The sequence below is a fragment of the Sphingomonas sp. PAMC 26617 genome (genome assembly GCF_000242835.1).
Classification (GTDB): domain Bacteria; phylum Pseudomonadota; class Alphaproteobacteria; order Sphingomonadales; family Sphingomonadaceae; genus Sphingomonas.
Genome location: NZ_JH594425.1, coordinates 1,079,026 through 1,191,136 on the forward strand (window position 1 = coordinate 1,079,026; position 112,111 = coordinate 1,191,136).

Here is a 112,111-nt window from a genome sequence, read left to right on the forward strand (position 1 = left end):
CTGCTAATCTAGCAATCAATGGCCCTTCCTCTAGTCAAGGAAGGGCCATCGTTGACGAAAATGCGGTTGCTTTTTGGGGAGCTATCGTTTGTTAACCGCTAATGGCAATACAGTTATGTCGCCATAACGATGCGTATTCCGTTATCTTGATCGGCGCCATGCTCGCCGTACTACGAACAACGAGTGATCAGTCGCTTGACCAACAATCAAAATTAATCAATCGACTTTTCCATAACCTTGTTGATGAGGGATTCAGTTCCCGCCTCGCTAATCGTGCGACCCAAGTCTATGGCAACCTCCGGCGTCATACTTACAATTTTTCCGTCGTATCCCTCGACCAAGACATGCCCGTCCTCGACCCAAACTTTTCGTGGCGATCCGTAGGGCTCTATTCGATCTCCACGCTGCGCATGTTCCGCCTTCTCGACTTGAGTACGCGGCAAGAATCCAGCGGGTCGGGTCATCGGTACACCTCCACGTCGGCACGCATGCCGACCGTACTAACGCGACAGGCGCTTTTTTTGTTGCCCCTGGCCACACACAACGACGGCTAGACCCAGCCTCACCTTCTGAGTTTGGTAGCCGCAGACGTTGCACAGCTGCGCCACCAAGAGCTCCAAGCTCAAGGCGTCCGGGTTGGTCAAAGTCGCCCCCCTTATGAAAGGGGGCGATCATAGAATGCTCTGTTTCGACGGACCCGGCGACGTTAGCCTTTACGGCGCGGGCTAGCCGACGGCGACTTGGTGACTTTTTCGGCGGCGGTTGTCAGCCGCGGACCTGGTTTCCGACCGAGGCCAATCTTCTTAGCCATTGCGCTACGGACCTCGCTGTAGCTTTGCGAAACCATTGGATAATCAGCTTTCAGGTTATATCGTTCCCGATATTGATCGGCGGTCAAACCAGCGGCCGTTAAATGACGCCGCAGCGCCTTGTACGGCTTGCCGTCGATCATACTGATGATGTGATCTTTGCTGGCAAGCGACTTTCGGACTGACACGGCTGGCGGATATTCGGACATGTCGGACTTCGAACCGCCTTCGAGGCCCCCCGACGACAACCTAGCAACAGCGTCATATATCGACGTGAGTATGACCGGCACATCGGTGACGGTTGCCCGGTTATTGGGATTGCTAAGCCAAGCGATGGTCATCTCAGCCGCCAGTTCGACAGCGGTCGTTTTCGTGGTCATGTGTTTGTCCGTATGTCTGCGCCGAACTACAATCGGCTCGTAAGGTTTAGACGATTCCGTCACCGCAACAACGCCCGGACCGCGGTACACGGCAGAACGATCAGTTTTGCGTCGACCGACATCACGGTGCCCCGCTACGTGTAAAGGCGTCGATCGTTTTGATTTTTCATATTATCTGTGAAATTATGTACGACATCTTAAGTCTTAATGGCCCCCTCCACGTTAACTTTAATGCGCGACGCAGTGTAAGCAAACGGATACATTTACTAAAAATATTAACCGCGATTTCACGTGAAACTGCCACTGGCATAGGGTTTGCTAGCATTGAATTTAGGCGGCGAGTGAACGCTGCCAGAAGGGGATTATCCAATGAAGAACAAGCTTCTCACGCTCGCGATGGCCTCGGTGGCCGCGTTTTCCGCGTCGTCCGCAAACGCGGCGCTGACGGTAGGCGACCTTGTCAGCATTCAGTATTATTTCCCGTCGCTCAGTGCCCCGTATGGCGGACCGCAAACAACAGTTTATACGGGTGCGGGACAGACCATTGCTTCAATAGGTAACTACGGCGTCTTTACCCTGAACGATGACAGCGTAAGCCTTAGCCCTGGTGACAGTTTCACTTTCTCCGACGGAGAGTTTAACGGCCCCGCCCTCATCGATTTGACGAATGCGGATGCTTTTGCAGGCTGGACCGTAACGGACGATACGATCGGTTTGTCTAGCACAGCGATCAGCGGTGACCGGATTGCAGCAAGCTGGCAGGGGCTGTCGGTCAATCCCTCTATGTCTGCCACTTTCTCGGCCCCAACTGGTGCAGTTCCGGAGCCAGCCACTTGGGCGATGATGCTCGCCGGCTTTGGCATGATTGGGTTTGCCGCTCGTCGCCGCCAGTCGATCAAGACGACTGTCGCGTACGCCTAATCAGGCCAAACTTAAAAAAGCCGCCAGTCCGACGGGCTGGCGGCTTTCTACCGTGTTCAAGCTTTTTGTCGACGAGGAGACAATCGCGGTTATCAGCGTCCGCTATTTGTCCGGTATGAACCGCCAACCGATCTGAGTGCCGCCATCGTGCTGGCCGAGCGTCAGATCGATCGGATCTTGGCCACAGACTTCGCACCAAAAGCGAATAGCTATGCCATCGCGTCGGCTGCTTGGGTTCTCGGTCCCTTGCGAGTGAGGAACAACCTCACAGCCGGAGTTAATGACGGTGGTTATCGTCACCTCTGGTGCATCTTCCGCTCGATCATAGACAACAACCTGAGCGTGATGCAGTCCGAGCGATCCGCATCTTGGACAGACAAGTTCTGCTACGCCGTCGCCATAAGGCTGGGTGACGATCTGATCAGTTCGACGCCAAGTTCCATGCATGTTCGTTCCTCCGAAAAGGCCCTATTATGGACGATGCGCGCTAATTGGCAGCGATGCACGTAGCATCGCGCCTGAGCCACACGAGTCTTACGAACTGTTGCGGTCGCTAGCTCATTAGGCTGGTAGCGGACAGCCACCCCAGCATGAGACAATATGTAGCGAGTGAAGCAGCTACAAAGACGATCGTTGTAGCCAAGCTGAGAAAAACGACCGCAGCTAACGTCTCTCTCAGGTTTCTCACCGTTCGCGATTGCCGAAAATGCGAAGACCGACGCAGAGAGATATTACTGACATCTGCTGCTCGTCCGCGGACAACGGCTAGGGCGTCGTGCCGCGTACATATTGCGATAGAAAGTCTGTTGGTTGATTTGGCATACGAAGCTCTGCTTTGCGCGCCACTCGCCGCCCAACTGCAAGTTATCGCAACGCTTCGCTTACCTGATCGAACATTGCGGCGGCGATAGCCATGAATGGAAAACAGGTTTCGATACCGTTTCATCGGTTCGGGCCTGCCAGCGGATTAGGCGAAGCCGCCTAAATTGTCAGCCTCTTCATCTGGCATGCCTTTATCGGTCGTCTCGTCTGGCAGCCCAATACCCGGCTCCGTTGACATGTCGTTAGCGTCAGGCTCGTTACCTGGGATGTGGTTCGGGTTCATAAGTTTCTCCTTCGAGAGGGCGCGAACTAGGAACGCCCTAAATTACGCAGCGGTAGCTCGGAAGCCGCGCCCAACCTTGCGACAGTTCCTACTGCCCGCGATCCAAAGTGTCGCTCGGGCTTCGGGCGTCGCCTTCCTTCTGATGCTCGGTCGAGAGGTTCGGCGCAGGCTGTGTCTCAGTGGCGGCGTTCTCCGCCATGCCTTTCTTACCCGGCTCGGTCGAAAGGTTCGGGCTTGGCTGCGTCTCGGTGTGCTCGTCATTATGGGACATCGCTGCTCTCCTTGCCGCTGCAACGGCTCTGGAGGCGGTGGCGTTCCGTCCTCGGCGATGAGTTAAGCCTTCAGATCAGCGACGCGCTCTCGCAAGTCCTTTCCTGGCACGAAGTGGGGTAGCCGCTTGGCTCTGACCTCTACCGATTCGCCGGTACCGGGGTTGCGGCCAACACGAGCATCGCGGTCGCGAGTGCTAAATGTTCCGAAGCCCCGGATCTCGACACGCCCGCCGTCGACCAAGCGCGCAGTGATCGTGTCGAAGAAAGCGGACACAAGGATCTCAATTTGCGGAAGTGGCAAGTCGGGGTTCTCTGCTGATACTGCCTCAACGAGTTCGGATCGGATCATATTAAGTCCTTTTATTTTGCGCGCGGATATTGGGACAAACGCCATGCGGCGTCTTAGCCGTGCATGGTCCGTTGCGGCCATCGCCCCCTAGGGAGTTCGGTTCTGGGACCTCCTTAGCAGCAATGGTCTGCCTCCACAGCTTCGACACTTACGGCTCGGACATGAGCGACCGAAATGTATCGCGACCTTGCCCCACAATGGGGGGCAAACACGGCATTAATTCAGGATCGTGCAAACCTTGGCGGCCCTCCGGCAGCTTCGTCGTCGTGCGCCGACCAGCCTTTCAGAGTGCGCTAGCGGTCGGCGGAAGTGTTCAAACGAAGATGGAGGAAAAATAGAAATGAGTAACACCGTCCTGTGGCGTGCGAAGCCCCGCACGTCGAAGCCGAACTCGCGTCAAAAACGCAATGGCCTGTTCCTAGACGCTCACCCGGTCTGCCAAGCTTGCAACGAAGCATCGTCGGAGGAAGCTCATCACGAGCTTCCAAAGGGTCACGCCGATCGCGAAGACTGGCACTGGATGAAGGCGCTCTGCACGCCCTGCCACGTCGCCCTGCACAAAGTCGAGCGGTAGACCCTATGCGGGGTCGGACAATCTTACTCCGGCCCCGCCTTTAAGCGACGCATCGCCAGGCGATATTAATTCGATGCCCGCATTCACCAGAGCAGTGGCGATAGCAGTTGTGGTGGCCTCCTGCACCCCCTGCCCGGACTCGAAACGCTTCATTGTAGCAATCCCGATCTTGGCCGCCGCCGCCATTTCGTTGGCAGTCCACCCGAGCATAGCTCGAGCTGCACGACTTTGTTCGGGTGAAACCATACTGATACGTTTAGCATCAAATAGTGCTTGAACGCCAGCATAAACGCTGATACCAAAGGGATCAGACGGTCGAACCGGGAGATTGAGCCCTCCCGATCCGACCTGACCACAACCGTCTGTTGAGGAGACGAATAATGGCTTCGACTAGCTTACCGGCACCCGTGCGTCCGGCCAATACCGAAGACGCCGTCGATTCACGGTCTACCACTCGCCGCGCTGCCTTTGGAGCGATCGGTCTGGGTTTCGCCGCGGTCACTGTTGCCGCAGCCGCCCCCGTTGCGGCCCTTACTGCCACCGCTTCTGGCGTTTCCCCAGATCTGGCCCGCCTGATCGACGAAGCGCATGCCGCAGAGAACGCGTCCGACAAGTACTCCAGCGAGGTTTACGAACCAGCGCGACGGGCATGGCTGAAAGAACGCGAGGCGTTCCCGCATTTCACGATGATGGGCACTGACGATATGAGCGGCAAGCAGATCCGCTACAGTACTGACGACGTGTCGATGTTTTCTATCGCGAAGGCTGTCAGCGGTGGGTCACGCACCGAGGATTACGTTCAGGATGCTCGCACCTTTCTCGCGGGTCACTGGCGGCGGTCACGTAAGATCGACCAGCTTCGAAGCACTCGCATGATCGACGTGATGTGCGAACAGGATGACGCGCTTTGCGACGCTTTGTCCCGCGCAATCGACGCTGTGATTGCGTTCCCGTGCGTCTCGATCGCGGACCTCAACGCCAAGATGGCGAAGGTTATGCAATGGGACTCGCTGGGCAACGAAGGCACCGGGATAATGATTGCCGCTGACGTTGCCCGTCTTGCAGCACGGGAGGCTTGAGCATGGCCCGCGCCACGAAAGCAGCTCTCGCCAGCCCCAACGTCGTAGCGCTGCCCACGGCAGCCCCCCGGCAGGTCCAACAGCAGTACAATCGTGCCTCACGCGCTGCCCGGGGCGCATTGCGTGAAGCGTGTCCTTGGCCCGGGCAGTACCATCACCCCCAGCAACGGGAGGCAATGCGTAAAGCGGACATCATTCGACAAATGCCTGTCACCCCCGAACTGCTGCTCGTGAGCATGCTCCTACAGACGGTTCCAGAGGACGCATTTTTGAAGATCGTTGAACGTTTGGCGCCGTCCGTTGCGGCTGGCGATCAGCTCTCGGTGCAAGCGCTCACCGTTCTCCAATGCAGCCGCATGACGATTGGAGAGCAATTCGATTTTCTGCGCGCTCAACAGCAACTTTCGGATCGGGCCTGTTGAAATGGCAACCCCCATCCAAGAGGCAGGGGCTTCGACCTCTTTCGGCTTCGACCCCAGCGCGTGGCTATCGGCGCTGGTTGCGATCGGCGGCGGCTACGCCCTCGCGTCGGGCCGGAAGCTGTGGCTTGGCGTGCAGGACTGTCCTGCCGATGAGCTGACGTCCGTCATGGCGCAGATCATCGGTAAGCCTGACCGGATTGAAGCGCTTCGCGGGACTATCGAGCGCCGTCAGGGTGGGGAGACGGACTGATGGCATACCCATCGGCAACCGCTCGCCCACGCACTCACGATGCGCGTCTATGGCGTAGACCACGCACCCGTCCATGGACGCGCGGTACCGATAGCACGCGACTAGAGCGCCTTCTGGCGCAGATACCATCACTGCCCCGTGCTTCGCTGTCCAGGCTCACGACGCACCTCATCGATCGCTTGGACCAGTTGGATGGCGATCCGGACCTCGAGGACCTCAACGACGATTGGGAGGACGGCCACGACCGCGAACAAGCCTACGACTAACGCGCCCAAACCGGTTGCGGCTGGAGGCACGATGATAAGCCGGCAACCTGCGGCCCGTGATCGTCGGTCCGCGGGTTCGCCACGCATGCATCACTTCGCCGACAGCTTGGCTTTATCGGACGAGTATCGGGATGCAGACTGGTGGTTGCCACTCTACCGGCGTGCATTCCCCGGGCTCGCGTCCGCCGTACCGGTCTGTGATGATGGATGGGCGCAACGCGGAGGCGTAGATCGCGTTCTGACGATGGCGTCCGGCAGGACTTACACGGTCGACGAGAAGATTCGGACCGCCGATTGGTCCGACATTCTGCTGGAGCAGTGGAGCGACGAAGCTCGGCGTGTCCCGGGATGGGTGCAAAAGCCGCTGGCTTGCGACTTTATCGCTTATGCCTACGCACCGAGCGGCGTCTGCTATTTGCTGCCTGTTGTGCCGCTGCAGCGCGCGTGGCGTCAGCACGGACGAGAGTGGCTCAAGCGCTACGGCGTCCGTCGCGCCCACAATCCCGGTTACGTGTCGGCGAGTGTGCCCGTGCCGCGCGGGGTGCTGATGCAGGCGATCGTCGAGGCGATGTTCGTTTCGTAACGCCTGAATTACTATCGCCCACGGTCACATCAGACCGCGCCCTTGTCTTTTGTCTTATGCAGGCGTCCGAGCAGCGGCCTTGGCTGCGTACCGCCCGTCGCTCTCGCTGAGGGCGTCGCGCCATTTCCCGTCAAGAACGTACTCACAGCCCATGCGCTGGGCGAGCCTGCTGGCGGTACGGGAGACTTCGTGAACGACGAGTAACGTCCGTTGGTCTCTATCGGCCATCAATCTTCTCCCCTAAATCCGCTTGCGTTGGATGCCTTATCCGCGTTCCTTCCGCCAGCAAAGATTGAGGGAAGGTTCTGAATGCCGGTTGAGTCGAACGCCACTCGCTATCCTGAACTCGTAATCGGCATCGCAGGTCCAATCGGTATCGATATTGACGAAATATCCCGAACAATCGAGCACGCGCTCGATGCCGTCGATTACAAGACGATCCCAATCCGCATAACGGACGAGATCAAAAGCGAACTCACAGAGGTCACGCGACCGGAAAACCCAGATTACGAAGCGTTGATGATGTACAAGATGGACCACGCCAGCGCGGTCTGCCGAGTACATAAAGCACCCGATACCCTTATGCGGATGGCCATCCGAGCAATCATGAATCACAGGGCGCTGGCGGCTAGCCCAGAAGGCCCCGCTGATGTGGCCACGATGCGCGGGGAGACGGGTGAACTCCGGCCGCTCAAGGTGATGCCGAAGACAGCCTACATCATACGCCAACTGAAACGGCCAGACGAAGTCGAACTTCTGCGCAGGGTCTACGGGCGACAGTTTATCCTCATTTCTGCCTATGGGTCTGCCGAGAGCCGTAAGCGCATTATTGAAACGAAACTAAAGCGCAGCCTTCATCTGGACGTCCTTGATCATGTGATCAGCGCTAAGGCTGACGGCCTCATGTTCCGAGATATGAACGAGGGCGGAGATGCGCACGGGCAGCACCTGAGAGAAACTTTCCATCTAGCTGACGTCTTCATCGACGGTATCAACAAGGCGGAGATGGAAGCCAAAACCGTTCGCTTCGTTGAGGCGCTTTTCGGACGCACCGATATTGCTCCGACGAAGGCCGAATACGGAATGTATGCGGCGAAGTCGGCGGCTCTACGGTCAAGCGATCTTTCAAGACAGGTAGGCGCAGCGATTTTCACTAACGATGGCGAGCTGATCACCCAAGGGTGCAATGAGGTGCCAAAGGCATTCGGCGGAACGTACTGGGACGGTGAAGATCCCGACTACCGCGATGTAAAACTTGGCCACGATCCAAATGACGTTCTGAAACGGGAGGTTATTAGGGACCTGCTGGAACGTCTCGAACGGGCCGGCATGCTTTCGGATCAGGCTAAGGCACATGGCAGCTCGTCTCAGATCGTCGACGCGCTAATAAAGAAGGCGTCGGGAGATAACCCACCTGCCGGGACAGGCGCGCTCCACGGCGCGTCGATTACCGATCTTACCGAATATGGACGGGTTGTTCATGCCGAGATGTGCGCCATCTGTGATGCGGCACGGCTAGGCCGATCGGTAAAGGGCGCGACGCTCTACTGCACGACATTCCCATGTCATAATTGCACAAAGCATGTCCTTGCCGCCGGGATTGCAAAGGTCGTTTATATGGAGCCCTATCCTAAGAGTAAGGCGAAGGAGCTTCATGAACATGAGATCGAGATCGAACGGTCGAGTACGACCCGCGTCTCCTTCATGCCTTTCCTCGGCATATCGCCGTATCGCTACCGCGACATTTTTCAGAAGGGTAAGCGCAAGAAGGAGGGGGTGGCGCTGTCCTGGTACGAGCAAACTCCGAGGCCTATGATCGACGTGCCTGCCCCGACATATTTAGACTTGGAGTCGTTCGAGGTTGCGCAACTTATCGGGCACATGCAGCGCCCGGGTGACGACAGCGTCTCCGCCGTTCCTACCGTTGAGCCATCAAGGGCTTGGTGGCGATTCGGCAACGGTAAGACCGCAGAGTGAACGCAGACTTTCGCCATCGTTCGCGGTCATCCGTGGCGCGATGTGGTAACGAATGGTGGATCGCTGACCAATTCAGCGCAGAAGATTTCCATTAGATCAACGTCTTAACGTCGACTGGCTGGATGCCCCGTGAGGATTCGAACCTCAATAGGCGGTATCAGAAACCGCAGTCTTACCATTAGACGACGGGGCATCAGCAGGCGTGCGCTCTAAGGCCGCGCATTCCGAGGGTCAAGCCGTTTCGGCGCGCGGGGGTGCGACTTAATCGGCTTTCCCGGGAATCACGAACGATCGATCAGGTCGAGGATGCGCATCAGCCGGTCCTCGTCGAGCGTGAACCCGGTGCCGGCATCGTCCGCAACGGTATGCGCCATCCGCAGTCCCGCCCAATCGGTATTGTTCTTCTGGATGCACGTCACCCGGCGCGGCGGCTGGATCGCGAGGATCGTCCCGCCTTCGGGCATCGCCATGACCGGATGGCACAACGCCGACCCCTCGACCGACACCACCAGCGGCGCGTTGCGGAAGGCGGCGACGAGGCCGTCGACGCTTTCCGCCTCGGGCGAGAGGATCGTGAAGCCGCGCCGCGCCAAAAAGTCCGCAAGTGCAGCTTGGTTGAGCAGCGGCCGCGCCGCGCCGCCATCGCGCAGGATGAAGACCGGCGCGCCGCTGCGGTCGTTCGTCGCGCCCGCGCGGATCCGCTGGCGGAGCGTGCGGAATCGATCCGTCCGCCGCTGGTTGAGCGATTCGTCGTTGACGATCCAAAGCCCCTCGACCTCGGCGAATGCGGTCCGGTGCAGCTGCAGGTCGACCAGCGTGCGATATCCGGGCTCGTGGACCCACGGCTTGCGCGCCACGCCGAGCGCGGTTTCCGGGCGATCCTGGGCGAGCAGTTCGAGCGCGAGCCCGTCGGTTACCCAATGGCCGAAATAGGTCTCGGTCACCCAGCTGGTGGCCAGGATCTGATCGCGCAGATGCTCTCCGACGCCGCGCCGCATCACCGGACTGCGCCCGGGATGATCGTTGAACGCCTTCATCGACCCGTTGGCGAAGACCATCCCGTCGGCGATCGTCGCGCGCTTGTAATGATGCGCGAGCGTCGGTTTATGCGTCAGTGCCCCGCTGCTGCAGAAGCGGATATATTCGTCCTTCGCCGATGGCTTCTCGAATGCGATGATCCGCTCGCCCTCGTCGGGCAACTGGATGATCGGGCGATATTCGGAGGTCGACCCCGGTGCCCAGGTCTCGGTCTTGTCCGCGACAGCCTCGAGCGGCTGGCCGTGCAGCAGCTTCCGGCGGGCGCGGGCGATCAGCGGTTGGAAGGAGATCATGTACGATGCGATCTTTCAGCAGGTTCGGACGCTGGTCGTGCGACATAGACCGCGCGCGCGACTTTCGCACCCGGTGTTTTGGGGAAAGGACGGCCCGCCCCTGCCCCGCTGGGACAGACGGGGGGACGATTCCGCGCGTCCCCGCCGCGTCGCGTCGCTTGCTGCAACGCCATCGCTGCGCTAGCGTTACCTCAAAGCACCGAACGGCGCGCGGATCCGCGCACGCCGCGACGGCAGAACAGAATAAGCGAGTTTTAACGGCATGGGGGATGTTCCACCCGATATGCCGGTCCGGCAGGCCCGCCCTGCCCGTTCGGCGCCGACCCACGGCCGCGAGGTCCGTGGCAAGCCAGCCAAGGGCAGGAAGCCCGGCGGCAATCCGGCAAGCACCGCGCCGCGGGGTCGCGATTCCCGGCATTTCGCCGCGCTCGATCTCGGCACCAACAATTGTCGGCTGCTGATCGCGCGGCCGCAGGGCGACGGCTTTGCGGTGGTCGACGCGTTTTCGCGGATCGTCCGGCTGGGCGAAGGCCTCGCCAAATCGGGCCGGCTGAGCGACGCCGCGATCGACCGGACGATCGTCGCGCTCAAGATCTGCGCGGAGAAGCTCAAGCGTCGCAACGTCACGCTGTCGCGCGCGGTCGCGACCGAAGCCTGTCGCCGCGCCGAGAATGGCGCGGACTTCATCGCGCGCGCCTATGCCGAAACGGGAATCCTGCTCGACATCATCTCCGCCGAGGAAGAGGCGCGCCTCGCCGTGCTGGGGTGCCATGCGCTGATCGAGCCGGGCGACGATCCCGCGCTGGTGTTCGACATCGGCGGCGGGTCGACCGAACTGGTGCTGGTCGATACGCGCGGGGAGGCCCCACGCGTGCTCGACTGGCACAGCACGCCGTGGGGCGTCGTCTCGCTGACGGAGAGCGCGGGGCACGGCCCCCCGGGCGCGGATGGCGGCCCCGAGGGGCGCGCCGCGGCCTATGCGCGGATGCGGTCGCTGGTGGCCGAGAGCATGGCCGGGTTCGCGGCGCGGCTGCCACGCGAAATCGCGGTGCCACGGCTGCTCGGCACGTCGGGCACGGTGACGACGCTCGCGAGCGTCCACCTCGGGCTGTCGCATTATGACCGCTCGCAGGTCGACGGGCTGATCGTGCCTGCCGCGGCGATGCGGCGGATCAGCCTCGACCTTGCGAGCAAGGACCTGAACCAGCGCGCGCAATTGCCGTGCATCGGGACCGAACGCGCCGATCTCGTGGTCGCGGGCTGCGCGATCCTCGAGACGATCCTGGATTTGTGGCCCGCCGAACGGCTGGGCATCGCCGACCGCGGCATTCGCGAGGGCATCTTGCGCCGATTGATGGAGAGTTCTTCGTGAGCAAAGACGGCGGCGGACTTCGCGTCCGCGTGAAGACCGCGCGCAAGCGCACCGCGCAATCGACGCGCTGGTTAGAGCGCCAGCTCAACGACCCCTATGTGAAACGCGCCAAGGCGGACGGTTTCCGCAGCCGCGCGGCGTACAAATTGTCCGAGCTCGACGAGCGGTTCGATTTCCTGAAAGGCAAGCGCCACGTCGTCGATCTCGGGATCGCGCCGGGTGGCTGGGCACAGGTGGTGCGGCGGCAAGTGCCCAAGGCGGCAATCGTCGGGATCGATCTGCTCCCGGTCGATCCGATCGACGGGGTCGAGATCCTCCAGCTCGATTTCATGGACGATGTCGCGCCGGAGCGGCTGATGGCGGCGCTGGGCGGCGCGCCCGATCTGGTGCTATCGGACATGGCGGCGAACACCGTCGGCCACCCGCAGACCGATGCCCTGCGCACGATGGGGCTGGTCGAGGCCGCGCTCGATTTCGCGATCGACGTCCTGCAGCCGGGCGGTGCGTTCGTCGGCAAGGTGTTCGCGGGCGGCGCGGATACCGCGCTGGTCGCGGAGATGAAGCGCAACTTCACCACGGTGAAGCACGCCAAGCCACCTGCGAGCCGCAAGGCATCGTCGGAATGGTATGTGGTGGCGCAGGGGTTCAAGGGGCGGAAGGTCGAGGGCTAGGGTTTAGCCTACAAGCTGACCGTTCGTTTCGAGCGTAGGCGAGAAACCTGCGCGGAACGGGCGGGAAGGTTTTAATCACCAACGTCGCCGATTCGAAGCGGTCGCGGCGCAGGCCCTTCGACTTCGATCAGGGCGAACGGTGGGGGCAGGCAAGCACGCCGCAACTGCAGTCCCCCGAACCGGCGGGACGAGACCACCACACCCGTTCGGGCTGAGCGAAGTCGAAGCCCTCGGCACAAACGCCGGGGTCAAACTCCGCTCAGAAAGGCCTCAGCCCTCGTAGTCGGCACCCAGATTCTGGTTCCGCGGCGGGGCGGCGGCGGTGAGGCGGAGCGCCTCGGCCGATGCCGACAGGCTGCCGACCGCATCCGCTTCGTCCTCGTCGTCGACCTGGACGCGCTGGAGACCGTTGATGACCGACTCCTTCAGATGCGCCGGGCGCACGCGCTCTTCCGCGATCTCGCGCAAGGCGACGACCGGGTTCTTGTCGCGGTCGCGATCGACGGTGAGGTCGGCACCACCCGAAATCGCCCGCGCGCGCTGGGCGGCGAACAGGACGAGATCGAACCGGTTGGGGATCTTGTCGACGCAATCTTCGACAGTGACGCGCGCCATGAATGGCTTCCTTCGCAAACGACGGTATTCGGAAAGATGATCCCTTAGGCGGCAACCCGACAGGAGTCAAGAAAATCGGCCGCTCCCGTCCTAGCCCGCCATCGGGTTCGCGGCGCGCTTCGGTGCTATTGGGGACTCCTGTGGCACGAACCGTTCCAGATCATGACGTCGCCCGTCCGGCGCGGCCCCGGAAAGGCCAGCACCGTTGCCAAGCTCTGCGCTGAGACGCGTGCAGCGCTGTTTGCGGCGACGGCGATCATCCCGACATGGATCCCCTGCGCAGCGATCGCCCGGGCCGACGGGACTGGCATTGGTTCGGCCCCCTCCACGATCCGCCGCAAGCGCTCGCGCATCGCGAGGTTGGCGGGGAGCAAGGTGAAACGGTAGTGCACCAGATACAGCTGCCGCGCGAACACCGGGTACGGCGCCTCCTCCATTTGCGTGATCAACGCGGAAAAGCGCTCAGGTGCGAGGATCTGGCAGTGCGCTGCGGTCATCGCCGCAAGCTTCCGAGTGGTCGCCCAGTCGGCGAGGTCCACTTTGATCGAAGGAGCGTGCCAGGCGATGCGCGTTGCCGACGCATTCGCAATCGCGATGGACGCGATGGAGCCCGCAAGCGCGAGCGTCGCGATCCCGATAAGCGTCCGCTCGGACCGCACCCCGGCGAGCAACAGCAGACGGACGATCAGCAGCGCGACCAGCAGCAGGGCCGGAACCGACCAGAAAATCCGGAACCCCAGATTGCCCGTGACCGCGCTGACCGCGGCAGTGCCAAGCGGGTTGAGCACGAGCAACAGGACGCATGGCACGTAGAGCAATGCTGGATGCGCGAACCGCGATCGCAGGACCGCTAGCGGGGTAACGGCGATCAACGCGATCAGCAGGCGGCCTTCGACGCCCCAACCGGTCACGTAGTTGAGCATATTGATCGGTACTCCGACATTCAGTTGCTCGGACGGCAAGGCGAGATGTCGGACCATGATGATTGCCGCAACGATGGCCGGCCAGACAATCGTGGGTGCCAATGCGATCGTTTGCTTCCATGCGGCGGCCGAGCGCGGCCGACTGGCGAGAAACGCGATCGCGACAAATCCGCTCGCAGCCGGACCGCCATACAGGCCGTTGGCGCTGAACCCGACCGCACAGACATTCGCGAGCGCCAGCGCGACGAGGTCGACGGGCTGCTTCCTGACGAACCAGCGCGCCGTCAACGCAGCGATCAACGGCAGTAGGGCCGTGACGAGGAAACCTTTCCCCTGCTGGTAGCGGATGATGCCATGAATGCCCCAGCTTGCGTAGGTCACGTCGTTGAAGAAAAGGGTGGCAACATAGAATAATGCCACGACGAACCAGTAGCGGCCGATGACCGGCTCCAGCGCCGTGAACAGGAACAGCGCCGTCAGCATCAGCGGCACGGCAGGCAGAAAGACTTCTATCGCCGTGATCGCACTGACGTTCCAGTAAGACGATAGGACCGCGCCGAGAAGTTCGTACGAATGAAACTTGTAGGTCGGCAGGTGTAGCAGGTTGGGCCCGTCCCCGATCATCGTATCGAACTGAAAGATCGCGCCCATGGTCCGTTTCGCGCCGATCGCGAGATTGATGTAGTTGGCATCGTCCGCGTCGGACCGATCAGCGAAATAATATAATGCCAGGAGCACGGTCGCCAGCACGGCGAGCCGCAGCAGGTTCAGCGCGGGCCGCTCGGCCGGTGCGGCGAGGACGCTGACGGTACCGGCGCGGCGGTGGACGCTCCACAGCACGGTCGAGCAAAGGCACACCGCGGTGCATACGGCGAACACCGTCGGCACCCGCATTCCGATATCCGCGGCAACCGCCATCACAACAAACGCGCCCGCGACACACGACCAGTCCCACGCGGTCAGCCGCGGGAGCGCCAACACCAGCGGCGCCTTATCGTCCCGGTCATACCACCGAACGATACGGTGACCGTAGAAATACGCGGCCGCCAGCGTCACGATCGTTGGCACAATGGGTGCCCAGAGCAGATAAGCGTAATGGACGTGAGAAAGAACGAGTGAGGCGCACAAAATCGTCCAGACGGCATACCACAACAGCGCAATGCCAAGCGTGGCGGCACACAAGCCGTAGAGATGATTCTTCGTTTCCCGCTGTGTGGCGGGGCCAAAAGACGCAGTGCCATACAAATTAGAATACATGGCCACGCAACTCCCCCGCCCGCCGCCCTAGCAGGAACACTCCGTGCTACAAGACGCAGCCGAGATTTACTGTTACGCAGCACGACCAGCGGAAGATTCGCAGCATTGCAAGCTTATGTCTTTGTTATTCTTTGTCAATTGCTTGATTTGCGTGGACGGATATCGGGTCGAAGGCCTTGCAGCGCCTGCCGCTTGGCGGCATCACGCGCTGCGATGACCGAACCCGCGCCACAACCGACGTTCTCCGTGGCGGGCAACCGGCTGACGATGCTCGATACCGGGCCGCGCCGTCTGGCGGCACTGATCGCGCTGATCGATGGCGCGCGCCAGTCGCTCCGCGTGATCTTCTACATCTACGTCGATGACGACGCGGGCGAAGCGGTGCGCGCCGCGTTGCTCCGCGCAAGCGCGCGGGGCGTGGCGGTGTCGCTGATCGTCGACGGGCTCGGCAGCGAGGCGGCGGCGGCGCACGATTTCTTCGATCCGCTGCGCGACGGCGGGGTGCAGGTCTGCCGCTTCGTGCCGCGGTGGGGGCGGCGCTATCTGCTCCGCAATCATCAGAAGCTCGCGCTCGCGGATGGCGAAACCGCCAACCCGCGCGCGATCATCGGCGGGTTCAACGTCCAGGACAGCTATTTCGGCACCGTCGCCGAACAGGCGTGGCGTGATCTCGGGCTGATCGTCGAGGGGCCGGCGGCGCAGCGGATCACGGGGTATTTCGACGTGCTCGCGCGCTGGGCGGGGCAGCCCAAGCCGCCGCTGCGGACGCTGCGCCGCGCGCTCTCGACGTGGAGCGAGCCGCAGGGGACCGTGCGCTGGCTGTTCGGCGGACCGACGCGGCGGCTGTCGCCCTGGGCGCGTGCGGTGAAGCGCGACCTGCGCGACGCCACCCAGGTCGACCTGATCTCGGCCTATTTCGCGCCCAATCCGGGGATGCTGCGGCGGCTCGACAAAGTCGGGATGCGGGGGCGCGTGCGGATCGTGCTGGCCTCCAGAAACGATCACGGCGCCGCAATATGGGCATCGCGCTTCACCTATGCCGGGCTGCTGCGCAAACGGGTGAAGATCTACGAGTACCAGCCGACTAAGTTGCACACCAAATTGTTCCTGATCGGCGACGTCGTCTATATCGGCTCGGCCAATTACGACATCCGCAGCCTGTTCCTCAATCTCGAGATGATGCTGCGGATCGAGGACCATGCCTTCGCCGCGCATGTCCGCCGCTATGTCGATGGCGAAGTTGCCAATTCGGAGGCGATCACGCCCGAACTCTACAAGGCGCGGACCAGCCCGTGGATGCGGGTGAAACAGGCCGCGGCCTTCTTCGTTATGACCGTGCTCGACTATAACATCACCAAGCGCCTCAATTTCGGGCCCGAGCGGTGACGGTGGCAACCCGATCCAGAGGCCGGATCGACCGCGAGTTCGGCCTGCTGTTCACGGTGATGCTGACGATCGCGGCGGGGAACACCGCGCTGCAATCGGTGCTCCCCGCGCTTGGCCGGTCCCTGAAAGTCCCCGACAGCGCGGTGGCGGCGGCGTTCTCGGTCTCGGCGTTGCTGTGGGTGATCGCCGCGCCGTTCTGGGCCCGCCGGTCGGACCGGCACGGGCGGCGCGCGATGATCCTGCTCGGGGTCGGCGGGTTCTGCGTGTCGCTGCTGGTGTGCGGGGTGTTCCTCGCCGCCGGGATCAACGGCTGGATCGGCGGGACGACCGCGTTCGTCTGCTTCATCCTCGGGCGGCTGATTTACGGCAGCTTCGGCTGCGCCGCGCCGCCGGCGGTGCAGGCGCTGGTCGCGGGCAACACGACGCGCGAGGAACGGACCAAGGCGCTGACCTTGCTCGGCTCGGCGTTTGGGCTCGGGACGATCCTCGGCCCGACGATCGCGCCGTTCCTCGTGCTCGGAACGATCGCCGGGGTCGAGATCGGGCTGTCCGGCCCGGCCTTCCTGTTCGCGCTGTTCGGGCTGGGCGTGTGGATCGCGGTGCGGCGGCTGCTCCCCAACGACCTACACCCCGACACCGCGACGCATGGCGCGGCCAACGCCTATCCCTCGATCGGCGGGCAAAGCGGCGGTGCAAGCATCGTCGCCGCGACCGAGCCCGAAACCGAACAGCATGCCGAACAGGTCGGCTATCGCGATCCGCGCATCCGCGCGTGGCTGATCGCGGGACTCGTCGCGGGGCACGGACAGGCGATGACCGGCCAGGCGATCGGCTTCCTCGTCATCGACCGGCTGCACCTGCTCCCCGCGACCGCGCTCCAGCCGACCGGGATCGTGCTGATGATCGGCGCGCTCGCGGCGCTTCTGGTACAATGGGGGATCATCCCCAACCTCGACTTGCGCCCGCGCGCGATGATGCTGGTCGGGCTGGCGATCGCCGCGGTCGGCTGCGCGCTGACCGGGGTGGCGACGTCGCTCTACGGCATCGCCTGCGCCTATGCGCTCGCGTCGGTCGGGTTCGGCTTCACGCGACCTGCCTTTACCGCTGGCGCATCGCTTGCGGTCGGGCATCATGCGCAGGGGTCGGTCGCGGGGAAGGTGACGTCGATCAACGGTGCGGCGTTCGTGCTCGGGCCGTCGATCGGGGTCGGGCTGTACGAGGCCCAGCATGCGCTGCCCTACCTTGTAGCAGGGGCAGCGATGCTGGTGCTCCTCGTCTATTGCCGCGTCGCGTTGCGCGAACCGTCAGCGCGGTCCCTCGCTCGTGCGGGGCGGGAAGGCGAAGCCGATCGGCTGTAGCGCAGTCGCATCCTGCTTGAGCCGCGCGGACATCGCCTCATATTCGCGCTCAAGCTCGGGCGTGACCGATGCGCGCGAATCGCCGAGCGCGATCTTAAAGTGCGCCATCGTCACCTGGCTGACCGACATCGACTCGCGCAGCGCGGTGAGACCCGCACGCCGCACCAGATCCTCGAGATCCGCGCCGGTGAAGCGATCGGTCCGTCCCGCGACGACATCGAGATCGACATCCTCGGCGAGCGGCATCTTGCCGGTCTGGATCGTCAGGATGCGCTTGCGCCCCGCCCGGTCCGGCACGCCGACATAGATCAGCTCGTCGAACCGGCCCGGCCGCAACAACGCCGGGTCGATCAGGTTGGGCCGGTTGGTCGCCCCGATCACGACGACCGACTGGAGTTCCTCCAGCCCGTCCATCTCGGCGAGGATCGTGTTGACTACACGCTCGGTCACCTGCGGCTCGCCACCACCGCTCCCGCGTGCCGGGACCAGCGAATCAAGCTCGTCGATGAAGATGACGCACGGGGCCACCTGCCGCGCGCGCGCGAACAGCTTGGCGATCTGCTGCTCGCTCTCGCCATACCATTTGCTGAGCAGATCCGACGATTTGGTCGCGATGAAGTTGGCCTGCGCCTCGCGCGCGACCGCCTTGGCGAGCAGCGTCTTGCCGGTGCCCGGAGGACCGTACAGCAGGAAGCCCTTGGCCGGACGGATGCCGAGCCGACGGAAGGCGTCGGGATCCTTAAGCGGAAGCTCGACGCCTTCCTTGAGCCGCATCTGCGCCGAATCGAGCCCGCCGACATCGTCCCAGCGGACGCGCGGGGCCTCGACCATCACCTCGCGCATCGCGCTCGGCTGGACGCGCTTGAGCGCATCGAGGAAATCCTCGCGAGTCACCGCAAGCGTGTCGAGGATCTCGGGCGGGATCGTGCCTTCGGACAGGTTGAGCCGCGGCATCAGCTTGCGCACCGCCTCGATCGCCGCCTCGCGCGCGAGCGCGGCGAGATCGGCACCGACGAAACCATAGGTCGTCCGCGCGAGTTCGCCGAGATCGACCTTGTCGCCGAGCGGCATACCACGCGTATGGATGCCGAGGATCTCGCGCCGCCCGCGCTCGTCAGGCACGCCGACGACGATCTCGCGGTCGAACCGGCCGGGACGCCGCAGCGCCTCGTCGATCGCCTCGGGGCGGTTGGTCGCGGCGATGACGACGACGTTGGCGCGCGATTCGAGCCCGTCCATCAGCGTCAGCAACTGCGCGACGAGGCGCTTCTCTGCCTCGCCCGACACCTGCCCCCGCTTGGGCGCGATCGAATCGATCTCGTCGATGAACACGATCGACGGTGCTGCCTTCGCCGCTTCCTCGAACACCTGACGGAGCTTGCCTTCGGACTCGCCATAGGCCGAGCCCATGATCTCGGGCCCGTTGATCAGGAAGAACTCCGCCGCGGATTCATTGGCGACCGCGCGCGCAAGGCGGGTCTTGCCGGTTCCGGGTGGCCCGTGCAGCAGCACGCCCTTGGGCGGATCGACGCCCAAGCGCTGGAACAGCTCGGGATAGCGCAACGGCAGCTCGACCATCTCGCGCAACTGGTCGATCGTCGGCCCCATCCCGCCGATGTCATCATAGGTGACGTCGGCGCGGCGCGCTTCCTTCGGCTCCTCATATTCGGGGCGAAGCTCGATCTCGGTCGTCTCGTCGACATGCACCACGCCCTTGGGGACGGTCGAGATGACCGCGAGGCGGATCTCCTGCAGCGCATAAGCGGGCGCGCGCAGCATGTTCTGGACGCCCGGCGGCATGTTGTCGACGCGTTGCTGCCCTGCGGTAGCGACGACGTCGCCCTGGCACAAAGGCCGCCCGAAGAAAGTGCGCTTGAGTGCATTGGACGAACCCTGCAATCGCAGGTTCTGTTGTGCGGGTGCGAACACGACCCGCGTCGCGGGCTTCGATTCGATCTTGCGAACCTCGACGAAGTCGCCCGAGCCGACCCCGGCATTGGCGCGCTGGAGCCCGTCAATCCGGATGATCTCGAGCCCCTCGTCCTCGGCATAAGGCGCGACCGCGCGCGCGGGCGTGGTCGACTTGCCGACGATCTCGATCACGTCGCCCTCGCCGATCCCCAGCGCTGCGAGCATCGAGCGCGGGACATGCGCCAGCCCCCGCCCGCTATCCTCCGCGCGGGCATTGGCAACCTGCAATTTCCGAATCGGCGCCTCGGCGTCCGCCATAGTCATTCCCTCACGAAACCCGCTGATGAGCGCGCGAGATAGGGGGTCGGTTCCGCGAATACGAGGGCGCGCGCCAGGACGGTCCGCATCTGCGCCCGATCCGCGACGGACAAAAAAAGGGCCGACCCCGGAGGATCGGCCTTGAAAGTTTTAGGAGAGGATGCCTGAAAGGCACCGTCTAAATGCCCGGACCGGGATTATGTTGCAAGTGCGAAAGGATTGGAGACGATTGCGCTTTCTGCAATCGTCGCTATCGATTGCGCGTGTCGCGTATTCTGTAATTGAACGATAGCAACATGGTGCGTCGCACCATTTGGCTTGGGAAAGGCTCCTCATGCGGAGATTACCGCCACTCACCGCGATCGAAGCGTTCGTCCAGGTCGCCCGGACCGGGTCGATCAAGGCGGCGTCGCAGGAACTGGCCCTGTCGCCGCCGGCGCTCAGCCGCCGGATCCAGTCGCTCGAACGATTCATCGGGCGTCCGTTGTTCGAACGCCGCCATCAGGCAGTGGTGCTCAACGCCGATGGCGACCGGCTGCTCCAGCAGATCGCGCCTGCGCTCGACCAATTGTCCGACGCGGTCGAGGTGATGACGAGCAATACCGATGTGCTCCGGCTGCGGCTCGGCATTTTGCCGCTGTACGCATCGCAACGGCTGTTCCCGCGGCTCGGCGAATTGCGCACGCGGCATCCCGAGTTGCATCTCGACATCGATACGAGCACGCACAACATCTCGCGGCTCGGTGAGGGGCTCGACGCGGTCATTGCCTTGGCGCGCGATATCGATCCCGCGCTCTATTCGCGACGGCTCGATCGCAACCAGGTCTATGTGATCGGGGCGAAATCGCTGATCGAAGGGCCGGATCCGGTCGTGCGGCCGGACCAGCTCGCCGGGCTGACCGCCTTGGTCCACCGCGAGATGCCCGACACGTTCAGCGCATGGCGTGCGGCGGCGGGGCTGACCGATCTCGAACCGCTCGCGGTCGACCATTTCGATTCGGGCGCGCTGATGCTCGAGGCGGCCGCGCAGGGGCTCGGCATCGCCTTCATGCACGAAAGCCATTTCGCCGATGCCAACGATCCGCGGATCGTGCGGTTGTTCGATATTTCGGTGGAGAGCCCGTACAGCTACTGGTTCGCGTGCCGCCCGCGGGCGCTGTTGCAGAAACCGGTCAAGCTGTTCCACGACTGGCTGATCGCGACGATCGCCGATCCGAGTGTGTAGATTCTTCTTCTAAAGCCCCTCCCCTTCAGGGGAGGGGTTGGGGGTGGGGAAGTGCCTCGCAGAGAGGTGGCCCTGCTGGACTGCCCCACCCCAACCCCTCCCCCGAGGGGGAGGGGCTTTAGTAAGGTTTAAGCAGCCGTCGCCTTCAAGATCTTGCCCGGCGCGCGCGGCGGCTCGCCCTTCGGCAGCGCGTCGATGTGCTCCATGCCCGACGTCACCTGACCCCACACGGTGTACTGACCGTCGAGGAAACGTGCATCGTCGAAGCAGATGAAGAACTGGCTGTTCGCCGAGTTCGGATCGTTGGTGCGCGCCATCGACGCGACGCCGCGGACGTGCGGCTCCTTGGAGAATTCGGCCGGCAGGTTGGGCTTGTCCGAACCGTGCATGCCGGTGCCGGTGGGGTCTCCGCCCTGCGCCATGAAGCCAGGGATGACGCGGTGGAACACGACGCCGTCGTAGAAGCCGTCATTGGCCAGCTCGGCAATACGCGCGACGTGCTGCGGCGCGAGATCGCCACGCAGCTTGATCACGACGTCGCCGCCGTCGAGGGTGAGCGTCAGGTTTTCGGGAAGATCGGCCATGTTGGGCTCCTGAATTGGGACTGACGCTGCCGTAGCGATGCACCGCCGCAGAGGCAAATCGCCACTGATTGGCTTTGTTCCCATATCGGGCTAGACGAGCGGCTTGAGGGCAACAGGAGGTCCACCCGTGAGCGAGACCGAGCTCCTACCCGAAACCGACACGACCCAGCTCGACGAGGACGATCGGCTCAAGCCCGAGTTCGTCCGCGCGGTGATCGACGCGGTGCAGGCGGGCGACGCCGAAACGGCCCGGTCGCTCGTCGAACCGCTCCACCCCGCCGATATCGCGGATCTGTTCGAGCTGACCCCGGCGGATTGCCGCGCTGCGCTCGCGAGTGCGATCACCGACCTGCTCGACGGCGACGTCTTTGCCGAGATGAACGATTACGTCCGCGAGGATCTGATCGATTCGCTCTCGGCGAGCCAGGTCGCGGATATCGCGTCCGAACTCGACACCGACGATGCGGTCGCGATCATCGAGGACATGGAGCCCGCCGACCAGCGCGAAGTGCTCCGCGCGCTCGACCCCGATGATCGCGCCGCGATCGAGGAAGCGCTGAGCTATCCCGAGGAATCCGCCGGCCGCCTGATGCAGCGCGAGCTGATCGCGGTGCCCGAGCACTGGACCGTCGGCGACACGCTCGATTACCTCCGCACGCACGACGCGCTGACCACCGATTTCTGGGAAATCTTCGTGGTCGATCCGGCGCACAAGCCGATCGGGACGGTCGCGTTGTCGTGGATCCTGCGCACCCCGCGCGGGATCGGCATCGGCGACGTGATGCAACGCGAACAGACGCTGATCCCGGTCGACATGGACCAGGAAGAGGTCGCGCTGCGCTTCCAGAAATATGCGCTGATCTCGGCGGCGGTGGTCGATCCCGGCGGGCGGCTGGTCGGGATGATCACGGTCGACGACATCGTCCACATCATCTCCGAGGAAGCGGGCGAGGATATCCTCCGCCTGTCGGGCGCGGGCGATGGCGACATCAACGAACCGATCCTGCTGACGGTGCGGACGCGGATCACCTGGCTCGTCGTCAACCTTGGCACCGCGATGCTCGCGGCGTCGGTGGTCGGCGCATTCCAGGGCGAAATCGCGCGGTTCGCGCTGCTCGCGGTGCTGATGCCGATCGTCTCGGGGATGGGCGGCAATGCCGGCACCCAGACGCTCGCGGTCGTCGTGCGCGCGCTTGCCACCAACCAGCTGACGAGTTCGAACACAGCGCGGATGATCCTGCGCGAATTCCGCATCGCCGCCGCCAATGGCGCGATGCTCGGGGTGCTCGTCGGAAGCGGGACCTACCTCGCGTTCGGCAATACCGGGCTCGCGATCGTGATCGCGATGGCGATGATCATCAACAATCTGGTCGCCGGGCTGGCGGGCGTGCTCGTGCCGGTGTCGCTGGAGCGCGCCGGGGTCGACCCCGCGGTATCGTCGGCGGTGTTCGTCACGACGATGACCGATGTGATGGGTTTCTTGTCGTTTCTGGGACTTGCGACGCTATGGGGGCTTGGCGGCTGACCCCGCTGCGCCCAAATCGCATCGCATGTTGCATCTGACCAAGGTTGCGTTCGGCGCGACGAGCCTCGACCATCTCGCCGAACGGCTCAAGCAGCGCGCCGCGGAAGGTCCGGTGTTCCTCACCACGCGCTACCTGCCCAAGCGGCACGAGGAAATCGTGCGGGAGGGCGACAAGGGCGGGTCGCTCTACTGGATCATCAAGCACACGCTCGTCGCGCGCTCGCCGATCCTCGGCTTCGGCGAGGCCGAGGGCGGGCGGGTGGCGATCCACATCGATCCCGCACTGGTGCTGACCGAAGGCCGCCCCAAGCGCGCGCACCAGGGGTGGCGCTATCTCGAACCGGGCGATGCGCCTGCGGATCTGGGCGGCGACGTGGTGGTGGGGGATGCGATGCCGGCGGCACTCATCGGCAAGCTGGCGGCGTTGGGACTGATCTGAGGCGCATCGATCCGGGGACTATCCCCCTCGCTGGCCCATCCAACGTCCTGAGACGCCGCCTTACGGTGCCGGACCAGCGCCACATCGGATCGGCCCGGTCGCCGCGCTCGAAACCCGGCACGTCGGCTTGCCGTAGATCGTCACCGCGCCAAGCCCCGTACTCGTCGCATCGGCGGTGTAGCGCGCGGTCGCGGTCACCGTCCCCGATCCGTCGAGCCGCACGGTCAGCGCGTCGCTGCGCAGCGCCGTCGCGTCGATCCCCCCGGTCCCGCTGGTCAGCAACCGTACGCGCCCCCCGCGACCGCCGAGCGTCATCGCGCCCGATCCGAGCATCGTAGCGTTAAGTTCGTCGCCATCGAGCCCGGGCGCTTCGATCGATCCGCTCCCCGTGACCTGCAGGTCGATCCGCTGCGCGCGGAACGGCCCTGTCACCGCAAGCCGCCCGCCGCCGACCACGGTCGCCCCGCGCAGCATCGGAACGCCGAGCCGGATCACCAGGGACTTCGCCGTCCCGCGCCGGGGGACTTCGGCCCAGCCCCGGCTACCCGCACGCACGACGAGCGTCCGCCCCTCGACCCGGATATCGATCGTGTCGCTCGCCTCCGCCGGGCCATCCGCGCGCGCCGACGGCGCGGTGCGGGTCGTCAGCGCAACGTCGAACGGTCCGTCGATCCGGATCCGGTCATAGTCGGTGACGACATAGGAGCGCCCCGTCGCCGCCGATGCAACACCGGGCGCGACGAGGAGAAGCAAGGCGAACAGGCGGACATTCCTCATCCGAACGGCATCGCCGCGAACGGGTCCTTACGCAAGCGCGCGCTTCAGCCGCCGCAGTGGACGTCGCCCGACCCGGTCTTGCTGACCGTGCAGCGCGCCTGCGGCCCGAGATCGACATCGCCGGAGCCGACCAGCGAAACGCGTGCCGGGCCAGCAACGTCCGCGCGGACATCCCCCGATCCCGCAACCGAGACGGTCGCCGTCCGCGCCTTCACGCCGCCCGCCGCGACGCTGCCCGATCCGGCGACGTCGATCGTCAGCCGTTCGACCCGGCCCTTGGCATCGATATCGCCCGAACCCGCGACCGACAGCCGCGCCTCGGGAACGCTGAGCGCCCCGATCGAGAGATTGCCCGACCCCGCCGCTTCGCCGCCGAAGCGCTGCCCGTCGACCCGGTCGATCGCGAGATCGCCCGATCCCGCGACTTGCGCGCCTGTGATGCGCGGCATCGTCACGAACACCTTCACGCCCCGTCGCCCGCCGCCCCAGCCGAACCCGGCGAGGTTTTTCTTGCGCCCGATTTTCAACGTATCGCCGTCCCGGACGATCTCGAGCTTGTCGAGCTCGGTGCGCGGCCCTTCGGCGCGGACCGAGAAGCCGGTGCCGACCCGGACATCGACATCGTCCGATCCGCGGAGCGAGACCGCGCTGAAATCGCTGATCGCAAAGGTGCGGGTGGTTCCAGACCCGGCAGGTTCGGCCGCGTCGCTCGTGTTCGAACACCCCGCGAGCGCGAGGACGGCGATCAAGGTCAGACTGCGCATACGCCACCTCCTGTGTGTTGCCTTATTAGTACACCTTTGCGCGTCCGGTGCAACCCCCCGCCCCAAGCTGCCGTCCGGCTGAACTCGTTTCAGCATCCACCGTGCAACGGGAGCGGACCGTTATTGTGGCGCGGTGCACCCGCGCACGCGCTCGAAACGCAGGCAAGGCACTCCCGTGAGCAATCGACCCGCCACAACGAAAAAGGGGCGACCGTTGCCGGCCGCCCCTTTTTCGTACCACGTCTGTCCACAGACGATCAGGCCGGAGCCTTGTCCTTGTTGTGGATCGCGGCCGCCTTGCGGAGGATCTCGAGGATCTTCTCCTGTGCGGTCGGCTCGTCGACCTGCTCCATCGCGGCGAGTTCGCGCGCGAGGCGGCTGGTCGCGCCTTCGAAGATCTGCCGCTCGGAATAGCTCTGCTCGGGCTGGTCGTCCGCGCGGAACAGGTCGCGGACCACTTCGGCGATCGACACGAGGTCGCCCGAATTGATCTTCGCTTCATATTCCTGCGCGCGGCGCGACCACATGGTGCGCTTGACGCGCGGCTTGCCGGTCAACGTCTCGAGTGCCTCGCGCAGCGTCTTGTCGCTGGAAAGCTTGCGCATCCCGACGCTTTCCGCCTTGTTGGTCGGCACGCGCAGCGTCATCCGCTCTTTTTCGAACCGCAGAACATAGAGTTCGAGCTGCATCCCGGCGATTTCCTGCCGCTGGAGCTCGATCACACGGCCAACGCCGTGCTTGGGGTAAACGACATAATCGCCGACGTCGAAGGACAGCGCCTTGGCAGCCATTCCGTTAGACCTTTCTGTGAACCGGGTATCCCGGTGCAACGCACTACACGCAGCAAGGCTGCATCAGCGCACGCGGGGGGTGTATGGGTTTGAACGTCTCCGTGTCGGAAAAGCACTGATAGCGCTTACCGTCAGCCCCGGTTTAACATAGTCGTAATAAAATTACCAGCCAAACGTCGCCGAACGCGCTGCGCCGGCGTCGTAAAACGCCGGTGGCAGTCCCGAATCCGATCCGTCGGTTGCAGCTCAGTCGCCCGCGCCGGGTTCCGCCGAGAAGAATTTGTCATACTTGCCGGTCTCGCCCTTGTGCTCGTCCGCGTCCGCCGGAGTCTGGTCCGCCTTGCGCGTGACGTTGGGCCACTGGCTCGAGAAGGTCGTGTTGAGTTCGAGCCACGGCTCGAGGCCGCTCTCGGTATCGGGCAGGATCGCTTCCGCGGGGCACTCGGGCTCGCACACGCCGCAATCGATGCACTCGCTGGGGTTGATCACCAGCATGTTCTCGCCTTCGTAGAAGCAGTCGACCGGGCACACCTCGACGCAGTCCATGTACTTGCACTTGATGCAGGCATCGGTGACGACGTAGGTCATTAGGTAACTCCCGGAGCAACGAACCCGACGCTGCTATGCCCGAGCGCCCGCCTCGTCAATGATTGCAGTGCCTGTTCGGTCATTTTCGATGAGGTCGGTGTAGCAGGCGCGCCCCGCATCGGGCGGTCCGCGGCGTTCGGGAAGGCATTCGACGCGGATCGCGCGGATCCGGCCCGACGGCGTCGCGAAGGCGAGCACGCTGCCGACGCGCACCGCCGCGGCGGGCCGGTCGACCGCACGTCCGTCGATCCGCAACCGCCCGCCAGCGGCCATCCCCTGCGCGATGCCGCGCGTCTTCACGATCCGGGCGAACCAGAGGAAACAGTCGAGCCGCATGCTCGGGCCGCGGGGGAAGGCTTCAGCCATGCACCGCCAGATCGGCGAGCGCCGCAAAGTGCGTGCCGCGCGGGGCGACGACGGGCCGGACGGTGGGGAGGCCACGCCAGACCCAGCGCGGCGCCGCATCCTCGGGAGCGGCGGGTGCCGGGCGGAAGCCGAACCCCGCCATCAGTTTCTCGATCGTCGGTTGCGTCAGCCCCATCGACAGCGCGAGCGCCGGATCGAGCGCGAACGGCTGGCGCCCCGCCGCACCGCGCGCATCGTGCGCCGCGCGCGCGATCCGTTCGATCAGGTCGATCCGCACGGCCTGCGCCGCGATCGGGCGATAGCCGTCCGCAAGCGTCGCACCGGGCGCGCCGCGCACCAGCACGCTCGCGCCCTCGCGCGGCGCTTCCGCAATCGGTCGCCCCTCGCGAATCGCGAACAGCGCGCGCCGCCACCGCGCGGCGGCGGGCTTGAGCAGACGGGGGTCGAACAGGTCGAGCGCACCGATCGTCACGCCCGCGCGCCGGAACGCCTTGCGCGCGGCACCGTCGAGCTTGTCGAGCACGGCGACGACCTCGCTCCGCGCGACCAGCCCGCCGCCCGCGACCAGCGCCGCCGCGACCGCGCGCGACGCCGGGCTCGCGGCAGGATCGCGCTGGACCGAGTCGAGCAGAACCGGCCCCGGCAGCGCGCGCGCCACCGCATCGCCGAACCAGCCGCGCAACCGCAGCTCGATCTTCGCGCGCAGCGCGACGTCGAGGCAATCGAGCGCACGATCGAGAACGACCCGGGGCCGCACCAGGCTTTGCCCGGGCGCAAAGGTCGCGACGGTAAAGCCGCGCCACAGCAGCACCGGCGTCTCGCCCGCATCGGTCCGCAGCGAGACATCGGCATCCGCCGCCTCCGCCAGTGCGGTCCCGCGCTTGCCGCGCTCGTCCCCCAGCCGGCGCTCGGCGGCGGCGAGCAGCATCCGTTTGTCGCTCGCGCGCGCATCGGCGGCGACGGTGAAACGGAACCCGTCGAGCCGCCCGATCGCATGATCCTCGACCATCACCTCGCCCTCGGCGCCGATCGTGACCGGCAGCATCCGCGGGTCCGCGCCGATCTGCCGCATCAGCAGCGTCGTCCGCTTGTCGACGAAACGCTGCGTCAGGCTCGAATGGAGCGCGTCGGACAGCCGCTCCTCGACCGCGCTCGCGCGCTCGGCCCAGTGCCCGGGGTCGGCGAGCCAGTCGACGCGGTTGGCGATATACGCCCAGCTCCGTGCCGCCGCGATCCGCCCGGCGAGCGTCTCGACATCCCCCGCGACCGTATCGAGCCGTGCGAGTTCTGCCGCGAACCACTGGTGCGGGATATGCCCCTGCCCCTCGCTCAGATGCCCGAAAATCCGCGCGACGAAGCGCGTGTGGGGATCGACCCCGAGCTTGCGGAAATCGGGCAGCCCGCACGCCGCCCACAGCCGCGCGACCATCAGCGGATGCCGCGCGCGGGCACGGACCCAGTCCTCCTCCGCCATCCGCTTCAACACCGCAAGATCGACCGATTGCGGTGCCGCACGCAGACGGCGGTTCTCAGGCTTCGCCTCGAGGCTCGCGATCAGCGCGGCGATGCTCGAGAAGTCGGGCTCGCCCTCGCGCCAGTAGAGATGCTCGAGCGGCGGGAAGCGGTGCTCCTCGATCGCGAGCACTTCCTCGGGTGCGAACGCCCCCGGCCCTTCCTCGACCAACGCGCCGAACGTCCCGTCACGCTGGTGCCGCCCGGCGCGGCCCGCGATCTGCGCCATTTCGGCGACGGTCAGGCGACGCTGACGATGGCCGTCGAACTTGTTGAGGCTGGCGAAGGCGACATGGGTGACATCCATGTTGAGCCCCATCCCGATCGCGTCGGTCGCGACGAGATAATCGACCTCGCCCGCCTGGAACATGGCGACCTGCGCGTTGCGCGTGCGCGGGGAGAGCGCCCCCATCACCACCGCAGCACCACCGCGCAGCCGCCGCAGCATTTCCGCGACCGCATAGACCTCCTCCGCGCTGAACGCGACGATCGCGGAGCGTTTGGGGAGGCGGCTGATCTTCTTCGCGCCGGCATAGCTCAGTGTCGAGAAGCGCGGGCGGTTGATGATCTCGATTCCGGGGACGAGCGCCTTGACCATCGGCCGCAGCGCCTCCGAGCCGAGCAGCATCGTCTCTTCCCGGCCGCGCGCGCGCAGGATGCGATCGGTAAACACGTGCCCACGTTCCATGTCCGCGCCCAATTGCGCCTCATCGACGGCAACGAACGCCAGATCGCGGTCGACCGGCATCGATTCGGCGGTGCACAGGAACCAGCGCGCGTCCTTGGGGACGATCTTTTCCTCGCCGGTGATCAGCGCGACACGGTTCGCGCCCTTGATCTTGACGACGCGGTCGTAAACCTCGCGCGCCAGCAGGCGCAGCGGAAAGCCGATCATGCCGCTCGAATGGCCGCACATCCGCTCGACCGCGAGATGCGTCTTGCCGGTGTTGGTCGGCCCGAGCACCGCAGTGACGGTGCTGTCGTGATCGCGTTGCATGACAGAGCCAACATCGCGTTGCGGAACGCGTTGCGCAACCACCGTCTTTGTTAAAATCGCCCGATAATCAAACTGTCGCCCCCCGGTCGCTGGTGTGGCAGCAAAGCGTTCCATGCCTCGTCGCGCGCATCGAACGGCTGGCCGCATCGCGGATTACCGTGAGCGGCAGTTAATTTGACTTTAGCATTCGTGCGGCACAGTCCCTGGGCCTGACGCTGCGGGGCCAATTCAGGCAGCGTGTCACGTCTTTCGGGGGCCAGTCAGCCTTGTTCGTACCCAATGTCCAGGGCCTGGAAAATGCCGGCGGCACGACTGCGCTGTCGTTCGGCCGCGCGATCGCGCCGGTTGCGCAGGTCAGCCGACTGGAACGGTTGCGCGCCGTCGCCGCGCAGATCGACTGGGTTCCCGATCTCGGCACGCGGATCGGCTCGCGCGACTGGTGCCGCGGGACGGCAACCTGCGCGCTGCTGTGCGCCACCGCATTCGCCGTCGCGCCGCCGATCGCCCATCCCCTGCTCGGCCAGGCCGCCGCACCGCTGACCGGCACCGACCGCGAGGAAGCGCGCGCGCAGATCATCGCGCCGCTCGCCTGGGGCGCGGACACCGGGCGGCACATGGCGTCGAACGATCTCGTCCGCCCGCTCACCGAAGCGCCCGAACGCCCGATCGAGCAACGCACCGCAACCGTCGGCCACGGCGACAGCCTCGGCGACATGCTCCAGCGCGCCGGGCTTTCCGAACGCGATGCGCAGGATACGGTAGCTCTGGTCGCGACGACGGTGTCGCTCGGCGACCTGAAACCCGGCACGCAGATCCCGATGACACTCGGCCGCCGCCCCAATCGCAGCGTCGCGCGCCCGCTCGAGGCGCTGTCGCTGCGCGCGCGGTTCGATCTCGCGCTCGATCTCAAGCGCGTCGGCGACCGGCTCGTGCTGGAGCGCCATGCGATCGCGGTCGACGATACGCCGCTCCGCATTACCGGCGCGGTCGGATCGAGCCTGTATCGCTCGGCGCGCGCGGCAGGCGTCCCGATCCGCGCGGTCGAGGCGTATATCAAGGCGATCGCGAGCAAGGTTCCGGTCGGCCAGATCGATTCGACCGACACCTACGATTTGATCGTCGAACGCCAGCGCGCCGCAACCGGAGAGACGCAACTCGGCAAGCTGCTGTTCGCGGGGCTCGGCCAGCGTTCGCACCGGACGCAACTCGTCCAGTGGAACGACGGCACCTGGTATGAGGCGACGGGCCAGGCGGAACGGCAGGGCCAGTTCACGATGCCGGTCTCGATGGCGCGCGTCACGTCGAGCTTCGGGATGCGTTTCCATCCGCTGCTCGGCTTCTCGCGGATGCACAAGGGGATCGACATCGGCACCGCCTGGGGCACGCCGGTGCATGCACCAGCCGACGGCGTGGTCGCCTTCGCCGGGCGCAGTGGCGGCTATGGCAATTTCCTCAAGATGGCGCACGGCGGGTCGATCGTGACCTGTTACGGACACCTCAGCCGCTTCGCGGTCCGCGCGGGGCAGCATGTGTCGCGTGGCGACGTGATCGCCTATTCGGGCAACAGCGGGCTGTCGACCGGGCCGCATCTCCATTGGGAAGTGTTGCGCGGCGGCGTCGCGGTCAACCCGCGCGGGTTCTCGTTTTCGAGCCTGTCGACGCTGTCGGGCGAGCAATTGCGCGCGTTCCGCGCGAAGGTGTCGGGGCTGCTGGCGGTCAAGCCGGGCGCGTAAGACAGGGATAACGCCCAGGAATCCGCCACCCCGGCGAAGGCGAGACCTCTGCGAGAGGCGGTCTACGCCCCCCCCGTTTGGTGTTTTCCCGCGAAGGCGGGAATCCAGGGCTAAGCAAAACAATGGCGTACAGTTCTCGCGACTCCTGGACTCCCGCCTTCGCGGGAGAACAGCTATGGTTTCGCAGAGGCCATGCCGTCATCGGAATGACGGCAGGATTATGAAACACCCCTCCGTTACCGCCCCTGCGCGCGCCAGCGTTTGAGCGTGCGCGCGATGATCTCGTCCTCGCCGCCGGTTTCGCGCCACAGCTTCGAGAAGACCGGATCGTCCGACGCCGGACGCCGCGCATCCTCGAGCGAATCGAACGACACGCGCACCGGCACCGCGACGCCTTCGCCGCAGACGATGCATTCGCGGTTGCGCAGCGCAGGGATCGAATCGAGGAACCCGCGCGCGCCCTCGGGCATCGCCGCGCGGACGAACGCCTGGTCGCGATCGTTGTTGAGCCGCATCGCGATGATCGTCCCGCACTGCGACAGCACGCCTTCCGCCAGATCCGACGGACGCTGCGTGATCAGCCCGAGCGACACGCCGTATTTGCGGCCTTCCTTGGCGATCCGGCTGAGGATCCGCCCGACGCTCGAATCGATCTTGTCGCCGTTCGGAATGTAGCGATGCGCTTCCTCGCAGACGAGCAGGATCGGGCGCTTGGGCTCGCCGCGCGACCAGATCGCGAAATCGAACACCATCCGGCTGAGCACCGCGACCACCACGGACGTGATCTCGCTCGGCACCCCCGACACGTCGATGATCGAGATCGGCTTGCCGTCGCCGGGCAGGCGGAACACACGCTGGAGGAACCCCGCCATCGTGTCCGCGACCAGCATCCCTGAGAACATGAAGCCGTAGCGCGGATCGGCCTTGATCTCGTCGATCTTGGTCTTGAGCCGCAGATACGGCGCGGTGTCGCCCGCGCGGTCCATCTTGCCCATTTCGAGCCCGATCAGGTTGGTCAGGTCGCTCAGCAGATACGGCACCGGCGCATCGACCGTCAGCTTGGTGATTTCCTGCCCCAGCCGCCCCTTGGCGCGCGCCATCAACAGGCATTTGGCGAGGATGTCCGCGTCGATCTGCTTCTCCGAGCCGGAGCTGGTGACGAACACCTCGCAATGTTCCTCGAAATTCATCAGCCAATAGGGCATCTGCAGGTTCGACACATCGTAGATCGCGCCATTGTCGCGGAAGGCCGAGGCATATTCGCCGTGCGGATCGATCATGACGACATGGCCCTGCGGCGCCATCTCGCAGATCCGGTGGAGGATCAGTGCGGCGCTGGTCGACTTGCCGGTGCCGGTGCTGCCGAGCAGCGCGAAATGCCGGCCGAGCAGCGCATCGACATAGAGCGCGGCGCGGACGTCGCGAGTCGGATAGACCGTGCCGATCTCGATATGCGCGCGGTCGTCCGCGGCGTAGATCTGCTTCATGTCGGGGGAGGAGACCGGATAGACCATGCACCCCGGGACCGGATAGCGCGTGACGCCGCGGCGGAAATTGTAGAGCTTGCCGGTGAGTTTCTCCTCGTCGCCCTCGCCGAGGAAATCGACCTGCGCGGCGATCCGGTCGGCATGCCCGTCGAGCAGCTTGAGCGAGCGGATGTTGGCGATCAGCCAGGTCGAGCCGACCCGCATCTTGATCTGGCTGCCGACCGACCCCGCGCTGGCGACGACAGGGTCGGGATGCGCCCCGGTTTCATCCAGCGCGGCCGCGTCGAGCACGACCATCCCGCTCGATCCCGCGATGTCGAACACCATGCCGATACAGGTCGCGATCGTCAGCGGTGCCGGATCGGCAAAGGCCTGGGGGGCAGGCATTTGGGTCATGTGCGTGATTATCCTGGCGTTCCTGATCGCCGGACCATGGCGGGGACTGGTAAAGATTGCGTGTTGGCGCGTCCCGCCCGCCGCCTTCCCTCGCCGTTCGTCGAAGCGCCCTCAGAACCGCCGCGCGATCCACCCCGCCGCCCAGCCGAACAGCACCGACAGCGCGACCGCGACCAGCCCGTATGCGACCGACCAGTGTTCCGCCGAGCGCGCGACGAAGCGTTCGAACCCCGATTTGCGGATCTCGATCTCACGCGTCGCCGCCGCCAGCACGCGGCCGTCGCGAATCAGGAAGGTCTCCGCGGTGAACCGCCCGACGGGAACGCGCGCGGGGATCGTCACGCGCGCACGGTACAGCACGCCGTCGGTGATCTCGACCGCGCCCGGCGACTCGACATACAGCCCGGTCCGCGTCTTGAGATCGACCAGCCCGCGCGCGAAGCGATCCTGTTCCGACGTCGGCGCGCTCGAGGCGGGCGACAGTTGCAAACTTTCGAGCCCCAGTTCGTAGATCGCGCGGGTCCGCGTGTTCATCAACTGCTCGATCGGCCTGGACGACGCGATCGCATAATAGCTCGGTGCCGAGCGATAGCGCAGTCGCGCGGCATTGACCCAGATCAGCCCGCCGAGCTTGTCCTTCTCGCGCACCAGGATCGACTGCGTCGGCCCCTTGACCACCACGACGATGTCGGTCGGCTTGTCGTCATCGGGCAGCCGTCCGCCGGGATAGAGGATCGCGCCGAACAACAGCAGGTTCGCGCCGGTGAAGCTGTACTGGATCTCGATATCGCGTTGCGACACGTCGGGGACGAGCACCGGCTTGGACGCGGTCTGCGCCATCAGCAGCGGAGCCGCCACCGCGGCCAGCGCAAGCCGCTTCACGACAGTTCGACCGAATAGATCTCGTCCGGCCGCCAGCCGAGCCCGAGTGCGATCCGCCCCGCGACGAGCAGCACGATCACCGCGAGCGCGAGCCGGAGATATTCGGGCTTCACCTTGCTGGCAAAGCGCGCGCCGACCTGCGCCCCCGCGACCGACCCGACCAGCAGCAGCACCGCCAGCACGATATCGACCGCCTTGGTCGTCGTCGCATGCACCATCGTCGCGGTCGCGGTGACGAACAGCGTCTGGAACAGCGACGTGCCGACCACGACCTGAGTCGTCATGCCAAGCAGATAGAGCATCGCGGGCACGAGGATGAACCCGCCACCGACCCCCAGCAGGATCGTCAGGATCCCGACCCCGAAGCCGAGCAGCAACGGCGCGAGCGGCGAGATGTACAGCCCCGAGCGATAGAAGCGCGTGCGCAGCGGTAGCGCCGCGACGAGCGGGTGGTGCCGCCGCTTGCGCGGTCGCGGCGGCGCGCCGGACCGGACCGCGCGGATCGCGCCGATCGCCTCGGTCGCCATCATGCTCCCGATCGAGCCGAGCAGCAGGACATAGACGATCGCGATCACGGTATCGATCTGCCCGGTCGACTGGAGCAACCGGAACAGGAAGCCGCCCACGACCGAGCCGATCATCCCGCCCGCGACGAGCACCCCGCCCATCTTGAAGTCGACGCCCTTGCGCCGGACGTGCGCGAACACGCCCGAGACGCTCGCCCCCGTCACCTGGCTCGCGGCGGAGGCGGCGGCGACGGTCGGCGGGATGCCGTAGACGATCAGCAACGGCGTGGTGAGGAACCCGCCGCCGACGCCGAACATCCCCGACAGGAAGCCGACGCCGCCACCCAGCAGGATGATCACCAGCGCGTTGACCGAGAGATTGGCGATGGGCAGGTAAATGTCCATGTGCCGACGCGATAGCGCGCTCCGCCCAAAGCCGCGACTCAGAAATCGGTGCCGAGCGTCAGCGCGGGTCCGGCCCCGGGCCGCGCGCGCCCGGCAACGCGTTCGCGCCAGTCGACCATCAGCCGCAGGGTGGCGCGCCGGACCGGCACCGCAAGCGTCAAACCAGGCCCAAGATCGAACCGCGCGGCACCCCGCTGCGCGCCGCCCCAGACACCCGCGCCGAAATCGACCTCGGCCCGCCCGACATGCCCGACGCCGCGGGTCACGCGCACCGCCGCGTCGGCATAAGGTTCGACCCGGGCACGGCGGATAGCGCCCGCCTGGCCATACGCCTCCGCGTGCAGCCCATGCCCCGCGGCGATCGGGCCGAACCCGCCGATGACCGCGATTCCCGGACCACCCTGCCCTTGTCCAAGTGCGAAGCGATTCTCCGCGACGAGCTTGACCGGCAGCCGCGTGGGTTGCCATTCCAGCCCCACCGACGCCTCGCGCAACCCCGGCCCCAGCGGCGTCGTCACGCGCCCCGCGAGCGCGACCCGCTTATGCCGGTCGATCGTCCGCACCAGCCGGACTCCCGCCTGCGACCCGCCGAGTTGCCCGCCCGCCGGCGCGCTTCCCTGGTCAATCCCGGCGCGCGCCACCATCCACGCGCTGACCGACCACCGCTTGCGTTGCGCCGGATCGCGTTCGGGTGGGTCCGTCCGTTCGTCACGCCGAAGGGGCCGGACCTCGTTGTCGGTCGAACCGGCGCGGACCGCCCGCCCCTCCTGAGTGCCGTCATGCTGAACGCGTTTCAGCCTCCCCCGCGCATCCTGGCCGGCCTGCCGTTGCGGCACGGTCGACGCTGAAACGCGATCAGGGTGACGCTTGAAATAGGGGTGGGACTGACCCCGGCCGTTCGGATGGTCATCAAACACCCCGCCCCGGCGCAGCTCCTGCGCGGCGTCAGTGCCGCGCGGCGCATCGATCCGCGCCGTCATCGCCCGGAAGGGCGGCGACGCCCGGCCGACCCACGCGGGGTCGCGTACCGCGATCGACGCGGGCGCTTCCGGTGCAGGCAGCAGCATCGCCACGCGCAGGCCGATCCAGCCGGTCGCGACCGCGCCAAGGAATCGCAACGGGCGGCCCCGGTCGGCCCGTGGCGTTCGCCTCACGCTGGCGGGCCGGACAGGTCCGGAAAGACGTGCGCGGTCTTTTCCCACCGGAGCGCGACCCCACACAACGATCCGACATATCCCACCAGCGCGCGCCGGGCCGCGAACAGTGCGATATAATTGGCGACGAACGCGCGTGGCAGCGACCAGCAGGCCTCCCGCCAGCCATAGGCCCGTCCGGTGAACAGCGCGCGCATCGCCAGCCGCCAGGCAAGCAGCGCCGCATTCGCCCCGAGCAGCCATTTGCCCTTCGTCGCGAGGTTGGGAGCCGGTGTCGCCAGCAGCAGATGGCCCAGCCGCGACGCGGTGAATGCCGCCAGCCCGAAATAGGCCGCCGCCACCACCAGCACCGCCAGCGGCGCGCGCCGGTCGCGCATCCGCATCCAGTGATCGCGCCAGTCCCGCACCGGTCCCCACCCAAGCCGATCCCACCCCGACAGCGCGATCCCGGTCATCCAGCGCGCCTTCTGGCGCACAGCGCTGGCACTGGTCGACGGGAAATAGGCGCGGACCGCGACCAGCGGCCCCCCTTCCGATTCGCGGACGCGCGCGAGGATTCCGCGTCCGCCCAGCCCGGCGACCTGCAGCCCGAATTCATAGTCTTCGGTCAGCGACGCCGCATCGAACGGACATCCGCCGCGCGCCGTCGCAATTCGCTCGATCATCCCGCGCTCGATCGCGCAGCCGACCCCCGCCAGCGGCAACCCTGCCCCGAGCAACTGGCGGACGACGAGCTGCTTGCCGTGCGCCTCAAGCCATTGGGCGTTATCAGCACTCCGTCCGAGCGCCCATCACCTCACGCCTACGTCCGATTTTGGTGGAAAACGGAACGGCGGCTTTCGGGAACGGGGGTGGCGATAGCCGACATTGCGGGGCTGCTGCTTTCCCGAAATGAATGGTGTTCCGGGAAAGTCAGCGATGCCGTTCCCGGCTGGTAGGTGGCACGCCGAACATACGTTTGTATGCGTAGGCAAAGGCACTTTGCGACAAGTAGCCGACGCTGTTGGCAACGACGGCGACAGTCCCTTCGCCCCTCGCCAAGGCTGCGCGGGCAAGCGTCAGACGCCAGCACCGCAAATAGGTGAGCGGGGGTTGACCCACGCGGCGGGCGAACTCGGCGGAGAAAGCGGCCCGCGACATACCAGCCAGACCGGCGAGTTCCGCTACTGTCCATGGCTGTGCGACGTCATCGTGAATTGCACGAAAAACACGGCCAAGCCTCGGCTCGGCTAAGGCACCTAGCCAGCCGATCTCGCCCGAACCCGGACCCCCGGCATGAGCACGTATGGCCTCCACCAGCAGCACGTCGGCAAGCCGGGCACTGACGACTTCGCCGCCGATCATATCGCGCTCGAACTCGCTGTTCATTAGACCGAGAATGATTGCGACGGCACTGGATGCCAGCGAAGATCGCGAAACGACCATGCACTCCGGCAGCATATTGAGCAGGAAGTCCGCGTGGCCCGGCGTGAACGTGACGGTGCCTCCTATCGCGATCGTGTCATCCCCGCCAAAACGCGCTACATCGCAGCCGGGCGGATAGAAGGCCCGACCATCGACGGGCATTTCGTCGGGATGACTTGCAATCACGTAAGCGGTGCGCCCGAGCACGCACACGTCGCCCTCGGACAGACGCTGAGGCGCGCGGCCGGGCAGCAGCATCCAACCATTGCCGCGCAGCATGGCCATGAACTTGAGCCGATCGATGGAAGGGAACTGCAAGGCCCATCGGCCTGCCGCTTCCATGCGGGTTTGCCGTGCAACTTTTGCGCCGAGAACACTAAGCACCTCGGACAGTGGGTCACGCGTCGGTTTAGACGATTGCGATAAACTCATAGACGGTGTCACATAGATCATCTGGCATTCGGAGACTATCTCGATGACCAAGGAGATAGCTAATGGGTATCGAAGGCAAAGTCGTCGCGATCACGGGCGCAAGCAGTGGCATAGGGCGGGCGACCGCAACGCTTCTCGCTGAGCATGGCGCGTTTGTGGTGCTAGGTGCCCGAAATGACGATGCGCTCAAGGCCGCTGCCGGCGAGATCACAGCCAAGGGCGGAAAGGCAGTTTTCAAGTCCACCGACGTTCGTCGCCGAGCCGATTTGGAAGAACTTGTCGCTCTCGCGGTCGAGAATGCCGGGCGGCTCGACGTCATCATCAACTGCGCCGGGATCGGGCCGATCTCGCGCTTCGACGCACTCGACGTCGATGGCTGGGACGCCATGATCGACGTGAACCTGCGCGGCACGCTTTACGGTATCGCCGCCGCCCTACCGGTGTTCGCACGCCAAGGAAGCGGGCATGTGGTCAACGTCATCTCCACAGCCGGCATCAAGATGGTCCCTACGATGGGAGTGTATGCCGCTACCAAGAACGCGGTGCGGACAGCCACGGAGATATTGCGGCAGGAAGCAGGGCCGAACCTTCGCGTAACCGAAATTTCACCAGGGATGACCGCGACCAGCTTTGGCGACAGCATTACTGATCAGGCAGCAAGAAACGCAGTCGGCGAGCAGATCAGCGCGATTGCGATCCCGCCCGATGCGATTGCACGTGGCATCCTCTATGCCATCGAACAGCCCCCGGAAGTCGATGTCGGGAGCATCGTCATTCGCCCCACCGCGCAAAGGTGACAGCGTTCCCGCAAAGGAAACCATACCGGGACAGTCGCCCGGGCGATCACGGCGAGAGCCGTCCGCCCCCCCCTTTCCCAAAATCTGTTCCCGATTGCTCTTTCTCGAATTAGCCTGTCGGAGACGGAGAAACGGAAAGATTGCGCTTAACGAATGGCCGTTATCGGGAGCCCGGATCGCCGGCCTGACCGTCCGCTTGTGGGCGTCTCCGGTCCGTCCGCTAAACGCGGGATTGCGTTGCCTCCTCCGCGGCGAGCGCCTTTTGAAGTTCGTTAATCGTGCCAGCGTCGAACCAACCCTTCAGCAGGTATCCGACCCTCTTGCCGTTTCGCCAAAGCACAAAGGAAGGAAGTATCGGAACGTCGCCAGCCGAGCCTTCTCGAATTTCGGTGCCGAGGCGCGCCGTAATCCAAACGGTGCGTCCGTAGCGTTTTAGCCGAACCTCATCGTGTGAAATGCAAAGCCGCATGGTGGCGTTGAAACCAAACAAGATCGTTGAGCCAAGCACGAGACCGGTGGCAGTCAACCATTCCGATGGGTTTAAGGCTAGGTCCGCCACCCCCACAACGGTGAGAGGAAGGCTCGGGATAAGAAGCAATACCCATGCGCTTAGTCGCGGCTTGAAAGTCCTCATTCACGCAACATTGCACGCGGTAGGAATGTCTACAATTGGGCGTTTCCGGACCGTCCGCTTTCGAGCCTGAAAGCGGACGGTCGGCTTTCAAGCACGGTGGTCGCAAGGCTGACGTCTGAACGTCGCGACCTGGTGGAGAGCTGCCGTTCCTGCCGTCAGTGATAATAGAGACTAAACCCGATCAACAGCGGCATCGCGAGAATGGCGGTAGCCCCAGCCGCGATGACCGGTACAGCCCACTTTCGCGAAGCAGGCCTCCCATCTATCAAGCGACTGATTAGGTAACCCACGAGCAGGCAATACACGATTGCCCAGCGGTACAGAACCTGCACACCGACGATGCAGTTCGTTTGCCAGAAGGACAAAACGCCGCAAATGTTGTCGGGCATGTCACCTTGTGGTTGAAACACGAACACAGCGAGCAGCGCAAACGCAGCAACGCCGCCGTAAATGCGACCGAGAGAAATCATGTTCATTGGCCGCCTTAACCCGTCAGACGAATGTCCGAAACTGGGCGTTTCCGGTCCGTCCGCTCTCGGGGCGGCCCGGACCTGCGATAACGACCAATGCGCATAGCTGTGGCTCAAGCCATTGGGCGTTATCAGCACTCCGTCCGAGCGCTCATCACCTCACGCCTACGTCCGATTTTGGTGGGGAACGGACAGGCAGCTTTCAGGAGGCAGTTGGCGATAGCTGCCGTTCTCGAAAAAGATGGTGAAATGGGAATATGCGAACTTTTGCATTATTAACAATTTGACATGTGATCGTCGAACTTTGGTCTGTTACTTACGGATCATCTGCCATCGGAGCGCGTAATGGGCATCATAGCGACCGTTGTATCCCCTTCGGCCCAGATGGAATGGGGTGCCCCCTTTCCATCTGCGACCATGGTGTCGGGGCCTGATCATACAAAAACTGTTGATGCCAAAACCCACGTACAAGAATGCTTTTTACGCTACCGATTTAAATCAAATGCCTCGCTATCTGCGATAGCGGATTTTTATCTTCATGAAGGACAGGCTAATAAAGCAGTCTTGTTTGACGACTCGGAGAGTAAAATTGCTGGGTACCGGACACTCACATTTACGAAGCAAAAGTTCATGTTCGTGACGTTGTCACAAGAAACCGGTTATGTGCTCGGTGCCGTCGTATTTCAGGTGCGTAGCGGCTGCTCTCAACCATAGCAGGCGGCTGGCGGGCGCATTCTCGAAACGATGGTGTTTTGAGAAACTGCCCCCTGAAGGTCTAGCCGCTACTTCGTGTTTCTTAGCCTTACCCATGCCCAGCGCCAGAAGCGCGCTTCGGCGAGCATGAGCTTGACCAGTAAAGGAGGAATGCCTTGGCGCTCCAATGCTACGGCATCAGGTTTGCCACCAAACAAGATTCGCATGGCCGCTACGAAAGCCATGCCCTCGAAAATGGCTAACACAGCAATGCCAAGACCACGAACCCAACCCAATTCACTCAGAATTGTCTCGGCTTGATCGGGTACGATCTTTGCCGCGATCCATATCCCGCCGCAAACCATCGCCAATGTCCGAAGCGCAAGAGCGCGGCGAGGCATGTTTCGGTAACACACCGCATAGATTAGCGGCACGAACACGCACCAATCGAAGATCGTCGCTGCCTCGCCTAGCTTTGGCTCAACCTCCCAAGGATAGGACGTCCGGAAGGTCAACGCGGCAGCGAGCAAGAAAGGAAGCACGAGGTAGAACCAGTGACGTTGAGCCACATTCAATGCCTTGTGCATCACGGATGCCCTCTTGCTGAACGATCACAGGTTTACTGTTAGATGGTGCTGACCTCCAGCGAAAATACCTACCGTAAGCGGCACGTCGTTTCTGATTGGGAAGGTCCAGCGGGAAAGGCGTGGTGCGGCAGTGGTTTCATCGTCGCCGAACGAGCAGCTTCCTCAAAATCTGTTCCCAATTGAGTTTCCCGAAATTGCCTGCCGGACATGAAAAAACGGGAATCTGATGATGGCTCGAACGGCAGGTTTCAGGATCGTGCCCGTACAGACTGAACGACCGGGTTTGGGCGTTTCCGGACCGTCCGCTTTCGAGCCTGAAAGCGGACGGTCGGCTTTCAAGCACGGTGGTCGCAAGGCTGACGTCTGAACGTCGCGACCTGGTGAAGAGCCGCCGTTCGTATGCTATGGGATTCGCATGGATAGCTACCTACCGCTTCTGCTCATTCCGGGCCTTCTGCTCGTCATTTGGTTTGGCAGCGTTCCCCAAATCAAGCGGTATATGAACGACATAAAAACTGGACCATCCGAGGATCGAGCTAAGGCCGATCGCGAGAAGGCTGATACGCACGAGCAGGCAGCCGACTAAAAGGCAATGGCTGCAAGTGCGCGTTTCCGGTCCGTCCGCTCTCGGGGCGGCCCGGACCTGCGATAACGACCAATGCGCATAGCTGTGGCTCGGCAAACTCGTCCGCATAATGCCCCGACACGAGGCGCGCGCCGCGATCGACCAGCGGTCGGATCGGCAACTGGACGACGCTGTACGGCCCGATCAGCGTATCGAACACGCGAAGTTCGCCGGGGTGCACCAGATCTTCCGCATCGTGCAGGATGATCGCCGCGGCAGTGCGCCCGTCCAGTGCCTCGTCGCGGGCGAGTGCGCGCCACACGGTGTTGAGGCAATCCGCCTTGGTCGTCGGCCCCGGGCGCGCGCCGATCACCAGCCGGACGCGCGCGTCGCGCGCCGCCACGTCGGCGACCGCCGCAATCGTCGCGGGATCGTTGGGATAGGTGCCGACGTAGAGCCGGTAATCGCCATGGTCGAAGCGGTCGAGCGCGGTGGCGAGCATCGCGCCGATCACGCTCGCCTCGTCCCATGCCGCGATGAAGACCGCCATGCGCCGCTGCGGCCGCGGATCGCAGGCCGCGAGGGTGCGGGGCAGTGCGTGTGGTCTTCGCCCGATCCGGGAGACGAGCCACGTCAGGTCGATCGCAAGATCGTCCAGCCCGCCGATGCAGAAACCGACCATCGAAAACAGGATCGCTTCATGCGCGATCGAATCGATCGCGGCGACCATCCAGCCCCCCCCACGCCGCGCCCCCCGACTTAGCTCCAGCGTGAGACAAGCACGAAAAACGCCGTCGCCACCCGGGGATTGCTGCGGGGGTGAGCCGCGTGAAACAGGCCGGCCGCCCCCGGATCGTTCTCCGGGGACAGCCAGCACCGCTGCGACGAAAAGGATTTTAGCGGTAGAAGCCCCGGATCACGTCGACGACATAGCCGCGCCGCGTGTCGACGAGGATCACGTCGTTATAATGCCGCACCCACTGCTGGCCCCAGCCCGGGCGCCGCAGATGATAGCGGTACGGATCGGCGATAATGTAGCGCGAGCCGTAATAAGGCGCGCCGATCCGCAGGCCGGGGCGGAACGACGTGTAGCCGAACGGCGCGTTCCAGCTGCCGCGGGCGTAGGTATTCGGGTTGCGATCACGCCAGCCGCGCCAGTCGTCGCGGCCCCAGTTGCGGTCGCGGTCGCGCAGGTCCTCGCGATATTCCTGCCGGGCATCGCGGACGTCACGGCGCTGCTCCCGCACGTCGCGCGGGTCGCCGCTGCGATACGCCTGCCGCAGGTCGCGCTGCTCCTCGCGGATGTCGCGACGGTCGTGCCGCAGTTCCTGGTACGATTGCGCCTGCGCGGCCACGGGCATCAGCGTGGCGGCGAGCAGGGCGGTGACGACGAGTTTACGCATGGATCATCTCCTCCGGTTTCCAACCTGTCGCCGTGTCGAAGCGGCAGGCCATGAAAGGGACTATGACCGGATTCGACTGAACCCCGCGCGAACGCCGATGTCAGCAAAGCGTCAGGGTTGTATCAGAGTGTAACGATCCGCCGGGGCGCGTCGTTCACGGGGTCTCGCGACCGCCGCCGCTGCCGTTCGGGCCACCGCCGGTGTTGCTGCCGCCGCCGCCGCCACCGATCGCACCGACCGTGCCGATGTTGCCGAACAACTCGTCGAAGAAGCTGCGCTTCTTGCCCAGCGTCGGCGTGATCTTGCTCGACGGGCTGATGCTCGCGACCTGCTCCGCGCCGGTGCGGCGCACCGCCGACACGACACCGCGATCGTCGAAGCTGATCCGCACCGTGGTCTGCTCGCGCACCTTGGGGTTGTTATACGCGTAATTGCGCGTCTCGCGGCTGATGTAATACCAGTCGCCCTGGTTGAACTGGCTGGTAAAGCTCGGCTTGCCGAGCACCGCGAGGACCGACTGGCGGTTGTCGGTGCCGGTCTGGACCGAATTGACCAGGTCGGGATCGATCACATAGCCCTGGTGCGATTTCAGCGGAACGCACGCGCTCCCCCCCACGATGATGGTGGCGGCGAGGACGGCGGCCGTCAGCTGGCGGACGGACTTGAGGCTCATCGACTTCTCCACACCGGCGCGGCACCCAGGGCAGGGCGCGCCATTCCATTGCATCCCGGACGCGATGCCTCAATATGCCGGGAAACGCGGCCAAACAAGGGCAGGCCTTGGGCAACCGCGAGAGGATATGCGTTTGAGCTGGCTATCAAAGGTTTTCGGGCGCCGCGACGACGATGTCGCGCTGTCGCTGTACCACGCGGTCGTCGCGCAGGCGCGGCTGCCGCACTGGTATGAGGCGGGGGGCGTACCCGACACGATCGACGGGCGCTTCGACATGATCGCGGCGATCCTGTCGCTGGTATTGTTGCGGCTCGAGCGCGACCCGTCCGCCGCGGCCGGGGCTAGCGCGCGGCTGACCGAGCGGTTCGTCAGCGACATGGACGGGCAGTTGCGCGAATCGGGGGTCGGCGACATCGGCGTCGGCAAGCATATCGGCAAGATGATGGGGATGCTCGGCGGGCGGCTCGGCGCGTATCGCGACGGCCTCGCGGCACGCGACCTGCGCCCCGCGCTCGAGCGGAACCTCTACCGATCGGGCGCGCCCGCGCCTTCTGCGCTGGCATATGCGCAGGACGCGCTGTTCGCGTTCGACGCGCGCCTCGCCGCCCTTCCAACGCCCACTATCCTTGCGGGAGACATCGCATGACCGCCCCCGAATTTTCGCGCACCGAACGCCTCGACACGATCGGCGAGGGCGAGCGGACGATCGCGATCACCGCGAACGACGCCGAGCGTGCAGCGCTCGCCAAACGGTTCGACCTGATTTCGGTCGACCGGCTCGAGGCGAAGTTCGCGGTGCGCCGCGATGCGGCGGGCGTCGTCGCGCGCGGGACGGTCAGCGCGGCGGTGGTGCAGGCATGCTCGGTCACCGACGATCCGCTGCCCGTGACGGTCGAAGAGCCGATCGCGCTGCGCTTCGTCGACCACGAACCCGATTCCGAGGAAATCGAGCTCGATCCCGACGCGCTCGACACGATGGTGTTCGACGGGGCGGCGATCGATCTGGGCGAGGCGGCGGCGGAGACGATGGCGCTGTCGCTCGATCCGTTCCCGCGCGGGCCCAATGCCGCGGCGGCGCTCAAGGCGGCAGGCGTGATCAGCGAGGAAGAGGCCAAGCCCGCGGGTGCGCTCGCCGGGCTGAAGGAAGCGCTCGAGAAGCGGCTCGACCGGTCGTGAGGGGGGGCAGCGCCAGACCTTCACGGTCTGCACTTCCCCGGCGAAGGCCGGGGCCCAGTAGTGAAGGTCGCTGAAACGGAGCTCAGCGCCTGCTCCTCAACGCCCGCTACTGGGCCCCGGCCTTCGCCGGGGAAGCGGTGATGAAAAGACGCCCATTTATACCGGCGGCCAGGCGACAGGCCGACCCGCCTCAGTCCTCGTCCGGCCCCAAACTCGCGTCCAGATCGCGCGGCCGTACGAACTTCGTCAGCCGCGCCGCACCCGGCGTGAGATCCGCCCATTCCCCGTCGAACGTCATCTCCGCCATCGTCGCGGTCGGATATTTCGCCTCGAGCGCCATCCGCAACGGCTCCTCCGACATCGGCACGAGCCACAAAGCGAGATCCTCCAGCCCGGGATTATGCCCGACCAGCAGCAGCCGCTCGGTCGCCGCGGGCACCTCATGCACCAGGTCAAGCAGCGTCACCGCCGACGCGAGATAGATCCGCCGGTCCCACGCCGGTGCGAGCGTCCGGCCATAGCCGCTTTCGACCCCCGCGAGCGTCTCGACCACGCGCACCGCGGGCGAGGCGACGACATGGTCGAACGCCAGACCTGCGCCGCGCAGGTGCGTCCCCATCATTTCGGCGGCGCGTTTTCCTTTTGCGTTCAATGCCCGATCGAAATCGCGCAGCGCCGGGTCATCCCAACCCGACTTGGCATGGCGCAGCAGCGTCAGCGTCTTCACGGGCCTTCTCCGTCGTTCAGGCGGTTGCGCGAGCCCCATGCCCCGTTTGCACGAGGGATGGAAGCGCCGCCGCACGCGCGACCGCTTCATCGAGCGTTACGCGCGTGATCGTCACCCCCGGCGGGAAGGCGGTCAGCAGCCGCGACGGCATCGCGGAGGACAAGAGCACGAACATTCCGTGATCGTCGGCGCGGCGGATCAGCCGCCCGAACGCCTGCGCCATCCGCGCGCGGACGATCCGGTCGTCATACGCCTTGCCGCCGCCCTCGCCGGTCGCGGCCATCCGGCGCGCGGCGTGGAGCACGGTCGGCTTGGGCCATGGCACGCCTTCCAGCACGACGAGCCGCAGAGATCGTCCGGGCACGTCGACGCCGTCGCGCAAGGCATCGGTCCCGAGCAAAGACGCGGCCGGGTCATCCCGAAAGATATCGACCAGCGTGCCCGTGTCGATCGGGTCGACGTGCTGCGCGTAGAGCGGCAACCCCTCGCGCGCCAACCGGTCGGCGATCCGCGCATGGACCCCGCGCAACCGCCGGATTGCAGTGAACAGCCCGAGCATCCCGCCGCCGCTCGCCATCCCGAGCCGCGCATAGGCGTTGGCGAGCGCGCCCATGTCGCCGCGCTTGACGTCGGTGACGATCAGCACTTCCGCCTGCGACGCATAATCGAACGGGGAAAGCGCCGCGAACCGGCTCGCGCCGCGCAGGACATGGTTCGCGCCGGTGCGCGCCTCGGCGACGTCCCAGCCCTCGTCGCTGCTCGCATCCCCGCCGCGCAACGTCGCGGACGTCACCAGCACGCCATGCGCCTGCTTGAGCACCGTCTCGGCGAAGGGCCGGGTCGGGTCGAGCCAGTGGCGGTGGAGCCCGACGTCGTAATCGCGCCCCTCGACCCGGTCGACCGCCATCCAGTCGACGAAATCGGGGGAGGCCGGCCCGCCGATCCGCGTCAGCAGCGACAGCCAAGCGGCGACCGTATCCGCGCGCCAAGCGAGCGAGGCGACCGCGCCCTCGATTCGCGCGCGCGCCTGCCCGTCCATCCAGTCGGGCCCTTCCTCTAACACCGCCTCGAGCCGCCGCCCGAGCGCGACCAGCGGGCGCACCAGCGCATCGAGCGCTTCGGCGGCGGGTGCCGCCGCCTCGATCAACGCGGGGTCCGGCTCGGCAAGTTCGGTCTCGAGCCCATAGCCCGCATCGCCCTCGGCCTCGGCGCGCGCATAGGTCAGCCCGCGCACCGCCGCGAGCAGCGCCTCGACCGGCCCGAACGGCGCGCCTTCGCCCAGCCGTTGCAACCAACCGTCGCTCGCAAGCGCGTGCGCCGCGACGACCGCATCGGTGATCGCGCGCCCGCCCGCCTCGTCATAGCTCGCCACGTCGGACAGCCGCGCCGCGAGGCCCCGTCGCCGCCCGCGCCCGCCCGATTCGGGGCCTATCACCCAGCGGCGCAGCTCGATCGTCTCCGCGCCGGTCAGCGCGGTCGAGAACATCGCGTCGGCGGCGTCGAAGATGTGGTGGCCCTCGTCGAATACATAGCGAGTCGGCCGCGTCGTCGTCTCGCGCCCGCGCGCGGCGTTGACCATCACCAGCGCGTGGTTGGCGATCACCAGATCGGCATCGGCACTCGCGCGCGCAGCGCGTTCGATGAAGCATTTCCGGTAATGCGGGCAGCCGGCATAGACGCACTCGCCGCGCCGGTCGGTGAGCGCGGTCGATCCGTTGCGGCGGAACAACGTCGTCAGCCAGCCGGGCAGGTCGCCCCCGACCATGTCGCCATCCGCGGTATAGGCCGCCCAGCGCGCGACCAGATGCGCGAGGATCGCCGCGCGCCCGGCGAACCCGCCCTGCAGCGCATCCTCGAGGTTGAGCAGGCACAGGTAATTCTCTCGCCCCTTGCGGGTGACGACCTTGGCCTTGCGCACGGTCGCGTCGGGGAACAGCCGCGCGCTCTCCTGCCCCAATTGCCGCTGGAGCGCCTTGGTGAAGGTCGACACCCACACCGCGCCGCCCGCCTGCTCCGCCCACAGCGATGCGGGCGCGAGATAGCCGAGCGTCTTGCCGATCCCGGTCCCCGCTTCCGCCAGCACCATGTTGGGCGCGCCCTGCGTCATCCGCGGCGCGAACGCCTCGCGCGCGGCCTGGGCGTAGGCGCGCTGGCCCGGGCGCTGCTCGGCGGCGCTGCCGGTGAGCGTGGCGAGCCGCGTCTGCGTCTGGTCCGCATCGAGCGATACGGTGCGCGGGGCCGGGCGCGGCGCGCCCTCGGACCATTCGGGGAGCTTGGTGTAGAGCCAGCGTTCGGCGACCTTGGGCTTGGGGAGCCGGTCGACCAGCAGCGGTGCCCAGGTCCAGCGCAGCTTGAAAAGCGATTGCGCGGCGGTCCACGCGCCCTCGCGCTCGGGCCAGTCGTCGCCACCGATCATCCCGAGCAACGCATCGGTCGCGGCGCGCAGGAACGGCGCGATCTCGGCGTCGGTCTCGGGCGCGTCGAGCCCCGCGACGCGCGCTAGCCCGCGCGGAGTCGGCACCATGAAGCGCGCCGGGCACAGAAAGGCGTAAAGCTCTAGCAGATCGAGCCCCGACAGGTCGGCATAGCCCAGGCGCTGCCCGATCAGCGCGGCGTTGAGCAGAATGACGGGGGTGTCGGCGGCGATCCGGATCGCCTCGCCCCGCCCGATCGGGCGCGTACCGTTCGCGTCGGCGATCCAGATGCCGCTGTGGCTGGCATGCAGGGCAGGATAGGGAAGCGCGCTCACCGGACTGCTATCGCGCGCGCGGAACGGAATGGCAACGGTTTGCGCGGCATGCAGGGGTTTCAACCGTTCACGACGCGCCGTCAGCAAGGCAGAACCGCACCTAGCTGCGCGTCCGCCGCTTTCCCCCGCCGGATCCCCGCGATACAGCAGCCGCAATGCGCACGCGTCCGCCCTCATCGCCCCCGTCCGCCGGGATCACCCGTCGCGGCTTGTTGATCGGGGGCGGCGCGGGCGTCGGGCTGGTGCTCGCATGGGCGGTGTGGCCGCGAAAATATCTCCCCAACCTCACCGCCGATCCGGGCGAGACGATCTTCGGCGCGTGGATCAAGATCGGCACCGACGGGCATGTCACCGTCGCGGTCCCGCAGGCCGAGCACGGGCAGGGCGTCTACACCGCGCTCCCGCAGATCGTCGCGGACGAACTCGGCGCGGACTGGCGGACCATCGCGGTCGAGCCGGCACCGCTCAACCCGCTCTACGCCAACCCGCTCGGCACGACTGACCTGCTCGAGACCACCCCCGGCACGCTCGCAGCGCGCTGGCAGGGCAGGGCGATGCTGACCGCAGGATCGAGCTCGGTGCGCACTTTCGAGAACGACCTGCAACAGGCGGGCGCGGCGGCACGCGTCCTGCTGTGCAAGGTCGCCGCCGCGCGCTGGCAGGTCGACTGGCAGACGTGCGACACCAGCGCGGGGTTCGTCACGCACGGCAAGGACCGGCTGCGCTTCGCCGACCTTGCCGCGGAAGCCGCGCGCGGCACGCTCCCCGAAGCGCTGCCGATGCGAATCAACCAGGACGACAGCCGCCTCTCGGGGCAATCGCTTCCCCGGCTCGACGCACCCGCCAAGCTCGACGGCTCGGCCAATTTCGCGGGCGACGTCCGGCTCCCCGACATGGTCTTCGCAAGCATCCGCCAGGGGCCGGCAGGGGACTCGAAACTGCTCCGCGTCGATCGCGCGGCGGCGGACCGGATTCCGGGGGTGCTTCAGGTCGTCACCAACGATCGCTGGGTCGCCGCGATCGGCAACAGCTGGTGGGCGGCGAACCGCGCGCTCGATGCGCTCGCGCCGCGCTTCGGGACGCGCGGGCCGATCGTCACCAGCGCCTTGATCGACGCCGCGCTCCAGACCGCGCTCGCTGCGCCGGGCAAGCGGGTCGCGGCGTTCGGCGATGTCGATGCGGCGTTCAAGGACGCGCGGCTCGTGACGGCCGACTATCACGCCGGACTGTCCGCGCACGCCGCGCTCGAGACGATGACCGCGACCGCGCGGTTCGATGGCGGGCGGCTCGAACTCTGGCTCCCGACGCTCGCCCCCGGACTTGCGCGCGACGCCGCGGCGGCCGCGGCGGGGATCGCGGCGGACCGGGTCGTCGTCCATCCGATGCTGATCGGCGGATCGTTCGGTGCGAAGCTCGATCATACCTGCGCCGAACAGGCCGCGGTGCTCGCGGTGACGCTCAAGCGCCCGGTCCAGCTCACCTGGTCGCGAGTCGAGGACCTGCTCCACGATCGCTTCCGCCCGCCCGCGTCGGCGCGGATGGCGGCACGGCTCGGCCCCAACGGCCAGATTCTCGGCTGGCGCGCGCGCATCGCCGCGCCCGCGACCGGGCAGGAGATCGCCGCACGCCTGTTCGCGCACGATACCGGCGTGCGCACCACGCTTGCGCTGACGCCGGCGGGCGACCCCTATGCGGTCGCAGGTGCGCTGCCGCCGTATCGCATCGCGGCCTGTGCGATCGACCATCACCCCGCCGACATCGGCGTGCCGACCGGGCACTGGCGCTCGGGCGCGCACAGCTACACCGCGTTCTTCACCGAATGTTTCCTCGACGAACTCGCGCATCTCGCAGGGATCGAGGCGCTGTCGTTCCGGATCGGGTTGCTCGGCGGCAATCCACGGCTCGCGCGCTGCCTGTCGACCGCGGCGTCGCTCGGCGGGTGGGAAGGTGGGATCGCGGGGAGCGGGCAGGGGATCGCCTGCCACAGCTTCCGCGGTAGCCACATCGCGGTGCTGGTCGAGGCGCATGTCGGCGAGGGGAGCGCGGTCAGCGTCGACCGGATCGTCGCTGCGGTCGACTGCGGGCGGCAGATCAACCCCGATCTGGTGCGCCAGCAGATCGAGGGTGGATTGCTGTTCGGCATGGCCGCCGCGACGGGGGGATCGACCGGCTTTGCGCAGGGGTTGCCCCTGGCGCGCAGCCTCGGCGACCTCGACCTGCCGCGGCTTGCCGACACCCCCGACATCACGGTCGAGCTCATTTCGAGCGAGGCCGATCCGGGGGGCGTCAGCGAGCTCGCGGTGCCGCCGGTCGCGCCCGCGATTGCCAATGCGCTGCAAGCCGCTACGGGCTATCGTCTGCGCCGTCTTCCGCTCGTTCCGGGATCCAAGTGATGCAAGCTGTTCTGCCCGCCGGCCATCCGCCGGTGAAGCCACGCCGGATCGGTGTGTTGCTGACCAACCTCGGGACGCCCGACGGCTCCGACGTCCGCTCGGTCAAACGCTATCTCGGCGAATTCCTGTCGGACCGGCGCGTGGTCGAGATTTCGCCCTTGCTGTGGCAGCCGATCCTGCGCGGAATCATCCTCAACACCCGCCCCAAGAAGTCGGCGCATGCCTATTCGATGGTGTGGACCGAGGACGGCTCGCCGCTCGCCGCGATCACCAAGGCGCAGAACACCGCGCTGCAGGGCGCGTTCGGGCCGGACGTGATGGTCGACTGGGCGATGCGCTACGGCAAGCCCGCGATCAGCGAGCGGTTGCAGGCGATGAAGGACGCCGGCTGCGACCGCATCCTGATCGCGCCGCTCTACCCGCAATATTGCGCCGCGACGACCGCGACCGCGAACGACAGGGCGTTCGCCGCGCTGGCGAAGATGCGCTGGCAGCCGGCGCTGCGCACGCTCCCGCCCTATTTCGACGAGCCCGCTTATATCGAGGCACTCGCGCAATCGATCGAGGAAGGCGTCGCCGCGCTCGATTTCGAGCCCGATGCGCTGATCGCGAGTTTCCACGGCATGCCCAAGCGCACGCTCGAGCTCGGCGACCCCTATCATTGCCATTGCCAGAAGACCGGGCGGTTGCTCGGCGAACGGCTGGGCAAGACGCTGATCGTGTCGTTCCAGTCGCGCTTTGGCCCGGCGAAATGGCTCGAGCCTGCGACCGACCTGACGCTCGAGGCCTTGCCCGCACAGGGGATCAAGAAGGTCGCGATCTTCGCGCCGGGCTTCTCGGCGGATTGCCTCGAGACACTCGAGGAACTCGCGATCCGCGGGCGCGAGAGCTTCGAGGAAAAGGGCGGTACGCATTTCGCGTATATTCCGTGCCTTAATGACAGCGTTATCGGTATCAAAATGTTGCGCACTTTACTTGCACGCGAACTTGAAGGCTGGGCCAACCCCGCATAGCAAGGGCGTGGGACTGAAAGATCCACCAGGAGAGTATGCATGGCACGCGTCGCGATCGTAACCGGCGGCACCCGCGGTATCGGCGAGGCGATCAGCCTTGCGCTCAAGGACGCGGGCATGACCGTCGCCGCCAATTACGCGGGCAATGACGAGCGCGCGCGCGCCTTTACCGAACGCACCGGCATCGCCGCATTCAAATGGGACGTGTCGGATTATGACGCGTGCCAGGCGGGCTGCGCGGCGGTGGTCGAACAGCTCGGCCCCATCGATGTGCTCGTCAACAATGCGGGCATCACCCGCGACGGCACGATCATGAAACTCAGCTACCAGGCGTGGAAAGAGGTGATCGACACCAATCTCGGCGGCTGCTTCAACATGGCGAAGGGCGTGTTCCCGGGCATGCGCGACCGCAAATGGGGGCGGATCGTCAACATCGGGTCGATCAACGGGCAGGCCGGGCAATATGGCCAGGTCAATTACGCCGCCGCCAAGTCGGGCATCCACGGCTTCACCAAGGCGCTCGCGCAGGAAGGCGCGCGGGCGGGCGTGACGGTCAATGCGATCGCACCCGGCTATATCGACACCGACATGGTCGCCGCGGTCCCCGCCGACGTGCTCGAGAAGATCGTCGCCAAGATCCCGGTCGGCCGCCTCGGCCAGGCGAGCGAAATCGCGCGCGGGGTTGCGTTCCTGTGCTCGGAAGAAGGCGGGTTCGTCACCGGATCGACGCTGAGCATCAACGGCGGGCAGCACATGTATTGAGCACGCCCGCGCGCACGGTGCCGCAGGGCGACCGTCGCATCCGCGCACGACGCGGCTTGTCTCTACCCGAACGCGCACGGTAAGGGCCCCGAATGCAGGGGAATACCGCACCACTTCACTGGTGGCAGACACGCACGTTCGTCGCGTTGATGGCGCTGGTCGCGATCGTCCCGTTGCTGCGTCCCGAGATCGCGCCGCTGGTCGACCTGCCGGGCCATATGGGCCGGTATCGCGTCCAGCTCGAGATCGGCACGCATCCGTGGCTCGCCAACTGGTATAATTTCAGCTGGCAACTGATCGGCAATCTCGGGATCGACATTCTGGTCATCCCGCTATCGAAGCTGTTCGGGCTCGAACTCGCGGTCAAGCTGATCATCATGACGATCCCGCTGCTGATCGTGACCGGCTATCTCTGGATCGCGCGCGAGGTCCACGGGCGGATTCCGCCGACCGCGCTGTTCGCGTTGCCGATCGCCTATAGTTACCCGATCCATTTCGGCTTCGTGAACTTCGCGCTGTCGATGGCGATCGCGCTCAACCTCTATGCCCTGTGGCTGCGGCTTGCGCGGCTCGGGCATCTGCGGCTCCGCGCGGCGATCTTCATTCCGCTCTCCTGCGCCTTGTGGGTGTGCCACACCTTCGGCTGGGGCGTGCTCGGCGTGCTCGCCTTCTCGGGCGAACTGATCCGCCAGCACGACGTGCGCGGCCAGCGCGGCGTGAAGAGCTGGTTCAAGGCGATCTTCCATGCCGGCCTCGGCTGCCTCCCGCTCGCGCTGCCGCTGGTGATGATGGTCGTGTGGCGCAGCGGCGAGCATGTCGGCGGGCAGACCGCGGACTGGTTCGACTGGCGCGCCAAGATCCGCTGGCTGACGATGACGTTCCGCGACCGCTGGATCACCTTCGACATCGCGTCGATCGCGGTGGTGCTGCTGATCCTGTTCAAGGGAATCCGCGATCCGAACATTCAATATTCGCGCAACCTCCTGCTGTCCGCGCTTTTCCTCCTCATCGTCTACATCGTGTTGCCGCGCATCGTGTTCGGCTCGGCCTATGCCGACATGCGGCTCGCGCCGTTCATGCTCGGGATCGCGGTCATCGCGCTGCGCCCGAAGCCCGGCCTGTCGATCCGCGGGAGCGCGACCCTCGCCGCCCTGGGGCTCGCCTTCGTGCTGGCGCGAACCGGCGCGACGACCGTCAGCTTCTGGATGTTCGCGAACGATTACGACCGGGAGCTCAAGGCGCTCGACCGCGTGCCGGTGGGCGCGCGGCTCGTCACGTTCGTCGGAGAGGAATGCGGCAATCCGTGGGTGATGAGCCGGCTCGAACATCTCCCCGCGATCGCGCTCGAACGGCGGCTGGCCTATGCCAACGACCAATGGTCGATGGCGGGCGCGCAGCTCCTGACCACGCGCTACCTGCCTGCGCGCCGCTTCGCGCACGATCCCTCGCAGATCGTCACGAGCGTGCAATGCCCGCGCGAATGGTGGCGCCCGATCAACATGGCGATGGCGCGCTTCCCGCGCGACGCGTTCGATTACGTCTGGCTGATCCGCCCGCCCGCCTACGATCCGCGCTTCAACGAAGGGCTGGTGCCGATCTGGCGCGACGGGACGAGCGTGCTGTTCCGCGTCGACCACGGCGCACCGGGGATCAAGGTCAGCGACGAATCGCTCCGGCTCCGCTCGCGGCCGATGCCCTCCCCGTTCTGAGCCTTTCCGTTCTGGCTCAGCCGCGGCGGAACGGGGTCAGTTCGCCGAGATATTCCTGGTCCGCCTCGACCGACGCGCGTTCGCGCGCGAGGAAATCCGAAATCGCGCGGCGGAAGTTGCGATCCGGGATGTAGTGCGCGGACCAAGTGGGCACGGGGACATAGCCGCGCGCAAGCTTGTGTTCGCCCTGCGCGCCCGCCTCGACCGTCCGGAGTCCGCGCGCGATCGCGGCGTCGATCGCCTGGTAATAGCAGAGTTCGAAATGGAGGAACGGGACCTCCTCGGTACACCCCCAATAGCGACCGTACAGCGTCTCTTCCCCGATCAGGTTGAGCGCACCCGCGATCGGGCAGCCATCGCGCTCGGCGAAGATCAGCAGCACCTTGTCCGCCATCGTCTGTCCGAGCAGCGTGAAGAAGCGCCGGGTCAGATACGGCTGCCCCCATTTGCGCGCGCCCGTATCCTGGTAGAAACGCCAGAACGCGTCCCAGTCGGCTTCGGAAATATCCGCACCGGTGACGTGGCGGATCGTCAGGCCCTCGACCGCGGCGGCGCGTTCCTTGCGGATCGCCTTGCGCTTGCGGCTGGCGAGCGCGTCGAGGAAATCGTCGAACCGGGCGTAGCCGTCATTCTGCCAGTGGAATTGCGTCCCCTCGCGCAGCAGCCAGCCCGCCGCCTCGAACGCGGGGAGCTGGTCGGGCGTAACGAACGTCGCATGCGCGGAAGACAATTCGTGCTGGTCGGTGACCGCCTCGATCGCCGCGATCAGCGCGGGCGCCTGCGCCGGATCGCGCAGCAGCAGCCGCGGGCCGGGAACGGGCGAGAAGGGGACGGCGACTTGCAGCTTGGGGTAATAGCTCCCCCCGGCGCGCTCCCACGCGTCCGCCCAGGCGTGGTCGAAGACATATTCGCCCTGGCTGTGGCTCTTGGCATAAGCGGGCGCGATCGCAGCGGGCTTGCCGTCCGGCCCGTCGACGATGATCGGGATCGGCTGCCACCCGGCGCGCGCGGTCGCGCTGCCCGAGGCTTCGAGGATCGACAGGAAGGCATGGCCGACGAACGGGTTCGCGCTGCCCGCGCAGGCATCCCAATCGGCCGCGGGAATGGCGGCGATGCCGTCGGCGATGCGGGCGGTGACGGCGTTGGTGCTCACACCCCCAAGCTAGGGGTTCGCGCGTCGGTTTCCAACCGGTTGCACGCCGATCCCCCAGCATAAGCCGATCAGCAGGAACGGCGTTGCGAATTCGCGGTGCCGTTCGCCGAATTCGAACCAGACGCCGAACAGCATCCATTGCAGCGAACAGGCGGCGATCAGCAGCAGCAGCGGAAGCGGAATCCGGCTGTTCCGCAACGCGGTACCCGCCAGCATCGCGATGTGCGCCAGTTGTGCGACCGGCCATAGCAGTGCGGCAAGCGCGACGGGCAGCGCAGGCTGCATCGCCGTCAGTCGCGCGACGCCGAACACGCCGATCCCGCCGGCGCGCGCCAGCTTGGTGGCGGTCAGGCGCAGGAAGGCGGTCGGGTGGGTCTCGATCCAGGCGAGCGCGACCGCCTTGATCCGCGCATTATAGACGAGTTCGGGGAGGCCCTTGAGCGCGGGCGGTGGGGGTTCCCAATTGCCGGTCGCGGCCGGGTTGTTGCCGATCCACAGGCTCGCCCCGCTCGCGCTGGTCAGCGGGACGAAGGCGTGGAACACCGCCCAGTTGCGCACCCACCACGGCAGCAGCACCCCCGTCGCGACGATCGCGCCACGCAGCCCGAACAGCAGGATCCGCCAGCGCGGCATGCGTCCGAGCAGGACGATCCCGAACAGCGCGGCCAGCGGGGCCTCCCCGGGCTGTGTCAACGCGAGCAATCCGGCGGGCAGTCCGAGCGCGACCGCCCCGCGCCAGCCGGGGCGCGGGGTCAGCCACGCCAGCGCGACCAGCACGACGAGCAGCGCGCACAGCGATTCCTTCTGCGCCAGCGGGGCGGAGAACAGCACCGACGGCCAGATCAGATACAGCCACGCCGCGCGCCGCCCCGCGGTCGGATCCCCCAGCCGTCCCCCGAGCCGCGCGATCAGCCACGCCGTCGCCAGATCGGTCAGTGTCCCCAAGGCGAGCAGGGACGGTGTCGAGACCCCCGCCAGCGCGCCCCATCCCGCGAGCAGCAACGGATAGACCGGGGGAAACAGGGCATGCCAGTCAGACCCGAAATAGGGTTCGTAGAACACGAGCCCCCGCCCCGCACGCAGCGTCTGCGCCAGGACGAGATAGGCATGCGGATCGCCCGGGGAGACACGGCCTGCGCCGATCCAGGCGACACTCGCGCGCAGCGCCAGCACCAGCGCGAACAGCAGCGCGGTTCCGGCGGAGGTCGGGGCCTCGCGCAACCGCGCGATTCCGAACGCCGCGACCGCAATCCACACCGCGACCGCCGCGACACTCCCCCAGCCCAACCCCCAGCGCGCGGCCAGATCGGGCAGCGCCGACAGGCCGTACATCGCAAGCACCGTGAAGAGCGCGGCCGTCGCAAGCCGCAGCGCGCGCGGCGCGGGCATCACTCGCCGAACGAGGTGGCGCGGTACAGCAGCGTGATCGCGACGCGGCGGTTGCGCGGATCGGACGGATTGTCCCGGATGATCGGTTCGCGATCGGCGACGCCCTCGATTCGGTTGAAGCGGTTCTCGGGCGTGCCGCCCGCCGCGAGGCGTCGCCGGGTCGCCTCGGCGCGCGCGCTCGACAGCATCCAGTTGTTCATCGCGAGCGGATCGCCATACCCCAGGCTATCGGTATGCCCGCGGATCATGATCGGGTTGGCGGTGCCCTTGATCGACTGCGCGATCAGCCCGAGCAGCGCGGAGGCGCGCGGTTCGAGCTGGGTCGTTCCGAGATCGAACATCGAATAATCGGCATCGTCGAGCAGATCGATCCGCAACCCGCTCTGCGTCCGGACGAAGCGGACGTGCGACGACAGCTTCACGAGCTGCGGGTTGGACGCCATCGCGCTCAGCACCTGGCGACGCATCTTCTCGAAATTCTTGCGATCCTCGGCGGACAGCGCGGCACGGTCCTTGAGCGTGCCCTTCTGGCCCGAGCCGACCTGCATCCCGCCAGTCGCATCGATCGGCACGGTCATCGCCCGAGTCCCGGTCTGCGACGCCTTGTGCTGGTAATTGTCCTTGTCGGTGATCGACGAGCCGCCGAACAGCCCCATCGAGCCCGCGCTGTTCTGCTTGAGCTGGACGAGCGTGGGCGAGAAATAATCGGCGAGCGCCTTGCGCTGCTTCTCGTTGGTCGCGCCGAGCAGCCACATCAGCAGGAAGAACGCCATCATCGCGGTCACGAAATCGGCATAAGCGACCTTCCACGCGCCGCCGTGATGGCCGCCATGCCCTTCGATATAGATCTTTTTGTAGATGATCTTGGGCGGCTGGTTGGTGCCATGCGGCGCGCGCGCGGCCATTAGCGGCGGTTCCCGAGCACGACCGGATCACACAGCATCGCCACCGCGCGAAGCGCAGCAAGAGCGGCCGCATAGCCATTGCCGACGGGCGTTGCCCGGTCGAGCTTTGTGGCTTTGTGGCTTTGTGCGAGATCTTCTGTCGCGAGGAAGGATTGATCACGCAAAGGCGCAAAGGCGCAAAGAGAAGGAATCTCTTCGCGACTCGCGTTGCGGCTCACGACTGGGCGCAGGATCGATGCAGGCCGCTTCGCGGCTTTGCGGCTTTGCGTGAGATCCCCTTCTTCAGCCGAAGCAGAAGCAAGGAATGCCTCAGGGACCGGACGCTTCGCGGGGGAGTGGTGCAACCCGCGCATCACCGCGCCCGCAGGCCGTCGAAGACTTCGGCGAAGCCCGGCTGGTTCGAATGCGCGATGCCCGAGCGCGCCGCCTCGATCACCAGCGGCTGCGGGTGGCCGTGGAGCGAGGCGATGATGATCTGCTTGACCACGTGATAGATCGCGCCGTCCGCCTCGATCACCTGCTTCAGCCGGTTGGCGAGCGGGGCGACGATGCCGTACGCGAGCAACACGCCCATGAACGTGCCGACCAGCGCCGACCCGATCATCGCGCCGAGGATCGCGGGCGGCTTGTCGATCGAGCCCATCGTCTTGACCACGCCCAGCACCGCCGCGACGATGCCGAGCGCGGGCAGCGCGTCGGCGAGGCTGTTGATCGTGCCGTGCGGGCCCTCGACCTCGTGGTGGTGGGTCTTGATCATGTTGTCCATCACGTCCTCGACCGCATGGACGTCGAGCGTGCCCGAGGAGACGACGACCAGCCGCAACGTGTCCGCGATCAGGTTGATCAGCGTGTGGTCCGCCAGCAGCCGCGGATATTCCGCGAAGACCGCGGAGGACTTGGGATCCTCGACATGCGGTTCGAGCGCGATCGGGCCTTCGGTACGGAGCATTTTCATCAGCTTCGAGACCAGGAAGATGACGTCGAGATAATCCTGCTTCTTGTATTTCGGGCCCTTGAAGACCTTCAGGAAGCCGCCGCCGAGCGCCTTCAGTTCCTTCATCGAATTGCCGATGATCAGCGCGCCGACCGCGGCGCCGCCGATGATGAGCATTTCGTGCGGAATCGCTTCCATCACCGGGCCGAGCGCGCCGCCGGTGATGGCAAAGCCCCCGAAGATCATCACGAGCAGGACGACTAGGCCGATTGCGGGAAACATGAGGGGCGGTACGCCTTTGTAAACGCTGCAATAAATTGTGCTGTACGACACTCGCGACGCACGTTTGCCGCTATAAGTACGGTCTACGGGGATTCCGTAGCAAAACGGTTAACCGGCGTGGGGTCGGCGTTAATTCCTGGGCGCGCCAGCGGAGGTCTTGCTTCCGGGCAGCACGCCGACGTTCTCCGGCAAAAGCCGGAGTCGAGGGGTATGGGCGCGCCGCCCGTTGCCCTGGGCTCCTGCGTCCGCAGGCGCACGTAGAGACGCCGAATCAGCGCAGATAGGTGAAGAGCGACAGGCTGCTCAGCTTGGTGAAGCTCGCCTGCGTCGCCGACAGGATCGTCATCTGCTTCTGCAATTCGGTGATCGCGCTCGACAGGTCGGTATCCTCGAGCCCGGTGCGATCGACCTCGCGCGCGGCGGCGGCGTCGGTTGCCTGGGACGACACGATGTCGAGTCGCGCGCCACGCGCGCCGACCGAGCCCTGGACGTTGTTGACCTGCGTCTGGGCAGCGCTGAGGCCGTCGATCGCATCGGACGAGGCCGTGGAAACGTCCCCGCCGGTATCGAGCGCGGTGATGTAGTCGGAGAGGATCGCAAAGACGTCCGTCGTGCCGCCGGCCTTGGTGGGAATCTTGCCGAACACGCGCTCCGCGCTGTCGGTCGCCGCCACCGCGGTGCCGTCGCCAACCGGGATCGCGGGCAACTCGCCCGTCCCGCCGAGCGACACCTTGCCGTCCGCCGCCTGCGTGACCGCAGCGGTCCCGGTCGCCGCGCCGAACAGCGGCTGGCCCCGCGCGTCGCTGGTGTTGGCGAGGTTGACGAGATCGTCGAGGATGCTCTTGAGTTCGATCGCGATGGTCTTGCGGTCGCCGTCGTTGAGCGTGCCGGTATTGGCGCGGATCGTCAGTTCGGACGCGCGCTGCAACTGCGTCGACACCGCGGTAAGCGTCGAATCGGACTGTTGCAGCAGCGATTTTGCGAGGCTGATGTTGCTCGAATAGGCCGACTGGTCGGCGGTCGCCTGCTTGATCGACGCGAGCCGGTTGTACGCGACCACGTCCTGCGACGGCGCGGTCAGTTTCTTGCCGGTCGCGATCTGCGTGTTGAGCGTGCTCGTCTGCGCGGACAGATTGGTCATCTGCGCGGAGGTGCGATCGAAGAACAGGCTGGTGCCGATTTGCATGGCGGGTTCCGTCCGGGGCCTAGTGGAGGTCGAGGATCGACTGGAGCGTATCCTTGGCGACCTGAATCACCCGGCTGGACGCTTGATAGGCCTGCTGGAAACGCAGCAGGTCGACCGCTTCGGTATCGAGGTTGACGCCCGACACCGCATCGCGCGCGGACACGGCGTTGGTGCGGATCGCGCCCTGCGCATCGGCCACCTGCTTGCGGGCGGCGAGCGCGGCGGCATTGCCCGAGACGAGCGCGGTCGTGTTCGATTCGAAGGCACCGCTCGTGCGCAGCGTATCGAGCTTGCCGAGATTGCTGTTGTCGCGTGGCCCCGCGCCGACCGCCGCCGCGGCGACGCCGCGCGGATCGGTCAGCGCGACGGTGATGTCGGTCGGGTTGGTCCCGGTCGCGAACAGCGCGGTGCCGGGCTTCGAATCGAGATCCGCGCCACCCTGCTGCACGGCGTTGACGCCGTCGGTGAAGGACGTCGCAATGGCGTTGAGCTTGATCCGCGCGTCCGAAATCCGCTGCGCGCCCTCGACGACGCCCGCCAGCGCGCCGCCGGACGGCGTAACGCTCGCCTGCGACCGCTGAAGCGTGAAGGCGAGCACGCCGTCGGTGCCGCGCGCGAATTGCAGCGTCTCGGCCTGGTTGCCCGAGACGAACGGCGGACCGCCCGCATTGCCGAGCTTCACCGCGGCGCGACCGTAGGAATCGATCGACACCGAAACGTCGCTGATCGCGCTCATCTGGTCGAGGATCGAGTCGCGCTGGTCGGCAAGCTGCGCCGCGCCGGTCGAGCCGGGCTTGACCCGCGAGAGCCCCTCATTGACCTTGGCAAGCGCGGTGCCGAGGCCGTTGAGCGTGCCGACCGCGGTGGTCGCGGTACTGTTCACGTCGCTGTCGAGCTGGTCGAGCGCCTTGCCCGTCGCGTTGAACGATCCCGCGACCGACGTCGCCTGTTCCAGCAGCGCGGCACGCGGCGTGGTCGCGGTCGGATCGGCGGCAACCGTCTTGGTCGCGTTGAAGAAGCTGGTCAGCCGGTCGCCGAGCTGGTTGCCGGTCAGCGCGGTCTCGATCCGGCCCATCCAGGCGATACTGGTGTCGCTGCGCGCGAGGTCCGCCTGCGAGGTGCGCACATCGGCCTCGCGGAGCGTATCGGCCGAGCGGGTGATTCCCGACACCGCGACGCCAAAGCCGCTGCCGTTGACCGTCGCCGAATTGATCCCGGTGGCGGGTGCGATTTCGGACAGGTCGGTGGTGCGCTTGGCATAGCCCGGCGTCGACGCGTTGGCGATATTGTCGGAAACGGTGGTCAGCGCGGTCTGATACGCTTTGACGCCACTCGCGCCGATGCTCAGCATGTCGCTCATGGCGTCTTCGCCTTGTCGGTCGCGGGCGCAGCCTGCAGCCCGGCCTGAACGCCCGCCTGCGATTTCGCGAGAAACTCGGTCATCGCCTTGCCGATGCCGAGCGGCGCGTGCGCGGCCATGTTCTGCGCGACCTGCGTGTCCTGCATTTCCTTGAACGTATCCATGCCCTTGGACCCGAACAGATCGTCCTCGGCGAGATGCGTCGAGCGCATCGCCTTGACCATCATGCCGGTGAACACCGCCTCGAACTTCTTGCCGGCGGCATCGAGGTTGGCACGGTTCGACAGCCGGCTGGTGTCGCTTGCGACACCACCGACCGCCGAAGGCGCGTTGACCGGGGGAAGGGCAGGGACGTCACTCACAATACGATCAACTCCGCTTTGAGCGAACCCGCTTCCTTGAGCGCTTCGAGGATCGCGACCAGATCGGCGGGCGACGCGCCGATCGCGTTGATCGCCTTGACCACGTCGGACAGTTTCGGCCCCGGCGCGATCAGGAACATCGGGTGCTTTTCCTCGTCGACCACGACGCCCGACTTCTGTGCCTTGGTCGTCTGGCCCTGGCTGAACGGCGCGGGCTGGCTGACGCGTTCGTTCTCGTCGATCCGGACGGTGAGCTTGCCGTGGGTGATCGCAGCGGTGCTGACGCGAACCGCCGAATTGATCACGACCGTGCCGGTGCGCGCGTTGACGATCACCTTGGCGGGCGGCTCGGCCGAGACGACGCTCAGATTCTCGATCTCGCTCATCAGCGTCGCGCGGACGTCGCCACCCATCGGCGCGCGGACCGACACCGACACCGCATCCACTGCCTGCGCCACCCCGGTGCCGAAGCGCGCGTTGATCGAGCCTGCGACATTCTGTGCGGTCGTGAAATCGGCGCGCGCGAGGTTGAAGGTGAGCGCAGGCGTGTTCTCGAACCCGGTCTTGACCGCACGCTCGACCGTCGCGCCCTCGGGGATGCGGCCGGTCGACGGGATATTGATGACGATCTGCGACCCGTCCTTGCCCTCGGCGCCAAGGCCGCCGACCGCGAGGTTGCCCTGCGCCATCGCGTAGATCTGGTTGTCGGCACCAAGCAGCGGCGTCAGGATCAGCGCACCGCCGCGCAGCGACTTGGCCTTGCCCATCGAGGCGACGGTGATGTCGAGCTTCTGCCCGGGCTTGGCGAAGGGGGGGAGTTCGGCGGTGATCATCACCACCGCGGCGTTCTTCAGGCCCGGGTTGATGTTGGCGGGAAGCTGCAACCCGAAGCGCGAGGTGACCGCCTTCATCGACTGGATAGTATATTCGAGATTGTCGTCGCCGGTGCCGGGCAGGCCGACGACCACGCCGTAGCCGGTCAGCTGGTTGGTGCGGATCCCCTGGAACCCGCCGAGATCCTTGATCCGGTCGGCGGACGCGGGGGTGGCGACGACGAGTGCGGCCAGCAACGCGAGCAGGAGCGGGAGCAGCCGGCCCATCAGAACGGACTCACGACGGAGAAGAACCGGCCGAGCCAGCCCTGGCGGCTCGCGCGCGCGACGTCGCCCTTGCCGGTATAGGCGATCTGCGCGTCCGCGACGCGGGTCGACAGCACGCGGTTGTCGGCGTCGATGTCGGCGGTGCGGATCAGCCCCTTGATCTGGACGAACTCGTCGCCGCGGTTGAGCGTGACGCGCTTCTGGCCCTGCACCAGCATCGTGCCGTTGGGCAGGACGCGGCTGACCGTGACGCTGATCTCGCCCGACAGCGTGTTCGACTGGTCGGCACCACCGCCGCCCTTGAAGGTGCGGGTGCCGCTGGTCGCGACGTCGGTCCCCTGGAACAGCGCAAGCCGCCCGGTGGTGGGGGGGATGAGCGACAGGCCGCCCGACGAATCGAGCTTCGAATTGGCGGACTTGGACGCAGCGGTGCGCTCGACCAGCACGATCGTCAGCGGATCACCGACGCGGCGCGCGCGCGTGCCCTCGTAGAGCGCGGCATAGCCGTCGTTGACCTGGAAGATCGACCCCGTCGCCGCGGCGGGAGCCAGCGCCGCTTCGGGCATCGCCGCCGAAAAATCGACCGGCGGCGTCTTCTTGCCAAGCAGGCGCGACTCGGCTGCGCTGGGCAAAAACAGCGCAAATCCGACGGTCAGCTGAATGACGAACGGTTTCATGACCTTAGTCATCAGATATTTTGATTAACATATTTGAGCATTTCGTCAGTCGCGGTGATCATTTTTGAATTCACCTCATACGCGCGCTGGGTTTCGATCATGTCGACCAGCTCCTCGACGACGTTGACGTTCGACCCCTCGAGCTGCCCCTGGCGGACGTTGCCGCGCCCGTCCTGCCCGGCGACGCCGAGGTTGGCGGCCCCGCTCGCGGCGGTCTCGACGAGGTAATTGTCGCCCTTGCTCAGCAGCCCCGCCGAATTGGGAAAGCTCGCGACCTGGATCTGGCCGAGCTCGCTCGGCGCGGTCTGGCCCGGCACCATCGCGGTGACGGTGCCGTCGGTCCCGATCGTGATCGCGGTCGCGCCCTGCGGCACGGTGATGCCGGGCTGGACCTGATAGCCTTCGCTCGTGATCATCAGACCCTCGGGCGAGCGCGAGAAATTGCCCGCGCGGGTGTAGCCGAGCGTGCCGCCGGGCATCTGCACCTGGAAATAACCGTCGCCGTCGAGCGCGAGGTCGAGGCTGTTGTTGGTCGACTGGAACGAGCCCTGCGTGTCGATCCGCGCGGTACCCTGGATCTTGACGCCGGTGCCGAGGTTGAGCCCGGTCGCGTATTTGGTCTCGGACGTGCTCGGCGCGCCCGGCGCGGTCACCGTCTGGTACGCGAGCGTCTCGAACGCGGCTCGGTCCTTCTTGTACGCGGTCGTGTTGACGTTCGCGAGGTTGTTCGAGATGACTCGCATGCGCATGTCCTGGGCATCAAGCCCGGTCCGCGCGATATGCATGGCTGCACTGCCCATCGTCTATTCCTTCAGCTCGGGAGCCGCATCACGGATGCGGCGCTTTCGTCCATGTCCTTGGCCGACTTCATCATGTTGGCCGAAACTTCGTAGCTGCGCTGGTTCTCGATCATGTCGACCAGCGCCTGGGTCATGTTGACGTTCGATCCCTCGAGCGCGCCGCTCTCGACCTTCGCGTCCATGTCCTGCGGCAGCGTTCCGCCGCCCTTGACGTAGAGCAGATTGTCGAGCCCCTTGACCGTCGTCGTGCCCTTGGGGGTGGCGAGCTTGAGCTGGTCGATCACCTGCGGGTTCTTGGCGTCGCCGCCCTGCGGGACGATCGACAGCGTGCCGTCCGCCGAGATCGAGATGCTCTGCGCCGGCGGCACCGTGATCGGCCCGCCTGCCCCCATCACCGGGAAGCCGTCGCCGGTCTGCAGCACCCCGGAGGGAGCGACCTGAAGGTCACCACGCCGCGTATACGCTTCGCTCCCGTCGGGCGACTGGACCGCGAGCCAGCTGTCGCCGGTGATCGCGACGTCGAGCGGGCGTCCGGTCTGCTGGATCGCGCCGGTGCTGCGATCCGCGTCGAGCACGTCCGCCGAGGAGGGCGTTCGCGTCTCGAGCGGGGAGCCTTTCAGCGACAGCCGGTCGAACACGACGCGATCGGCGCGGAACCCGATCGTCGAGGCGTTCGCCATGTTGTTGGCGATCGCGGCTTGCGACGCGAGATGCGCCTTGAGCCCCGTCGCCGCCGTGTAGACCAGCTTGTCCATGTTCCGCTCCGGTTCCGTCTAGATCAGTTGCGGATGTTGAAGATGGTCTGCGAAATCTGGCCGTTGATATCGAGCGCCTTGGCATTCGCCTGGAAGTTGCGCTGCGCGGCGATCAGGTCGACCAGTTCCTCGGTGATATCGACGTTCGAGCCTTCGAGCGTGCCTGCGCTGAGCGAACCGAAGCCGTTCTCGTTCGCCGACCCGAGCGCCGCGCTGCCGGAGATGCCGGTCGACGACCAATAGCTGTTGCCGGTCTGGCGCAGCCCGGTCGGGTTGGCGAAGTTGGCGAGCGCGACCTTGCCGAGCGCGACCGTGTCGCCGTTCGAATAGTTCGCCGAGACGATGCCCTGCTTGTCGACCGACACGCCGGCGAGCTCGCCGACCGAGGCACCGTCCGCGGTCTTGGCGTTGACTGAGAAGGGGCTCGACTGCTGGGTCGATCCCGCGAGATCGAGCTTGATCGCCTGCGCGACGCCCCCGGTGATCGGGTTGAACGAGTCATAGGTCACCGACGACGGCGTCGAGGACAGGTTGCCCGATGCGTCGAACGTCACCGGCGTGCCCGCGTTCGACCCGCCGACCTTGAGCTCCTGGTCGCCGACATAGCTGTGGACGGTCCAGGCATCGGTGCCGGTATGAACGTAATAGCTGGTGAGCGTGCTCGCCTTGCCCGCCGAATCGTAGATCGTCGTCGCGGTCGAGCTGTTGTAGCTCGACGCGTTGGTCGGCGAGAACGCCGCACTGGGGACCGAGGCGGCGGCATACAGGTTGATCTTGAGCCCGACATTGCTGGTTGCGGCGGGCGTGCCGTTGGTCTCGGGCAGGTTCAGCGCGATCAGGCCGTCGGTGCCGCTCGCGGTGGTGTTGCCCTTGGCGTCGACCGGATAGCCGAGCAGCGCCGAGCCCTGCGCGTCGACGATGTTGTGCGTCGCCGGATCGACCTGGAACGCGCCGTTGCGCGTGTAGGCGGTCGCGGTGTTCACGCCGCTGGTCTTGACCGCGAAGAAGCCGTCCCCGGTGATCGCGAGGTCGAGCGACGAGCCGGTCGTCTTGAGGTTGCCCTCGCCGAACTGCTGGCGGTTCGACTTCACCACCGCGCCCGAGCCGACGAGCTTGGTCGGATCGGTCGCGATGCTCGACGCGATGACGTCGGCAAAATCGGTGCGGCTCTTCTTGAAGCCGTTGGTCGAGACGTTGGCGAGGTTGTGCGACACGGTCGAGAGTTCGGTCTGCGCGGCCTGCAGGCCGCTGAGCGAGGTGTAGAAGGACATCGGGTTGCTCCTGTGCGATTCGGATTAAGCGAGGAAAGGGATCAGCCGACCTGGCGGACGGCGCTGGCGGCGACCTGTCCGATCCCGGGCAGGGTGAGCATCGGGGTGCCCGAGGCGGGCAGCGAGACCGCGGCGACCGGCGCCCAGACGAGGTTGCGCGACGTGACGCTGTCACCGCCGTTCGCGGCGTTGACCGAGACGGTGAACGGCCCGGTCCCCGCCTCCGCGCCGTCGGCGGTCTTGCCGTCCCAGTCGTAGGTCGCGGTGCCCGCTTTCTGCGCGCCGAGCGACAGCGTGTTGAGCGTCTGGCCGTTGGCGTCCTTGATCGACACGGTGACGTTGGTCGCGTCCTTGTCGAGCTCGACCGCGCCGGCGAGCCCGCCCGCGGCGCGCCCGTAAGCGGTCGATCCCTCGGTCAGCACCGTACGCCCGACATAGGCGAGCGCGTCGCTCGGCGTGGTCGCGCCGAGCTTGTCCTGGATCGCCTTGAGCGTGGTGCCCATGTCCGCGATTCCCGACGTGCTCGAGATCTGGGCGAGCTGCGCGACCATCTGCGTGTTGTCGACCGGCGAGAACGGGTCCTGGTTGTTGAGCTGCGCGGTCATCAGCTTGAGGAAATCGCCGGTGCCGAGCGTCGACGACGTCTTGGGCGCGCTCGCCTTGGCGGTGGTGGTGGCATTGATGCCAAGGCTGTTGAGCGTGGAATCGAACGTGGAGGCCATGATCAGCGTCCCAATTTGAGGGTATCGAGGATGAGCGACTTCGCGGTCTGCATGACCTCGACGTTGTTCTGGTAGCTGCGCGAGGTCTCCATCATGTCGACCAGCTCGCGGGTTTCATCGACGCCCGACTGCCAGATGTTGCCATCCTTGTCGGCGAGCGGATGCGACGGATCGTAGACCTTGGTCGGGCCTTCGCCCGCGGTGACGATGCTCTCGACGTTGACCGTCGCGAGACCGGACGCCTTGTCATATTGCGTGCGGAAGACCGGCTTGATCGTCTTGTAGGCGGTGTCCGCGCTGCTCGTGACCGCGCCCGCATTGGCGAGGTTCGATGCAGTGGTGTTCATCCGCACGAGCTGCGCGGACATCGCGCGTCCGGCGACCTGGAAGATGGAAAGCGGTTGGTCGGCCATCTGTTATTCACCCTTCAGAGCACGGGTGATCTGGCCGATCCGCCCGTTGAGGAAGGAGAGCGTCGTCTGATAGGCGACGGCGTTTTCGGCGAAGGCGGTCTGCTCGGTCGACAGTTCGACGGTGTTCCCGTCGAGCGACGGCTGCGACGCGGTACGATAACGCATCGCGCCGGCGATGCTGGCGCTGCCGCCGGTATCGATCGCGCTTTCGGCGGACGACAGCGCGGTCTGGAAATCGATGTCCTGCGCCTTGAAGCCGGGCGTGGACGCGTTCGCGATGTTGGACGCGAGCACACCCATGCGCTGCGATCGCACCTCGAGTGCCGCACCATGTACCCCGAACAGTCCTTCGCTGGGCATCGCCCGTCTCCAGCGCCTCATTGCGCAGCCAGGTCTCAGCAAGGGGCGTGCCAAATGCGCATGGGGGCCGGGCGGCAAGCGAAGCACTGGCAAAGCGGCAATGGCTTGCCGGGCGGCGGCAAGCCGGTTGCCGCCGCTGCCGCTGCCCCGGCGGCCCTGGCCTCCGCCCGGGTGCAGGCGGGAGCGTTTACCAGATTGGCCCACGGCTTGCAGTGGTCGCTGCGATGCCAATGACCCTCGCCCCGTTCCTCGACCCCATCGCCTTCGCCATCGTCGTCGGCGGTACGCTGACGGCGGTCGTGCTGCGTACGCCCGCGGGCGACCTCGGGCGGGGCATTGCGGCACTCCGCATGCTGGCCGCACCGCGGTTCGCCGCCGATCCGCTGGTCGAGCAGATCGCCGCGTTCGGGCGGATCGCCAAGCGCCACGGGGTGCTCGCGCTCGACCGCTCGGTGATCGCCGACCCCGACATCGCCGCCGCGGTCGCCGCGATCGTCGATGGCGCCGCGCCCGAGGAGATCGCCGAGCTGCTCCGCCAGCGCCGCCGCGCGCGCGCCGAGCGCGCCGCCGCAAGCGCCGAACTCTGGTCGGGTGCCGCCGAGACCGCGCCTGCGATGGGGATGGTCGGCACGCTGATCGGGCTGGTCGGCATGTTCGTCAAAATGCAGGATCCGCGCGCGATCGGCGCGTCGATGGCGGTCGCGTTGCTCGCCACGCTCTACGGCGCGCTGCTCGCCAATCTCGTGCTCGCGCCGATTGCCGCGCGGCTGCGCCGGATCGCGCGCGACGAGGCGGTCGACCGGCTGCGGCTCGAACCCCCGTTGATCGCGCTGGCAACGCGCGAACAGCCGCGCCGCCCGCTCGCCGTGGCGAAATCGGCATGATCGCGCCCGACGACGACCTGCCCGAGATCGCCGCCGTGCGCCCTGCGTGGCTGATGACGCTGGCGGATCTGGCGTTGCTGCTCGTCGCGTTCTTCGTCTTCATCCAGGCCAATCAGCAGCTCGACGGCGGCACCCTCGCGCGCGGGATTCGCGCGGGCTTCGGTGCGCCCGACACGGGCGCGATCGTCCCGCCGGCACCGATGCCGGTCACCGCCAATGCGGTCGGCGGCTTTGCGCAGGGGTCGGCGGAGCTGCCGGGTCCGGTCGCCGCGCTGTCCGACTGGGCACGCGAGGCGCTGCGCGATCCGCGGGCGATGCTTGCGGTGACGGGGATGGTCGACGGCTCGCCGCAGGATGTCGATCCCACCACCCATAGCGCAGCGCTGCTCGCCGCCGACCGCGCGCGATCGGTCGCAAGTGCGCTGATCACCGCGGGAATCGCCCCCGATCGCATCGCCATCACCGCCGCCGGCCGGTCCGGCCGGCGCGGCGTCAGCGTGACGACGGGGTTTGCCGGCAACCGGCAAGACGCTGCCGTTCCGGTTGCCGCTCCCCCTGCCGCTCCCCTAGCCGCCAAAAGGACCTGATCCATCATGCGCCGTTTCCCGCTGTTCCTCCTCGGGCTCGTCGCCACCCCCGCATTGGCCGCGCCATTCCAGGATACCGGGGCGATCGATCGCGCGGTTGCCGCCTTCACCGGACACGGCGTCGGCAATGAGGGCGGCGCGCGCACGCCCGTGGATGCGCGGCTGAAGCTTGCCGCCTGTCCGATGGTGTCGATGGCGTGGCGCACCGACACGCACGACGCGGTGGTCGTCACCTGCACCGGCCCCGAATGGCGGCTGTTCGTCCCGGTCAAGCTCCCCGCCGTCCTGCCCAGGGGCGCAAGCCCGCTGGTCATCACGCCGAGCGCGCAGCCCGCCGCGATCAAGGCGGTCTATGTCATCAAGCGCGGCGATCCGGTCACGATCAGCGCGGGGTCGCCCGGCTTCTCGATCACGCGCGAAGGCGTCGCGGTCGGCGATGCGGTCGTGGGCGGGCGGTTCATGGTCAAGGTCGACGACCAACGGAACCCGGTCCAGGCGGTCGCGACCGCGGCGGGAAGCGCGACGCTGCCAGGTTGGACAGAATGATTTAAGCTTTGCCCGGACCGGTCGTTATACCTTTCGTCATCTCTTCCCAAAGGTGCTGATGTGGTGGACGCGATCGGACCCAAGACTGTTTCAACGCCGGATCGGCCGGTCATTTCGACCCCGCCGGTGACGACGATCGCGGCTGCGGCCAAACAGCCGGCCAATCCCGCGCGCCAGCCGCTCGAGCTGTCGGCGGTCGCGTCGGAAGTCGGCAAGGGCGTGCCGGTCGATAGCCAGCATGTCGAGGATGTCCGCCGCGCGGTGCGCAACGGCACCTATCCGCTCACCCCCGACACGATCGCCGACCGCATGCTCGCCCTGAAGCTCAACTGGAGCCCCAAGAAATGATGCCGCCCGAAACGCGCCGCGACGCCCTCATCGCCGTGATCGAAGCGCTGCATGCCGAAATCGAGGCGCTCAAGACCAACGACGTGCGCGCGTTGGAACAGGCGACCAACGACAAATTGATGCGGATCGAAGCGGTCGCGGCGTTCGGGGATCTGCCCCCGGGCGCCGAAACCCGCGCCTTGGCCGAGGAAGCGCAGCGGCTCAACGACACCTGCCGGATCTACGTCAACCTGATGGCGGCAAATGTTCGCCGCCGCCTGCAAAATCTGACCGGGTCTGCCGGGGTGGCGATGGGATCGGCACCGGGGAGCGTGTATCGCGCGGGGATGGGGCTGGCGGCGTTCGCCTGAGGGGCGATGTGACGTCCCCTTCTTCTTCCCCGGCGAAGGCCGGGGCCCAGTCGCGCAGGTTTTCGTAACGAAGCGCTGACCGCCGCCACTGCTGCCTCTCTCCTGGGCCCCGGCCTTCGCCGGGGAAGTAAAGGTAGGAAGAAGCAGCCCCCGAAAACTGGCACGTCTCTTGCTGATACCTGGCTGTCCGCCTGATCGCGGATCAAAAGCCGGGGACCAATGCCTTTCAATCCGCTTTCCATCCTGAACGGAGCCGCCGACGCGACCGGCGCGGGCGGGTCAATTCGCACCGCGATCGCGAACGCGAGCCAGAAGACCGGCATCGATTTCAACTATCTGATGGGCCAGGCCAAGCTCGAGAGCGGGATGCGCAGCAACGCGCATTCGGGCACGTCGAGCGCGAGCGGCCTGTATCAGTTCGTCGACCAGAGCTGGCTCCGCGTGGTCAAGGCGCATGGCGCGGAGCACGGCCTCGGCTGGGCCGCGAACGCGATCTCGACCAGCGCGAGCGGCAAGGCGGTCGTCAACGACCCCGCGACCCGCCAGGCGATCCTGTCGCTCCGCAACGATCCGACCGCCGCCTCGCTGATGGCCGCCGAGCATGCCAGCGACAACAAGGGCGCGATCGAGGGCTCGCTCGGGCGCGCCGCGACCAGCACCGATCTCTACATGGCGCATTTCCTGGGCCTGGGCGGCGCGCGGCAGTTCCTCACCGCGATGCAGGCGAACCCGGACCGCAGCGGCGCCGCGATGTTCCCCGCCGCCGCCAATGCCAACCGCAGCGTCTTCTACGATTCGACCGGCGCGCCGCGCTCGCTCGGCCAGATCTACGGCCGCTTCGCCGCCAAGCTCGATGCCGCGGGCGCGACGCAGCCGACCGATGCGACCTCCGGCCTGTCCGCGACGCGGCTGGGCGAATGGGGCGCGGACGTCATTCCCGGCAATGGCGAGCAGTCGACCTCCGACGCCGCGGTCTGGGCGCAGAACACGCTCGCGCAGTTGAGCGGCACCACCAGTCTTGGGGGCAGTCTGGCCGGCACGCGCACCGAGACCGCGAGCCTGCTCCGCCCGACCCCGAATACCGCGCGGCTCGCGTACATGATGCTCGCGACGATGGGAGCCTGATCCAGTGGCCTTGTCCCCCAAGCCAGGCGGCGTGATGCCGCTGCTGCGCTCCGCCGCGCTGCCGGTCGCGATCCTGTTGCTGGTCGTGCTGATGGTCGTGCCGATCCCGGCGGCGATGCTCGACGTGTTCTTCATCATGAACATCACGATCAGCCTCGCGGTGCTGATGGTCAGCCTCAACGCCCAGAAGCCGCTCGATTTCTCCGCCTTCCCGACCGTGCTGCTGTTCGCCACGCTGTTCCGCCTGAGCCTCAACGTCGCCTCGACCCGCGTCGTGCTAGTCCACGGGCATGAGGGCGAAAGCGCGGCGGGCCATGTGATCGAAGCGTTCGGGACGTTCCTGATCGGCGGCGATTATGTCGTCGGCCTGTTCGTCTTCGCGATCCTCGTGATCATCAACATGATCGTCGTCACCAAGGGCGCAGGCCGCGTGTCCGAAGTCAGCGCGCGCTTCACGCTCGATGCGTTGCCGGGCAAGCAGATGGCGATCGACGCCGATCTCAACGCCGGGCTGATCACGCCGGACGAAGCCAAGGCGCGCCGGATCGAGGTTTCGACCGAAGCCGATTTCTACGGCTCGATGGATGGTTCGTCCAAGTTCGTGAAGGGCGACGCGGTCGCCGGCCTGCTGATCCTTGCCGCCAACATCGTCGGCGGGCTGATCCTCGGCCCCGTCAGCCACGGCATGACGATTGCGGCCGCCGCGCACAATTATGTGCTGCTCGCGATCGGCGATGCGCTCGTGGCGCAGATTCCGTCGCTGATGCTGTCGATCGCCGCCGCCGCGATCGTGACTCGCGTCACGTCCAGCATGGATCTCGCGGGCCAGATCGGCAGCCAGTTCGGCTCGGCGCGGACGTGGACGCCGGTCGCGATCATCCTTGCGCTGCTCGGGCTGATGCCGGGGATGCCGCATCTGGTGATCCTCCCCGCCGCCGGGCTCGCCGGGTTCGCCGCGTGGAAGATGCGCCAGGCATCGCGCCGCCCCGCCCCGGTCGAGGTGGTCGCGCCCGAGCCGGTCGATCATTCGAAGATCGGCTGGGACGAAGTGTCCGACCTCATGCAGGTCAACCTCGACATCGGATACGGCCTCGTGCCGCTCGTGGACGAACGTCGCGGTGCGCCTTTGATGGGCCGGATCACCGGGGTCCGCCGCCAATTGTCGAAGGACATGGGCTTCGTCATCCCGCAGGTCCGCGTCCGCGACGACATCAACCTGCCGCCCTACACCTACCGGATCGTCGTCGGCGGCGTGGTCGTCGGCGAGGACAGCGTGTCGCCCGACGAGATGCTCGCGCTCGACACCGGGCAGGCGATCGGCGGGCTGATGGGCAAGCGCGCGAAGGACCCGACCTTCGGGCTCGACGCGGTGTGGATCGCGGCGGGGGATGCCGATGCGGCGACGGGTGCGGGCTATCTCGTTGTCGATCCGGGCACGGTGATGGCGACGCACCTCAACCATCAGCTCACCCAGCATTCGGCCGAGCTGCTCGGCCCCGACGAAGTCCAGTCGCTGCTCGACGGGTTGAAGGACCGCGCCGCCAGCCTCGTCGCGTCGCTGTCGCCCAACCCGCTCCCGCTCACCACGCTGACGCAGGTGCTGCGCGGGCTGCTCGCGGAGAACATCCCGCTCAAGGAATTCCGCCGGATCGCCGCCGCGATCGCGGTAGCCGCACAACGCACGCTCGATGCCGAGGAAATCATCGAGGCGATCCGCCCCGATCTCGGCGGGCTGATCATCGGCAAGATCTGCGGCGTGCGCGAGCCGCTGCGCGTGATGACGCTGGAGGGCGGGCTCGAGGGGCTGCTCGGCCAGGCGATGCGCGCCGATCCGTCGCGCCGCCACACGATCGAGCCCGATCTCGGCCGTCGCATCGTCGATGCGCTGCAACGCGCCGCGCAGCCGCTGGTCGACGAGGCCAAGCCGTTCGCGCTCGTCGTCCAGCCCGCGATCCGCGTCGCGATCCGCAAGCTGGTCAAGACCTGCCTGCCCGACATTCCGGTGATGAGCTTCTTCGAAGTGCCGGAAGAAAAAGCCGTCGAAGTCGTCGCCGTGATCGGCGCTCCCGGAGCCCTGCCCGCATGATGCAGCTTTCGCCCAACGCCTTCACCGATGCGCAGCCGCTGGTCTATGGCCGCACCGCCGCCGGGCCCGACCTCAAGCTGCTCGCGAAGAAGCATTTGCCGCTGGTCCGGCGGATCGCCTGGCATGTCCACGGCAGCATGTCCTCCTCGGTCGAGGTCGAGGATCTCGTCCAGATCGGGCTGGTCGCCTTGGTCGAGGCGGCGGGCGCGTTCGAGGAGCGCGGGCAGGTGACGTTCGAGCAATATCTGATGACGCGCGTGCGCGGCGCGATGATCGATGCGCTGCGGCGTTCGGCCACGCTCACGCGCGGCGCGATGCAACGCAAGCGGCTATATGCGCAGACGGTTGCGGTGATGACGACCGAGCTTGGAAGCGCGCCCGACGAGGCGGCGGTCGCGGCGCGGCTGGGGGTGTCGCGCGAGAAACTGCGGATCGATTATGCGAGCGCGCAGCCGGTTCGATTGGAGCCGATCGAGGATTTGTATTCGGACGAAGGCCCTTGGTTCGCAAGCGACGAACCCGACGCCTTCGCGCAGCTTTCGGAGAGCGAGGAACGCGACACGTTGATCGCCGCGATCACCGCGCTGCCCGAGCGCGAGGCGCTGGTGATCCAGCTTTATTATGTCGAGGAAATGAACCTCGAGGAAATCGGGCTGGTGATCGGCGTGGGCGCGGCGCGGGTGTGCCAGATCAAGGCCTCGGCACATGCCAAGCTGAAGAAAGCGATGCTGGGGTAGGGTACCGGCATTTCGACCGTCACCCCAGGCGTGCCCCGGGGTCCACCGCGCCGCGCTTCCTCAAACTTCGAGTTTGCTGGACGGTGGACCCCGGGACAAGCCCGGGGTGACGGTGTGGCGGATGTTTTGCCGCGCCCTAGTCGCCTGACGCCATCCCCTGCTTCCGCGCCCCCACGATCATCTTCCTCGCGATCCCGCGCACGGCTTCGTCGTCCTGCGTCCCGTCGCGCGCCGGATCGCCGAGGTGATCGAGGCTGCCTTCGAGATACTCGAGCAGCCCCGGATGCTTGTCCTCGACATATTCCATCAGCTTGAACAGCAGATGCTCGGTTGCGATCTCACGCTGGCGGACCTGGACTGTGGTGTCGTCGCTCATCATTGCCTCCCGTGTTACCGCTCGACCGATTTGGTCAGCATCGGCGTTTGCTGATGCTGGACGACGCGCCATACGTCATGCTCGAGGCGACGGATTACCGAGGTGCAATGCGCATCATACGCCTCGTCGCCGCGCTGCGCGTGGACGTGATAGCCGATCACGATCAGCCCTTCCTGCGGGCGCGACACCGTGCGTTCGGTAAGTTCGGCGCTGTCCCACACTGGCGTATCCGCGACCGCGTCGATCGCCGCGCTGCCCTGCAGCACGAACGGCGGGCGTGGCAGGACCATCACCACGTCGGCGTCGACCTTTTCGCGGTAATTGTCCGGGCCTTCGGTCCAGAGGCTTTCCTCGAAGCTCCACAGCCGTGCGTCTTCCATCATCATTCTCCCGAGTGTCAGGGGAGGAAGGCCGGACGGCGCAAATCGTTCCGTATCAAGGGTTACGTCCGCCCGGTCGGGCATCGTCGCGTCGTGCTGTCGGATCGTGCGGTCGTTGTATCGGCTGCCTCTCCTGTCTCCTCGTTGGCGATCCGCAACGAAGGTTCCGATTTCACCAGGATGAAACCGTACGACACGGGAACTGGCCGGTCAGCCGACGGTCGCCCACTGCAGGATCGACCGGGTCAGCGCCTCCGCCACCGGCTCCCCCCGGCCGGGGCCGAGGATGACGAATTCGATCTCGGGCAACGCCGGGAGCAGGGTATCCGCCGCAACCCGCGCGAGCCCGGCGGGAAGCAGCCGGAGCGAATGCGGCATGATCCCGACCCCGGCGCGCGCGGCGGCGGTGAGGCCGCTGAGGCTCGCGCTGGTGAAGGCGACGCGCCACGGCCGCCGCGCCGCATCCAGCGTCGCGATCGCCATCGCGCGCGTGACGCTCGGCGGGGGATAGAGCAGCAGCGGCAGCGGCGCGGTGGCGTCGAGCGCGTAATCGGCGCGCGAGACCCAGGCGACCTGTTCGCGCCATGCGGTCACCCCGCGCGGATCGCCTGCGCGGCGTTTGGCGAGGACGATGTCGAGCTGCCCCGCGTCGAACGCGTCGTAGAGCGTCTGGCTCAACCCCGCCGTCACCAGCAGATCGACTTCGGGATGCCGCCGCGCAAAGCTCGCGAGCACGTCGGGCAGCGCGGACAGGACGAAATCCTCCGACGCGCCGAACCGCAACCGCCCGCGCAGCGGAACGCCCGTCAGATGCCGGTCGAGCGCGTCATACGCCTCGAGAATCTTCCGCGCGGGATCGAGGAAGCTCTCCCCCGCAACTGTCAGCGCGACCCGGTGCGTATCGCGCGCGAGCAGCCGCCGCCCCGCCAGCGCCTCGAGGCGTTTGATCTGCTGGCTGACCGTCGACTGCCCGGTCCCGAGCGTCCGCGCGGCAGCGGTAAAGCTGCCGGTCTCGACCACCGTGACGAACGCACGCAGCAGTTCCGGGCTGATCCGATCCATGATCATCATGATGTGTGATGACTGTTATCCTGTCCATCACGATTGTGGATGGCGGATGCGACGCGTATTTCGGGGGCGGACAACAGGACGATATCCATGACCATGCTGCGCGCACTGATCGGCCGTTTGCCGATCGACCCCTATCTGCTGATGCTGATCGCGACGGTCGCGCTCGCCTTCGTATTTCCCGCGCGCGGCGCGGCGCAGCCGATCGCCGAGGGGAGCGTCACGATCGCGGTCGGGCTGTTGTTCTTCCTGTATGGCGCGCGACTGTCGCCGGGGGCGGTGTGGGCGGGGATCACGCACTGGCGGCTGCAGTCGCTGGTGTTCGCGAGCACCTTCCTGATCTTCCCGGTGATCGGGCTCGGTGCCTATTGGGCGACGCGCGCCTGGTTGCCCGAGGATATCGCGGTCGGCCTGCTGTACCTGTGCCTGCTGCCGTCGACCGTCCAGTCGTCGATCGCCTTCACGTCGATCGCGCGCGGGAATGTCCCCGCGGCGCTGTGCAGCGCGTCGGTTTCCAACCTGCTCGGCGTCGTGCTGACGCCGTTGCTCGTGGCGTTGCTGTTGCGCTCGGTCGGGGGCGGGGTGTCGCTCCATGCGATCGAGGGGATCGCGCTGCAGATCCTGCTGCCGTTCGTCGCCGGACAGGTGGCGCGCCCGGTGATCGGCGCGTGGCTGGTCGCGCATCGGACGATCACCTCGGTGGTCGATCGCGGGTCGATCCTGCTGGTCGTCTATGCCGCGTTCAGCGCCGGGGTCGTGGCGGGGGTGTGGACCAGCCTGTCGCCGGGCGATCTCGGGATCGTGCTGGGGATCGATCTGGTGATCCTCGCGGTTATTCTGGCGATCACGACGCTGCTCAGCCGCTGGCTCGGATTTTCGAAAGCGGACGAGATCGCCATCGTCTTCTGCGGATCGAAGAAGAGCATGGCGGGCGGAATCCCGATGGCGACGATCCTGTTCGCGGGCCATTCGGTCAGCCTGATCGTGCTGCCGTTGATGCTGTTTCATCAGGCGCAACTGTTCGTCTGCGCAACGCTCGCGCGGCGTTATGCGCAGCGGGATGAGGCGGGGGCGGAGGTGGCGGTGCTGGCCTGAAGCCGCACCCGACCCACTTACGCGCCAAACATCCGTTCGGGCTGAGCGCAGTCGAAGCCCCCGCGCCACGCCGGCCCTTCGACTTCGCTCAGGGCGAACGGAAGGGGGGAGGGGATCGTCAAGGCACCTTCAGACCGTTAGCCCAGCAACAACCCCGCCAATGCCGCCGACATCAGATTCGCCAGACTCCCCGCTGCCAATGCCCGCAACCCGAGCTTGGCGATCATCGGGCGCTGGTTGGGCGCGAGACTTCCTGCCGACGCCATCTGGATCGCGATTGACGAGAAATTGGCGAAGCCGCACAGCGCGAACGTCACCACTGCGGTGGTGTGCGGCGACAGGGTCTTCATCTTGCCGAGGTCGATGAACGCGACGAATTCGTTGAGCACGATCTTCTGCCCGAACAGTTCGCCCGCCGCGCGCGCCTCGGTCCACGGGATGTCGAGCAGGAACATGACGGGCGCGAAGACGAAGCCGAGCATCCCCTGGAAACTGAGGTCGGGATAGCCGAACCACCCGCCGATCCCGCCGAGGATCCCGTTCGCGAGCGCGACCAGCCCGACGAACGCGAGCACCATCGCGCCGACCGCGACCGCGATCCGCACGCCGGTCTGCGCGCCGTTGGCGGCGGCCATGATGATGTTGGCGGCGCGTTCTTCCTCGAGCGCCTTTTCGGCGACGTGGAGCACCGCTTCCTCGGGATCGTCGCCGAGCGCGAGTTCGCCCGCGGGCGCGGTGGTCTCGTCGGGCATGATGATCTTGGCCATCAGCAACCCGCCCGGCGCGGACATGAAGGACGCGGCGAGCAGATACGGCAGCGCGCCCTGGCCGAGGAACGTCGCGTAGGCGAGCAGGATCGTCCCCGCGACCCCCGACATGCCGACCGTCATCACCGCGAACAGTTGCGGCGGGGTCAGCCCGGCGAGATACGGGCGGATCACCAGCGGCGATTCGCTTTGCCCGACGAAGATGTTGGCGGCGGCGCACAGCGCTTCCACCTTGGACACGCCGATCACCTTCTCGATCGCGCCGCCGACCCAGCGGATCACGAACTGCATGATCCCGAGGTGATAGAGGATCGACACGAGCGCCGCGAAGAAGATGATGACGGGCAAAGCCGAAAAGGCGAATGCGGTGCCGAACGTCGGGTCGCTCGCCAGCCCGCCGAAGATCGTCGTGGTCCCCGCCTTGGCATAGCCGAGCAGGTTCCACACGCCGCGCGACATGCCCTCGATCATCCGGCGCCCGATCGTGCTGTGGAGCACGAGGATCGCGATCGCCACCTGCAGCGCGAAGGCGGCCCCCACGACACGGAGACGGATCGCGCGGCGATTGGTCGACAACAGGACGGCGAGCCCCAGGATCACGACGATGCCCAGGATGCCGATCGGAAATTTGTCCACGTATTCCCCGCAGTTTCGCGCGCACTCCCCAAATTTCGGCGCGCTACCGGGGGCGGACCATACACGCAGACGCAGATAGGGCTAGGGGGCGAGGGAGAAAGTGGCGGGTGCGTTCCGATTGCGCGCGGTTCCTACAAACCCCCGTCATCCTGAACGCGTTTCGGGATCCAGCCCGCCGCGAGTCCGGACCGGGCCTGTTGCACGGTGGATGCTGAAACAAGTTCAGCATGACGGCAGCGTTTGAGGCGCCGGTCGGCTACCGCATTCCCCCCGAATCCCGCCCTCCGGGAACAGATTCCCTTTCCGCACGCGATCCGCTAGCGTCGCCCGCGATGACGACACCTGCTCCTGCGATCTCGCGTTCGCTTTTCGCCTTTTCGATCTTCTACGGCGGCATGGTCTGCATCGCGGGGGTGCTCGGCAACAAGCAGGTCTCGCTCGGGCCGATCTCGCTGCTCGGGCCGCTCGTCGGGATCGGGCCGCTTGCGGTCGAATCCGGGATCTTCGCGTTCCTGCTGCTCGTCGTCGTGTCGAGCGCGGTGGCGGAACTTCACGGGCGGACGGTCGCCAACCGGCTGGTGCAGATCGGGTTCGTGCCGCTGATCGCGTCGATCCTGTTGTCGATCGCGGTGCTCGCCGCCCCCGCCGCGCCCGCGATGGAGCCCGCGCGGCGCGATGCGTTCGCGCTGATGATGGGCGGCACGCCGCGGATCTGGCTCGGCGGGATCGTCGCCTACGGAATTTCGCAGACGCTCAACGTCACGATCTTCAGCTGGCTCAAGCGCAACGAGAAGGGCGGGCTGTTGTGGCTGCGCGCGGGGATCTCGAGCATCCTCAGCCAGATCGTCGATACGCTGCTGTTCGTGACGATCGCGTTTTACGGCGTGTTCCCGATCGGGTCGCTGCTCGCCGGGCAGATGCTCGCGAAGGTGACGCTGTCGGCGGTGCTGGTGCCGCCGCTGATCTATCTGGTGGTTGGGATCGGGCGGCGGCTGGATCGCGGGTGACTTAAGCGATAAGGCGCGGGCATGACCGATCATTCCCCCGCCCCAGCCTTGCTCGCCAAGGCCGAAACGCTGGTCGAGGCGCTGCCCTACATGCAGCGGTACGCCGGCAAGACCTTCGTCGTGAAATATGGCGGGCACGCGATGGGCGACCCCGAAGCGGCGCGCGATTTCGCCGAGGACGTCGTGCTGATGAAGGCGGTCGGGATCAACCCGGTCGTCGTCCACGGCGGCGGGCCACAGATCGGCGCGATGCTCAAGCGTTTGGGGGTCGAATCGCGCTTCGTCGATGGCCTGCGCGTGACCGATGCGGAAACCGCGCGGATCGCCGAAATGGTGCTCGCAGGATCGATCAACAAGGAAATCGTCGGCTGGATCGGCCAGGCGGGCGGCCGCGCGGTCGGGATTTCGGGGAAGGATTCGAACTTCGTCACCGCGGTCAAGGTCGGGCGCGAGACGCCCGATACGCTGCAGGGGATCGAGCGGCACGTCGATCTCGGGTTCGTCGGCACGCCGGTGGGCGTGGACCGGCGGATCATCGATACGCTGTCCGAGGCCGGCATCATCCCGGTGGTCGCGCCGATCGCGATCGGCACCGACGGCCATACCTATAACATCAACGCCGACACGATGGCGGGCGCGATCGCCGCCGCCTTGGGGGCGGAACGGCTGTTCATGCTGACCGACGTGGTCGGCGTGCTCGACAAGGACAAGGAGCTTGTCACCGATCTCGATCCGGCGGGCGTCGCCCGGCTGCGCGCCGACGGGACGATCTCGGGCGGGATGATCCCCAAGCTCGAGACGTGCGTCCATGCGGTGGAAAGCGGCGTCGGCGCGGCGGTCATCCTCGACGGGCGCGTGCCGCATGCGATGCTGCTGGAGATCTTCACCGATCGCGGGGCGGGGACGCTGGTCCGGCGCTGAGCGATCCGGACTTTTTTGTCTGCCGTCACCCTGAACGCGTTTCAGGGTCCACCGTGCCGCAAGTCGCGTCCGCACCCGTTGCGCGGTAGATGCTGAAACGAGTTCAGCATGACGGCGGGGGCGGGGCGGGGGTGGGCGCGGGATCGGTCCGCGCACACCGCGAAACGATGTAGCACCGTCGCAAGACGCTAAGGGGGTGTTCGCATTTGCGAGATACCGCTAGGATCGCACAGCTCAACGCCCGGAGACGCCATTTTGCATACGATCATCCAGATATTGCAGGTCCTGATCAGCGCGATAACGACGATCGTGCTGATTCAGGTGGTCCTGTCGCTGCTCGTCTCGTTCAACATCATCAACACGCACAACGAACTGGTGCGGTCGATCTACAACGGGCTCGAGCGCGGGACCGAGCCGCTGTATCGCCCGTTCCGCCGGATCCTCCCCGATTTCGGGCAGATCGACCTCGCGCCGTTCGCGCTGCTGCTGACGCTCAAGATCATCAGCATCGTGCTCAACAATTACGACGCGCATCTGCTCGTCGGCGCGCCGCTCTGAGCCGGAGCTGACCGCATGACCGCTACGATCATCGACGGCAAGGCGTTCGCCGCCGGCCTGCGCACGCGCATCGCCGCGCAGGTCGCGACCTTTACCGAAAGCGCCGGTCGCGCGCCCGGCCTCGCGGTCGTGCTGGTGGGCGAGGATGCCGCCTCCGCGGTCTATGTCCGCAACAAGGGCAAGGCGACGCAGGGCGCGGGGATGATCAGCATCGAGCATCGCCTCGCGGCCGACGTCGCGCAGGACGAACTCCTCGCGTTGGTCGACACGCTCAACGCCGATTCCGCGATCGACGGGATCCTCGTCCAGCTCCCGCTTCCCGGCCATATCGACGAGCGCGCGGTGACGACGCGGATCGACCCCGACAAGGACGTCGACGGTTTCCACCCGGTCAATGCCGGACGGCTCGCGACCGGAATCGCAGGCTTCGTGCCGTGCACCCCGCTCGGCTGCGTGATGCTGCTCAAGGACACGCTCGGCGACCTGACCGGGCTCGACGCGGTGGTGATCGGCCGGTCGAACATCGTCGGCAAGCCGATGGCGCAATTGCTGATCGCCGAGAGCTGCACCGTCACCGTCGCGCATTCGCGCACGCGCGACCTGTCGACCGTGGTCAAGCGCGCGGACATCGTGATCGCGGCGGTCGGACGGCCCGAGATGGTCAAGGGCGACTGGCTCAAGCCGGGCGCGACCGTGATCGACGTCGGGATCAACCGGACCGAGGCGGGGCTCGTCGGCGACGTCGATTTCGCGGGCGCGATGAGCGTCGCGGGCGCGGTGACGCCCGTGCCGGGCGGAGTCGGCCCGATGACGATCGCGTGCCTGCTGCGCAACACGCTCGTGTCGGCGGCACGGCGCGAAGGCGTGGTGCTCGACGAGGCGGCCCTGTGATCGCCGCCCGGATGGCGGTCGGCGCATGATCGAACTCTTCATCTCCTCGCTCATCACCTTCTTCGTGGTGATCGATCCGCCCGGCTGCGCGCCGATCTATGCCGGGCTGACCGCGGGTGCCTCGCCCGCGCATTCGCGCGCGATGGCGGTCCGCGCGGTGATGGTCGCGGCGGGAATCCTGCTGGTGTTCGCGCTGTTCGGCGAGGCGTTGCTACGCGGGCTGGGGATCAGCCTTTCCTCGTTCCGGATCGCGGGCGGGATCATGCTGTTCCTGATCGCGCTGGAAATGGTGTTCGAGAAACGCACCGAGCGCCGCGAGGATCGCGCCGCCAAGGTCGCGAACGACCCCGAGGTCGAGGACGTGTCGATCTTCCCGATGGCGATGCCGATGATCGCGGGGCCGGGGTCGATCGCCTCGGTCATGCTGCTGATGGGCCGCAACGAGGGGCTTGAGCGTTCGGCCGTCGTGCTGGCGGCGCTGGTGACGATCCTGCTGCTGACGCTGGTCGCGTTGCTCGCGGCGGGGCCGATCATGCGCGTGCTCGGCGCGAAGATCGAGGCGGTGATCACGCGTCTGCTCGGCGTGCTGCTCGCGGCACTGGCGGTGCAGTTCGTGATCGACGGGGTGCGGGTGAGTCTGGCCTGAGGGCACGACGGCATCCCGATCACGTTGTCCTTGTCACCACCCCGGTATATACCGCGTTGGTACCTGGAGAGGACGCAATGCCAAAAGCTGCCGTTTTCACGATGGAGCTCGAGAGCGACCTGCGGGACGCGTTTATGGCCGCAGCAGAGGCGAGTCACCGTCCCGCGCCGCAGATTGTCCAGGAATTGATGCGCGAATTCGTGCGCCGCCAGCACGGCGCGTTTGTTCAGCAGAAGGTCGATACAGCGCGCGGTTCGCGTCGGGAAGACCGTGGCACTCCAGATGCGGCGATCGAGGCCGTGTTCGCGGCGCGCCGGGCGCGGGTTACCGACGAGGCGTGAACGTCCGTTGGACGCCGGAAGCGGAACAGGACCGCACGGCGATCTGGGAATATCTCGTGGCGCGCGCGATCCTGCCGCGGCGGTGCGGACCCCCGACCGCCCGCGGCGACGAACCCCGCGCTCTTTTACTCCGGCTTGATGCGCCACAACCGCAACGGTGACCCGCGCGGCAGGTCGATCGGCTCGAGCCAGTCGAACGTCTTGCGATGCGCAAGCTGCGCATAGAAACCGTTCGGCGAACGGACGCGGTAGATCGTCGATTCGGACAGGTTCGGGCACACCAGCAGCAACGTCGCGCCATGCCGCCTGGCGGTCGCGCGGAAATTCTCGGGCGTGCCCGAGAAGGCGTGCTGCACGTCGAGGATCGCATCGCCGTTGCGGTGATACGGTCCCGCGATCGCGCTATGATGCGTCAGCGTGATCAGCCGCGGCCCGAGATCGACGAAAGTGAACACGATCTGCGCCGGGATCCGGTCGAGCGGCGACAGCGCCGTCATCGTCGGGCAGCGCGCGCCTGCACGGTCGACCACCTGGACTCGCTTGGTCGGCCGGTCGGGCGGCGTGTAGCGCAGGTTGAGCCCGGTCCAGCGCAGGTCGAGCGGAGTCATCACCGGCCCGGTGAACGACCCCGAGGCAAGGATCACCACCCCCGCCGTCCCCAGCACGCGCACGACACTGCTGCGGCTCCGCAGCGTCATCGGCACGAGCAGCCAGATCAGCGCCGCCGACCCCGGCACCGACAGCATCTGCGCGGCTGGCCCCGCGCGGATCTGCCACAGCAGCATCAGCGCGGCGAAGGCGACGAACAACAGGACCGGGGCCCACAGCCCGCCCCGCGCGGTCCCGCGCGCACGCCACGTCGCGAGCATCGCGCCGAGCACGCCGATCATCGGCAGCACCGCGATGACGAACGCGGTGCGGAACGGGTGCTCGTAGATCGGCTTGGCTTCGCGGACGTTGTTGAGCCAGGTCTTCGCCAGCTCGGGCGAAACCTGTTCCGGCCGCCCGAGGCATTGCGGGAACACCAAAGCGAAGCCGACGACGACCACCCCGCCCGCCGCCAGCGCAAGCGCGAGGCGGACCCAGCGGTTGGCGGGGTTGGCCCAGGCCATCGCGAACAGCAGCGCGCCACCCACGACCATGACGCTCAGCCACACCGGCGTCAGCGCATCGCAGCGCAGCACGCTGTTGGCATAAGAGGCGAACAGCGCATAACCGATCGCGCAGCCGCCGCCGAGGCTGAGCGCATAGACGCTCAGCCGCTGCGCCTCCGTCCGATCCCAAACCCAGCGCAGCGCGAGGATCACCCCCGCCATCGCGGCATAGGGGAGCATCTCGAGTCCGATCGCAAGCGACACCGCGCTTGCCAGCCCGACGATCGCACCGCCGCGCGCCGCGCGCGGGTCGCACAGACCTGCGACGGTGAGGCTCAACATTGCGAGCTGCCAGCCGTGATGGTCGATCCGTTCGGGCATGAACATCGGCATCGTCGCTGGGCAGACGATCAGCAGCCCGATCGCGACCGGCCACGCGCGCGGGTCGATCAGCCGCCGCACCGTCGCACCGAGCCCGAGGATCACGATGCTCAGCGGCAGCAGCGGCGCGATCCCGCACGCGAGCATTTCCGCCTCGCGCACCCCGACGAACGGGCGCAGCAGCACGATCAGTCCGGCGAGCGGCAGATCGACGATCCGGCTCCAGTGCATGTCGAAGCCGAGCGGCGGGTTCATGCGATATTGCCGCAGGTCGTACCAGCCCTGCCCGCCGAGCCAGGCGCGCACCTGCATCAGGCGCATGTTGTCGTCGGTATCGCCGAGCTGGAGGAAATGGATCCCGGTCCAGCGGCTGATGACGTAGTACAGCGCGATCAGGCCCCAGGCGATCAGGCTCCAGCGAACCCAGTCGCGCTCCAGCGTGCGCGTCAGCGAACCGTCATTCATCCAAAACGCTTTCCTAGAACGAGAACGCCCTCTAGTGCGGCAGGCGTAAAGGGCAAGCGAACGTGACAGCACTCAACCGACAGTTTCAAAGCCTCCGCGACAGCGGAATGCTCGGGCAGATCATCCGCTTCGGCATTGCCGGGGGGCTGTCCACGATCGTCTACGCCGCGGTGTACCTGCCGCTGACGCATTATGTGTTCGAGCCGGCGCACGCGGTCTACGCGGTGCCGTTCGCCTTCGCGGTCGCGGTGCTGGTCGGCTTCCCGCTCCACAGCTACTGGAGCTTCAAGGGGCACGGCACGCGCGACAACAGCGGCAAGCAGCACGGCAAGTTCGTCGCGGTGCAGGCGTTCGGGCTGGTGCTCAACGCGCTGATCACCTGGATCGTCACCGGCTGGTTCCACCAGCCGACCTGGGTCCCGTTGCTGTTCGCGGTGTCGGTCGTGCCGCTTGCGACCTTCGCGCTCAACCGTATCTGGGTGTTCGGCTGATGGACCGGATCGTCTACGACCGGATGGCGGCGCATGATTCGACGCATTGGTGGTATCGGGCGCGGCGCGACATCCTCGCCGACTATCTGACGCGCGAGGGCGGTCTGCCCAAGGACGCGCGGATCCTCGAGATCGGTTGCGGCACCGGGCACAACCTGCCGATGCTTGCGGCGTTCGGCTCGGTCGAGGCGATCGAGATCGACCCCGCCGCGCGCGAGATCGCGTCCGAACGGCTGGGGCGCCCGATCAGCGCCGCACCGCTGCCGACACTCCCGGGGATCGAGCGCGGCGCGTATGACCTGATCGCGGTGCTCGACGTGGTCGAGCATATCGAGGACGACGTGGCCGCGCTCCGCGCGATGGCGGCGTGCCTCAAGCCCGGCGGCAAGATCCTCGTCACCGTGCCTGCGCACCGCTGGATGTGGAGCGCGCACGACGTGGTCAACCATCACCATCGCCGCTATTCCAAGGGCACGCTCGCCAAGGCGATCAGCGATGCCGGGCTGCGCTCGAACGGGTTGCGCTATTTCAATTCGCTGCTGTTCCCGCTCGCCGCCGCGGCACGCGTCGCGGGGCGGATGACCGGGCGCGACGACAGCGACGATTCACCCCCGCCGCCCGTGTTGAACCGGCTGTTCGAGACGATCTTCCGGTTCGAGCGTCACTTGGTCGGCAGGGTGCCGCTGTCGCCGGGGGTCTCGATCGTCACGTTGCTGTCGCCCGCGGGGTCCTCGGCGCGATAACCGAGCGTCGCACGGCCCTGGATCGGGCCGACGACGTCGCCGACGATGTACAAGGGGCGGCGCTTCGATTCGACGTAGAGCCGCCCGAGATATTCGCCGATCATTCCGAGCACGAACATCTGGAACGCGCCGAGCAGAACGACGACGAGCATCGTCGAGGTCCAGCCCGCGACCGCACTGCCGCTGAAGAAGCCGACCGCGATATAGAGGAACAGCAGCAGCGACGCGCCCGTCAGCGCGAGCCCGAGATGGCTCGCGAAGCGTAAAGGGGCGGTCGAGAAGCCGGTGACCGCGTCGAACGCGAGCCGGATCATCTTGCTCAAGGGGTAATTGGTCTCGCCCGCATGCCGCTCGGCACGGTCATACGGGAAGGGGACCTGCTTGAACCCGACCCACGCGACCATCCCGCGAATGAATCGCGCCTGCTCGGGCATCGACAGGAACGCATCGAGCGCGCGCCGGCTCATCAGCCGGAAATCGCCAGTATCGAGCGGGATCGCGGTATCGGTCACGCGGTCGAGCAGGCGATAAAAAGCGGCGGCGGTGGCCTTCTTGAACAGCGTCTCGCCCTCGCGCTTGCGGCGCACCGCATAGACGACGTCCGCGCCTTGCGACGCCATTGCCGCGCGCATGTCGGTCAGCAGTTCGGGCGGATCCTGCAGGTCGGCGTCGATGATCAGGATCTGCGCGCCACTGCACAGGTCGAGCCCCGCAGTGAGCGCGAGCTGATGCCCGTGGTTGCGCGACAGGTTGATCACCACCAGCCGCGGGTCGGCGGCGGCGAGGCGCTGCATCACCGGCCAGCTGTCGTCGCGCGAGCCGTCGTTGATGAGGAGGATCTCGTAATCGTCCCCCACCGCGCTCCGCGCCGCGCCCGAGACACGCGCGTGGAGCACGTCGAGACACGCCGCTTCGTTGTAGCAGGGGATAACGACGGACAGTGCGGGCGTGGTCGGGGAAACGGGACGGGTCATGCGCGCCGGTCTAGAAGTGTTTGGGGGCGAGTGGAAGCGGGCGGTTTGATGCTCCCCCGGACGCGCGCGATAGACTCCGCTTCCCTTCCTTCACGCTTCGCCCCCTACGCGCTTCGCCTCCTTCTCACTTCCCCGGCGAAGGCCGGGGCCCAGGAGCGCAACCGGAATGGTCACAGGCTGCGCACAGTTGCAAAAACCTTCGCTGCTGGGCCCCGGCCTCCGCCGGGGAAGCGGATTAGCTGAAGGTTACACGATCGGCGTCCCCGCAAGCTGCGCGCGCGCACGCTCCTCGCTCAGCCGCTCGAGGATCGTCAGCGGAACCGGGCCGTCGCGGAGCATTTCGTGGAACTGCTTCTGGTCGAACTTCGCGCCCAGGATCTTCTGCGCCGTGTCGCGCGCGCGCATCCAGCTGAGATGCCCGAGCTTGTAGCTGCACGCCTGCCCCGGCATCGCGCAATAGCGCTCGATCTCGCTTTGCGAGCGCCCGCGCGTAAAGCCGACGACCTCGACGAAATAGTCGGTCGCCTTGTCGCGGCTCCAGCCTTTCGAATGGATCCCGGTGTCGACCACCAGCCGCGCCGCGCGGAACAGGAACGACTGGATATAGCCCGCGCGCTCGATCGGCGTCGCATAGCCGCCGAGCGGTTCGGCGAGCTGTTCGGCATAATGCGCCCAGCCTTCGCCATACGCACTGAAGAAGCCGAGCTTGCGGAGCACCGGCATGTCGAGTGCCGCCACGAGGCTGAGCTGGAGGTGATGCCCCGGCACGCCCTCGTGATAGCTGAGCGACGGCAGCGTGTATTTCGGCCAGTTCTCGATATTCTTCAGGTTGATGAAGTAGATCGCCGGGCGCGAGCCATCGAGCGCGGCGCGCTTGTAATAGCCGTTGGGCGCGCCGTCCTGGATCTCGACCGGGACCGAACGGATGTCGAGCGGGGCGGACGGCGGGTTGAGGAACGCCTGCCCGAGCTTCGCCTGCATCGCGGCGACCCCGGTGTTGAGCCCCGCGATCAGCTCGGCGCGACCCGCGGCGCTGTCGGGATAGAGCTGCTCGGGCCGCTGGTTGAGCGCGGTCAGCCGCGCGCCGGTCGAGCCTTGCGTCAGTCCCTGCGTCTTCAGCAAGGCATCGAGCTGCGCGCTGAGGTCCGCGACCTGGTCGAGCCCGATCTTGTGGACTTCGTCGGGGGTGAAGCTGGTCGTCGTCGCCGCGGCAAGTGCGGCGGCGTAGATCTCGCTCCCGCGCGGGAGCGGGGCGATCCCGGCGGTGCTGCGCGCGTTTGCACGGAGCGTCTTGACCAGCGCGATCTGGCGATCGAGTGCGGGGTAGACCTTGTCGTTGAGGCTCGCCGCCGTGCGCTTGTCCCAGTCGCCGGACAGGCCGCGCGCCTTGGCACGGGTTGCGACCGAGGACACGATCGAGCTGTCGGCGGCGGCGGGCGCGCGCAGCTTGGCAAGCTGGCCGAGCGTCAGGTCGAGCAGGAAGTCGGGCGCGACGATCCCGCGTGCGGCCTCGCTCCGCTGCAGCGCGCTGTCCTGGTCGAGCGCGGTCGCGAACGCGTCGACGCGCGCGCAATAGGCGTCGGCGTCAGCGGCGGTGACGATCGTGTGGGTGCTGTTGAGGAAATCCGGGATCTCGAAATAGGCCCCCGATTGCTGCGACAGCACATAGGGCCGGTTGGGCGACCCAAGCCCGAACTTCTCGGGGCCGACGGTCCGCTGCGTCAGCGAATAGAGCACGACCTCGCGGTTGAGCTTGCCGCTGCGCGACAGGCCCGCGACGGGCACCGCCTGCACCGCGGCGATCGCCTTGCGGGTCCGCGCGAGCGCGTCGGTCCGCTCCGCCGCGGTGCGCGCGTCGAGCTGGCTTTTCAGCGCGCCGTTCGCGCCCTTGTCGAGCCCGAGGCTGCTCGCCTGCTCGGGCGATTCGCGGACATTTTGTTCGAAGATCGTCTGGAAGGTCGCGTTGAGCGCGGCATCGCCCGCCGGGGCGGCGGCGCCAGCGCCGCGAGGTGCCAGTGCAAGCGCGGCAGCCGCGCTGCTCGCGCTGAGAAAAGTACGACGTTCCAAGGGGCAGTCCTCTCGCGTGACGATGATGCGGGGATCGTATCAGGGCCGATCGGATCGGCAAGGGGCGGCGGGGCCATCGGTCGAAACCCACCGCTTTCGACATTGACGCAGTGCAGCATAAAACCTACCTGCCCGCGCTCTTACGCTAAGCCCGTTCCGGCGCAGCCTTGCTCAGCGCTGGAGGCGCCGCGACCATGACCATGACCTTCCCCGATCTCGCCTTGTCGCCGCTGATCCTCAAGGCGCTCGCCGAGGAAGGTTATGCCACCCCGACCCCGATCCAGGCGCAGTCGATCCCGCTGCTGCTCGAAGGGCGCGACATGCTCGGCATGGCGCAGACCGGCACCGGCAAGACCGCCGCCTTCGCGCTCCCGCTGCTCCACCGCCTCGCCGCGAACCCCCGCCCGGCCCCCAAGGGCGGCGCGCGCATCCTGGTCCTCGCGCCGACGCGCGAGCTCGTGTCGCAGATCGCTGCGGGCTTCGAGAGCTTCGGGCGCCACCTGTCGCTCAAGGTCACCACCATCTTCGGCGGCGTCAGCCAGTTCCATCAGGTCGCGGCGCTCGACGCGGGGGTCGACATCCTCGTCGCCGCCCCCGGGCGCTTGCTCGACCTGGTCGACCAGGGCCTGTGCGACCTGTCCGCGCTCGAGGCGCTGGTGCTCGACGAGGCGGACCAGATGCTCGACATGGGCTTCGCCAAGCCGATCGAACGCCTCGTCGCGACGCTGCCGAAGGACCGCCACACGCTGCTGTTCTCGGCAACGATGCCCAAGGCGATCGCCGCGCTCGCCGAAAGCCTGCTGACCGACCCCGCCAGCGTCGAGATCGCGCCGCCGTCGACCACGGTCGACCGGATCGCGCAGTCGGTGATGTTCCTCGACGCCGCGAACAAGAAGACCGCGCTGCTCGAATTGCTGCGGACCCCCGAGATCGGCCAGGCAGTCGTCTTCACGCTGCAGAAGAACATCGCCAACGAAGTCTGCGCGTTCATCACCGAGGCGGGGATCACCGCCGAGGCGCTTCACGGCAACAAGTCGCAGGGCCAGCGCGAGCGCGCGCTCGACGCGTTTCGCGCGGGCACGGTGCAGGTGCTGGTCGCGACCGACATCGCCGCGCGCGGGATCGACGTCGACACGGTGACGCATGTGTTCAACCACGATCTGCCGAGCCTGCCCGAAAGCTATGTCCACCGCATCGGCCGCACCGGCCGCGCCGGGCGCAGCGGCTTCGCGATCACGCTGTGCGATGCCGAGCAGCGCGCGTGGCTCCACGACGTGGAACGCGAGATCGGGCGGACGCTGACCGTCCACGACGATCACGCATGGCATTGCGAAGTCGCGCGCCACTCGACCAAGCGCGCGCCGGTGCTGGGCGGCGGCCCGGTCAAGCAGGTCAAGCCCGAGAAGGCACCGCGCGAGCGCAAGGTCTGGACCGAGGAAGAAAAGCTCGCCGCGCGGATGGCCGCCCGCGCCGCCTGACCCTTTATGTCTCCCAGCGAAAGCGAGACTTCCGCTGAACCACAGCTGTTCTCCCGCGAAGGCGGGAGTCCAGGGTCAGGCAAAATAACGGGTGTTGCGCGTAACGGCCGTGCTCCGGCCTCCGCCGCAGCCCGTGGGTAAAGGCGCTTACGGGCTCCCCTTGCCCCCATGCGCGCCGACCGATGTGCCGGTCGAGAAGCTCGTTTCGTCCGACGCGAGCATCACGTAGAGCGGCGCAAGCTCGGCCGGCTGCCCGGCGCGGCCCAGCGGGGTATCCTGTCCGAACTCGCCCATCTGCCCCGGCAACTGCCCGCCCGCGACCTGCAACGGCGTCCAGATCGGCCCCGGCGCGATCATGTTGACGCGAATCCCGCGCTTGGCGAGCTGCTTGGCGAGCCCCTTGGTGAAGATCAGGATCGCGCCCTTGGTCGAGGCGTAATCGAGCAGCTCGATCCCCGGATCGTAGGAATTGACCGAGCCGGTGTTGAGGATCACCGATCCCGCGGGCATATCCTTCGCCACCGCCTTGGCGATGCGGAAGTAGGCGAAGATGTTCGTCTCGAACGTACGGACCATCTGTTCGTCGCTGATCGCGAAGATGTCCTCCTTCGATTGCTGGTAAGCCGCGTTGTTGACGAGCAGGTCGATCCCGCCGAGCCCTTTCCGCGCCGCCGCGACGATCGCCTCGCACCCTTCCAGCGTCCGCAGGTCGCGCGGGATCGCGACCGCCTTGCGCCCGGCCTGACGGATCAGGTCGACCACTTCGCGCGCATCGGGTTCCTCATCAGGGTGATAGTTGATCGCGACGTCCGCGCCCTCGCGCGCAAAGGCGATCGCCACGGCACGGCCGATACCCGAATCTGCGCCGGTGATCAGCGCCTTGCGCCCGGTCAGCTTGCCCGACCCACGATAGCTGCGTTCGCCGCAATCGGGCTTGGGGTTCATCTTGGACTGGAGCCCGGGCCACGGCTGATGCTGCTCGGGGAAGGGGGTGTTGGTATATTTGGTCCGCGGGTCGCGCAGCGGGGAAGCACCCTGGCTGGCCGGGGTGCCTTGCGCACCGACGCCCTGCGCCGCCGCCAGCCCGCCGATCCCGATCGCCGCGGCGCCGAGCACGCCCCGTCGTAAAGTTCCGTTGTCCATCGCCATTGTCCCGTCGCCGTCGTCGACTTGGGAACGAGCCATACATCTTTTTGTTCAGCTGATGACACCTCCGCTGGAGGGTGACGGGTGAGTATGAGAAGGTCGCCGCTGCGGCTCCAAACTCCTCACGCGCCGTCATGCTGAACTTGTTTCAGCATCCACCGCGCAACGGGCATGGGCCGGGCTCGTGATGCGGTGGACCCTGAAACGAGTTCAGGGTGACGGCGGGAGTGGGAGAGCGGCCGCTGCCTAACGAACCCGCCGTCATGCTGAACTTGTTTCAGCATCCACCGCGCAACGGGCACGGGCCGGACTCGTGACGCGGTGGACCCTGAAACGAGTTCAGGGTGACGGCGGAAATAGAAAACCGCCAGCAACGAACCGACCGCGCAATCCTAGACCCGCGTGACCCCGCTCACCGCGTCCGCCGCGCGCAAAGCGCCGATCACGCGCATCAGATGGTGCACGTCATGCACCTCGACGTCGATCGTGTTGGTGTGGAAACCGGTATCGCGATTGTCGAGCCGAAGGTTGACGATATTCGCCTTCTGCGCGCCGATGATCGTCGCGATCGTCCCGAGCGCGCCGGGTTCGTTCTTGACCTCGACCGAGATCCGCCCGGTCGCGCCCTCGGACTTGTCGCCCCATGACAGGTCGACCCAGTCGGCATCGTCCGCGTCGCTCAGCAGGTCGCAGTCGATCGCATGGACCTCGATCCCGACATCGGGGCGGCGCAGGCCGACGATCCGGTCGCCCGGCACCGGGTGGCAGCATTCGGCGAGATCGAACGCGACCCCGGGGGTGAGCCCGAGGATCGAGATCGCGCTCGATTGCGGCGGCAGGTCGCGCAACGCGTCGGTCCCCGCCGAGCCCGGCATCAACGCCTCCATCACCGCCGCATCGGGAATCCGGCGGCGCGCGATCGCCTCGAGCAACGCGGCCTCGTCCGCCACCTTCAACCGTTGCAGCGCCATCGCCTGCGCCTCGCCCGACAAGGGCGCAGGGAGCCGCGAGACGAGTTCGTCGTACATCTTCCGCCCGAGCGCCTGAGTCTCGATCCGCTCCTTCTGCCGCAGATGCCGGCGGATCGCCGCGCGCGCCTTGCCGGTGATCGCGAAGTTGAGCCAGTTGGGCTGCGGCTCCTGCGCCTTGGACCGCAGGATCTGGACCTGGTCGCCATTCTCGATCGGGGTGCGCAGCGGCACGACTCGCCCGTTGATCTTCGCGCCGACCGACTGATCGCCGAGATCGGTATGGACCGCGTACGCGAAGTCGATCGGGGTCGCGCCCTTGGGCAGCTGGTGCAGCTCGCCCTTGGGGGTGAAGGCGAAGATCCGGTCCTGGTACATCGCCATGCGGGTATGCTCGAGCAGCTCCTCGGGGCTCTCGGCATTGTCGAGGATCTCGACGAGGTCGGTGATCCAGCTGTGCTGCGTGTCGGGGCGGACCTTGTCCTGCTTGTACGCCCAGTGCGCGGCGAGCCCGAGCTCGGCTTCCTCGTGCATCGCGCGGGTGCGGATCTGGATCTCGACGCGGGTATTGTCGGCGTGGATGATCGTGGTGTGGAGCGAGCGATAGCCGTTGCGCTTCGGGGTCGAGATATAGTCCTTGAACCGCCCCGGCACCATCGGCCAGCGCCGGTGGATGACGCCCAAGGCCTCGTAACACGCCTCCTCGCTCGGCACGATCGCGCGGAACGCCATGATGTCGCTCAACTGCTCGAAGCTGATGTGCCGCTCGGCCATCTTCTTCCAGATCGAATAGGGGTGTTTCTCGCGCCCCGAGATATCCGCCTCGAGCCCGTGGCGCGACAGCAGCAGCTTCAACCCCGAGCCGATCTTGGCGATCCGGTCGCCGCCGCCCTCCTTGAGCTGCGCGAGGCGCCGGACGATCGATTCATACGCCTCGGGTTCGAGCTGCGCGAAGGCGAGCGTCTGCATCTCCTTCATGAACTCGTACATGCCGATCCGCTCGGCGAGCGGCGCGTAGATATCCATCGTTTCCCGCGCGATGCGTTTGCGCTTGTCGGGGTTCTTGATAAAATGCAGCGTCCGCATGTTGTGCAGCCGGTCGGCGAGCTTGACCAGCAGCACGCGAATGTCGTCCGACATCGCGAGCAGGAACTTGCGGAGGTTCTCCGCGGCGCGCTCGTTCTCGGTCTGCGCCTCGATCTTCGACAGCTTGGTGACGCCGTCGACCAGCCGCGCGACATTCGCCCCGAACAGTCGGGTGATCTCCTCGGGCGTCGCGACCGTATCCTCGATCGTGTCGTGGAGAATCGCGGTGGCGATCGTCTCGTCGTCGAGGTGGAGGTCGGTCAGGATCCCGGCGACTTCGATCGGATGGCTGAAATAAGGGTCGCCATTCGCCCGCTTCTGGCTGCCATGTGCCTGCATCGAAAAGACATAGGCACGATTGAGCAGGGCTTCGTTTGCCGTGGGATCGTAGTCCAGGACGCGATCGACAAGTTCATACTGACGCAACATCTGGATCAAGATGGCGTCGTGAGGGTTTGATTTGCAACCTGTTTGCGCAACAAACCGAAAAAACCCCGCCGGCGCGCGGGGCGCCGGCGGGGGGAAAGGTCCTCGGGGAGAGGATACCGGAGGGCGGATCGTGTCAGCGGATCACTTCGCGCGCGCGTTGCACTTGGCCAGCGCGTCGTCGTCGAACGGCTTGCCGCCCGCGGTGAAGGCGGTGAGCTTGCCCGCACGCTGCGCGACCAGTTCGCACATGATGAACTCGCGCTGCCCGCTCTTGCTCGCGGTGAATACGGTGTCGCGCCACTTCCACACGGTGCCGCTGGTGATCAGCGTCTGTTGTGCAGGTGCAGCAGCGGGGGTGGCGACATAATAGGGGCCGGTGTCGGCGGCCTGGGCCGCGACTGGCGTCAAGACGAGGGCGGACGCCAGAAAAGGCGCAGCCGCGAGTGGAAACGAGATCATCGGAACGACTCCAGCAATGAGTTTGCAATGCAACAATTAGCGAAGTAAGTTGCGACTTGCAACTGAAAATACGGTGGCGCTGCGCACATGGTTTCCCTGCGCCGTCAAAATGCGATACGATGAGGAATCATGGACGAAAAACTGCGCGAACCGCTGCGCGAACAACTGGTCAATTGCAGCCTGCCCGCCGCGCTGGAGGCGATGGGCGAGCGCTGGAGCTTCATGATTTTGCGCGCCGCCTTCAACGGGCTGCATCATTTCGAGGAATTCCAGTCCGAACTCGGAATCGCGCGCAACATCCTCGCGAACCGGCTGGGACGGCTGGTCGAACACGGCATCCTGACGCGCGACGCGATCGCCAAGGACCGGCGCAAGATTCATTACCAATTGACCGACAAGGGCGCGGCGCTGCTGCCGACCATGCTCGCGCTGCGGCAATGGGGGGAGCGGTGGGAGACGGGGTTCCGCGCCTCACCGGTGCTGGTCGACGCGCGCGACCGGCGCCCGATCGGGCCGATCGAGGTGCGCTCGTGGGACGGGCGGACGCTCACCAAGCACGATCTGCTCTGGGCCTTGCCCGAGGACGTCAACGCGGCTGAACCCGAGGGCGGCGAGGCGACCGCCCGTGCGGCGGAATAGCGTGGCGGGTGGCGCGATCCGCTGTGGATTCGCGCGCCGATCCTGCGTATCCTCGCCCCGTGCCTAGCCTTCACGCCCTTGCGAACCCCGCGCGCTTCCTTGCGATCGCGCGGCCGTTGACGCCGGTGCTGTTCTGGGCGGGCGTCGCACTGATCCTGTTCGGCGGCTGGGCCGGGCTGACCCAGACCCCGCCCGATTATCTCCAGAAGGACAGCGTCCGCATCCTCTACATCCATGTCCCGACCGCGTGGCTCGGCATGGGGGGGTGGAGCGGTATCGCCTTGTCTTCATTGGTTTTTCTTGTGTGGCGCCATCCACTCGCGATGATCGCGGCGCGCGCGATCGCGCTGCCAGGTGCGACCTTCGCTGCCTTGTGCCTCGCGACCGGATCGATCTGGGGCCGCCCGACCTGGGGGACGTGGTGGCAATGGGACGGGCGGCTGACCTCGATGCTGCTGCTGTTCTTCGTCTATCTGGGCTTCATCGCGCTGGTCCGCGCCGAGGACGAACGCGCGGGGTTCGGCGGCGGCGGGCGGATCGCGGCGCTGTACGGCGTGGCCGGATCGGTGCTGCTGCCGATCATCCGCTATTCGGTCGTGTGGTGGAACACGCTCCACCAGGGGCAGAGCATCGGGCTGACCAAGTCGACGATCGATCCCGCGATCCTGTGGCCCTTGTGGTTCACGCTCGGCGGCTTCACGCTGTTCTTCGCCGGGATCGTGCTGATGCGGATGCGCACGATCCTCGCGCGCACCAAGGCCGAGGCACGGTTGCGCCGCCGCGCGCATCATGTCGAGGTGACCGCATGAACCACTGGCCGTTCATCATCGCCGCCTACGGCCTGACCGCTGCCGGATCGGTCGCGCTGGCGGCGTGGAGCTATCTCGCGATGCGGAGGGCGGAGAAATGAAGGCCAAGCACCAGCGCCTGACGCTCGCCGCGCTCGCGGTGGCGGCGGTCGGCGGGTCGAGCGCACTGGCCTTGTCCGCATTGAAGGACCAGGCGGCGTTCTTCTACGCGCCGGGCGACGTGAAGAAGGACGGCTTGCCGCTCGGCCGCGCGGTGCGGCTCGGCGGGATGGTCGCGGGCGGATCGATCCACAAGCTGGCGGACGGCGTGACGATGCGCTTCGTCGTGACCGACGGCCTCGCGCGCGTGCCCGTCGCGTTCCGCGGGATCGCGCCCGACCTGTTCAAGGAGAATTCGGGCGTCGTGGCGGAGGGGCAGTTCAACCCCGACGGCAGCTTCACCGCGAGCAACCTGCTGGCGAAGCACGACGAGAAATACATGCCCCCCGAAATGGCGGGCAAGATGCACGAGACGAAGACGCTGGTGCAATGAGCCTTTCCTTGACGGTTGCTTTCTTCGGCTGGCGGGAGAGCGCGGCATGATCGCCGAGGCAGGACTCGCCGCCTTGTGGTTCGCGGCGGCGCTCGCCGCGTTGCAACTGATGCTCGCGGCGCTCGGCGTCTGGCGGTCGGCAAAGCCCGCGCTCGCCGAGCTTGCGACCACCGAGGACGTGCTGCGCGCGGTCCGCCCGGTTGCGGTGGTGCAGGGGGTGCTCGCGCTGCTTGCGATGCTGCTGCTCGTCAGCCTGTTCGTGCGCAGCGACATGTCGGTCCTGCTGGTCGCCGAGAACAGCCACTCCGCCAAGCCGCTGCTGTACAAGATCGCGGGCGCATGGGGCAATCACGAGGGCTCGATGCTGCTGTGGGTCACGATCCTCGGCATTGCGGGCGCGGCGGTCGCGCTGCTCGAGCGCAGCCTCGCGCGACCCACGCTGATCGCGACGCTCGGCGCGCAGGCGGCGATCGCGCTGGGGTTCTACGCTTTCTTGCTGTTCTCTTCCAATCCGTTCGCTCGGGTCGATCCGGCACCGGCTGACGGCAACGGGCTCAACCCGCTGTTGCAGGACCCCGGCTTGGCGTTCCATCCGCCGACCTTGTACATCGGCTATGTCGGCATCTCGATCGCCTTCTCCTTCGCGGTCGGCGCGATGATCACGCGCGACGTCGGCCCTGCCTTTGCGCGCGCGATGCGGCCGTGGGTGCTGGGCGCGTGGATCTTCCTGACGCTCGGGATCACGGCCGGATCCTATTGGGCGTATTACGAGCTCGGCTGGGGCGGCTGGTGGTTCTGGGATCCGGTCGAGAATGCCTCGCTGATGCCGTGGCTCGCCGCCACCGCGCTGCTCCATTCGGTGACGGTGCTGGCGACCCGCGACGGCCTGCGCGCGTGGACGCTGATGCTTGCGGTGGTGGCGTTCTCGATGTCGATGATCGGGACGTTCCTGGTGCGGTCCGGGATCCTGACGAGTGTCCACGCCTTTGCGGTCGATCCCACACGCGGGAGCTTCATCCTCGCGTTGCTCGCGATCTATATCGGCGGCGCGTTGCTGTTGTTCGCGCTCCGCGTGGGCACGGTGCGCGCCGGCACGACATTCGATTTCGTCAGCCGCGAAGGCGCTTTGGTCGCCAACAACCTGCTGCTGACCGTCATTCTCGGGATCGTGCTGATCGGGACGCTGTACCCGATCGTCGCGGCCGGGTTCGGGACGCAATTGTCGGTCGGGCCACCGTTCTTCGACAAGGCGGCGGGGCCGGTCGCACTGGTGCTGATCGCGGTGATGGCGGTCGGCCCGCTGTTGCGCTGGCGCCGCGACACCGCACAGGCGGCGATCGCGCGCGTGACGATCCCGATCGCGGTTACGGGCATCGTGCTGATCCTCGTTGCCGCCACGACCGGCGGGATCGCGTTGCTGCCGTTGCTCGGGCTCGCGCTGGCGGCAGGGCTGGCGGCGGCAAGCGTAGCGCCCCTGTGGAAACGCAGCCTGCGCCGGACGCCGCTGTTCACCTACGGCATGGTCGTCGCGCATCTGGGGATCGCGGTAAGCCTTGCCGGGATGGCGTGCGACACCGCCTTCACGCAAGCCACGCTGGTCGCGGCGCGCGTCGGCGAGCCGCAGCGGGTCGGGCCGTATCTCGTCACGCTCGACGGGGTGAAGCCGGTGGTCGGCCCGAACTGGTCCGCAATCGAGGCACGGCTGAGCGCGCGACGGAGCGCGGACGGCGGCGTGTTCTATCTTCGGCCGCAATCGCGGTTCTTCTCCAATCCCGTCACCGTGACGAGCGAATCCGCGATCGCGACTCGCTGGGACGGGCAACTCTACACCGTGCTCGGCGAACCTGATGCGCAGGGGCGGTGGCAATTGCGGCTGTGGTGGAAGCCGTTCGTCACGTTGATCTGGCTCGGCGGCGCGCTGGTCGCGGTCGGGGGCGCGCTGTCGCTGCTCGGGCGGCTCGCGCGCGGACGGCGGGATCGCGCGCGGGTGGACGCCTACGCATGAGCCGGCGGCTGATCTGGATCCCGTTCGGCATCGCGCTGGCGTTGCTCGGGCTGGTGGCGTGGGGGCTGTACAAGCCCGCCGATCGCACGGTGCGCTCGGCGCTGGTCGGACAGACGCTGCCCGCATTCGACCTCCCGCCGATCGTCCCGACCAAGCCGGGGCTCGCCAACGCGCACTTCGCGACCGGCAAGCCGCGGCTGCTCAACATCTTCGCAAGCTGGTGCATCCCCTGCGTGGCGGAAGCGCCGCAATTGTTGCGGCTGCAGCAGGCGGGCGTCGTGATCGACGCGGTCGCGATCCGCGATACACGGACGGACATCGCCGAATTCCTTGCGCGCAACGGCGATCCCTATGCGGCGATCGGCGATGACAAGACGAGTTCGCTGCAGCTCGCGCTGGGCTCGTCGGGCGTGCCCGAGACGTTCGTGATCGACGGGCGCGGGCGGATCGTACAGCAGCACGTCGGCGATATCCGCGAGGAGGAGGTGCCGGGGCTGATCGCGCTGGTGCGGGGGTTGCGATGATCGGCCTCGGCTTCCTTCTTCGCCGGGGAAGTGCTGCGTTGGTGCTGGTTCTCTGCACATCTCCCGCCTTTGCCGACAGCAGCTTGCCGCCAGCGCCGCTGGCCAACGTCCAGCTCAAGGACCCGGCCAAGGAAGCGCAGGCACAGGCGTTGATGGCGACGCTGCGGTGCGTGGTGTGCCAGGGCCAGTCGATCGCCGACAGCAATGCCGAGATGGCGGGCGACATGCGCTCGTTGGTGCGAACCCGGATCGAAGGGGGCCAGAGCCCCACGCAGATCCGCGACTGGCTGATCGCGCGCTACGGCGACTATATCAGCTACGATCCCCCGTTGAGCGCGCTGACCGCCCCCTTGTGGATCGCCCCGCTGGTGTTGCTGGCGCTGGGCGCATGGCTTGCGCGGGCGAGCTTCAAGCGGCGGGGGCGGTAACAGATTCGCGCGAATGCCCGGCCACGTTAGCCGAGCAACGTCTCCCAATTCCCGGCAAACGCCGCTTCTCCTGCGCCAGCGATCGCCGTCAGCGCCGCGGTATCTTCCGCCAGCGACGGGGCGAACCCCAGCCCGCCAGCAACCAGCCGCCTCAGCACAGCCCCGGCATCACCCTCGGCAGCCGCCGCGGCCAGCGCCGCACCCGCCGGATCGACGATCACGACACCCGCGCGCGCACGCTGCATCAGGAATGCAACCCAGCACCCCAGTGCCGCAACGACATGGGCGGGCATTTCCCCCTTTGCCCGGTACGCCGCGAGCGTGTCGCCAAGCCGATAGGGCAGCTTCTGGCTGCCGTCGGCGGCAATCTGTTCGAGCCGGTGGACGATCGCGGGATTGCGGAACCGTGCCAGCACGGCAGCACGGTACGCGTCGTGATCGAACCCCGCGACCTGCGGCAGGGTCGGCACGATCTCGTCGCGGATCATCGCCTCGACGAACCCCGCCAGCGCAGCATCCTGCATCGCCTCCGCGACGCTGGTCGCGCCGCGGAGCAGCCCGGCATAGGCCAGCGTCGAATGCGACCCGTTGAGGATCCGCAACTTGGCCTGTTCATAGCCGGCGACATTATCGGTCAGCGTCGCCCCCGCACGACCCAGCGCCGCGCATACGGGGTCACCCAGATCCTCGATCACCCATTGCGCGAACCCTTCGCGCTGCACCGCCGCGCGGTCGACCACGCCAAGCGTTTCCAGCACATCGGCGTACAGGGCATCGTCGGCGGCGGGCGTGATCGAATCGACCATCGTCCCCGGCACACGGACTTCGCCCGCGATCCATTCGGCGAGATACGGATCGAGCGCCCCGGCAAAGGCAATCAGCGCGGCATGGAGCTTGGCGCCATTGTCCGCGAGATTGTCGCACGGCATCACCACGAACGGCGCCGTCCCGGCGGCATGCCGCGCGGCGAGCCCGGCGACGATCCAGCCGATCACGCTGCGCGGGGTCTCCGTGCCGGTCAGGTCGTGCGCGATGTCTGGGTGCGCGACATCCAGCGTGCCGTCGGCAGCAAGGCAATAGCCCTTTTCGGTGACGGTCGTCGTTACCAGGCGGACCGCCGGGTCGGCGAGCAAGGCGTGCGTCTGCGGGGAATCGTCCGGGCCGAGGAACCGGCTGTGCGCGCCGATCACGCGGTGGTGCGGTTCGGCATCGCGGATCGCGAGCGTGTAAAGGCCCTGTTGCGCGGCAAGTTCGGTGACGGTGCCAGCGCTCCGCAGCGAAACCGCGGCGATCCCCCAGCTCGGGTCCTCCGCGAGCAACGTGTCGACATACGCGGCCTGATGCGCACGGTGGAATGCGCCCGGGCCGAAGTGGACGATCCCGACCGGCGGGGGGGTGCGCCAGCCGGGACGCTCGACCGAAGCGGGGAGCGCATCGAGCGCGGCATAATCCAGTCGCGGGCCGTCCTGCATCATCATCTCACTTCCGCGCCGTCACAACAGTAGAGCCGAGGCGTTACCCGCAGCGGGGCGGGGGACGCCAGCGTCTTTCGCGTGGCCTCGGCATCGCAACTTGTCGTTGCGCGCAGCACCGCTTACCAGACCGCGCAACAACCCGGTTCGGGAGAGACGAGAATGCCGCGACGCCTGGACCTGAACCCCGACCGGCTGTTCCCCGCCGATCCGACGACCCGCGGCATCGCGCGCACGCTATACGCCGAAATCGCCGACCTGCCGATCGTCAGCCCGCACGGCCACACCGATGCGCGCTGGTTCGCCGATGACGAACCGTGGACCGATGCGACCGCGCTGTTGCTGGCACCCGATCACTACATCTTCCGCATGTTGTACAGCCAGGGGATCGCGCTGGACACGCTTGGTATCCCGAGCCGTGCCGGCCTGCCCGCAACCGATCCGCGCGCCGCGTGGCGGACGTTTGCGGAGCAGTACACGCTGTTCCGCGGCACACCGACGCGGATGTGGCTGGACCATGTCTTTGCCGAGGTGTTCGGCTTCGATATCGCGCTGGAAGCCGCGACTGCCGACCTGTATTTCGACACGATCGCCGAGCAGCTCGCGACGCCCGCATTTCGCCCGCGCGCGCTGTTCGATCGGTTCGACATCGCGTTCCTCGCGACCACGGAAGGCGCGCAGGACGATCTCGGTGCGCATCACCGGATTCAGCAGTCGGGCTGGAACGGTCGCGTCGTCACCACCTACCGCCCGGACGGGGTGATCGATGTCGAGCACGAGCAGTTCGGCGCCGCGATGTCGCGCTTTGCCGAGCTGACCGGCGAGGACGTCCACAGCTGGCGGGGGTATCTCGCGGCGCACCGCAAACGTCGCGCCGATTTCCGCGCGGCGGGCGCAACCGCGACCGATCACGGGCACCCGACCGTCGCGACTGCCAACCTTTCGGCGGTCGAGGCAGAGGCACTGTTCGGCAAGATCGTCGGCGGCAGCTGGACGCCCGCCGATGCCGAGCTGTTCCGCGCGCAGATGCTGACCGAAATGGCGGGGATGTCGGTCGAGGACGGGATGGTGATGCAGATCCATCCGGGGTCGTTCCGCAATCACAATGCCGGGCTGTTCGCGACCCATGGGCGCGACAAGGGCGCGGACATTCCGATGCGGACCGAATATGTCCACGCGCTCAAGCCGTTGCTCGACCGGTTCGGGACGAGCACCGACTTGTCGATCATCCTCTTCACGCTCGACGAGAGCGTCTATGCGCGCGAGCTGGCGCCGCTGGCGGGGCATTATCCCTGCCTGAAGCTGGGGCCGGCGTGGTGGTTCCATGACAGTCCCGAAGGGATGCGCCGCTTCCGCGAAATGACGACCGAAACCGCCGGCTTCTACAATACCGTCGGATTCAACGACGATACGCGCGCGTTCCTGTCGATTCCGGCGCGGCATGACGTCGCCCGGCGCGTGGATTGCGGTTTTCTCGCGCGCCTCGTGGCGGAACACCGTATCGCCGACTGGGAAGCCGTCGACCTCGCGCACGAACTGACCAGCGGGCTGGTGCGGCGGGCGTATCGGATCGACGGGGAGCGGTAAACGGAGACGACCGCCGCACCATCACTGGCGCGGCGGTCGGCCCATGACGCTTAGGCGTCCGCCTTCTGGAGCGCGGGGTAGTCGATGTACCCTTCCGGCCCCTGGCTATACCAGGTCTTGGCATCGTCCTTCGCCAGCGGCGCACCGGTGCGCAGGCGCTCCGGCAGATCAGGATTGCTGATGAAGGTGCGCCCGAACGCGATTGCGTCCGCAATGCCCGAATCGATCGCGGCCTGTGCCTCCTCGACCGTCGTGTAATCCGAGTTCAACACCAGCGGGTTCTTGAACACCTTGCGGATCTCGGGCGACTGCTTGGGCACCTCGGTCTTGCCGAACGTCCCGTTCGGGCCGGGCTCGCGCAGTTCGAGGAAGGCGATGCCGATGTCGTCGAGGACCTTGGCGGCGGCGGTGAACAGACCGGTCGGGTTGCTGTCGTCGACCCCCTGCGAGTCGCCATTGGGCGACAGGCGCACCGCCGTACGATCCGCCCCCGCGACGCTCGCCACGCGCTCGGTCACTTCCCGGAGCAGGCGGATGCGATTCTCGATCGGGCCGCCGTACGCGTCCTCGCGGAAGTTCGCGTTGTCGCGCAGGAACTGGTCGATCAGATAGCCATTGGCGGCATGGATCTGCACCCCGTCGAACCCGGCGGCGAGCGCATTGCGCGTCGCCAGCTCATAATCGTCGATCAGGCGGGGGATTTCCGACAGCTCGAGCGGGCGCGCGGTCTCGAAGTCCTGCTTGCCCTCGTAGGTATGCGCCTGGCCCGCGGTCGCGGTCGCCGAGGACGAGACCGGCTGCATGCCGATCACCGAGGAATGGACCTGGCGGCCCATGTGCCACATCTGCACTATGATCCGGCCACCCGCGGCATGGACGCGCTCGGTGATCGGCTTCCACGCCTCGACCTGTTCGTCGTTCCACAAGCCCGGCGCGAACGGCCAGCCCAGACCCTCACGGCTGATCCCGGTCGCCTCGGTGATGATCAGGCCCGCACTCGCGCGCTGCTCGTAATATTCCTGCATGATCTCGGTCGGGACGAAGGTCTTGGTCGACCGGCCACGCGTCAGCGGTGCCATCAGGATACGGTTGGGGGCGTGGATCGCACCGAGCTGGATGGGATCGAACAGGCTGGGCATATGCGCGAAGTCCTTTTGCTGTGACGCAGCACAGATAGGAGGCTACACGGCGACATGCATCCGCGCGCCTCCGAAAGAAAATCTGTTTCGCCCGAAAACACGACCGAGCCGACCGCGCTTGCGATCGTCGCGGTGGTCCTCGCCAATGTCGCGCTCGCGTTCGGGCCGTGGTTCGTCCGGCTGGCCGATGTCGGGCCGGTGTCCTCGGCGTTCTGGCGAATCGCACTTGCCGCCCCGCTGCTTGCTGGCGCTGCGCTGGCGACGGGGTGGCGGCCGTTCGGCGCGGGCGGCGCCAACCTGTCGCGGCTGCTGTGGGGGATGATCGCGCTCGGCGGGATCTGCTTCGCGGCGGATCTTGGCAGCTGGCACCTCGGCATCCTGCGTACGACGCTCGCCAACGCGACGCTGTTCGGCAATTGCGCGATCCTGATGTTCCCGATCTACGGCTTCCTCGTTGCGCGCGCATGGCCGACGCGAATCCAGGGAATCGCGCTGCTGCTGGCGACCGTCGGCGCGGCGCTGCTGATGGGGCGGTCGTACCAGCTCGATCCGCGCAATCTTGCGGGGGACATGCTCTGCCTGCTCGCAGGCGTGCTCTACACCGCCTATTTCATCCTCATGGCGCGCGCGCGGACGACGATGGCGCCGATCCCCGCGCTCGCGCTGTCGACGATCGCCAGCATCGTGCCCTTGCTGATCTTCGCACAACTGCTCGGCGAGCAGATGTGGCCGACCCATTGGGGCCCGCTGATCGGGCTTGCGCTGGTCAGCCAGGTGATCGGGCAGGGGTTGATGATCTTCGCGCTCGGCAAGCTGCCGCCGCTCGTCGTCGGGCTTGCGTTGCTGGTGCAGCCCGTGGTCGCGGCGACGATCGGCTGGACGGTTTACGGCGAGAAGCTCGGTTTAGCCGACCTGTTCGGCGCGTCGCTCGTCGCGGTCGCGCTGGTGCTGGTAAGCCGCCGCGCGCGGGGCTAGATAAGACGCATGGCCGATCCGATCCCGCTTCCCGTCTCCGCTCCCGTCAACCGCCTCGCGGATGCGACGCTCGACGAAATTCGCGCGGCGCTCGCGCCCGCGATCGCGGACAATGCCGGGTTCGACGGCTGGGGCGATGCCGCACGCGACATGGCGGCGGACCAGGCGGGGGTCGATCGCGACGTCGCGCGGCTCGCGTTTCCGGGCGGCGCGGCGGACATGATCGCGGCGTGGTTCGCGCAGGTCGATGCCGAGATGCTCGCGCGGCTGCCGCAGGAGCGGCTGATGGCGATGAAGATCCGCGACCGGATCCCCGCGCTGGTCGAGGCGCGGCTCGACATCGTCGCACCGAATCGCGAGGCGCTGCGGCGCGCGCTCGCGATTCTCGCCTTGCCGCAGAATGCGGTGCGCGGGGTCAAGCTGGGGTGGCACGCCGCCGACGTGATGTGGCGCGCGGCGGGCGACACCGCGACCGATTACAATCATTATACCAAGCGGACGTTGCTCTCGGGGGTCTATGCCGCGACCGTGACGGTGTTCCTCGATGACGACAGCGAGGGCCATGCCGACACCAGCGCGTTTCTGGCGCGGCGGATCTGGGGCATCATGCGGTTCGAGCGGATCAAGAGCCGGTTCGTCGGCCAGTCGGAACTGCGCCCGAGCCTGTCGCGGTTCGTCGGGCGGTTGCGCTATCCGGCGGTGTGATTTCGGGGAACCGACCGTCCTTTTCGACTTCGTGCGGGCGTTCTCAAACCGTCCGTCATCCTGAACTCGTTTCAGGATCCAGCCCTCAACGAGTCCGGCCAGCCGGTGCGGCATAGTGGATGCTGAAACAAGTTCAGCATGACGGCAGCTTTTGAAGCCCAGGGTGGCGGCGGTGTGCCACGTCATCCCGCACGGATAATGCGACGAACTGCGAATGGCTCGCATTTAATGCTGGCGTAACCCCACCGTTATTGATAATCAGTCGCATCATGGATATGTCCAATCCCGTGAAGCTGCCTTTGAGCCTCGAATCGCTGCCGCACCGGCAGATCGCGACGGTTGCCGCGATCGACTGGGCGCACCTGTCGACCCCCGAAGCGCGCCGGTTGCGCGAACTCGGGTTCGACGAAGGCGTCGGGATCGAAGTGCTCCATCGTGCCAGTCTCGGCAAAGGGCCGATCGCATGCCGGATCGGCCGCATGACCGTCGCCCTGCGCCGCGCCGTTGCCAGCACGATCTTCGTATCCCCCGTCACGCAATAAGTGACCCCACAACGATGACCGCCACGCCCCTCGTGGCGCTGGTCGGCAATCCCAATGCCGGCAAGAGCGCGTTGTTCAACGCACTGACCGGCGCACGCCAGAAAGTCGGCAATTACCCAGGCGTCACTGTCGAGCGGCATTCCGGACGACTCGCACTGCCCGATGGTCGGGTCGTCGATCTGGTCGATCTCCCCGGCGCATACAGCCTCGAACCGTCGAGCCCCGATGAGCGCGTCACGCGCGACGTCGTCACCGGCACGCAAGCAGGCGAGCGGCTGCCCGATGCGCTGGTCGTGGTCGTGGATGCGTCCAATCTCGACAACCATCTCCGCTTCACGCTCCAACTGATCGCGCTCGGCCTCCCCGTGGTGGTCGCGCTCAACATGTTCGATCTCGCGGAGCGCGACGGGCTGACGCTCGACCCCAAGAAGCTGTCCGAGGAACTGGGCGTGCCGGTCGTCCCCACCGTCGCGGTGCGGCGGCGCGGGCTCGAGGAACTCAAGACGCTGCTCGGCGGGATCGTCGACGCCGATGCCGCGATCCGGCTGCGCCCGAGCAACCATGCGATCGGCGAGGACATCGTCACCCTGCAACGCCGCGCGCGGAAGATCGCGACTGCGGCGACCGTTGCGGAGGCCCCGGCGCGCCGCTGGGGCAATGCGTTCGATTCGGTCGCGCTTCACCCGGTCTTCGGGCTGGTGCTGTTGTTCGCCATCCTGTTCGCGATGTTCCAGGCGGTGTTCTTCGCGGGTGCCGCGCCCGCGGATGCGATTGCCGCCGGGTTCGACTGGGTGTCGGGACTGGTCAAGGACGTGATGCCCGATTCGGTGCTGCGCTCGCTGATCACCGACGGGATGATCGCGGGCGTCGGCGCGGTGGTGAAGTTCCTGCCGCAGATCCTGATCATGTTCTTCTTCATCCTTGTGCTCGAGGCGAGCGGCTACATGGTCCGCGCCGCCTTCCTGATGGACCGGGTGATGGCGAGCGTCGGCCTGTCGGGCCGCGCGTTCATTCCGCTGCTGTCGAGCTTCGCCTGTGCGGTGCCGGGGATCATGTCGACGCGGACGATCGAGGACGAGAAGGACCGGCTGACCACGATCCTCGTCGCGCCGCTGATGACGTGTTCGGCGCGGCTGCCGGTCTATACGCTGGTGATCGGCGCGCTGATCCCGAACGTACACGTGCTGCCATTCGTCGGGTTGCAGGGGCTGGTGATGCTCGGGCTGTACATCATGGGGGTGGTCGGCGCGTTCGTCGTCGCGCTGGTCCTGCGCAGCACGGTGACCAAGGGCGAATCCTCGGGCTTCATGATGGAAATGCCCAAATATCAGATGCCGCGCGCACGCGACCTGGCGATCGGGTTGTGGAGCCGCGCCGAGATCTTCCTGAAGCGTGCTGGCACGACGATCGCCTTTACCACGATCATCCTGTGGGCGCTGCTGAGCTTCCCCAAGCCCCCCGAAGGTAGCCCGGTCTCGGCGGTCAATTATTCGGTGGCGGGCCGTATCGCCAATACGATCGAGCCGGTGTTCCGCCCGATCGGCTTCAATCGCGACATCGTGCTCGCGCTGATCCCAGCGATGGCAGCGCGCGAGGTCGCGGTGGCCGCGCTCGGCACTGTCTATGCCATTGATACCGCGGGCGAGCAGAGCGAAGCGAAGATGACGCAGACGCTCCATACGCGCTGGAGTCTGCCGACCGCGCTCGCTTTCCTGATGTGGTTCGTGTTCGCGCCGCAGTGCATCTCCACCATCGCAGTGACCCGCCGCGAGACCAACGGATGGAAGTGGCCTGCCTTCATGGTTGGCTATTTGTTCACGCTCGCCTACATCGCTGCGGGTGCCACTTATTGGGCGGCAATCGGATTCGGGCTGTAACGGCCCCACAGCAGCGGGACTTGAGACTATGGCGGGCAGCGTCAACAAGGTGATCATCGTCGGCAATCTTGGCCGCGATCCCGAAAGCAAGAGCTTCCAGAACGGCGGCAAGGTCGTGAACCTGCGCATCGCCACGTCGGAGACCTGGAAGGACAAGAACAGCGGCGAGCGCAAGGAACAGACCGAGTGGCATTCGGTCGCGATCTTCAACGAGGCGCTGGGCGGCGTCGCCGAGCGCTATCTCCGCAAGGGCTCGAAGGTCTATATCGAGGGCGCCCTCAAGACGCGTAAATGGCAGGACGCACAGGGCCAGGACCGTTATTCGACCGAGATCGTGCTGCAGGGCTTCAACGGCGTGCTGACGATGCTCGACGGCGCGCCGGGCTCGGGCGGTGGTGCCGGCGGCGGCGGTGGTGGCCGTGACGATTTCGGCGGCGGCGATGACTTCGGCGGCGGTTCGGGCGGCGGTGGCGGCTACGGCGGCGGCGGCGGTGGCAATCGCGGCGGCGCGAGCCGGGGCGGCCCGCCCGCAGGCGGCGCGGCGCGCGGCGGTTTTGCGGACGACCTCGACGACGACGTCCCGTTCTGAACCGAACCTGTTCTGTGGCGTTAGCTTAACCGATGATAAATGCCCTCTCTACCGACGCGCCGATCGGCAATGGCTGGCGCGTCGATGAGGCGGTCCGCGCGGCGGCGATCGCCGAGCATGAGATCGAGACGCTGCGCGACGACGCGTCGCTTCGGACGATCACCGATTTTGCGGCAGCGCTCTGCGAGGCGCCGATTTCGCTGGTCAGCATCGTCGAGGCGAGCCGACAGACGTTCCTGTCCCGCACCGGGCTCGAGCCGAGCGAGACCCCGCGCGAGACTTCGTTCTGCGCCTATGCGATGCTTGGCGACGACATCATGGTCGTGCCGGACGCCCGGCTCGACCCGCGCTTTGCGACCAATCCCCTCGTTACCGGCGAGATGGGCATCCGTTTCTACGCGGGCGTCCCGCTGGTCAGCCAAGACGGGATCCCGCTGGGCTCGCTCTGCATCATCGACCGGATCCCCCGCGCCGGGCTCACGCCGTTCCAGCGGCAGGGCCTCCGGGTCCTCGCCGCCGACGTGCTCAACCGCCTGAGCGACAGCCGCACCAGCGCGATCTCGCGCGCGACGATCGCGGACAGCGAAGGGCGTTTCCGCGTGCTCGCGGACAGCATGCCGCAGATGGTGTGGTCGACGCTGCCCGACGGCTTCCACGATTATTACAACGCGCGTTGGTATGAATTCACCGGAACGGCGCCGGGTTCGACCGATGGCGACGGCTGGAACGACATCTTCCACCCCGAGGACCAGGAACGCGCGTGGGGCGTGTGGCGGCATTCGCTCGCCACCGGCACCCCCTATCAGATCGAATATCGCCTTCGCCACCGCGACGGCACCTATCGCTGGACGCTTGGTCGTGCGCTGCCGATGACGGATACGAGCGGGGCGATCACGCGCTGGATCGGCACCTGCACCGACATTCACGAACAGAAACTGGCGAGCGAGGAGCGCGAGGTCATCGCGCAGGAACTGAGCCACCGGATCAAGAACATCTTCGCGGTAATTTCCGGGCTGATCACCTTCGCCGCGCGCGCGCATCCCGAATTCAAGGGTATCGCAGAGGATCTCCGCCACCGCGTCACCGCGCTCGGCCGTGCGCATGATTTCGTCCGCCCGCACAGCGCGCAGTCGCGGCCGCAGGCGGAACAGACGAGCCTGCACGGCCTGCTCGACGCGCTGTTCCTGCCCTATCAGTCGACCAACGCGTCGCGGCTGCATGTCGGTGGCACCGACGTGGCGATCGACGACCGGTCCGCCACGCCGCTTGCGTTACTGTTTCATGAGCTTGCCACCAACGCGACCAAATATGGCGCGCTGTCGAATGATACCGGGGCGGTGACCGTGACGAGCATCGTCGACGGCGACGAGATCATGCTGATCTGGGAGGAGCAGGGTGGTCCTGCCGTCGAGCAGCCCGAAAGCACGGGCTTTGGAGCACAGCTGATCGACCTGAGCGCAAGCCGCCAGCTGGGCGGCAAGGTCGCCCACGATTGGGCCGCGGATGGCTTGCGAGTCGTCGTCGAGGTTTCGAAAGCCGCGCTAAGTCGCGGTTGAGCGTCACACGAGCAGGACGAAATCGCCGTTGGTCGCCTCGAGGGGGGCGTGATCGCGGGCGGTGGCGACCGCGGCAGCGGTCAGGATCGCGGATTCGCTGAACGGTTTGCGGACATAACCGACCGCGCCGCTCGGGTGGGCGATCTGACCCGGATTGGCAGTGACGAACACGACCTTGAGCCCGAATTCGTCGGCCAGCATACGCGCGAGTTCGGGACCGGTCGCCCCGTCGCGAAGGTTGATGTCGACCAGCGCGAAGCTGCAATCCTGCGCAGCATCGAGCGCGCCGAGCTTGTCCGCCGCGATCGCCTTCACCGCATAACCGGCGTCGATCAGGATCCGCTCGAGGTCGAGCGCGACGAAAATCTCGTCTTCTACGATCAAGGCGGTTGGCACAGACATAGGGTGAACACTATCTACGTAATGTAAGTTAATGCTTCGAACCCTGTGGCGAACGCTTTGGTTCCTTTAATTCGCGAGGACGTAGCAGGAATACAGCATGTTCGGCGCGGAAGTTCGCGGCTGCGGAAGTTGTCTGCTTGTCGCCCGACAGGAACCACGCCCCCTCTACCGCGATGTCACGCGCTTTGACGAAGGCTCGGAAATCGTCGATCGTGACGTGATGGATGTTGGGTGTGTCGAACCATTGTTCGGGGAGAAGCCGCGTCACAGGCATCCGCCCGCCCCACAGCAGCGACAACCGCACCCCCCAATGGGCGAAGTTCGGGAAGGACACGAACGCGCGCTGGCCGATCCGCAACAGATGGTCGAGCACGACATCGGGCCGACGCGCGGTCTGGAGCGTCTGGCTGAGGATCACATAGTCGAAACTCGCGTCCGGATAATCGGCGAGCTCGATATCGGCATCGCCCTGGATCACCGACAGTCCACGCGACACCGCCGCAGCGACATTGCCCGCATCGAGTTCGAGCCCGCGCGCATCGACCTGCTTGGTATCGCGCAACGCCGCCATCAGCGCGCCGTCGCCGCAGCCGACGTCGAGCACGCGCGCACCGGGTTCGATCCGGTCGGCGATGATCGCGAGATCGGGGCGGAGCGTCATCGGGGCGCCCGCAGCATCGCTTCGGCCTGAGGCGACAGACGCTCCATGAAGCGCTCGGGCCGGATCAACGGGTGGAAGCCGAGTCTCGCGTACACGCCATGGGCATCGAGCGTGCCCAGCGCGATGCGGCGCAACCCGGCATAATCAGGCCGGTCCAGAAACCAGGTCACCATCCGCCGCCCCAGCCCCTGGCCGCGTCCGGCCTCATCGACCCAGACGTCGGCCAGCCACGCGAAGGTTGCATGATCCGTGATCATCCGCGCGAAGCCGACCTGCGTGGCGCCACGGTAAGCGCCGAGCGCATGCGACCCCGCGATCGCGCGTTCGACCGTTTCGAGCGCGATCCCCGGCGACCAGTAGCTCGACGCGAGCCATCCGTGGATCGTGTCGATCTGCAACAGCGTGTGGTCGTCTGACAGAACA

114 protein-coding genes, 1 tRNA gene and 1 pseudogene (1 of these 116 cut by a window edge) are annotated in these 112,111 nt (G+C 66.5%); 55 read left to right on the top strand and 61 right to left on the bottom strand.

Going from position 1 to position 112,111, the window contains the following annotated elements; all coding sequences use genetic code 11:
• Positions 1-706 precede the first annotated feature (706 nt).
• Positions 707-1,189: a MucR family transcriptional regulator gene (locus RH91_RS04585; RefSeq protein ID WP_010161395.1), complete on the bottom strand. Its 483-nt coding sequence runs from the start codon at positions 1,187-1,189 to the stop codon at positions 707-709.
• 369 nt (positions 1,190-1,558) lie between these two features.
• Between RH91_RS04585 and RH91_RS23035 the strand changes: the two genes are divergently transcribed.
• Entirely contained in the window at positions 1,559-2,110 is a 552-nt protein-coding gene (locus RH91_RS23035) for a PEPxxWA-CTERM sorting domain-containing protein (protein WP_010161396.1), read from the top strand.
• 967 nt (positions 2,111-3,077) lie between these two features.
• Here RH91_RS23035 and RH91_RS23040 read toward each other — a convergent pair.
• From RH91_RS23040 to RH91_RS04600, 3 genes are all read right to left on the bottom strand, one after another.
• Positions 3,078-3,215 (bottom strand): hypothetical protein, encoded by a 138-nt coding sequence (locus RH91_RS23040; RefSeq protein ID WP_157136855.1) that lies wholly within the window; start codon positions 3,213-3,215, stop codon positions 3,078-3,080.
• An 88-nt stretch (positions 3,216-3,303) separates the two neighbouring features.
• Positions 3,304-3,486, bottom strand: a complete 183-nt coding sequence (locus RH91_RS04595; RefSeq protein ID WP_010161397.1) for a hypothetical protein — start codon at positions 3,484-3,486, stop codon at positions 3,304-3,306.
• 62 nt (positions 3,487-3,548) lie between these two features.
• Positions 3,549-3,836 carry an HU family DNA-binding protein gene (locus RH91_RS04600; protein ID WP_010161398.1) on the bottom strand — a complete coding sequence of 96 codons (288 nt, stop codon included), beginning with the start codon at positions 3,834-3,836 and terminating at the stop codon, positions 3,549-3,551.
• A gap of 340 nt (positions 3,837-4,176) precedes the next feature.
• On the opposite strand from RH91_RS04600, the gene RH91_RS22245 reads away from it, so the two are divergent.
• The 6 genes from RH91_RS22245 (at position 4,177) to RH91_RS04630 (ending at position 8,987) form a co-directional block, all read left to right on the top strand.
• Positions 4,177-4,410, top strand: coding sequence for a hypothetical protein (locus RH91_RS22245; protein WP_157136856.1), 234 nt, complete (start codon positions 4,177-4,179; stop codon positions 4,408-4,410).
• A 380-nt stretch (positions 4,411-4,790) separates the two neighbouring features.
• Positions 4,791-5,489 (top strand): hypothetical protein, encoded by a 699-nt coding sequence (locus RH91_RS04610; protein WP_157136857.1) that lies wholly within the window; start codon positions 4,791-4,793, stop codon positions 5,487-5,489.
• A gap of 176 nt (positions 5,490-5,665) precedes the next feature.
• Positions 5,666-5,911: a hypothetical protein gene (locus RH91_RS04615; protein ID WP_029623605.1), complete on the top strand. Its 246-nt coding sequence runs from the start codon at positions 5,666-5,668 to the stop codon at positions 5,909-5,911.
• 1 nt (position 5,912) lies between these two features.
• Positions 5,913-6,161 (top strand): hypothetical protein, encoded by a 249-nt coding sequence (locus RH91_RS04620; protein WP_010161402.1) that lies wholly within the window; start codon positions 5,913-5,915, stop codon positions 6,159-6,161.
• A 351-nt stretch (positions 6,162-6,512) separates the two neighbouring features.
• A complete protein-coding gene (locus RH91_RS04625; protein WP_232283408.1) occupies positions 6,513-7,010 on the top strand; it encodes a hypothetical protein in 498 nt (165 codons plus the stop codon).
• Between the two features lie 309 nt (positions 7,011-7,319).
• A complete protein-coding gene (locus tag RH91_RS04630; protein WP_010161405.1) occupies positions 7,320-8,987 on the top strand; it encodes an anti-phage dCTP deaminase in 1,668 nt (555 codons plus the stop codon).
• 119 nt (positions 8,988-9,106) lie between these two features.
• Here RH91_RS04630 and RH91_RS04635 read toward each other — a convergent pair.
• Positions 9,107-9,180, bottom strand: a tRNA-Gln gene (locus RH91_RS04635).
• Between the two features lie 88 nt (positions 9,181-9,268).
• Positions 9,269-10,318: a glycosyltransferase 61 family protein gene (locus RH91_RS04640; RefSeq protein ID WP_010161406.1), complete on the bottom strand. Its 1,050-nt coding sequence runs from the start codon at positions 10,316-10,318 to the stop codon at positions 9,269-9,271.
• A gap of 262 nt (positions 10,319-10,580) precedes the next feature.
• Between RH91_RS04640 and RH91_RS04645 the strand changes: the two genes are divergently transcribed.
• Positions 10,581-11,690: a Ppx/GppA phosphatase family protein gene (locus RH91_RS04645; RefSeq protein ID WP_232283409.1), complete on the top strand. Its 1,110-nt coding sequence runs from the start codon at positions 10,581-10,583 to the stop codon at positions 11,688-11,690.
• On the top strand, positions 11,687-12,361 hold the full coding sequence (locus tag RH91_RS04650; protein WP_010161408.1) for an RlmE family RNA methyltransferase: 675 nt from the start codon (positions 11,687-11,689) through the stop codon (positions 12,359-12,361). Before RH91_RS04645 ends, RH91_RS04650 begins: the two co-directional genes overlap by 4 nt.
• A 270-nt stretch (positions 12,362-12,631) precedes the next feature.
• Here the strand turns inward: RH91_RS04650 and rpoZ are convergent, their stop codons facing one another.
• The gene (gene rpoZ / locus RH91_RS04655) at positions 12,632-12,976 is read right to left on the bottom strand and encodes a DNA-directed RNA polymerase subunit omega (RefSeq protein WP_010161409.1); all 345 of its coding nucleotides are present in this window, start codon (positions 12,974-12,976) and stop codon (positions 12,632-12,634) included.
• A 125-nt stretch (positions 12,977-13,101) separates the two neighbouring features.
• Entirely contained in the window at positions 13,102-14,967 is a 1,866-nt protein-coding gene (locus RH91_RS04660; protein ID WP_010161410.1) for a hypothetical protein, read from the bottom strand.
• A 402-nt stretch (positions 14,968-15,369) separates the two neighbouring features.
• Between RH91_RS04660 and RH91_RS04665 the strand changes: the two genes are divergently transcribed.
• A complete protein-coding gene (locus RH91_RS04665; protein WP_010161411.1) occupies positions 15,370-16,542 on the top strand; it encodes a phospholipase D-like domain-containing protein in 1,173 nt (390 codons plus the stop codon).
• Positions 16,539-17,900, top strand: a complete 1,362-nt coding sequence (locus tag RH91_RS04670) for an MFS transporter (protein WP_010161412.1) — start codon at positions 16,539-16,541, stop codon at positions 17,898-17,900. The genes RH91_RS04665 and RH91_RS04670 overlap by 4 nt, the downstream gene beginning before the upstream one ends.
• Here RH91_RS04670 and RH91_RS04675 read toward each other — a convergent pair.
• On the bottom strand, positions 17,847-20,129 hold the full coding sequence (locus tag RH91_RS04675) for a CDC48 family AAA ATPase (RefSeq protein ID WP_010161414.1): 2,283 nt from the start codon (positions 20,127-20,129) through the stop codon (positions 17,847-17,849). The two genes, RH91_RS04670 and RH91_RS04675, sit on opposite strands and share 54 nt — an antisense overlap.
• A gap of 334 nt (positions 20,130-20,463) precedes the next feature.
• Between RH91_RS04675 and RH91_RS04680 the strand changes: the two genes are divergently transcribed.
• Positions 20,464-21,354 carry a LysR substrate-binding domain-containing protein gene (locus tag RH91_RS04680; RefSeq protein ID WP_010161415.1) on the top strand — a complete coding sequence of 297 codons (891 nt, stop codon included), beginning with the start codon at positions 20,464-20,466 and terminating at the stop codon, positions 21,352-21,354.
• Positions 21,355-21,482: 128 nt separating this feature from the next.
• Here the strand turns inward: RH91_RS04680 and RH91_RS04685 are convergent, their stop codons facing one another.
• Positions 21,483-21,938, bottom strand: a complete 456-nt coding sequence (locus RH91_RS04685) for a peptidylprolyl isomerase (protein ID WP_010161416.1) — start codon at positions 21,936-21,938, stop codon at positions 21,483-21,485.
• Positions 21,939-22,065: 127 nt separating this feature from the next.
• Here RH91_RS04685 and mgtE point away from each other — a divergent pair, with 127 nt between their 5' ends.
• Positions 22,066-23,463 carry a magnesium transporter gene (gene mgtE, locus RH91_RS04690; protein WP_010161417.1) on the top strand — a complete coding sequence of 466 codons (1,398 nt, stop codon included), beginning with the start codon at positions 22,066-22,068 and terminating at the stop codon, positions 23,461-23,463.
• Positions 23,464-23,488: 25 nt separating this feature from the next.
• A complete protein-coding gene (locus tag RH91_RS04695) occupies positions 23,489-23,902 on the top strand; it encodes a DUF1489 family protein (RefSeq protein WP_010161418.1) in 414 nt (137 codons plus the stop codon).
• Between the two features lie 60 nt (positions 23,903-23,962).
• Here the strand turns inward: RH91_RS04695 and RH91_RS04700 are convergent, their stop codons facing one another.
• From RH91_RS04700 to RH91_RS04725, 6 genes are all read right to left on the bottom strand, one after another.
• Positions 23,963-24,679 carry a head GIN domain-containing protein gene (locus tag RH91_RS04700; protein ID WP_010161419.1) on the bottom strand — a complete coding sequence of 239 codons (717 nt, stop codon included), beginning with the start codon at positions 24,677-24,679 and terminating at the stop codon, positions 23,963-23,965.
• A gap of 44 nt (positions 24,680-24,723) precedes the next feature.
• Positions 24,724-25,443: a head GIN domain-containing protein gene (locus tag RH91_RS04705; RefSeq protein ID WP_010161420.1), complete on the bottom strand. Its 720-nt coding sequence runs from the start codon at positions 25,441-25,443 to the stop codon at positions 24,724-24,726.
• Positions 25,444-25,700: 257 nt separating this feature from the next.
• Positions 25,701-26,234, bottom strand: coding sequence for a CarD family transcriptional regulator (locus RH91_RS04710; RefSeq protein ID WP_010161421.1), 534 nt, complete (start codon positions 26,232-26,234; stop codon positions 25,701-25,703).
• Positions 26,235-26,480: 246 nt separating this feature from the next.
• Positions 26,481-26,822, bottom strand: a complete 342-nt coding sequence (gene fdxA, locus RH91_RS04715; RefSeq protein WP_010161422.1) for a ferredoxin FdxA — start codon at positions 26,820-26,822, stop codon at positions 26,481-26,483.
• Positions 26,823-26,855: 33 nt separating this feature from the next.
• Positions 26,856-27,188, bottom strand: a complete 333-nt coding sequence (locus tag RH91_RS04720; RefSeq protein WP_010161423.1) for a S4 domain-containing protein — start codon at positions 27,186-27,188, stop codon at positions 26,856-26,858.
• Positions 27,181-29,697 carry a helicase-related protein gene (locus RH91_RS04725; protein ID WP_010161424.1) on the bottom strand — a complete coding sequence of 839 codons (2,517 nt, stop codon included), beginning with the start codon at positions 29,695-29,697 and terminating at the stop codon, positions 27,181-27,183. The genes RH91_RS04720 and RH91_RS04725 overlap by 8 nt, the downstream gene beginning before the upstream one ends.
• 266 nt (positions 29,698-29,963) lie before the next feature.
• On the opposite strand from RH91_RS04725, the gene RH91_RS04730 reads away from it, so the two are divergent.
• The gene (locus RH91_RS04730; RefSeq protein WP_010161425.1) at positions 29,964-31,430 is read left to right on the top strand and encodes a M23 family metallopeptidase; all 1,467 of its coding nucleotides are present in this window, start codon (positions 29,964-29,966) and stop codon (positions 31,428-31,430) included.
• A gap of 236 nt (positions 31,431-31,666) precedes the next feature.
• Here the strand turns inward: RH91_RS04730 and RH91_RS04735 are convergent, their stop codons facing one another.
• From RH91_RS04735 to RH91_RS04760, 6 genes and pseudogenes are all read right to left on the bottom strand, one after another.
• Positions 31,667-33,313 carry a helicase HerA domain-containing protein gene (locus RH91_RS04735; protein WP_010161426.1) on the bottom strand — a complete coding sequence of 549 codons (1,647 nt, stop codon included), beginning with the start codon at positions 33,311-33,313 and terminating at the stop codon, positions 31,667-31,669.
• Between the two features lie 111 nt (positions 33,314-33,424).
• Positions 33,425-34,195: a TIGR02186 family protein gene (locus tag RH91_RS04740; protein WP_010161427.1), complete on the bottom strand. Its 771-nt coding sequence runs from the start codon at positions 34,193-34,195 to the stop codon at positions 33,425-33,427.
• Positions 34,192-35,106 carry a sulfite exporter TauE/SafE family protein gene (locus RH91_RS04745; RefSeq protein WP_010161428.1) on the bottom strand — a complete coding sequence of 305 codons (915 nt, stop codon included), beginning with the start codon at positions 35,104-35,106 and terminating at the stop codon, positions 34,192-34,194. The genes RH91_RS04740 and RH91_RS04745 overlap by 4 nt, the downstream gene beginning before the upstream one ends.
• Positions 35,107-35,144: 38 nt before the next feature.
• Positions 35,145-36,224: a hypothetical protein gene (locus RH91_RS04750; RefSeq protein WP_010161429.1), complete on the bottom strand. Its 1,080-nt coding sequence runs from the start codon at positions 36,222-36,224 to the stop codon at positions 35,145-35,147.
• A 32-nt stretch (positions 36,225-36,256) separates the two neighbouring features.
• Positions 36,257-37,000, bottom strand: a pseudogene (locus RH91_RS04755) (glycosyltransferase family 2 protein); the annotation flags it as partial.
• A 172-nt stretch (positions 37,001-37,172) separates the two neighbouring features.
• Positions 37,173-38,117, bottom strand: coding sequence for an AraC family transcriptional regulator (locus tag RH91_RS04760; RefSeq protein ID WP_029623606.1), 945 nt, complete (start codon positions 38,115-38,117; stop codon positions 37,173-37,175).
• Between the two features lie 41 nt (positions 38,118-38,158).
• On the opposite strand from RH91_RS04760, the gene RH91_RS04765 reads away from it, so the two are divergent.
• Entirely contained in the window at positions 38,159-38,893 is a 735-nt protein-coding gene (locus RH91_RS04765; RefSeq protein ID WP_010161433.1) for an SDR family oxidoreductase, read from the top strand.
• 220 nt (positions 38,894-39,113) lie between these two features.
• Here the strand turns inward: RH91_RS04765 and RH91_RS04770 are convergent, their stop codons facing one another.
• Together RH91_RS04770 and RH91_RS04775 are read right to left on the bottom strand one after the other, a co-directional pair.
• Positions 39,114-39,527: a hypothetical protein gene (locus RH91_RS04770; protein ID WP_029623607.1), complete on the bottom strand. Its 414-nt coding sequence runs from the start codon at positions 39,525-39,527 to the stop codon at positions 39,114-39,116.
• Positions 39,528-39,682: 155 nt separating this feature from the next.
• Positions 39,683-40,003, bottom strand: coding sequence for a hypothetical protein (locus tag RH91_RS04775; RefSeq protein ID WP_029623608.1), 321 nt, complete (start codon positions 40,001-40,003; stop codon positions 39,683-39,685).
• A gap of 339 nt (positions 40,004-40,342) precedes the next feature.
• Between RH91_RS04775 and RH91_RS22250 the strand changes: the two genes are divergently transcribed.
• On the top strand, positions 40,343-40,711 hold the full coding sequence (locus RH91_RS22250; protein ID WP_157136858.1) for a hypothetical protein: 369 nt from the start codon (positions 40,343-40,345) through the stop codon (positions 40,709-40,711).
• A 68-nt stretch (positions 40,712-40,779) separates the two neighbouring features.
• Here RH91_RS22250 and RH91_RS04780 read toward each other — a convergent pair whose 3' ends face one another.
• The 4 genes from RH91_RS04780 to RH91_RS04795 form a co-directional block, all read right to left on the bottom strand.
• Positions 40,780-41,280, bottom strand: a complete 501-nt coding sequence (locus RH91_RS04780) for a hypothetical protein (protein WP_157136859.1) — start codon at positions 41,278-41,280, stop codon at positions 40,780-40,782.
• A 533-nt stretch (positions 41,281-41,813) separates the two neighbouring features.
• Entirely contained in the window at positions 41,814-42,572 is a 759-nt protein-coding gene (locus RH91_RS04785; RefSeq protein WP_010161437.1) for a glycosyltransferase, read from the bottom strand.
• 166 nt (positions 42,573-42,738) lie between these two features.
• Positions 42,739-43,245: an RcnB family protein gene (locus RH91_RS04790; RefSeq protein WP_010161438.1), complete on the bottom strand. Its 507-nt coding sequence runs from the start codon at positions 43,243-43,245 to the stop codon at positions 42,739-42,741.
• 154 nt (positions 43,246-43,399) lie between these two features.
• A complete protein-coding gene (locus tag RH91_RS04795) occupies positions 43,400-43,918 on the bottom strand; it encodes an outer membrane protein assembly factor BamE (protein WP_232283410.1) in 519 nt (172 codons plus the stop codon).
• Positions 43,919-44,045: 127 nt separating this feature from the next.
• Between RH91_RS04795 and RH91_RS04800 the strand changes: the two genes are divergently transcribed.
• Both RH91_RS04800 and RH91_RS04805 read left to right on the top strand, forming a co-directional pair.
• Positions 44,046-44,564 (top strand): ubiquinol-cytochrome C chaperone family protein, encoded by a 519-nt coding sequence (locus RH91_RS04800; RefSeq protein ID WP_010161441.1) that lies wholly within the window; start codon positions 44,046-44,048, stop codon positions 44,562-44,564.
• A complete protein-coding gene (locus tag RH91_RS04805; protein WP_010161442.1) occupies positions 44,561-45,094 on the top strand; it encodes a YceD family protein in 534 nt (177 codons plus the stop codon). Before RH91_RS04800 ends, RH91_RS04805 begins: the two co-directional genes overlap by 4 nt.
• A 190-nt stretch (positions 45,095-45,284) precedes the next feature.
• On the opposite strand, the gene RH91_RS04810 is transcribed toward RH91_RS04805, so the two are convergent.
• Both RH91_RS04810 and RH91_RS04815 read right to left on the bottom strand, forming a co-directional pair.
• Positions 45,285-45,821, bottom strand: coding sequence for a SixA phosphatase family protein (locus RH91_RS04810; RefSeq protein ID WP_010161443.1), 537 nt, complete (start codon positions 45,819-45,821; stop codon positions 45,285-45,287).
• A 16-nt stretch (positions 45,822-45,837) separates the two neighbouring features.
• Entirely contained in the window at positions 45,838-48,570 is a 2,733-nt protein-coding gene (locus RH91_RS04815; RefSeq protein ID WP_037479184.1) for an ATP-dependent DNA helicase, read from the bottom strand.
• 155 nt (positions 48,571-48,725) lie between these two features.
• Here RH91_RS04815 and RH91_RS04820 point away from each other — a divergent pair, with 155 nt between their 5' ends.
• From RH91_RS04820 to RH91_RS04835, 4 genes are all read left to right on the top strand, one after another.
• Positions 48,726-50,963 carry a xanthine dehydrogenase family protein molybdopterin-binding subunit gene (locus RH91_RS04820; RefSeq protein WP_037478532.1) on the top strand — a complete coding sequence of 746 codons (2,238 nt, stop codon included), beginning with the start codon at positions 48,726-48,728 and terminating at the stop codon, positions 50,961-50,963.
• The gene (gene hemH, locus RH91_RS04825; protein WP_010161446.1) at positions 50,963-51,976 is read left to right on the top strand and encodes a ferrochelatase; all 1,014 of its coding nucleotides are present in this window, start codon (positions 50,963-50,965) and stop codon (positions 51,974-51,976) included. Before RH91_RS04820 ends, hemH begins: the two co-directional genes overlap by 1 nt.
• A gap of 39 nt (positions 51,977-52,015) precedes the next feature.
• Positions 52,016-52,738, top strand: a complete 723-nt coding sequence (phbB, locus tag RH91_RS04830) for an acetoacetyl-CoA reductase (RefSeq protein WP_010161447.1) — start codon at positions 52,016-52,018, stop codon at positions 52,736-52,738.
• 92 nt (positions 52,739-52,830) lie between these two features.
• Entirely contained in the window at positions 52,831-54,447 is a 1,617-nt protein-coding gene (locus tag RH91_RS04835) for a hypothetical protein (protein WP_010161448.1), read from the top strand.
• A gap of 16 nt (positions 54,448-54,463) precedes the next feature.
• Here the strand turns inward: RH91_RS04835 and RH91_RS04840 are convergent, their stop codons facing one another.
• The 16 genes from RH91_RS04840 to flgB form a co-directional block, all read right to left on the bottom strand.
• A complete protein-coding gene (locus RH91_RS04840; protein ID WP_010161449.1) occupies positions 54,464-55,600 on the bottom strand; it encodes a GNAT family N-acetyltransferase in 1,137 nt (378 codons plus the stop codon).
• Positions 55,601-55,609: 9 nt separating this feature from the next.
• The gene (locus tag RH91_RS04845) at positions 55,610-56,989 is read right to left on the bottom strand and encodes a glycosyl transferase (RefSeq protein ID WP_010161451.1); all 1,380 of its coding nucleotides are present in this window, start codon (positions 56,987-56,989) and stop codon (positions 55,610-55,612) included.
• Positions 56,989-57,894, bottom strand: a complete 906-nt coding sequence (locus RH91_RS04850; protein ID WP_010161452.1) for a flagellar motor protein MotB — start codon at positions 57,892-57,894, stop codon at positions 56,989-56,991. The genes RH91_RS04845 and RH91_RS04850 overlap by 1 nt, the downstream gene beginning before the upstream one ends.
• Entirely contained in the window at positions 57,894-58,247 is a 354-nt protein-coding gene (locus tag RH91_RS22255) for a hypothetical protein (RefSeq protein WP_157136860.1), read from the bottom strand. The genes RH91_RS04850 and RH91_RS22255 overlap by 1 nt, the downstream gene beginning before the upstream one ends.
• Complete coding sequence (gene motA / locus RH91_RS04855) at positions 58,247-59,110, bottom strand: flagellar motor stator protein MotA (RefSeq protein ID WP_010161453.1); 864 nt, start codon at positions 59,108-59,110, stop codon at positions 58,247-58,249. The genes RH91_RS22255 and motA overlap by 1 nt, the downstream gene beginning before the upstream one ends.
• A gap of 271 nt (positions 59,111-59,381) precedes the next feature.
• Entirely contained in the window at positions 59,382-60,296 is a 915-nt protein-coding gene (flgL, locus tag RH91_RS04860) for a flagellar hook-associated protein FlgL (RefSeq protein WP_010161454.1), read from the bottom strand.
• A 19-nt stretch (positions 60,297-60,315) separates the two neighbouring features.
• A complete protein-coding gene (gene flgK, locus RH91_RS04865; protein WP_010161455.1) occupies positions 60,316-61,656 on the bottom strand; it encodes a flagellar hook-associated protein FlgK in 1,341 nt (446 codons plus the stop codon).
• The gene (locus RH91_RS04870) at positions 61,653-62,018 is read right to left on the bottom strand and encodes a rod-binding protein (protein WP_010161456.1); all 366 of its coding nucleotides are present in this window, start codon (positions 62,016-62,018) and stop codon (positions 61,653-61,655) included. The genes flgK and RH91_RS04870 overlap by 4 nt, the downstream gene beginning before the upstream one ends.
• On the bottom strand, positions 62,015-63,118 hold the full coding sequence (locus tag RH91_RS04875) for a flagellar basal body P-ring protein FlgI (RefSeq protein ID WP_010161457.1): 1,104 nt from the start codon (positions 63,116-63,118) through the stop codon (positions 62,015-62,017). The genes RH91_RS04870 and RH91_RS04875 overlap by 4 nt, the downstream gene beginning before the upstream one ends.
• Entirely contained in the window at positions 63,118-63,795 is a 678-nt protein-coding gene (locus RH91_RS04880) for a flagellar basal body L-ring protein FlgH (protein WP_010161458.1), read from the bottom strand. The genes RH91_RS04875 and RH91_RS04880 overlap by 1 nt, the downstream gene beginning before the upstream one ends.
• Positions 63,796-63,806: 11 nt before the next feature.
• Positions 63,807-64,595 (bottom strand): flagellar basal-body rod protein FlgG, encoded by a 789-nt coding sequence (gene flgG / locus RH91_RS04885; RefSeq protein WP_010161459.1) that lies wholly within the window; start codon positions 64,593-64,595, stop codon positions 63,807-63,809.
• An 11-nt stretch (positions 64,596-64,606) separates the two neighbouring features.
• Positions 64,607-65,350 carry a flagellar basal-body rod protein FlgF gene (gene flgF, locus RH91_RS04890; RefSeq protein WP_010161460.1) on the bottom strand — a complete coding sequence of 248 codons (744 nt, stop codon included), beginning with the start codon at positions 65,348-65,350 and terminating at the stop codon, positions 64,607-64,609.
• Between the two features lie 23 nt (positions 65,351-65,373).
• Entirely contained in the window at positions 65,374-66,621 is a 1,248-nt protein-coding gene (locus RH91_RS04895) for a flagellar hook protein FlgE (protein ID WP_010161461.1), read from the bottom strand.
• A gap of 41 nt (positions 66,622-66,662) precedes the next feature.
• A complete protein-coding gene (locus RH91_RS04900) occupies positions 66,663-67,343 on the bottom strand; it encodes a flagellar hook assembly protein FlgD (protein ID WP_010161463.1) in 681 nt (226 codons plus the stop codon).
• 2 nt (positions 67,344-67,345) lie between these two features.
• Positions 67,346-67,756, bottom strand: a complete 411-nt coding sequence (flgC, locus tag RH91_RS04905) for a flagellar basal body rod protein FlgC (protein ID WP_010161464.1) — start codon at positions 67,754-67,756, stop codon at positions 67,346-67,348.
• Between the two features lie 3 nt (positions 67,757-67,759).
• Positions 67,760-68,116, bottom strand: a complete 357-nt coding sequence (gene flgB, locus RH91_RS04910) for a flagellar basal body rod protein FlgB (protein ID WP_010161465.1) — start codon at positions 68,114-68,116, stop codon at positions 67,760-67,762.
• Between the two features lie 230 nt (positions 68,117-68,346).
• Here flgB and RH91_RS04915 point away from each other — a divergent pair, with 230 nt between their 5' ends.
• From RH91_RS04915 to RH91_RS04950, 8 genes are all read left to right on the top strand, one after another.
• Positions 68,347-69,000, top strand: coding sequence for a motility protein A (locus tag RH91_RS04915; RefSeq protein WP_010161466.1), 654 nt, complete (start codon positions 68,347-68,349; stop codon positions 68,998-69,000).
• Positions 68,997-69,587, top strand: coding sequence for an OmpA family protein (locus RH91_RS04920; protein ID WP_010161467.1), 591 nt, complete (start codon positions 68,997-68,999; stop codon positions 69,585-69,587). Before RH91_RS04915 ends, RH91_RS04920 begins: the two co-directional genes overlap by 4 nt.
• A 6-nt stretch (positions 69,588-69,593) precedes the next feature.
• Entirely contained in the window at positions 69,594-70,133 is a 540-nt protein-coding gene (locus tag RH91_RS04925) for a flagella basal body P-ring formation protein FlgA (protein ID WP_010161468.1), read from the top strand.
• Between the two features lie 63 nt (positions 70,134-70,196).
• The gene (locus tag RH91_RS04930; RefSeq protein ID WP_010161469.1) at positions 70,197-70,481 is read left to right on the top strand and encodes a flagellar biosynthesis anti-sigma factor FlgM; all 285 of its coding nucleotides are present in this window, start codon (positions 70,197-70,199) and stop codon (positions 70,479-70,481) included.
• Positions 70,478-70,831, top strand: a complete 354-nt coding sequence (locus tag RH91_RS04935) for a flagellar protein FlgN (protein WP_010161470.1) — start codon at positions 70,478-70,480, stop codon at positions 70,829-70,831. The genes RH91_RS04930 and RH91_RS04935 overlap by 4 nt, the downstream gene beginning before the upstream one ends.
• A gap of 219 nt (positions 70,832-71,050) precedes the next feature.
• Positions 71,051-71,956 (top strand): hypothetical protein, encoded by a 906-nt coding sequence (locus tag RH91_RS04940; RefSeq protein WP_010161471.1) that lies wholly within the window; start codon positions 71,051-71,053, stop codon positions 71,954-71,956.
• Between the two features lie 34 nt (positions 71,957-71,990).
• Positions 71,991-74,042: a flagellar biosynthesis protein FlhA gene (gene flhA / locus RH91_RS04945; protein ID WP_010161472.1), complete on the top strand. Its 2,052-nt coding sequence runs from the start codon at positions 71,991-71,993 to the stop codon at positions 74,040-74,042.
• On the top strand, positions 74,039-74,779 hold the full coding sequence (locus tag RH91_RS04950; protein WP_010161473.1) for a sigma-70 family RNA polymerase sigma factor: 741 nt from the start codon (positions 74,039-74,041) through the stop codon (positions 74,777-74,779). The genes flhA and RH91_RS04950 overlap by 4 nt, the downstream gene beginning before the upstream one ends.
• Before the next feature lie 136 nt (positions 74,780-74,915).
• Here RH91_RS04950 and RH91_RS04955 read toward each other — a convergent pair whose 3' ends face one another.
• From RH91_RS04955 to RH91_RS04965, 3 genes are all read right to left on the bottom strand, one after another.
• Positions 74,916-75,155, bottom strand: a complete 240-nt coding sequence (locus tag RH91_RS04955) for a hypothetical protein (RefSeq protein WP_037479192.1) — start codon at positions 75,153-75,155, stop codon at positions 74,916-74,918.
• Between the two features lie 14 nt (positions 75,156-75,169).
• Positions 75,170-75,541: a DUF4440 domain-containing protein gene (locus RH91_RS04960; RefSeq protein ID WP_198283227.1), complete on the bottom strand. Its 372-nt coding sequence runs from the start codon at positions 75,539-75,541 to the stop codon at positions 75,170-75,172.
• A 204-nt stretch (positions 75,542-75,745) separates the two neighbouring features.
• Complete coding sequence (locus tag RH91_RS04965) at positions 75,746-76,597, bottom strand: LysR substrate-binding domain-containing protein (RefSeq protein ID WP_029623611.1); 852 nt, start codon at positions 76,595-76,597, stop codon at positions 75,746-75,748.
• 96 nt (positions 76,598-76,693) lie between these two features.
• On the opposite strand from RH91_RS04965, the gene RH91_RS04970 reads away from it, so the two are divergent.
• Positions 76,694-77,698 (top strand): bile acid:sodium symporter family protein, encoded by a 1,005-nt coding sequence (locus RH91_RS04970; RefSeq protein ID WP_010161478.1) that lies wholly within the window; start codon positions 76,694-76,696, stop codon positions 77,696-77,698.
• Positions 77,699-77,835: 137 nt separating this feature from the next.
• Here the strand turns inward: RH91_RS04970 and RH91_RS04975 are convergent, their stop codons facing one another.
• Complete coding sequence (locus tag RH91_RS04975; protein ID WP_010161479.1) at positions 77,836-79,101, bottom strand: NupC/NupG family nucleoside CNT transporter; 1,266 nt, start codon at positions 79,099-79,101, stop codon at positions 77,836-77,838.
• Between the two features lie 332 nt (positions 79,102-79,433).
• Here RH91_RS04975 and RH91_RS04980 point away from each other — a divergent pair, with 332 nt between their 5' ends.
• From RH91_RS04980 to RH91_RS05005, 6 genes are all read left to right on the top strand, one after another.
• Complete coding sequence (locus RH91_RS04980; RefSeq protein ID WP_010161480.1) at positions 79,434-80,108, top strand: queuosine precursor transporter; 675 nt, start codon at positions 79,434-79,436, stop codon at positions 80,106-80,108.
• A gap of 21 nt (positions 80,109-80,129) precedes the next feature.
• Positions 80,130-81,029 (top strand): acetylglutamate kinase, encoded by a 900-nt coding sequence (gene argB / locus RH91_RS04985; RefSeq protein ID WP_010161481.1) that lies wholly within the window; start codon positions 80,130-80,132, stop codon positions 81,027-81,029.
• Positions 81,030-81,284: 255 nt separating this feature from the next.
• Positions 81,285-81,587: a YggT family protein gene (locus RH91_RS04990; protein ID WP_010161482.1), complete on the top strand. Its 303-nt coding sequence runs from the start codon at positions 81,285-81,287 to the stop codon at positions 81,585-81,587.
• 15 nt (positions 81,588-81,602) lie between these two features.
• Positions 81,603-82,478, top strand: coding sequence for a bifunctional methylenetetrahydrofolate dehydrogenase/methenyltetrahydrofolate cyclohydrolase FolD (gene folD / locus RH91_RS04995; RefSeq protein WP_010161483.1), 876 nt, complete (start codon positions 81,603-81,605; stop codon positions 82,476-82,478).
• Between the two features lie 25 nt (positions 82,479-82,503).
• Entirely contained in the window at positions 82,504-83,124 is a 621-nt protein-coding gene (locus RH91_RS05000; RefSeq protein ID WP_010161484.1) for a MarC family protein, read from the top strand.
• A 77-nt stretch (positions 83,125-83,201) separates the two neighbouring features.
• Entirely contained in the window at positions 83,202-83,465 is a 264-nt protein-coding gene (locus RH91_RS05005) for a hypothetical protein (RefSeq protein WP_029623613.1), read from the top strand.
• 125 nt (positions 83,466-83,590) lie between these two features.
• On the opposite strand, the gene RH91_RS05010 is transcribed toward RH91_RS05005, so the two are convergent.
• Complete coding sequence (locus RH91_RS05010) at positions 83,591-85,405, bottom strand: hypothetical protein (protein ID WP_010161486.1); 1,815 nt, start codon at positions 85,403-85,405, stop codon at positions 83,591-83,593.
• Between the two features lie 107 nt (positions 85,406-85,512).
• Between RH91_RS05010 and RH91_RS05015 the strand changes: the two genes are divergently transcribed.
• Together RH91_RS05015 and RH91_RS05020 are read left to right on the top strand one after the other, a co-directional pair.
• Positions 85,513-85,896, top strand: coding sequence for a GtrA family protein (locus tag RH91_RS05015; RefSeq protein ID WP_010161487.1), 384 nt, complete (start codon positions 85,513-85,515; stop codon positions 85,894-85,896).
• Positions 85,896-86,639: a class I SAM-dependent methyltransferase gene (locus RH91_RS05020; RefSeq protein WP_010161488.1), complete on the top strand. Its 744-nt coding sequence runs from the start codon at positions 85,896-85,898 to the stop codon at positions 86,637-86,639. Before RH91_RS05015 ends, RH91_RS05020 begins: the two co-directional genes overlap by 1 nt.
• Here RH91_RS05020 and RH91_RS05025 read toward each other — a convergent pair.
• Complete coding sequence (locus RH91_RS05025; protein ID WP_029623614.1) at positions 86,558-87,613, bottom strand: glycosyltransferase family 2 protein; 1,056 nt, start codon at positions 87,611-87,613, stop codon at positions 86,558-86,560. The two genes, RH91_RS05020 and RH91_RS05025, sit on opposite strands and share 82 nt — an antisense overlap.
• A gap of 246 nt (positions 87,614-87,859) precedes the next feature.
• On the bottom strand, positions 87,860-89,680 hold the full coding sequence (locus tag RH91_RS05030) for a DUF885 domain-containing protein (protein ID WP_010161491.1): 1,821 nt from the start codon (positions 89,678-89,680) through the stop codon (positions 87,860-87,862).
• 194 nt (positions 89,681-89,874) lie between these two features.
• Here RH91_RS05030 and RH91_RS05035 point away from each other — a divergent pair, with 194 nt between their 5' ends.
• Positions 89,875-91,158 carry a DEAD/DEAH box helicase gene (locus tag RH91_RS05035; RefSeq protein WP_010161492.1) on the top strand — a complete coding sequence of 428 codons (1,284 nt, stop codon included), beginning with the start codon at positions 89,875-89,877 and terminating at the stop codon, positions 91,156-91,158.
• Between the two features lie 147 nt (positions 91,159-91,305).
• On the opposite strand, the gene RH91_RS05040 is transcribed toward RH91_RS05035, so the two are convergent.
• The 3 genes from RH91_RS05040 to RH91_RS05050 all read right to left on the bottom strand — a co-directional run bounded on the left by RH91_RS05040 (position 91,306) and on the right by RH91_RS05050 (position 95,246).
• Positions 91,306-92,307 (bottom strand): SDR family oxidoreductase, encoded by a 1,002-nt coding sequence (locus RH91_RS05040; protein ID WP_029623615.1) that lies wholly within the window; start codon positions 92,305-92,307, stop codon positions 91,306-91,308.
• Between the two features lie 389 nt (positions 92,308-92,696).
• On the bottom strand, positions 92,697-94,787 hold the full coding sequence (locus tag RH91_RS05045) for a RelA/SpoT family protein (RefSeq protein ID WP_010161494.1): 2,091 nt from the start codon (positions 94,785-94,787) through the stop codon (positions 92,697-92,699).
• Between the two features lie 141 nt (positions 94,788-94,928).
• Entirely contained in the window at positions 94,929-95,246 is a 318-nt protein-coding gene (locus RH91_RS05050; RefSeq protein ID WP_010161495.1) for a CC_3452 family protein, read from the bottom strand.
• 129 nt (positions 95,247-95,375) lie between these two features.
• Between RH91_RS05050 and RH91_RS05055 the strand changes: the two genes are divergently transcribed.
• From RH91_RS05055 to RH91_RS05080, 7 genes are read left to right on the top strand one after another with little or no spacing between them, the layout of a single operon-like run.
• Positions 95,376-95,885 (top strand): winged helix-turn-helix transcriptional regulator, encoded by a 510-nt coding sequence (locus tag RH91_RS05055; RefSeq protein WP_010161496.1) that lies wholly within the window; start codon positions 95,376-95,378, stop codon positions 95,883-95,885.
• Positions 95,886-95,944: 59 nt separating this feature from the next.
• Positions 95,945-96,694 carry a heme ABC transporter permease CcmC gene (ccmC, locus tag RH91_RS05060; RefSeq protein WP_029623616.1) on the top strand — a complete coding sequence of 250 codons (750 nt, stop codon included), beginning with the start codon at positions 95,945-95,947 and terminating at the stop codon, positions 96,692-96,694.
• Positions 96,691-96,795, top strand: a complete 105-nt coding sequence (ccmD, locus tag RH91_RS22260) for a heme exporter protein CcmD (protein ID WP_157136861.1) — start codon at positions 96,691-96,693, stop codon at positions 96,793-96,795. The genes ccmC and ccmD overlap by 4 nt, the downstream gene beginning before the upstream one ends.
• The gene (gene ccmE, locus RH91_RS05065; RefSeq protein ID WP_010161498.1) at positions 96,792-97,226 is read left to right on the top strand and encodes a cytochrome c maturation protein CcmE; all 435 of its coding nucleotides are present in this window, start codon (positions 96,792-96,794) and stop codon (positions 97,224-97,226) included. Before ccmD ends, ccmE begins: the two co-directional genes overlap by 4 nt.
• Before the next feature lie 46 nt (positions 97,227-97,272).
• On the top strand, positions 97,273-99,231 hold the full coding sequence (locus RH91_RS05070) for a heme lyase CcmF/NrfE family subunit (protein WP_010161500.1): 1,959 nt from the start codon (positions 97,273-97,275) through the stop codon (positions 99,229-99,231).
• Positions 99,228-99,755, top strand: a complete 528-nt coding sequence (locus RH91_RS05075) for a redoxin family protein (protein ID WP_010161501.1) — start codon at positions 99,228-99,230, stop codon at positions 99,753-99,755. Before RH91_RS05070 ends, RH91_RS05075 begins: the two co-directional genes overlap by 4 nt.
• Entirely contained in the window at positions 99,752-100,183 is a 432-nt protein-coding gene (locus RH91_RS05080) for a cytochrome c-type biogenesis protein (RefSeq protein WP_010161502.1), read from the top strand. The genes RH91_RS05075 and RH91_RS05080 overlap by 4 nt, the downstream gene beginning before the upstream one ends.
• A 26-nt stretch (positions 100,184-100,209) precedes the next feature.
• Here the strand turns inward: RH91_RS05080 and RH91_RS05085 are convergent, their stop codons facing one another.
• Positions 100,210-101,661, bottom strand: a complete 1,452-nt coding sequence (locus RH91_RS05085; protein WP_010161503.1) for a mannitol dehydrogenase family protein — start codon at positions 101,659-101,661, stop codon at positions 100,210-100,212.
• Between the two features lie 156 nt (positions 101,662-101,817).
• On the opposite strand from RH91_RS05085, the gene uxaC reads away from it, so the two are divergent.
• Complete coding sequence (uxaC, locus tag RH91_RS05090) at positions 101,818-103,242, top strand: glucuronate isomerase (protein WP_010161504.1); 1,425 nt, start codon at positions 101,818-101,820, stop codon at positions 103,240-103,242.
• 50 nt (positions 103,243-103,292) lie between these two features.
• On the opposite strand, the gene RH91_RS05095 is transcribed toward uxaC, so the two are convergent.
• On the bottom strand, positions 103,293-104,381 hold the full coding sequence (locus RH91_RS05095; RefSeq protein ID WP_010161505.1) for an alkene reductase: 1,089 nt from the start codon (positions 104,379-104,381) through the stop codon (positions 103,293-103,295).
• Between the two features lie 54 nt (positions 104,382-104,435).
• Between RH91_RS05095 and RH91_RS05100 the strand changes: the two genes are divergently transcribed.
• The 6 genes from RH91_RS05100 (at position 104,436) to RH91_RS05125 (ending at position 110,625) form a co-directional block, all read left to right on the top strand.
• Positions 104,436-105,356: a DMT family transporter gene (locus RH91_RS05100; protein WP_010161506.1), complete on the top strand. Its 921-nt coding sequence runs from the start codon at positions 104,436-104,438 to the stop codon at positions 105,354-105,356.
• A 9-nt stretch (positions 105,357-105,365) separates the two neighbouring features.
• Positions 105,366-106,061 (top strand): COQ9 family protein, encoded by a 696-nt coding sequence (locus tag RH91_RS05105; RefSeq protein ID WP_010161508.1) that lies wholly within the window; start codon positions 105,366-105,368, stop codon positions 106,059-106,061.
• Between the two features lie 269 nt (positions 106,062-106,330).
• On the top strand, positions 106,331-106,603 hold the full coding sequence (locus RH91_RS05110; protein WP_010161509.1) for a FeoA family protein: 273 nt from the start codon (positions 106,331-106,333) through the stop codon (positions 106,601-106,603).
• 14 nt (positions 106,604-106,617) lie between these two features.
• The gene (gene feoB, locus RH91_RS05115; RefSeq protein ID WP_029623617.1) at positions 106,618-108,480 is read left to right on the top strand and encodes a ferrous iron transporter B; all 1,863 of its coding nucleotides are present in this window, start codon (positions 106,618-106,620) and stop codon (positions 108,478-108,480) included.
• A 28-nt stretch (positions 108,481-108,508) separates the two neighbouring features.
• Positions 108,509-109,069 (top strand): single-stranded DNA-binding protein, encoded by a 561-nt coding sequence (gene ssb / locus RH91_RS05120; protein ID WP_010161511.1) that lies wholly within the window; start codon positions 108,509-108,511, stop codon positions 109,067-109,069.
• Between the two features lie 32 nt (positions 109,070-109,101).
• Complete coding sequence (locus tag RH91_RS05125) at positions 109,102-110,625, top strand: sensor histidine kinase (protein WP_010161512.1); 1,524 nt, start codon at positions 109,102-109,104, stop codon at positions 110,623-110,625.
• 3 nt (positions 110,626-110,628) lie between these two features.
• Here the strand turns inward: RH91_RS05125 and RH91_RS05130 are convergent, their stop codons facing one another.
• The 3 genes in view from RH91_RS05130 to RH91_RS05140 are tightly spaced (at most 28 nt apart) and all read right to left on the bottom strand, a layout consistent with a single transcriptional unit that may run on beyond the window.
• Entirely contained in the window at positions 110,629-111,027 is a 399-nt protein-coding gene (locus RH91_RS05130) for a response regulator (RefSeq protein WP_029623619.1), read from the bottom strand.
• A gap of 28 nt (positions 111,028-111,055) precedes the next feature.
• On the bottom strand, positions 111,056-111,688 hold the full coding sequence (gene metW, locus RH91_RS05135) for a methionine biosynthesis protein MetW (RefSeq protein ID WP_010161514.1): 633 nt from the start codon (positions 111,686-111,688) through the stop codon (positions 111,056-111,058).
• Positions 111,685-112,111, bottom strand: the 3' portion of a protein-coding gene (locus RH91_RS05140) for a GNAT family N-acetyltransferase (protein WP_010161515.1). It continues 11 nt past the right edge of the window; 427 of the gene's 438 nt are visible here — the last part of the coding sequence; its start codon lies beyond the right edge, outside the window; it ends in the stop codon at positions 111,685-111,687. The genes metW and RH91_RS05140 overlap by 4 nt, the downstream gene beginning before the upstream one ends.

Bases quoted from the DNA above. Each gene is read 5' to 3' on its own strand.
- RH91_RS04980 (WP_010161480.1), top strand. From the start codon at position 79,434: ATGACGACACCTGCTCCTGCGATCTCGCGTTCGCTTTTCGCCTTTTCG.
- RH91_RS04765 (WP_010161433.1), top strand. From the start codon at position 38,159: ATGGGTATCGAAGGCAAAGTCGTCGCGATCACGGGCGCAAGCAGTGGC.
- flgL (WP_010161454.1), bottom strand. From the start codon at position 60,296: ATGCAAATCGGCACCAGCCTGTTCTTCGATCGCACCTCCGCGCAGATG.
- RH91_RS04880 (WP_010161458.1), bottom strand. From the start codon at position 63,795: ATGAAACCGTTCGTCATTCAGCTGACCGTCGGATTTGCGCTGTTTTTG.
- RH91_RS22245 (WP_157136856.1), top strand. From the start codon at position 4,177: ATGAGTAACACCGTCCTGTGGCGTGCGAAGCCCCGCACGTCGAAGCCG.
- RH91_RS04800 (WP_010161441.1), top strand. From the start codon at position 44,046: ATGCGTTTGAGCTGGCTATCAAAGGTTTTCGGGCGCCGCGACGACGAT.
- RH91_RS04770 (WP_029623607.1), bottom strand. From the start codon at position 39,527: ATGAGGACTTTCAAGCCGCGACTAAGCGCATGGGTATTGCTTCTTATC.
- RH91_RS04640 (WP_010161406.1), bottom strand. From the start codon at position 10,318: ATGATCTCCTTCCAACCGCTGATCGCCCGCGCCCGCCGGAAGCTGCTG.
- phbB (WP_010161447.1), top strand. From the start codon at position 52,016: ATGGCACGCGTCGCGATCGTAACCGGCGGCACCCGCGGTATCGGCGAG.
- RH91_RS04925 (WP_010161468.1), top strand. From the start codon at position 69,594: ATGCGCCGTTTCCCGCTGTTCCTCCTCGGGCTCGTCGCCACCCCCGCA.
- RH91_RS05130 (WP_029623619.1), bottom strand. From the start codon at position 111,027: ATGTCTGTGCCAACCGCCTTGATCGTAGAAGACGAGATTTTCGTCGCG.
- RH91_RS04920 (WP_010161467.1), top strand. From the start codon at position 68,997: ATGATCGCGCCCGACGACGACCTGCCCGAGATCGCCGCCGTGCGCCCT.
- RH91_RS04610 (WP_157136857.1), top strand. From the start codon at position 4,791: ATGGCTTCGACTAGCTTACCGGCACCCGTGCGTCCGGCCAATACCGAA.
- RH91_RS04665 (WP_010161411.1), top strand. From the start codon at position 15,370: ATGACCGAACCCGCGCCACAACCGACGTTCTCCGTGGCGGGCAACCGG.
- flgC (WP_010161464.1), bottom strand. From the start codon at position 67,756: ATGGCCGACCAACCGCTTTCCATCTTCCAGGTCGCCGGACGCGCGATG.
- RH91_RS05095 (WP_010161505.1), bottom strand. From the start codon at position 104,381: ATGCCCAGCCTGTTCGATCCCATCCAGCTCGGTGCGATCCACGCCCCC.
- flgB (WP_010161465.1), bottom strand. From the start codon at position 68,116: ATGCCCAGCGAAGGACTGTTCGGGGTACATGGTGCGGCACTCGAGGTG.
- RH91_RS05085 (WP_010161503.1), bottom strand. From the start codon at position 101,661: ATGATGATGCAGGACGGCCCGCGACTGGATTATGCCGCGCTCGATGCG.
- RH91_RS04790 (WP_010161438.1), bottom strand. From the start codon at position 43,245: ATGCGTAAACTCGTCGTCACCGCCCTGCTCGCCGCCACGCTGATGCCC.
- RH91_RS04615 (WP_029623605.1), top strand. From the start codon at position 5,666: ATGCGTAAAGCGGACATCATTCGACAAATGCCTGTCACCCCCGAACTG.
- RH91_RS04725 (WP_010161424.1), bottom strand. From the start codon at position 29,697: ATGCAACGCGATCACGACAGCACCGTCACTGCGGTGCTCGGGCCGACC.
- RH91_RS04955 (WP_037479192.1), bottom strand. From the start codon at position 75,155: ATGAGCGACGACACCACAGTCCAGGTCCGCCAGCGTGAGATCGCAACC.
- RH91_RS04735 (WP_010161426.1), bottom strand. From the start codon at position 33,313: ATGACCCAAATGCCTGCCCCCCAGGCCTTTGCCGATCCGGCACCGCTG.
- argB (WP_010161481.1), top strand. From the start codon at position 80,130: ATGACCGATCATTCCCCCGCCCCAGCCTTGCTCGCCAAGGCCGAAACG.
- RH91_RS05070 (WP_010161500.1), top strand. From the start codon at position 97,273: ATGATCGCCGAGGCAGGACTCGCCGCCTTGTGGTTCGCGGCGGCGCTC.
- RH91_RS04950 (WP_010161473.1), top strand. From the start codon at position 74,039: ATGATGCAGCTTTCGCCCAACGCCTTCACCGATGCGCAGCCGCTGGTC.
- RH91_RS05020 (WP_010161488.1), top strand. From the start codon at position 85,896: ATGGACCGGATCGTCTACGACCGGATGGCGGCGCATGATTCGACGCAT.
- RH91_RS23040 (WP_157136855.1), bottom strand. From the start codon at position 3,215: ATGAACCCGAACCACATCCCAGGTAACGAGCCTGACGCTAACGACATG.
- RH91_RS04745 (WP_010161428.1), bottom strand. From the start codon at position 35,106: ATGGACATTTACCTGCCCATCGCCAATCTCTCGGTCAACGCGCTGGTG.
- RH91_RS04675 (WP_010161414.1), bottom strand. From the start codon at position 20,129: ATGGCGGACGCCGAGGCGCCGATTCGGAAATTGCAGGTTGCCAATGCC.
- RH91_RS04620 (WP_010161402.1), top strand. From the start codon at position 5,913: ATGGCAACCCCCATCCAAGAGGCAGGGGCTTCGACCTCTTTCGGCTTC.
- rpoZ (WP_010161409.1), bottom strand. From the start codon at position 12,976: ATGGCGCGCGTCACTGTCGAAGATTGCGTCGACAAGATCCCCAACCGG.
- RH91_RS05000 (WP_010161484.1), top strand. From the start codon at position 82,504: ATGATCGAACTCTTCATCTCCTCGCTCATCACCTTCTTCGTGGTGATC.
- RH91_RS05055 (WP_010161496.1), top strand. From the start codon at position 95,376: ATGGACGAAAAACTGCGCGAACCGCTGCGCGAACAACTGGTCAATTGC.
- RH91_RS05105 (WP_010161508.1), top strand. From the start codon at position 105,366: ATGGCCGATCCGATCCCGCTTCCCGTCTCCGCTCCCGTCAACCGCCTC.
- ccmE (WP_010161498.1), top strand. From the start codon at position 96,792: ATGAAGGCCAAGCACCAGCGCCTGACGCTCGCCGCGCTCGCGGTGGCG.
- RH91_RS04595 (WP_010161397.1), bottom strand. From the start codon at position 3,486: ATGTCCCATAATGACGAGCACACCGAGACGCAGCCAAGCCCGAACCTT.
- RH91_RS05080 (WP_010161502.1), top strand. From the start codon at position 99,752: ATGATCGGCCTCGGCTTCCTTCTTCGCCGGGGAAGTGCTGCGTTGGTG.
- ccmD (WP_157136861.1), top strand. From the start codon at position 96,691: ATGAACCACTGGCCGTTCATCATCGCCGCCTACGGCCTGACCGCTGCC.
- RH91_RS04700 (WP_010161419.1), bottom strand. From the start codon at position 24,679: ATGAGGAATGTCCGCCTGTTCGCCTTGCTTCTCCTCGTCGCGCCCGGT.
- RH91_RS05045 (WP_010161494.1), bottom strand. From the start codon at position 94,787: ATGTTGCGTCAGTATGAACTTGTCGATCGCGTCCTGGACTACGATCCC.
- motA (WP_010161453.1), bottom strand. From the start codon at position 59,110: ATGTTTCCCGCAATCGGCCTAGTCGTCCTGCTCGTGATGATCTTCGGG.
- RH91_RS05125 (WP_010161512.1), top strand. From the start codon at position 109,102: ATGATAAATGCCCTCTCTACCGACGCGCCGATCGGCAATGGCTGGCGC.
- RH91_RS04875 (WP_010161457.1), bottom strand. From the start codon at position 63,118: ATGGGCCGGCTGCTCCCGCTCCTGCTCGCGTTGCTGGCCGCACTCGTC.
- RH91_RS22250 (WP_157136858.1), top strand. From the start codon at position 40,343: ATGGGCATCATAGCGACCGTTGTATCCCCTTCGGCCCAGATGGAATGG.
- RH91_RS04775 (WP_029623608.1), bottom strand. From the start codon at position 40,003: ATGAACATGATTTCTCTCGGTCGCATTTACGGCGGCGTTGCTGCGTTT.
- hemH (WP_010161446.1), top strand. From the start codon at position 50,963: ATGCAAGCTGTTCTGCCCGCCGGCCATCCGCCGGTGAAGCCACGCCGG.
- RH91_RS04625 (WP_232283408.1), top strand. From the start codon at position 6,513: ATGCATCACTTCGCCGACAGCTTGGCTTTATCGGACGAGTATCGGGAT.
- RH91_RS05005 (WP_029623613.1), top strand. From the start codon at position 83,202: ATGCCAAAAGCTGCCGTTTTCACGATGGAGCTCGAGAGCGACCTGCGG.
- RH91_RS04795 (WP_232283410.1), bottom strand. From the start codon at position 43,918: ATGAGCCTCAAGTCCGTCCGCCAGCTGACGGCCGCCGTCCTCGCCGCC.
- RH91_RS04850 (WP_010161452.1), bottom strand. From the start codon at position 57,894: ATGGCCGCGCGCGCGCCGCATGGCACCAACCAGCCGCCCAAGATCATC.
- RH91_RS05110 (WP_010161509.1), top strand. From the start codon at position 106,331: ATGGATATGTCCAATCCCGTGAAGCTGCCTTTGAGCCTCGAATCGCTG.
- RH91_RS05035 (WP_010161492.1), top strand. From the start codon at position 89,875: ATGACCATGACCTTCCCCGATCTCGCCTTGTCGCCGCTGATCCTCAAG.
- RH91_RS05040 (WP_029623615.1), bottom strand. From the start codon at position 92,307: ATGGCGATGGACAACGGAACTTTACGACGGGGCGTGCTCGGCGCCGCG.
- RH91_RS04805 (WP_010161442.1), top strand. From the start codon at position 44,561: ATGACCGCCCCCGAATTTTCGCGCACCGAACGCCTCGACACGATCGGC.
- RH91_RS05010 (WP_010161486.1), bottom strand. From the start codon at position 85,405: ATGAATGACGGTTCGCTGACGCGCACGCTGGAGCGCGACTGGGTTCGC.
- RH91_RS04915 (WP_010161466.1), top strand. From the start codon at position 68,347: ATGACCCTCGCCCCGTTCCTCGACCCCATCGCCTTCGCCATCGTCGTC.
- RH91_RS04720 (WP_010161423.1), bottom strand. From the start codon at position 27,188: ATGGCTGAAGCCTTCCCCCGCGGCCCGAGCATGCGGCTCGACTGTTTC.
- RH91_RS04785 (WP_010161437.1), bottom strand. From the start codon at position 42,572: ATGGTCGCCGCGATCGATTCGATCGCGCATGAAGCGATCCTGTTTTCG.
- RH91_RS04710 (WP_010161421.1), bottom strand. From the start codon at position 26,234: ATGGCTGCCAAGGCGCTGTCCTTCGACGTCGGCGATTATGTCGTTTAC.
- RH91_RS04820 (WP_037478532.1), top strand. From the start codon at position 48,726: ATGCGCACGCGTCCGCCCTCATCGCCCCCGTCCGCCGGGATCACCCGT.
- RH91_RS04935 (WP_010161470.1), top strand. From the start codon at position 70,478: ATGATGCCGCCCGAAACGCGCCGCGACGCCCTCATCGCCGTGATCGAA.
- RH91_RS05075 (WP_010161501.1), top strand. From the start codon at position 99,228: ATGAGCCGGCGGCTGATCTGGATCCCGTTCGGCATCGCGCTGGCGTTG.
- flgF (WP_010161460.1), bottom strand. From the start codon at position 65,350: ATGGACAAGCTGGTCTACACGGCGGCGACGGGGCTCAAGGCGCATCTC.
- uxaC (WP_010161504.1), top strand. From the start codon at position 101,818: ATGCCGCGACGCCTGGACCTGAACCCCGACCGGCTGTTCCCCGCCGAT.
- RH91_RS22255 (WP_157136860.1), bottom strand. From the start codon at position 58,247: ATGCGCGGGTTGCACCACTCCCCCGCGAAGCGTCCGGTCCCTGAGGCA.
- RH91_RS04680 (WP_010161415.1), top strand. From the start codon at position 20,464: ATGCGGAGATTACCGCCACTCACCGCGATCGAAGCGTTCGTCCAGGTC.
- flgK (WP_010161455.1), bottom strand. From the start codon at position 61,656: ATGAGCGACATGCTGAGCATCGGCGCGAGTGGCGTCAAAGCGTATCAG.
- RH91_RS04645 (WP_232283409.1), top strand. From the start codon at position 10,581: ATGGGGGATGTTCCACCCGATATGCCGGTCCGGCAGGCCCGCCCTGCC.
- feoB (WP_029623617.1), top strand. From the start codon at position 106,618: ATGACCGCCACGCCCCTCGTGGCGCTGGTCGGCAATCCCAATGCCGGC.
- RH91_RS04695 (WP_010161418.1), top strand. From the start codon at position 23,489: ATGTTGCATCTGACCAAGGTTGCGTTCGGCGCGACGAGCCTCGACCAT.
- RH91_RS04940 (WP_010161471.1), top strand. From the start codon at position 71,051: ATGCCTTTCAATCCGCTTTCCATCCTGAACGGAGCCGCCGACGCGACC.
- RH91_RS04965 (WP_029623611.1), bottom strand. From the start codon at position 76,597: ATGGATCGGATCAGCCCGGAACTGCTGCGTGCGTTCGTCACGGTGGTC.
- RH91_RS04960 (WP_198283227.1), bottom strand. From the start codon at position 75,541: ATGATGATGGAAGACGCACGGCTGTGGAGCTTCGAGGAAAGCCTCTGG.
- RH91_RS23035 (WP_010161396.1), top strand. From the start codon at position 1,559: ATGAAGAACAAGCTTCTCACGCTCGCGATGGCCTCGGTGGCCGCGTTT.
- RH91_RS04760 (WP_029623606.1), bottom strand. From the start codon at position 38,117: ATGATCTATGTGACACCGTCTATGAGTTTATCGCAATCGTCTAAACCG.
- RH91_RS04895 (WP_010161461.1), bottom strand. From the start codon at position 66,621: ATGTCCTTCTACACCTCGCTCAGCGGCCTGCAGGCCGCGCAGACCGAA.
- RH91_RS05015 (WP_010161487.1), top strand. From the start codon at position 85,513: ATGCTCGGGCAGATCATCCGCTTCGGCATTGCCGGGGGGCTGTCCACG.
- RH91_RS05025 (WP_029623614.1), bottom strand. From the start codon at position 87,613: ATGACCCGTCCCGTTTCCCCGACCACGCCCGCACTGTCCGTCGTTATC.
- RH91_RS04835 (WP_010161448.1), top strand. From the start codon at position 52,831: ATGCAGGGGAATACCGCACCACTTCACTGGTGGCAGACACGCACGTTC.
- RH91_RS05050 (WP_010161495.1), bottom strand. From the start codon at position 95,246: ATGATCTCGTTTCCACTCGCGGCTGCGCCTTTTCTGGCGTCCGCCCTC.
- RH91_RS04630 (WP_010161405.1), top strand. From the start codon at position 7,320: ATGCCGGTTGAGTCGAACGCCACTCGCTATCCTGAACTCGTAATCGGC.
- folD (WP_010161483.1), top strand. From the start codon at position 81,603: ATGACCGCTACGATCATCGACGGCAAGGCGTTCGCCGCCGGCCTGCGC.
- metW (WP_010161514.1), bottom strand. From the start codon at position 111,688: ATGACGCTCCGCCCCGATCTCGCGATCATCGCCGACCGGATCGAACCC.
- RH91_RS04600 (WP_010161398.1), bottom strand. From the start codon at position 3,836: ATGATCCGATCCGAACTCGTTGAGGCAGTATCAGCAGAGAACCCCGAC.
- RH91_RS04845 (WP_010161451.1), bottom strand. From the start codon at position 56,989: ATGCCCGCGCCGCGCGCGCTGCGGCTTGCGACGGCCGCGCTCTTCACG.
- ssb (WP_010161511.1), top strand. From the start codon at position 108,509: ATGGCGGGCAGCGTCAACAAGGTGATCATCGTCGGCAATCTTGGCCGC.
- flgG (WP_010161459.1), bottom strand. From the start codon at position 64,595: ATGGGCAGTGCAGCCATGCATATCGCGCGGACCGGGCTTGATGCCCAG.
- RH91_RS04970 (WP_010161478.1), top strand. From the start codon at position 76,694: ATGACCATGCTGCGCGCACTGATCGGCCGTTTGCCGATCGACCCCTAT.
- RH91_RS05100 (WP_010161506.1), top strand. From the start codon at position 104,436: ATGCATCCGCGCGCCTCCGAAAGAAAATCTGTTTCGCCCGAAAACACG.
- RH91_RS04585 (WP_010161395.1), bottom strand. From the start codon at position 1,189: ATGACCACGAAAACGACCGCTGTCGAACTGGCGGCTGAGATGACCATC.
- RH91_RS04900 (WP_010161463.1), bottom strand. From the start codon at position 67,343: ATGGCCTCCACGTTCGATTCCACGCTCAACAGCCTTGGCATCAATGCC.
- flhA (WP_010161472.1), top strand. From the start codon at position 71,991: ATGCCGCTGCTGCGCTCCGCCGCGCTGCCGGTCGCGATCCTGTTGCTG.
- RH91_RS04685 (WP_010161416.1), bottom strand. From the start codon at position 21,938: ATGGCCGATCTTCCCGAAAACCTGACGCTCACCCTCGACGGCGGCGAC.
- RH91_RS04705 (WP_010161420.1), bottom strand. From the start codon at position 25,443: ATGCGCAGTCTGACCTTGATCGCCGTCCTCGCGCTCGCGGGGTGTTCG.
- fdxA (WP_010161422.1), bottom strand. From the start codon at position 26,822: ATGACCTACGTCGTCACCGATGCCTGCATCAAGTGCAAGTACATGGAC.